This window comes from Massilia sp. IC2-477, assembly GCF_020707265.1.
Lineage (GTDB): Bacteria > Pseudomonadota > Gammaproteobacteria > Burkholderiales > Burkholderiaceae_D > Telluria.
The window spans coordinates 283,357-398,699 of sequence record NZ_JAJFEQ010000007.1; the positions used below are offsets into that span (position 1 = coordinate 283,357).

General features: G+C 66.4%; 85 protein-coding genes, 1 tRNA gene and 2 pseudogenes (2 of these 88 only partly in view). 41 read left to right on the forward strand and 47 right to left on the reverse strand.

Annotated features, from left to right (window positions below; all coding sequences use genetic code 11):
• Positions 1 to 2,519, forward strand: the 3' portion of a protein-coding gene (locus LK542_RS16490; RefSeq protein ID WP_227812715.1) for an alpha-1,6-glucosidase domain-containing protein. It extends 190 nt beyond the left edge of the window; only the last 2,519 of its 2,709 coding nucleotides appear in the window; its start codon lies beyond the left edge, outside the window; it ends in the stop codon at positions 2,517 to 2,519.
• Between the two features lie 15 nt (positions 2,520 to 2,534).
• Here the strand turns inward: LK542_RS16490 and LK542_RS16495 are convergent, their stop codons facing one another.
• Both LK542_RS16495 and LK542_RS16500 read right to left on the reverse strand, forming a co-directional pair.
• Positions 2,535 to 2,849 carry a hypothetical protein gene (locus LK542_RS16495; RefSeq protein WP_227812716.1) on the reverse strand — a complete coding sequence of 105 codons (315 nt, stop codon included), beginning with the start codon at positions 2,847 to 2,849 and terminating at the stop codon, positions 2,535 to 2,537.
• A gap of 65 nt (positions 2,850 to 2,914) precedes the next feature.
• Positions 2,915 to 4,405, reverse strand: coding sequence for a TonB C-terminal domain-containing protein (locus LK542_RS16500; protein ID WP_227812717.1), 1,491 nt, complete (start codon positions 4,403 to 4,405; stop codon positions 2,915 to 2,917).
• Between the two features lie 19 nt (positions 4,406 to 4,424).
• Here LK542_RS16500 and LK542_RS16505 point away from each other — a divergent pair, with 19 nt between their 5' ends.
• On the forward strand, positions 4,425 to 5,171 hold the full coding sequence (locus LK542_RS16505) for a hypothetical protein (RefSeq protein ID WP_227812718.1): 747 nt from the start codon (positions 4,425 to 4,427) through the stop codon (positions 5,169 to 5,171).
• An 11-nt stretch (positions 5,172 to 5,182) separates the two neighbouring features.
• Here the strand turns inward: LK542_RS16505 and LK542_RS16510 are convergent, their stop codons facing one another.
• Positions 5,183 to 5,614, reverse strand: coding sequence for a hypothetical protein (locus LK542_RS16510; protein ID WP_227799544.1), 432 nt, complete (start codon positions 5,612 to 5,614; stop codon positions 5,183 to 5,185).
• A 550-nt stretch (positions 5,615 to 6,164) separates the two neighbouring features.
• Here LK542_RS16510 and LK542_RS16515 point away from each other — a divergent pair.
• Positions 6,165 to 7,151, forward strand: a pseudogene (locus LK542_RS16515) (sulfatase-like hydrolase/transferase); the annotation flags it as partial.
• Positions 7,152 to 7,324: 173 nt separating this feature from the next.
• On the opposite strand, the gene LK542_RS16520 reads toward LK542_RS16515, so the two are convergent.
• From LK542_RS16520 to LK542_RS16570, 11 genes are all read right to left on the reverse strand, one after another.
• The gene (locus LK542_RS16520) at positions 7,325 to 8,053 is read right to left on the reverse strand and encodes an ABC transporter ATP-binding protein (RefSeq protein ID WP_227812719.1); all 729 of its coding nucleotides are present in this window, start codon (positions 8,051 to 8,053) and stop codon (positions 7,325 to 7,327) included.
• Entirely contained in the window at positions 8,043 to 8,801 is a 759-nt protein-coding gene (locus tag LK542_RS16525) for an ABC transporter permease (RefSeq protein ID WP_227812720.1), read from the reverse strand. The genes LK542_RS16520 and LK542_RS16525 overlap by 11 nt, the downstream gene beginning before the upstream one ends.
• A gap of 3 nt (positions 8,802 to 8,804) precedes the next feature.
• Positions 8,805 to 9,221, reverse strand: coding sequence for a hypothetical protein (locus LK542_RS16530; RefSeq protein WP_227812721.1), 417 nt, complete (start codon positions 9,219 to 9,221; stop codon positions 8,805 to 8,807).
• The gene (locus tag LK542_RS16535; protein WP_227812722.1) at positions 9,222 to 9,797 is read right to left on the reverse strand and encodes an SCO family protein; all 576 of its coding nucleotides are present in this window, start codon (positions 9,795 to 9,797) and stop codon (positions 9,222 to 9,224) included.
• Complete coding sequence (locus LK542_RS16540) at positions 9,794 to 10,819, reverse strand: ABC transporter substrate-binding protein (protein ID WP_227812723.1); 1,026 nt, start codon at positions 10,817 to 10,819, stop codon at positions 9,794 to 9,796. The genes LK542_RS16535 and LK542_RS16540 overlap by 4 nt, the downstream gene beginning before the upstream one ends.
• 19 nt (positions 10,820 to 10,838) lie before the next feature.
• Entirely contained in the window at positions 10,839 to 12,701 is a 1,863-nt protein-coding gene (locus LK542_RS16545; protein ID WP_227812724.1) for a glucokinase, read from the reverse strand.
• A 176-nt stretch (positions 12,702 to 12,877) separates the two neighbouring features.
• A complete protein-coding gene (locus LK542_RS16550) occupies positions 12,878 to 13,894 on the reverse strand; it encodes an alpha/beta fold hydrolase (protein ID WP_374040151.1) in 1,017 nt (338 codons plus the stop codon).
• A 72-nt stretch (positions 13,895 to 13,966) separates the two neighbouring features.
• Positions 13,967 to 15,160 carry a PAS domain-containing sensor histidine kinase gene (locus LK542_RS16555; protein WP_227812726.1) on the reverse strand — a complete coding sequence of 398 codons (1,194 nt, stop codon included), beginning with the start codon at positions 15,158 to 15,160 and terminating at the stop codon, positions 13,967 to 13,969.
• 77 nt (positions 15,161 to 15,237) lie between these two features.
• Positions 15,238 to 16,899 carry an alpha-amylase family glycosyl hydrolase gene (locus LK542_RS16560; protein WP_227812727.1) on the reverse strand — a complete coding sequence of 554 codons (1,662 nt, stop codon included), beginning with the start codon at positions 16,897 to 16,899 and terminating at the stop codon, positions 15,238 to 15,240.
• 28 nt (positions 16,900 to 16,927) lie between these two features.
• The gene (locus LK542_RS16565; protein WP_227812728.1) at positions 16,928 to 18,559 is read right to left on the reverse strand and encodes an alpha-D-glucose phosphate-specific phosphoglucomutase; all 1,632 of its coding nucleotides are present in this window, start codon (positions 18,557 to 18,559) and stop codon (positions 16,928 to 16,930) included.
• 94 nt (positions 18,560 to 18,653) lie between these two features.
• Entirely contained in the window at positions 18,654 to 19,991 is a 1,338-nt protein-coding gene (locus LK542_RS16570; protein WP_227812729.1) for an MFS transporter, read from the reverse strand.
• Positions 19,992 to 20,200: 209 nt separating this feature from the next.
• Here LK542_RS16570 and LK542_RS16575 point away from each other — a divergent pair, with 209 nt between their 5' ends.
• A complete protein-coding gene (locus tag LK542_RS16575) occupies positions 20,201 to 21,076 on the forward strand; it encodes an alpha/beta hydrolase (protein WP_227812730.1) in 876 nt (291 codons plus the stop codon).
• Positions 21,077 to 21,270: 194 nt separating this feature from the next.
• Here the strand turns inward: LK542_RS16575 and LK542_RS16580 are convergent, their stop codons facing one another.
• The 3 genes from LK542_RS16580 to LK542_RS16590 all read right to left on the reverse strand — a co-directional run bounded on the left by LK542_RS16580 (position 21,271) and on the right by LK542_RS16590 (position 27,711).
• Positions 21,271 to 23,061: a DEAD/DEAH box helicase gene (locus LK542_RS16580; RefSeq protein WP_227812731.1), complete on the reverse strand. Its 1,791-nt coding sequence runs from the start codon at positions 23,059 to 23,061 to the stop codon at positions 21,271 to 21,273.
• 163 nt (positions 23,062 to 23,224) lie between these two features.
• Complete coding sequence (locus LK542_RS16585; protein ID WP_227812732.1) at positions 23,225 to 24,736, reverse strand: tryptophan halogenase family protein; 1,512 nt, start codon at positions 24,734 to 24,736, stop codon at positions 23,225 to 23,227.
• Positions 24,737 to 24,813: 77 nt separating this feature from the next.
• Positions 24,814 to 27,711, reverse strand: a complete 2,898-nt coding sequence (locus LK542_RS16590) for a TonB-dependent receptor (protein WP_227812733.1) — start codon at positions 27,709 to 27,711, stop codon at positions 24,814 to 24,816.
• A 523-nt stretch (positions 27,712 to 28,234) separates the two neighbouring features.
• On the opposite strand from LK542_RS16590, the gene LK542_RS16595 reads away from it, so the two are divergent.
• Both LK542_RS16595 and LK542_RS16600 read left to right on the forward strand, forming a co-directional pair.
• Positions 28,235 to 30,097 (forward strand): glycoside hydrolase family 13 protein, encoded by a 1,863-nt coding sequence (locus LK542_RS16595; RefSeq protein ID WP_227812734.1) that lies wholly within the window; start codon positions 28,235 to 28,237, stop codon positions 30,095 to 30,097.
• Positions 30,094 to 32,991, forward strand: coding sequence for an esterase (locus LK542_RS16600; RefSeq protein WP_227812735.1), 2,898 nt, complete (start codon positions 30,094 to 30,096; stop codon positions 32,989 to 32,991). The genes LK542_RS16595 and LK542_RS16600 overlap by 4 nt, the downstream gene beginning before the upstream one ends.
• Before the next feature lie 113 nt (positions 32,992 to 33,104).
• Here LK542_RS16600 and LK542_RS16605 read toward each other — a convergent pair whose 3' ends face one another.
• From LK542_RS16605 to LK542_RS16620, 4 genes are all read right to left on the reverse strand, one after another.
• Positions 33,105 to 34,094: a diacylglycerol kinase family protein gene (locus LK542_RS16605; protein WP_227799562.1), complete on the reverse strand. Its 990-nt coding sequence runs from the start codon at positions 34,092 to 34,094 to the stop codon at positions 33,105 to 33,107.
• A gap of 70 nt (positions 34,095 to 34,164) precedes the next feature.
• Positions 34,165 to 34,698 carry a GNAT family N-acetyltransferase gene (locus LK542_RS16610; protein WP_227812736.1) on the reverse strand — a complete coding sequence of 178 codons (534 nt, stop codon included), beginning with the start codon at positions 34,696 to 34,698 and terminating at the stop codon, positions 34,165 to 34,167.
• Positions 34,695 to 35,222 (reverse strand): GNAT family N-acetyltransferase, encoded by a 528-nt coding sequence (locus LK542_RS16615; RefSeq protein WP_227812737.1) that lies wholly within the window; start codon positions 35,220 to 35,222, stop codon positions 34,695 to 34,697. Before LK542_RS16615 ends, LK542_RS16610 begins: the two co-directional genes overlap by 4 nt.
• Positions 35,223 to 35,333: 111 nt before the next feature.
• The gene (locus tag LK542_RS16620) at positions 35,334 to 36,620 is read right to left on the reverse strand and encodes an amidohydrolase family protein (protein ID WP_227799565.1); all 1,287 of its coding nucleotides are present in this window, start codon (positions 36,618 to 36,620) and stop codon (positions 35,334 to 35,336) included.
• A 195-nt stretch (positions 36,621 to 36,815) separates the two neighbouring features.
• On the opposite strand from LK542_RS16620, the gene LK542_RS16625 reads away from it, so the two are divergent.
• The 3 genes from LK542_RS16625 to LK542_RS16635 all read left to right on the forward strand — a co-directional run bounded on the left by LK542_RS16625 (position 36,816) and on the right by LK542_RS16635 (position 41,169).
• Complete coding sequence (locus LK542_RS16625) at positions 36,816 to 37,529, forward strand: phasin family protein (RefSeq protein WP_227812738.1); 714 nt, start codon at positions 36,816 to 36,818, stop codon at positions 37,527 to 37,529.
• Between the two features lie 99 nt (positions 37,530 to 37,628).
• Complete coding sequence (locus LK542_RS16630) at positions 37,629 to 39,380, forward strand: ABC transporter ATP-binding protein (RefSeq protein ID WP_227812739.1); 1,752 nt, start codon at positions 37,629 to 37,631, stop codon at positions 39,378 to 39,380.
• 31 nt (positions 39,381 to 39,411) lie between these two features.
• Positions 39,412 to 41,169 carry an ABC transporter ATP-binding protein gene (locus LK542_RS16635; protein WP_227812791.1) on the forward strand — a complete coding sequence of 586 codons (1,758 nt, stop codon included), beginning with the start codon at positions 39,412 to 39,414 and terminating at the stop codon, positions 41,167 to 41,169.
• On the opposite strand, the gene LK542_RS16640 is transcribed toward LK542_RS16635, so the two are convergent.
• Entirely contained in the window at positions 41,170 to 42,009 is an 840-nt protein-coding gene (locus LK542_RS16640; RefSeq protein ID WP_227812740.1) for a hypothetical protein, read from the reverse strand. It lies immediately after the preceding gene.
• Positions 42,010 to 42,043: 34 nt separating this feature from the next.
• Entirely contained in the window at positions 42,044 to 42,796 is a 753-nt protein-coding gene (locus tag LK542_RS16645) for a DUF2243 domain-containing protein (protein WP_227812741.1), read from the reverse strand.
• A 256-nt stretch (positions 42,797 to 43,052) separates the two neighbouring features.
• On the opposite strand from LK542_RS16645, the gene LK542_RS16650 reads away from it, so the two are divergent.
• Positions 43,053 to 45,086 carry a diguanylate cyclase domain-containing protein gene (locus LK542_RS16650; RefSeq protein WP_227812742.1) on the forward strand — a complete coding sequence of 678 codons (2,034 nt, stop codon included), beginning with the start codon at positions 43,053 to 43,055 and terminating at the stop codon, positions 45,084 to 45,086.
• A 133-nt stretch (positions 45,087 to 45,219) separates the two neighbouring features.
• Here LK542_RS16650 and LK542_RS16655 read toward each other — a convergent pair whose 3' ends face one another.
• The 6 genes from LK542_RS16655 to LK542_RS16680 all read right to left on the reverse strand — a co-directional run bounded on the left by LK542_RS16655 (position 45,220) and on the right by LK542_RS16680 (position 53,591).
• A complete protein-coding gene (locus LK542_RS16655) occupies positions 45,220 to 45,516 on the reverse strand; it encodes a hypothetical protein (RefSeq protein WP_227799571.1) in 297 nt (98 codons plus the stop codon).
• An 85-nt stretch (positions 45,517 to 45,601) separates the two neighbouring features.
• On the reverse strand, positions 45,602 to 46,426 hold the full coding sequence (locus tag LK542_RS16660; protein ID WP_227812743.1) for a zinc ribbon domain-containing protein: 825 nt from the start codon (positions 46,424 to 46,426) through the stop codon (positions 45,602 to 45,604).
• An 8-nt stretch (positions 46,427 to 46,434) separates the two neighbouring features.
• Positions 46,435 to 50,109: a tubulin-like doman-containing protein gene (locus tag LK542_RS16665; RefSeq protein WP_227812744.1), complete on the reverse strand. Its 3,675-nt coding sequence runs from the start codon at positions 50,107 to 50,109 to the stop codon at positions 46,435 to 46,437.
• 19 nt (positions 50,110 to 50,128) lie between these two features.
• Positions 50,129 to 50,587 carry a hypothetical protein gene (locus LK542_RS16670; protein WP_227799574.1) on the reverse strand — a complete coding sequence of 153 codons (459 nt, stop codon included), beginning with the start codon at positions 50,585 to 50,587 and terminating at the stop codon, positions 50,129 to 50,131.
• A gap of 23 nt (positions 50,588 to 50,610) precedes the next feature.
• Positions 50,611 to 52,101, reverse strand: coding sequence for a hypothetical protein (locus LK542_RS16675; protein ID WP_227812745.1), 1,491 nt, complete (start codon positions 52,099 to 52,101; stop codon positions 50,611 to 50,613).
• Positions 52,098 to 53,591 carry a hypothetical protein gene (locus tag LK542_RS16680; RefSeq protein ID WP_227812746.1) on the reverse strand — a complete coding sequence of 498 codons (1,494 nt, stop codon included), beginning with the start codon at positions 53,589 to 53,591 and terminating at the stop codon, positions 52,098 to 52,100. Before LK542_RS16680 ends, LK542_RS16675 begins: the two co-directional genes overlap by 4 nt.
• Before the next feature lie 220 nt (positions 53,592 to 53,811).
• Between LK542_RS16680 and LK542_RS16685 the strand changes: the two genes are divergently transcribed.
• From LK542_RS16685 to LK542_RS16695, 3 genes are all read left to right on the forward strand, one after another.
• Positions 53,812 to 54,873, forward strand: coding sequence for a hypothetical protein (locus tag LK542_RS16685; protein WP_227812747.1), 1,062 nt, complete (start codon positions 53,812 to 53,814; stop codon positions 54,871 to 54,873).
• Between the two features lie 60 nt (positions 54,874 to 54,933).
• On the forward strand, positions 54,934 to 56,118 hold the full coding sequence (locus tag LK542_RS16690) for an ATP-binding protein (RefSeq protein ID WP_227799578.1): 1,185 nt from the start codon (positions 54,934 to 54,936) through the stop codon (positions 56,116 to 56,118).
• A gap of 133 nt (positions 56,119 to 56,251) precedes the next feature.
• Positions 56,252 to 57,634: a serine hydrolase gene (locus LK542_RS16695; protein ID WP_227812748.1), complete on the forward strand. Its 1,383-nt coding sequence runs from the start codon at positions 56,252 to 56,254 to the stop codon at positions 57,632 to 57,634.
• On the opposite strand, the gene LK542_RS16700 is transcribed toward LK542_RS16695, so the two are convergent.
• Positions 57,618 to 58,004: a MerR family transcriptional regulator gene (locus LK542_RS16700; RefSeq protein ID WP_227812749.1), complete on the reverse strand. Its 387-nt coding sequence runs from the start codon at positions 58,002 to 58,004 to the stop codon at positions 57,618 to 57,620. The genes LK542_RS16695 and LK542_RS16700 overlap by 17 nt on opposite strands.
• An 84-nt stretch (positions 58,005 to 58,088) precedes the next feature.
• Between LK542_RS16700 and LK542_RS16705 the strand changes: the two genes are divergently transcribed.
• From LK542_RS16705 to LK542_RS16740, 8 genes are all read left to right on the forward strand, one after another.
• Positions 58,089 to 58,490: a hypothetical protein gene (locus LK542_RS16705; RefSeq protein WP_227812750.1), complete on the forward strand. Its 402-nt coding sequence runs from the start codon at positions 58,089 to 58,091 to the stop codon at positions 58,488 to 58,490.
• A gap of 178 nt (positions 58,491 to 58,668) precedes the next feature.
• On the forward strand, positions 58,669 to 59,022 hold the full coding sequence (locus tag LK542_RS16710; protein WP_227812751.1) for a hypothetical protein: 354 nt from the start codon (positions 58,669 to 58,671) through the stop codon (positions 59,020 to 59,022).
• A 68-nt stretch (positions 59,023 to 59,090) separates the two neighbouring features.
• Positions 59,091 to 59,939, forward strand: a complete 849-nt coding sequence (locus tag LK542_RS16715; protein ID WP_227812752.1) for a phytanoyl-CoA dioxygenase family protein — start codon at positions 59,091 to 59,093, stop codon at positions 59,937 to 59,939.
• A gap of 130 nt (positions 59,940 to 60,069) precedes the next feature.
• Positions 60,070 to 62,445 carry a M1 family metallopeptidase gene (locus LK542_RS16720; protein WP_227812753.1) on the forward strand — a complete coding sequence of 792 codons (2,376 nt, stop codon included), beginning with the start codon at positions 60,070 to 60,072 and terminating at the stop codon, positions 62,443 to 62,445.
• 91 nt (positions 62,446 to 62,536) lie between these two features.
• A complete protein-coding gene (locus LK542_RS16725; RefSeq protein ID WP_227812754.1) occupies positions 62,537 to 64,912 on the forward strand; it encodes a M1 family metallopeptidase in 2,376 nt (791 codons plus the stop codon).
• Positions 64,909 to 65,415, forward strand: coding sequence for a DUF6702 family protein (locus tag LK542_RS16730; RefSeq protein ID WP_227799592.1), 507 nt, complete (start codon positions 64,909 to 64,911; stop codon positions 65,413 to 65,415). The genes LK542_RS16725 and LK542_RS16730 overlap by 4 nt, the downstream gene beginning before the upstream one ends.
• Positions 65,415 to 67,484, forward strand: coding sequence for a TonB-dependent receptor (locus LK542_RS16735; RefSeq protein ID WP_227812755.1), 2,070 nt, complete (start codon positions 65,415 to 65,417; stop codon positions 67,482 to 67,484). Before LK542_RS16730 ends, LK542_RS16735 begins: the two co-directional genes overlap by 1 nt.
• 61 nt (positions 67,485 to 67,545) lie before the next feature.
• Positions 67,546 to 68,298 (forward strand): 2OG-Fe dioxygenase family protein, encoded by a 753-nt coding sequence (locus LK542_RS16740; protein WP_227812756.1) that lies wholly within the window; start codon positions 67,546 to 67,548, stop codon positions 68,296 to 68,298.
• 210 nt (positions 68,299 to 68,508) lie between these two features.
• On the opposite strand, the gene LK542_RS16745 is transcribed toward LK542_RS16740, so the two are convergent.
• Positions 68,509 to 69,501, reverse strand: a complete 993-nt coding sequence (locus tag LK542_RS16745; RefSeq protein ID WP_227812757.1) for a DUF1800 family protein — start codon at positions 69,499 to 69,501, stop codon at positions 68,509 to 68,511.
• A 113-nt stretch (positions 69,502 to 69,614) separates the two neighbouring features.
• Between LK542_RS16745 and LK542_RS16750 the strand changes: the two genes are divergently transcribed.
• Complete coding sequence (locus LK542_RS16750; RefSeq protein WP_227812758.1) at positions 69,615 to 70,811, forward strand: efflux RND transporter periplasmic adaptor subunit; 1,197 nt, start codon at positions 69,615 to 69,617, stop codon at positions 70,809 to 70,811.
• 13 nt (positions 70,812 to 70,824) lie between these two features.
• Positions 70,825 to 73,947 (forward strand): efflux RND transporter permease subunit, encoded by a 3,123-nt coding sequence (locus LK542_RS16755; RefSeq protein ID WP_227812759.1) that lies wholly within the window; start codon positions 70,825 to 70,827, stop codon positions 73,945 to 73,947.
• Positions 73,948 to 74,181: 234 nt separating this feature from the next.
• Here the strand turns inward: LK542_RS16755 and LK542_RS16760 are convergent, their stop codons facing one another.
• Positions 74,182 to 75,006, reverse strand: a complete 825-nt coding sequence (locus LK542_RS16760) for a YqjD family protein (RefSeq protein WP_227812760.1) — start codon at positions 75,004 to 75,006, stop codon at positions 74,182 to 74,184.
• 439 nt (positions 75,007 to 75,445) lie between these two features.
• On the opposite strand from LK542_RS16760, the gene LK542_RS16765 reads away from it, so the two are divergent.
• Both LK542_RS16765 and LK542_RS16770 read left to right on the forward strand, forming a co-directional pair.
• Positions 75,446 to 76,639 carry a DUF2325 domain-containing protein gene (locus LK542_RS16765; protein WP_227812761.1) on the forward strand — a complete coding sequence of 398 codons (1,194 nt, stop codon included), beginning with the start codon at positions 75,446 to 75,448 and terminating at the stop codon, positions 76,637 to 76,639.
• A gap of 237 nt (positions 76,640 to 76,876) precedes the next feature.
• Positions 76,877 to 84,925: an Ig-like domain-containing protein gene (locus LK542_RS16770; protein WP_227812762.1), complete on the forward strand. Its 8,049-nt coding sequence runs from the start codon at positions 76,877 to 76,879 to the stop codon at positions 84,923 to 84,925.
• 144 nt (positions 84,926 to 85,069) lie between these two features.
• Here LK542_RS16770 and LK542_RS16775 read toward each other — a convergent pair.
• The 3 genes from LK542_RS16775 to pepN form a co-directional block, all read right to left on the reverse strand.
• Positions 85,070 to 85,145 (reverse strand) — tRNA-Thr (locus tag LK542_RS16775).
• A gap of 101 nt (positions 85,146 to 85,246) precedes the next feature.
• Positions 85,247 to 86,248, reverse strand: coding sequence for a class 1 fructose-bisphosphatase (locus LK542_RS16780; RefSeq protein WP_227799601.1), 1,002 nt, complete (start codon positions 86,246 to 86,248; stop codon positions 85,247 to 85,249).
• A 145-nt stretch (positions 86,249 to 86,393) separates the two neighbouring features.
• Positions 86,394 to 89,042: an aminopeptidase N gene (gene pepN, locus LK542_RS16785; RefSeq protein WP_227812763.1), complete on the reverse strand. Its 2,649-nt coding sequence runs from the start codon at positions 89,040 to 89,042 to the stop codon at positions 86,394 to 86,396.
• Between the two features lie 182 nt (positions 89,043 to 89,224).
• Between pepN and LK542_RS16790 the strand changes: the two genes are divergently transcribed.
• Positions 89,225 to 89,863: a DUF4136 domain-containing protein gene (locus tag LK542_RS16790; RefSeq protein WP_227812764.1), complete on the forward strand. Its 639-nt coding sequence runs from the start codon at positions 89,225 to 89,227 to the stop codon at positions 89,861 to 89,863.
• 167 nt (positions 89,864 to 90,030) lie between these two features.
• Here the strand turns inward: LK542_RS16790 and LK542_RS16795 are convergent, their stop codons facing one another.
• From LK542_RS16795 to LK542_RS16805, 3 genes are read right to left on the reverse strand one after another with little or no spacing between them, the layout of a single operon-like run.
• Entirely contained in the window at positions 90,031 to 91,005 is a 975-nt protein-coding gene (locus LK542_RS16795; protein WP_227812765.1) for a quinone oxidoreductase, read from the reverse strand.
• A gap of 13 nt (positions 91,006 to 91,018) precedes the next feature.
• Positions 91,019 to 91,411, reverse strand: coding sequence for a methylglyoxal synthase (locus tag LK542_RS16800; RefSeq protein ID WP_374040152.1), 393 nt, complete (start codon positions 91,409 to 91,411; stop codon positions 91,019 to 91,021).
• Positions 91,408 to 92,328, reverse strand: a complete 921-nt coding sequence (locus LK542_RS16805) for a DMT family transporter (protein ID WP_227812767.1) — start codon at positions 92,326 to 92,328, stop codon at positions 91,408 to 91,410. Before LK542_RS16805 ends, LK542_RS16800 begins: the two co-directional genes overlap by 4 nt.
• 216 nt (positions 92,329 to 92,544) lie before the next feature.
• Between LK542_RS16805 and LK542_RS16810 the strand changes: the two genes are divergently transcribed.
• From LK542_RS16810 to LK542_RS16860, 11 genes and pseudogenes are all read left to right on the forward strand, one after another.
• Positions 92,545 to 93,318 (forward strand): DUF2182 domain-containing protein, encoded by a 774-nt coding sequence (locus LK542_RS16810; protein ID WP_227812768.1) that lies wholly within the window; start codon positions 92,545 to 92,547, stop codon positions 93,316 to 93,318.
• Between the two features lie 89 nt (positions 93,319 to 93,407).
• Positions 93,408 to 94,133: a YebC/PmpR family DNA-binding transcriptional regulator gene (locus LK542_RS16815; RefSeq protein WP_227812769.1), complete on the forward strand. Its 726-nt coding sequence runs from the start codon at positions 93,408 to 93,410 to the stop codon at positions 94,131 to 94,133.
• 5 nt (positions 94,134 to 94,138) lie between these two features.
• Positions 94,139 to 95,404, forward strand: coding sequence for a phosphoribosylamine--glycine ligase (gene purD / locus LK542_RS16820; RefSeq protein WP_227812770.1), 1,266 nt, complete (start codon positions 94,139 to 94,141; stop codon positions 95,402 to 95,404).
• Positions 95,405 to 95,643: 239 nt separating this feature from the next.
• Positions 95,644 to 96,555 carry an oxygen-dependent coproporphyrinogen oxidase gene (gene hemF, locus LK542_RS16825; RefSeq protein ID WP_227812771.1) on the forward strand — a complete coding sequence of 304 codons (912 nt, stop codon included), beginning with the start codon at positions 95,644 to 95,646 and terminating at the stop codon, positions 96,553 to 96,555.
• Positions 96,552 to 97,199 (forward strand): nicotinate-nucleotide adenylyltransferase, encoded by a 648-nt coding sequence (locus tag LK542_RS16830; protein WP_227812772.1) that lies wholly within the window; start codon positions 96,552 to 96,554, stop codon positions 97,197 to 97,199. The genes hemF and LK542_RS16830 overlap by 4 nt, the downstream gene beginning before the upstream one ends.
• Positions 97,199 to 97,882, forward strand: coding sequence for a ribosome silencing factor (gene rsfS, locus LK542_RS16835; RefSeq protein ID WP_227812773.1), 684 nt, complete (start codon positions 97,199 to 97,201; stop codon positions 97,880 to 97,882). Before LK542_RS16830 ends, rsfS begins: the two co-directional genes overlap by 1 nt.
• Positions 97,883 to 97,901: 19 nt before the next feature.
• Positions 97,902 to 98,372 (forward strand): 23S rRNA (pseudouridine(1915)-N(3))-methyltransferase RlmH, encoded by a 471-nt coding sequence (gene rlmH / locus LK542_RS16840; protein ID WP_091872924.1) that lies wholly within the window; start codon positions 97,902 to 97,904, stop codon positions 98,370 to 98,372.
• A 15-nt stretch (positions 98,373 to 98,387) separates the two neighbouring features.
• Positions 98,388 to 99,005, forward strand: a complete 618-nt coding sequence (locus tag LK542_RS16845; protein WP_227799615.1) for a nucleoside triphosphate pyrophosphatase — start codon at positions 98,388 to 98,390, stop codon at positions 99,003 to 99,005.
• Between the two features lie 181 nt (positions 99,006 to 99,186).
• Positions 99,187 to 100,659 carry a ribonuclease G gene (gene rng / locus LK542_RS16850; protein WP_227799616.1) on the forward strand — a complete coding sequence of 491 codons (1,473 nt, stop codon included), beginning with the start codon at positions 99,187 to 99,189 and terminating at the stop codon, positions 100,657 to 100,659.
• A gap of 51 nt (positions 100,660 to 100,710) precedes the next feature.
• Positions 100,711 to 100,887, forward strand: a pseudogene (locus LK542_RS16855) (LysR family transcriptional regulator); the annotation flags it as partial.
• Between the two features lie 12 nt (positions 100,888 to 100,899).
• Entirely contained in the window at positions 100,900 to 101,610 is a 711-nt protein-coding gene (locus LK542_RS16860; RefSeq protein WP_227812792.1) for a substrate binding domain-containing protein, read from the forward strand.
• A gap of 81 nt (positions 101,611 to 101,691) precedes the next feature.
• Here the strand turns inward: LK542_RS16860 and LK542_RS16865 are convergent, their stop codons facing one another.
• Positions 101,692 to 102,309 carry a nitroreductase family protein gene (locus LK542_RS16865; protein ID WP_227812774.1) on the reverse strand — a complete coding sequence of 206 codons (618 nt, stop codon included), beginning with the start codon at positions 102,307 to 102,309 and terminating at the stop codon, positions 101,692 to 101,694.
• A gap of 84 nt (positions 102,310 to 102,393) precedes the next feature.
• Positions 102,394 to 103,182 (reverse strand): SDR family NAD(P)-dependent oxidoreductase, encoded by a 789-nt coding sequence (locus LK542_RS16870; protein ID WP_227812775.1) that lies wholly within the window; start codon positions 103,180 to 103,182, stop codon positions 102,394 to 102,396.
• A gap of 312 nt (positions 103,183 to 103,494) precedes the next feature.
• Between LK542_RS16870 and LK542_RS16875 the strand changes: the two genes are divergently transcribed.
• Positions 103,495 to 105,003 (forward strand): CYTH and CHAD domain-containing protein, encoded by a 1,509-nt coding sequence (locus LK542_RS16875; protein ID WP_227812776.1) that lies wholly within the window; start codon positions 103,495 to 103,497, stop codon positions 105,001 to 105,003.
• Between the two features lie 56 nt (positions 105,004 to 105,059).
• Entirely contained in the window at positions 105,060 to 105,707 is a 648-nt protein-coding gene (locus tag LK542_RS16880) for a DsbA family protein (RefSeq protein ID WP_227812777.1), read from the forward strand.
• A 6-nt stretch (positions 105,708 to 105,713) separates the two neighbouring features.
• On the opposite strand, the gene LK542_RS16885 is transcribed toward LK542_RS16880, so the two are convergent.
• A complete protein-coding gene (locus LK542_RS16885) occupies positions 105,714 to 105,995 on the reverse strand; it encodes a hypothetical protein (RefSeq protein WP_227812778.1) in 282 nt (93 codons plus the stop codon).
• A gap of 146 nt (positions 105,996 to 106,141) precedes the next feature.
• Between LK542_RS16885 and LK542_RS16890 the strand changes: the two genes are divergently transcribed.
• Positions 106,142 to 106,753 carry a hypothetical protein gene (locus LK542_RS16890; RefSeq protein WP_227812779.1) on the forward strand — a complete coding sequence of 204 codons (612 nt, stop codon included), beginning with the start codon at positions 106,142 to 106,144 and terminating at the stop codon, positions 106,751 to 106,753.
• Position 106,754: 1 nt separating this feature from the next.
• Here the strand turns inward: LK542_RS16890 and LK542_RS16895 are convergent, their stop codons facing one another.
• The 6 genes from LK542_RS16895 to LK542_RS16920 form a co-directional block, all read right to left on the reverse strand.
• Positions 106,755 to 107,408 (reverse strand): ATP-binding cassette domain-containing protein, encoded by a 654-nt coding sequence (locus LK542_RS16895; RefSeq protein WP_227812780.1) that lies wholly within the window; start codon positions 107,406 to 107,408, stop codon positions 106,755 to 106,757.
• Entirely contained in the window at positions 107,405 to 108,106 is a 702-nt protein-coding gene (locus LK542_RS16900; RefSeq protein WP_227799627.1) for an ABC transporter permease, read from the reverse strand. The genes LK542_RS16895 and LK542_RS16900 overlap by 4 nt, the downstream gene beginning before the upstream one ends.
• Before the next feature lies 1 nt (position 108,107).
• Positions 108,108 to 108,977, reverse strand: coding sequence for a formate dehydrogenase accessory sulfurtransferase FdhD (locus LK542_RS16905; protein WP_227812781.1), 870 nt, complete (start codon positions 108,975 to 108,977; stop codon positions 108,108 to 108,110).
• Entirely contained in the window at positions 108,974 to 111,775 is a 2,802-nt protein-coding gene (fdhF, locus tag LK542_RS16910) for a formate dehydrogenase subunit alpha (RefSeq protein ID WP_227812782.1), read from the reverse strand. The genes LK542_RS16905 and fdhF overlap by 4 nt, the downstream gene beginning before the upstream one ends.
• Positions 111,772 to 113,475 carry an NAD(P)H-dependent oxidoreductase subunit E gene (locus tag LK542_RS16915; protein ID WP_227812783.1) on the reverse strand — a complete coding sequence of 568 codons (1,704 nt, stop codon included), beginning with the start codon at positions 113,473 to 113,475 and terminating at the stop codon, positions 111,772 to 111,774. Before LK542_RS16915 ends, fdhF begins: the two co-directional genes overlap by 4 nt.
• Positions 113,476 to 113,565: 90 nt before the next feature.
• On the reverse strand, positions 113,566 to 115,206 hold the full coding sequence (locus tag LK542_RS16920; RefSeq protein ID WP_227799631.1) for an OFA family MFS transporter: 1,641 nt from the start codon (positions 115,204 to 115,206) through the stop codon (positions 113,566 to 113,568).
• A gap of 123 nt (positions 115,207 to 115,329) precedes the next feature.
• On the opposite strand from LK542_RS16920, the gene LK542_RS16925 reads away from it, so the two are divergent.
• Positions 115,330 to 115,343, forward strand: partial view of a substrate-binding domain-containing protein gene (locus tag LK542_RS16925; RefSeq protein ID WP_227812784.1) — the 5' portion only. The gene runs 1,063 nt beyond the window's last position; 14 of the gene's 1,077 nt are visible here — the first part of the coding sequence; its start codon is at positions 115,330 to 115,332; the stop codon falls past the right edge of the window.

The following is a 115,343-nucleotide window of genomic DNA, read 5'->3' on the forward strand; positions in this document are numbered from 1 at the left end:
CCAGCATCCGCCTCTACCACTCGGCCAATGCTTCCATCGTGGCCAAGCCCGGCGCCAAGGTGGAAGGGGCCGACGGTACACTGACGCTCGAGAAATCCGCTGCCAAACTGCCGGTCCGCTTCAAGTACCTGGCCGCCGGCCCGGTGCTGTCGCTGCGTGCGGCCGACCTGGCGCGCATGAAGGACCTGCACCGCGGCCAGCTGGTGCTGGTGCAGGAAGCCGCCGACGGGAGGGTAGTCGCCGCCACCCGCGTCCAGGTGGCCGGTGCGCTGGACGACCTGTACGCGGCGGCCGACGGCATCACCGATCTGGGCGCCACGCCGAAACAGGGACGCACGGCCTTCCGCCTGTGGGCGCCGACCGCGCGCAGCGTTGCCGTCTGCACCTACGACAGCGCCAGCGGCCGCGCCACCGCCGTGCATGACATGGCCTTCGATGCCCGCACCGGCGCCTGGGCCGCCCAGGTCGCGCGCGACCTGTCGGGCAGCTATTACCGGTATGCGGTCGACGTCGCGGTCGATGGGATGGGCCTGGTGCGCAACCTCGTCACCGATCCCTATTCGGTCAGCCTCACGACGGATTCGAAGCGCAGCTATGTCGCCGACCTGAACGCCGCGCGCCTCAAGCCCAAGGGCTGGGATGCGACCCGTGCGCCGAACACGGTCAAGGCGCAGACCGACATGGTGATCTACGAGCTGCACGTGCGCGACTTCTCAATCAATGACCCGAGTGTTCCGGTGGACAAGCGCGGCAAGTACGCCGCCTTCGGCGAAGCCGGCTCGAACGGCATGCGCCACCTGAAGGCGCTGGCCAGGGCCGGCCTGACCGACATCCACCTGCTGCCAGTCTACGACCTCGGCAGCGTGCCGGAAAAGGATTGCGCCGTGCCGCAGCCTGCGGGCAGCCCGGACGGCGAGAGCCAGCAGGCCTTGACGCGCAAGACCGCGGACACCGACTGCTTCAACTGGGGCTACGATCCCTACCACTACAATGCGCCGGAAGGCAGCTACGCCACCGACCCGTCGGACGGCGCACGCCGCATCTTCGAGTTCCGGCAGATGGTGATGGACCTGCACCGCGCCGGCCTGCGCGTGGGCACGGACGTGGTCTACAACCACACCTTCATCGCCGGCCAGAACGAAAAGTCGGTGCTGGACCGCGTGGTGCCCGGCTACTACCACCGCCTCAACGCGGTCGGCGCCATCGAGCGCTCGACCTGCTGCGGCAACACGGCCACCGAGAACCTCATGATGGCCAAGCTGATGATCGATTCAGCCGAGCTGTGGACGCGCCACTACAAGATCGATTCCTTCCGCTTCGACCTGATGGGCCACCAGCCGCGCGCGGCCATGGAGCGCCTGCAGAAGCGCGTGGACAAGGCGGCGGGCCGCCACGTCCAGCTGATCGGCGAAGGCTGGAATTTCGGCGAAGTGGCGGACGGCGCCCGCTTCGTGCAGGCTTCCCAGCTGTCGCTGAACGGTTCCGGCATCGGCACCTTCAGCGACCGTGCGCGCGACGCGGTGCGTGGCGGTTCGGCGGGCGATTCGGGCGAAGCGATGATCCGGCGCCAGGGCTACATCAACGGCCTGGTGTACGACCCGAATGCGCTCGGCGCCGAACATCCGCGCGTCGACCTGCTGCGCGCGGCCGACATGATCCGCGTCGGCCTCGCCGGCTCTGTCCGCCCCTATTCCCTGCAGACCTTCGATGGCAGCACCCGCAAGCTCGCGGATATCGCCTACGGCAACCAGCCGGCCGGCTACGCGAGCCAGCCGGGCGAAGTCGTGAACTACGTCGAGAACCACGACAACCAGACGCTGTTCGACATCAACGTGCTCAAGCTGCCGCTGCGAACCAGCGCGGCGGACCGCGCCCGTGTGCAGGTGCTGGGCATGGCCATCAATGCCTTCAGCCAGGGCGTGGCCTATTACCACGCCGGCATCGACACCCTGCGCTCGAAGTCGCTGGACAAGAACAGCTTCAATTCGGGCGACTGGTTCAACCGCATCGACTGGAGCTACCAGGACAACTACTTCGGCACCGGCCTGCCGCCGCAGGACGACAACGGCAAGGACTGGGCGCTGCTCAAGCCTTTCCTGGCCAATGCCGCGATCAAGCCCCTACCCGCCGACATCGCGTTCGCGCGCGACGCCTTCCGCGACCTGCTGGCGATCCGCGCCAGCTCGACCCTGTTCCGCATGCGTTCAACGGACGACATCGTGCAGCGCCTGCGCTTCTACAACACGGGCGCGCAGCAGCAGCCGACCGTGCTGGCGGCCTGGATCGACGGCAAGGGCTATCCGGGCGCGAACTTCGCCGGCATCAGCTATTTGGTGAACGTGGACACGGTGGCGCACACGGTCAGCGACGCCGCGTTGCGCGGCAAGCGCCTCAAGCTGCATCCGGTGCATGCCGCGGCAAGCGCAGCGGACAAGCGCGCCGTACAGGCGCGTTTCGACAGCGCGAGCGGCAGCTTCACGGTGCCGCCGCGCACGGCGGTGGTATTCGTCGCCGACTAGGCGAAAGGCCGAGGATCAGGCCAGCGGCCCGACGATGCGGGCGATCTCCACGGAACCCTTTTCGTCGAAGATCGGGCAAGCCTCGGCCAGTTGTACCGCCTCGTTGAAGTCGGCCGCGCTGATGACGGAGTAGCCCGACAGGGAGGCGCTGTTGAGTTTCGGGCCGCGCAGGCGGCTCGGCACCTCGACGCTGCTGTGCGCCAGTCCGCCACGCTCCACCAGCGCCGCGCCCAGCGAATCGAACCAGGCGGCCCAGCGCTGCGGGTCATGTTGGGGGCCTTCCGTCTCGTCGACGGTCGATCCGCGGTAAACGATCAGGTATCGCTCCATGCCGGCTCCTCTGCTGAATTGTTCAGCAAAACCATAGCAGAAGCCTTCTCCAGGCGACGCACAGCTCACTCCAGGCGGATGGCGCTGTCGAAGATCCAGGTACGGCGGATTTCGATGACGTCGTACTGGCGCGCCAGCGCCGGCGGGAAGGGGCCGTAGGGCGCCTGGCTCGCAATAACCTTGCGCACCGCTTCATCGAGGGCGGGAACGCCACTTGAAGTCACGAACGTCACCTTTTCCACGCTGCCGTCGGCGCGCACCGCTACCGTCACGACCGGCCGCACATGCGGCTGTTTCACGAGCTCGCGCACCGTGTCGAAACTCTGGTTGAATTCGATCTTGCGGCCCATGACCAGCGCATACTGGACCAGGTCGGCGTTCGGATCGGCGCGCCCGAACAGCCAGCCGCGGCGCAGGCCGCTCACGCCCGGGCTGCGGTTGGCGGCGTCGCGCTGGGCTGCTTCCTGGTCGAGCTGCCTGCCAATCGCGCGCAAGCGCTCTTCCCGTTTCGCTTCCTGTTCGGCCCGCTCGCGCTGGGCCTGGTCCCGCTTTGCCGCTTCCAGTTGCGCCTGCTCCTGCCGGGCCTGTTCCTGCCGCGCTTTCTCACGCCGCGCAGCCTCCAGCTGCTCCTGCCGGGCCAGCTCCTGCTTTGCTGCTTCCTGCTTGGCAAACTCCTGCCGCGCCGCCTCACGCCGTGCAGCCTCCAGCTGCGCCTGCCTGAGTTGTTCCTGACGCTGCATTTCCTTCTGCTCCGCTTCCAGGCGAACGGCTTCGGCGCGCTCGTGCTCGCGCCGTGCGCTCTCCTGCCGCTGACTTTCCTGCCGGGCAAGCTCCTCGCGTTCCGCTTCCACCCGCGCCGCTTCTTTTTTTACCGCTTCCTCCCGGGCAAGCTCCTGCCGTGCCGCTTCGTGCTGTGCCAGCCTGAGTTGTTCCTGCCGCTGCATTTCCTTCTGCTCCGCTTCCACCCGCGCCGCCTCGTTGTTTGCCGCTTCCTGCCGGGCGAGCGCAAGCAGCCGCTCGCGCTCGCGCGCCTCCTGCTCCACTCGGCGCTGCTCGGCGTCATCGGGCTGACTGGAGGGCATGTCGACAACGCGAGGGGTGTCTGCCTGCCTGACTGTGGCTACGCTGGTCTCGGTCGCCGGTCTGGCGAGCCGGGGCGCTGGTGCTGGTGCTGGTACTGGTACTGCCACCGGTGCGGCATCCTTGATGACAGGAGAAGGCAGCACGGGCGGCGCCTCAGCCAGCACCACGCGCAGCTCATGCGCGCCGAGGCGCCGCTCTTCCCATGGAAAGCGAAAGCCGGGAAGGCCGAAGCCACTACCCACGCTCAGGCTCAGGAACATGGCATGCACCAGCACGGACACCAGCAGCGCAATGCGCATGCGCCAGGGAAAACCGTGCGGTGGGAGAGCCGTGATCGAGCGGTGCATGTGGCGGGGATGAGGGATGCCAAAAGGCAAAGAATCCGACGATGCTAACACAACAACAGAGCGGTAAAACGTCCAGCGTCGGCTGCCCGCCACGGAAACAATTCGTGGATTTGCGGCGCCCGCCATTCGCTATACTTGTTCCGATATGGCCAGTCTTTCGCTCTCCCCTGCTGCCTCGTTCCCGGCCGAGCGCCGCCTGCCCGGCATCCTGGTCACGGTCCTCGTCCATGCGGCCCTGATCCTGGCCTGGCAGCTGGCACGCACGCTGCCGCCCTTGCCGGCCCGTCAGGAAGGCCCGGCCATGCAGTGGCTCCGGCTGCCGCCCCTGCTACTCAAGCACGAGCAGGGGCCACGCCCCGTCGAGGCACGCCGGCCTTCCGCGCCGCCGCCGGTCCGTCCCAACGCGACTCGTCGCATGACACCCCCAACTGCATCCGGCGCGACTGCGCCGACAGCTGCGCCCCAGGAAGCGGCGCCTGCTCCAGCCCCATTGCCCGAGGCGACGCCTGCACCGAGCACCGCAACCATCCTGGAAAACGCGCGCCGCAGCGTCGGCAGCATCGACCGCGCCCTGCGCAAGGAAGCCAAGCCGCTCATCGTGGCCCCGCCGGACAGCCCGGAACTGCGCATGCGCCAGGGAATGGAACAGGCGCGTGCGCTGGCGCCGACCCGGATCTGGGAAGCGCCGAAAGTGGAAGAACTGGTGAACAACACGGGCGACGGCGCGCGCCGCACGCGCGTGATCACGGGACGGGGCACCTACTGCATCACGGAGCGCTCGCCCGCGACCAATGTCGAGATGATCGAAATGCACGGCAAGATCAGGCTGACCAACTGCCCGTCGCCGGAAGAACCTGCCAAGCGCCAGGAGTGGCGCACGGCGCGTGACTGAAGAAGGCGGCCCTAGCGGGCGAAGATGATGGCGCCGTGGGTGCCGGCATCGCCTGCGCTCCTGGTCCGTAGCTGGCGCGGCCCCTGTGCCAGCACGCGCATTGCTACCGCTTCGGGCACGCGCTCGTCGCGCAGCAGGGCCAGCGCCCAGTCGCGGCCGCACTTGCGTTCGAGCTTCAGGGCGGCCTCCACGATCGCATCGTGGATGCGGTTCCTTCTGCGGCAACCGGATACCGACACTGGTTTAGGATGCGGCTCAGCCGGCCCCGCGCCGTTGGCGCCGCGCTTCTGCTCCGTCAACAGGACCCTGTCTGCGATTTCTCTCGGAATATTTTCCCGGTCCAGATAGGCGCGCGCCTCCTCCAGACCCAACATTTCCTTGTAAACCAGGGCGACGTCGATATGCTGCGAAATCAGCTTTTCCTGGCGTACGTCGTTTCTCATCAAAGTCCCCCTCAGGCACGAGATCAGGCGTATCGCTTGTTGTGGCTTATCTGAATAATTCTACAGGGACAATACCGGTACACAATAGGGGGAACAACTAAAAGATACCCCTAATGGCGTGCCTGGGCGCTTTATGCTAGCTGCTTACCGATGCAGGATCGAACTTAAGCTTACAAGCCCTTGACATCGTTTTACATTCGGCAACGTTTCTTAACTAAAGCGCTATCTAGAATGCTTGGCCATGAGGACCAAGCCAGCCACGGTAACGCCAGCACATCGCCGCATCTTCCGCCCTTCGCCCCTGGTCCGCGCCGGCGTCTGGCTCGCCGCCATCCTGCTGTTCTGCCTGAACTACTGGATCAACCGCTACTTCGGCAGGCCCGATATCGACCAGATCGTGTACCACCTGCAGTTCGGGACCCAGGGCTTGGAAGCAACGGATACGCTCATCGTCCGGCGCTTCGTGCGCTGGAGCGTCCTGATCCCGGTGGTCTTGCTCGCCCTGGTGCTGCTGGCCGAACGCTGGGCGACGGCTCGCCGTTACCGTGTCATGCTGCGAGCCCGCCCCTATCTGCCGTCGCTCGCATTGTGCGCTGCCATTCTGCTCTGGCTGCACCAGCTTTCGGTGGTCGACTACGTCGCCTCCAGCCTTGGCCCCGACTACTTCTCCAGGCATTACGTGGAAGCTTCCACCGTCAGCGTCCAAGGCAGCCGGCCCAGGAACCTCATCCTCATCTACGTCGAGAGTCTGGAGGCTGGCTACGCCGATGCGCAGGTCTTCGGGGACAACCTGATCGCGCCCCTGACCAGCCTCGGAGCCAGCAGCTTCGGCGCCTATGAACAGGTGCCGGGCACCAGCTGGACCATCGCCGCCATCGTCGCCACCCAGTGTGCGGTCCCGCTCAAGCGGATCACGGTCTTCGACGAGAATACGCAGGGAGAACTGGTTCCCTCCTTCCTGCCGAACGCCACCTGCCTCAGCGACATCCTGGCCGCGCATGGTTACCGCAACGTGTTCATGGGCGGGGCGTCGCCGAGGTTCGCCGGCAAAGGCCGCTTCCTGCAGGCCCACAACTACCACGAGATCCATGGCAAGGAAGAGTGGCAGGAACAGGGCGTGCCTCAGGAGCGGATGAATGGATGGGGACTGTTCGACGACGAGCTGTTCAGCCGCGCCCTCGCACGGCTCGACCAGCTACATGCCGCAGGCCGCCCCTTCAACCTGACGCTGCTGACCGTGGATACCCATGAACCGGCCGGCCACCTGTCGCGCAGCTGCGCACGGCGCGGCCATGCCGGCTTCGACGGCGTGGTCCGCTGCACCGCGGCCGAAGTGGCGGCCTTCGTACGCGACGTGCGCGCACGCGGCTATCTGAAAGACACCAACATCGTCATCCTGGGAGACCACCTGGCACGCCGCAATCCGCTTTCCGACGCACTCGAACGCGTCCCAAAGCGCACCCTGTTCAACGCCTTCATCGGCGAGGATGTGCCGGCCAGGAACCGCGAGCAGCTGGTGCACTTCGACCTGCTCCCGACCATCATCGAGTTCAGCGGCCTGCGGGTCGGCGGCGGCCGCCTCGGGCTCGGCTACAGCGGCTTCAACCGGCACCCCGCACAGCCGGAACCGGACCGGCTGGCCGCGATGCGCGCGTCCGTGCTGAACCCCTCCGCCACCTATCGCTCGCTGTGGGTCGCGGCGCCGGCCGCCTACAGGCCGAGCTGCGTCAGGATCGCATCCTTCATTTCCTGCAATGCCGGCTCGGACACCTTGCGCGGATGCGGCTGCGCGACGGCGAACACGGAGCGGATCGTGGTTGGGCGTGGCGACAGCACCACCACGCGGTCGGCCAGATAAAGCGCCTCTTCCACATCGTGGGTGATCAGGATGACCGTGTGGCGCTCTTCGCGCAGGATGCGCAGCAGCTCGTTGCGCATTTTCAGGCCGGTGAGCGCGTCGAGCGCCGAGAAGGGTTCGTCCATCAGCAGGATGTCGGGCTTGACCGCCAGCGCGCGCGCGATCTCGACGCGTTTGAGCATGCCGCCCGAGAGCTCGTGTGGATGCGCCTTCTCGAAACCCTTCAGGCCCACCACCTCGGCGTAGTGGTCGGCGGTTGCTCTCTTCACCGCATCGTCCTTGCCGGACAGGCCGAACATCAGGTTCTCGCGCACCGTCAGCCAGGGGAACACGGAACCGTGCTGCGAGATGACGATGGCGTTCGGCGAAGGTTTTGTCACCGGGACGCCGTCGATTGCCACCGCGCCGCTGTCGGGATGCTCGAAGCCGGCCAGCAGCTTCATGAGGGTCGACTTGCCGCAGCCCGACGGCCCGACGATGGCCACGAATTCGCCCGGCGCCACCGCGAGGTCGATACCGTCCACCACGGGCAGCGACTTGAAGGTTTTGCGCAGTGCGCGGATGTCGATCTTAGCGTCCATAACGCCACCTCACTCCCTTGAGTCCTTCCAGCCGGCGCATCAGGACGTCGATGGCCAGGCCGATCAGGCCGATGATGATCATCGCCGCGACCACCAGGTCGTAGCGGTTGCCGGCATTGCGCGAATCCATGATCAGGTAGCCCAGGCCCGAGCTGCGTACGATCATCTCGGCCGCCACCACCACCAGCCAGGCCACGCCCAGGCCGATGCGCATGCCGGTCAGGATCTCGGGCAGCACGGCCGGCACGATCACCTGGCGAAACAGCTTGGCGCGCGGGACGCCGAAGTTCTCGGCCGCGCGCAGGTAGCGGGCGTCGATGGCGTGCACGCCGGCCGAGGTCTGCAGGATCATCGGGAACACCGAGGCCAGGAAGATCAGGAATACCGGCGACATGTCGCCCACGCCGAACCACAGGATGGCGATCGGGATCCAGGCGATCGGCGAGATCGGGCGCAGGATCTGGAAGATCGGGTTCAGCGTGTGATAGGCCGCGTCCACGCGCCCCATCCACAGGCCGAGCGGCAGCGCCACCAGCACCGCGATCAAAAAGCCGGTGGCCACGCGCAGCAGCGAAGCCCCGATGTGCTGCCACAGCGTGCCGTTCCGCGCCAGTTCCAGCGTGCCGGCGGCCACCTGCCCCGGGGTCGGGAAGATCACGCTGCCGCTTTGCTCGACCACGACCCACCAGATCGCGACCACGGTGGCGAGCACCAGCAGCGGGGGCCAAATCCTGTTCAGTCTATCCATCGCTTATGTATTCATGAGGGAGTGAAGGCGCCACTTCAGGCGCGGCAGGCCGGCGGCGGGTGCATCGATCACCAGCACGGTCATCCTGCCGCTCGCGTGGGCGGTGCAGTCGAAGGGGTGTTCGCCGGCCTGCCCAAAAGGCAGGCGGAAATCCTGGCCCGGCATGATGAGCACGGGACCGAACATCTGCGGCACCGTGTCGCTGTTGCGCAGCAGGAGCACGTCGCGCACGCCCAGGGTCAAGGTCACGTGTTCGGGCAGGATGCTGGTCTTGTCACCCTTCATGCGGCGCTCCCAGGTGCCCTTGGGAATCTCGAACAGCAGGTCGCGCGAGCCCGCATGCAAGGGCGCGAACGCGGCCCAGGCCATCGCTGCAAGCAGCAGCGCAAGGACGATGATGATACCGGTCCGCTTCTTCATCTATTCAGCGGCGAGCACGTTCACGTCGTGCACCATTTCGTCAGCCGGGCGGCCGAAGGGCATCAGGGCGCGCAGCATGCCCTTCTTGTCGATGAAGTACAGGTAGGACGAATGTCCCATCTGGTAGCCGCCCTGCCCTGCCGGCGCCGGGAACCTGGTCGCCGTGATGCCATAGTCCTTGCGGATCGCCGCCATTTGTTCGGGCGTGCCGGTCAGGCCAATGAAGCTCTTGTCGAACTGGGCCAGGTAGGACTTCAGGCGCGCGGGCGTGTCGCGCTCGGGGTCGACCGAGATGAATACCACCTGCAGCCGGTCGGCATCCGCGCCCAGTTTCTGGCGCGCCTGCGCCAGCATGGCCAGCGAGGCCGGGCACACGGCCGGGCAATGGGTGAAGCCGAATTCCAGCACCACCACCTTGCCGCGCAAGGCCGACAGGCGGAAGTCGCTGCCGTCAGCCGCCTTTTGCACGATCTCGGGCGCAGGGCGCGCCGGCGAGAAGGTGCCGGACTTGAGCGCAGGGGCTGCGTTCACCGCAACGGCGCTCAGCAGCAAGGCTGCGAGGACGACGCGCTTCACAGCGCCACCTTCACGGATCGGATGTTCTTCACGAAGCTCTCGTCCACGTACTGCTCGTAGCGTATCGGGCGCTTGAGCGTGCCCGCCTGCACCGACAGCTGCATCAGTTCATCGAATTCATCGCGCAGCATGCGCAGGTCGCCGTAGGTGACGCGGTCGCTCGGGTTCTGCATGACGAAGCGGATGATGTTCGGGTCCTGGTTGAAGAACTTGCGGTCGGCCGCGATCACGGCCGCCTTGTCGCGGTTGGCGGGCGAGGCGTCGAGCCAGCTGCCGGCCGCCTGCACGTAATTGACCAGCTCCTGCACCGCCGGACGGTTGGTGCGGATCAGTTCCTCGCGCACGGTCAGCACGCAGCAGATGTAGTTGCGCCATTCGTTGCGCGTCATCGACAGCGGACGCGCATAGCCGGCGCGCTGGGCCGCCGCGCCGAAAGGCTCGCCGGTGCAGTAGCCGTCCACCGCGCCGGCGTAGAGCGCGGCCGGCATGTCGGGCGGCGCCATCTCGATGATCTGGATGTCCTTCGCCGACATGCCCTCGCGCGCCAGCATCTTGCGCAGGAACAGGTAGTCCACCGCGAAGCGGCTGGGGATGGCGATGCTCTTGCCGCGCAGGTCGGCGAACCGGCGGTAGGGCGCATCGGCGCGCACCATGATCACCGCGCCCGAACGGTGCCCGAGCGAGACGATCTTGAGCGGGATGCGCCAGTCGGTCAGGTCCATCACCAGGGGCGCCAGCATGTAGGCCGCCTGGATGCGGCCCGTCATGAGGGATTCCTTGATCTCGGGCCAGCCGGAAAACTTGTTGTACTCGAAGGCGGTGAAGGGCGCGCCAGGCTTGCCGTCGGCAGCGGCCTTGGCGCGGCAGGCGATCGGCAAGGTCAGGTTGCAGGTGACGGGCAGTCCGCCGACCTGCAAGGGGCCAGCCGGGGCCGCGGCGCTCGCGCTTGCGCCCATGCCCACCAGCGGCAGGCTCAGTGCGCTGCCGAGCAGCTGGCGCCGGCGTGGAGAATGTTCATCCATAAAACGCTTCCTGCTACGGCTAGATGTCGAGGTGGGAAATGAGGAGCTTGCGCTGGGCGTCGCCCTCGCCCGCCTCGCCGTTCGCACCCTGGGTGCCGAGCGAGATCCCGACCGACATGATGTCGATCAGCAGCAGCTGCAGGATGCGCGAGATCATCGACAGGAAGGTGGTGCTGTCCTCGCTGTGGTCCACCGCCAGGCACACGGTCGACTTCTTGGCCAGCTGCGACTTGCTGCTGGTGATGGCGATGACATCGGCGCCGGCGGCGCGCGCGGTGTCCACCGCTTCCAGCAGTTCGGGCAACTGGCCGCCGGTGGAGATCGCGATCACCACGTCGCCCGGTCCCAGCAGGCCGGCAGCCAGCGTAAACAGGTGCGAGTCGCCGTACAGCGCGGCCGGGATGCGGAAGCGGAAGAACTTGTGCTGGCCGTCCAGCGCCACCGCGCGCGCATTGCCCATTGCGTAGAACTCGACGCGGCGCGCGCGCCGCAGCAGCTCGATCGCGCGGTCGATCGCGTGCACGTCCAATTGGTCGCGGAACTTCAGGATCGCCGACACCGTATTGTCGATCACCTTGGCCGACAGGTCGTGGGTGCTGTCGCTCATGCGCACCTGGCTGTGGCGCACCGGGATGGTGCCGGTCAGGCTGCCCGCGAACTTGAGCTTGAACTCGGCCAGGCCCTGGAAGCCGAGCGAGCGGCAGAAGCGGATCACGGTCGGCTGGCTCACGTCCGCCAGGCGCGCGATCTCGGCGATCGGCTCGGACAGCACCTTGCGCGGATGTTCCAGCACCAGCGCGGCGACGCGCTGCTCGGCCGGCGACAGTTCGTGGCGCAGCTGCTGTACACGGTCCATCAGGGTATTCGCGCCGCTGCGGCCGCGCAGGTGTTCCGACAGGATGCGCGAGACGCCGTGCAGGGCCGGATTCGGCGTCATGATCACGTAGGTCGGGATCTGCGCGATGTAGTCGGTGAAGCGGCCCTTGGCCTCGAAGCGGGCGCGGAAGGGCGAGCTGGCGAACCACTCGGAAATGCGCGGCACGATGCCGCCGCCGATGAAAATGCCGCCAAAGGCGCCCAGCGTCACCGCCAGGTTGGCCGCCGCCCCGCCCAGCATGCCGGCAAAGGTCTCCAGCGTTTCCAGGCACAAGGCATCCTTCTGCTCCAGGGCGCCGCTGACGATGTCGGCGGTGCTGCGCGCGGGAGCCTGGACGCCGTTGCGCTTGGCCAGCGCGCGGTACATCAGTTCGATGCCGGGGCCGGAGATCAGGCGCTCGTTCGACACGTGCGGCCACTCCTGCCAGGCGTACTGCAGGATCGCGAATTCGCGCTCGTCGGCCGGGGCGAAGTTGACGTGGCCGCCCTCGCTGCCCAGGGTCACGAAGCCGTCGATGGTCGGGATCACGCCCGATACGCCCAGGCCGGTGCCCGGACCGAGCACGCCGGCCACCGCGTGGCTCTGGGGCGCCCCGCCGCCGATCTGCAGCAGGTCCTTCGGCTCGAAGCCCGGCAGCGCCATCGCCAGCGCCGTGAAGTCGTTGACGATCAGGAGCGTCGACAGGCCGAGCGTGCGGCGCACCTCGTCGGTCGAGAACTGCCAGTCGCGGTTGGTCATGCGAATGAAATCGCCGCTGATCGGATTGGCCAGCGCGAAGGCCGCATGGTTGATGCGCACGCCTCCGGTCTGCGCCAGGTAGGCGTGCAGCAGCGGCACGATGCCGCTGTAGTCGTCGCAATGCAGCACCGCGACCTGGCGCAGCACGCCGGGCGCGGTCTCGAGGCCGAAACGCGCGTGGGTCGCGCCGATGTCCGCGAGCAGGCGCGGCCCGTCGGCGAAGGCGGCGCGGGAGGGTTTCAGGTCGGTGTCGGGTTCAACGGTCATCGCGATAGGATACCATTGAATGAATGGCAAAAATACGTCGTGTCGCTCGTAGGGTGGGCGGCTCGTGATTCGGGCCACTGGTCCGAATCACCCCACGCGGTGATAGTTCAGCAAGATCGTCGTGTGCGGTACCGGAGCCGATACCAATTACCGCGTGGGCGGGAGACCCGCCCACCCTACCGCACCAGACCTTTCAGCAACGCGCGGTGGAACTGTGCCGGATCCTGCATCTGCGGCGCATGGCCCATCTCCGGGAAGCTGACCAGGGTCGCCTTCGGGATGCTTTGCGCAGTGCGTTTGGCCAGTTCCGGATAGTTGCCCAGCTTCGGGCGCAGCGCTTCCGGCGCTGCGTCCTTGCCGATCGCCGTGGTGTCCTTCAGGCCGATCATCAGGAGCACCGGCATTTTGAGCAAGGGGAATTCGTACACCACCGGCTGCGTGTAGATCATGTCGTACAGGAGCGCCGAATTCCAGGCCACGAGCTGCTTGCCCGGCCCGCGGTACATCCCCGCCAGCATCTGCACCCAGGGCTCGTATTCCGGCTTCCAGGTGTTCACGTAATAGGTCGATCTCTCGTAGTTGCGGATGCGCTCCGCGGTAGTCTGCAGCTCGCGCTCGTACCACTTGTCCACGCCCAGCGAGGGCACGCCCAGCGCCTTCCAGTCTTCCAGGCCGATCGGGTTGACCAGCACCAGCTGCTGGGACAGTTCCGGATACAGCAGGCCGTAGCGCACCGCCAGCATGCCGCCGGTCGAGTGGCCCATGACGATCGCCTCCTTCACGCCGATGGCCTCGAGCAGCGCGCGCGTGTTGGCGGCCAGCTGCTGGAAGCTGTACTGGTAGTGCTGGGGCTTGGTCGACTTGCAGAAGCCCACCTGGTCGGGCGCCACCACGCGGTAGCCGGCCGCGCTCAATTCCTTGATCGTGCCTTCCCAGGTCGCCCCGCAAAAGTTCTTGCCGTGCATGAGCACGACGGTGCGGCCGTTCGGCTTGGCCGGCTTGACGTCCATGTAGGCCATCTGCAGCTTGACGCCCTGCGACGTGAAGGCAAAGCGCTGCACCGGATAGGGGTACGCGAAGCCTTCCAGTTCCGCGCCGTAGGCCGGCTCGTCGGCGGCCTGCACGGGAACGGAAGAAGCGAAGGCAAGCGCTGCGCACAGCAGCGTGCGGGAGAGGCGTGTCATGAGGGGCATGGTCGGCAAATGCTGGGTTGGCGAAGCAGCCAGTCTAGCCGAAACGGCGCCGCCGCAGCGGACGCCCGGCCCTCAAGGATTCCCGGGTTGTTCGGGCTGCTCGGGGCGCTCGCGCCGGCCCTGGTCCGCGTCCGGCCTGCGCAGCGGAATGCGGACCGTGAACTCGGCGCCCTTGCCCGCTCCTTCGCTGCGTACCTCGACCGTACCCTGATGCAGCGAGACGATTTCCTTGACCAGGGCGAGGCCGATCCCGAGCCCGGCCGTCCGGTCGGCACGGCCGCCCTCGGCCTGGGTGAACACGTCGAAAATCTTCGGCAGCATGTCCGGCTCGATGCCCTTGCCGCTGTCCTTCATGTAGCAGATGAAATGGGTCTGGTCGACGGTGGCGGTGAGCCAGACCTCGCCGCCCTGGGGTGTGAACTTGACCGCGTTGTTGAGCAGGTTGACGAACACCTGCTGGAGGCGGCGCGCGTCCACCTCGATGTCGATCGGCAGCGGCGGGAAACTGCGGTGGATGGCGATGCCCTTGAACTGGGCCGCCGTCGCGCAGCTGTCGACCGCATCGTTCAGCAGGGCCTGGTATTCGACCCGCTCGTAACTGATGCTCATCTTGCCGGAATTGACGCGGGCGACGTCGACCAGGTCTTCGACCAGGCGTTCCAGCAGGCCGAGCTGGCGCTCCATGACCTGCAGCGGGCGGTCCATGGCGGCGGCGTCGCGCGCCTGCATGCGCATCAGCTGGACCGCCGTTTTCAATGGCGACAGCGGATTGCGCATCTCGTGCGCGATGGTGCCGAGGAACACGTCGCGCTCGGCTTCGCGTTCGCTGGACGCCTTCAGCTCGTTCTCGAGATAGCGCGTGCGCACGCGCAGGTGGGTGGCGTCGCGGAAGATCTTGACGTAACCCGTCACCCGCCCGCCCTCGCGGTGCAGCGGCAGGCTGACGCCGCTCGACCAGAACCAGGAACCGTCGCGCCGCATGTGCCAGCGCTCGTCCTCGCCGACGCCGACCAGGGCCGCGGTGCTCGCCTCGTGCTCGTGGAGCCTGCGTTCGCGGTCTTCGGGAACGAACAACATGGCGGTCGGCTGGCCCAGCACCTCGGGTGCGGTCCAGCCGGTGATGAATTCGGCGCCCGAGTTCCAGCCCGTGATGCGCAGTTCGGCATCGTAGAACATGATGCCGTACTGGCGGGTCTTCTCGAGCAGGAGGACGTGCAGGGCCTCGGCGTCCTCGCGTTTCCAGTACAGGGATCCGGTGTCGGTCATGTCGACGTTCAGTTCGATAATCTCGGAACCCCAATTGTATCGGGCGAGGAGGCGCGCACGACAGGATTCGTGTGCGCTCAGTCCTGGGCGATCAGCGCCACCGGCGCTGCCGTACCGAATTGAACCTTGCCGCCATTCACCACCGCCGTCTTGCCGGTGTACCAGTCGCGCACGGTCTGGCCATCGTTGAACACGCCGGCCACCGAAATCGGCACCGCCTTGTCGTTCGGCAGGTCGAGGGCGACCACCACGCGGTCGCTCACGCCGCCGCTCTGCCAGGTGCGCTTGAAGGTGTAGGGACTGGACGCCAGCATCTGGTGCACGCCCGCTCCCACCGCCGGATGGGCCGCACGGAAGCGTCCCAGCTTGGCCCAGTGCTCGCGCACGTCGCCCACGCGGTGGATGCCGCGCTGCGTGTTGGCGGCCAGCTCGTCCCAGTTCATGAAGGAACGCAGCTTGGCGTCGCCTTCCGCGCCTTCGATGTTGAGCAGGCGTGCGCTCTCGTCGCCGTAGTAGATCTGGGCCGCGCCAGGCGCCAGCAGCAGCTTGTTGGCCGCTTCCAGCGGACGCTGGCGCGCCGGGTCGTAGGGGCTGCCGTCGTCGTGCGAGCTGATGTAGTTGAGCACCGAATAGCCCTTCATCGGGCCCTGCAGCGCCTTCGAATACTCCGAGAACAGCTTTTCGTAGCCCTGGGCCGCGTCCGACTTCATGCTGAAGTTGATCATGCTGTCGAAGCCGTTGGCGAGCCAGTCGACCGTGACATTGTTGCCCATGTCGTAGCTGCGGCCGTGGTTGATGGAGTAGCCGTAAACTTCCGAGACCATGAAGAAGGGCTGGTTGCCCAGACGCTTGGCCGGATTGGCGCGCTTCCATTCTTCGTAGGCCAGGCTGGCCTCCTGCTTGAGTTCCTTCCACACGCCCGGCTCGGTGTGCTTGACGGTGTCGGCGCGGAAGCCGTCCACGCCATACTTGCGCACCCAGTCGGCATGCCACTTGACCAGGTAGAAGCGCGGCGCGCGCGGGTAGCCGGTGCGCTTGAAGAAGGCGTCCAGTTCCTTCACCTCGCGCTCGTAGCGCCCTTCCTTCTTCCACTTCGCCACCAAGGCCGGCGGCAGGGCCACGTTGGCGTTGCTATTGGTAAGGATGTCCGGCAGGTTGTCGACCAGGGTGCAGTCGACCGTGGTCGGCGCGTCCTTGTAGGTGCACTTCGGCTTGGTGCGCACCCAGTCGGCCGGCCATACCGGGTCGGTCGGCGTGACCGGGCCGGTATGGTTCATCACCACGTCGAGCAGCACGCGGATGCCGTTGGCGTGCGCCGTCTCCACGAAGTTGCGGAAGTCCTGCTCGGTGCCGAGATTCGCATCCACCGCGGTGAAGTCGCGCGCCCAGTAGCCGTGGAAGCCGTAGGTCTTGCCGGTGCCTTCGTCGGTCGGCGCGTGGATCTGCTCGACCGGGGGCGTGAGCCAGATGGCGTTCACGCCCAGGTCCTTGAAGTAGCCTTCCTTGATCTTGGCCGTGATGCCGGCCAGGTCGCCGCCCATGAAACCGCGCAGCTTGGCCGCGTCATCCTTGCGGCCGAATGCGTGGTCGTTCGCCTTGTCGCCATTGTTGAAGCGGTCCGTCAGCAGGAAGTAGACGGTGGCGTTCTCCCAGACGAAAGGCTTGCTGGCCTGGGCAGCAGCCTGGGTGGCAGTGCTGAAGGCGAGCAGCATGGAGGCGGCAAGGACGGGTAGTTTCATGCGGTTTCCTGTGTGGTGGGTGGATGGTCTAGGTGATCACGGTCGGGCTCTCCCGGCCGGTGCGCTGGCGCAGTTCCGCCACGCTGTCGGCGATGGCGATCAGCTCAAGCAGCGCCTGCTGGGTGTCGATGTCGTGGCGCGCCGGGTCGGCTTCGTAGCGTTCGAGGTAGAGGCGGATGGTGGCGCCTTCAGTGCCGGTGCCGGACAGGCGGAAGACGATGCGCGAGCCGTCCGTCATGATGATGCGGATGCCCTGGCGCGTCGCCACCGAGCCGTCGACCGGATCGTTGTAGCAGAAGTCGTCGGCCTCCGATACGCGGAAGCTTCCCAGGGTCTGGCCGGCCAGGTCCGGAAGTTTCGCACGCAGCGCGGCCATCAATGCGTCCGCGGCGGCGGTGTCGACGGCTTCGTAGTCGTGGCGGGAATAATAGTTGCGGCCGAAACGGGCCCAGTGCTCGCGCACGATCTCGTTCACGGACTTGCCGCGTGCGGCGATCAGGTTCAGCCAGAACAGCACGGCCCACAGGCCGTCCTTCTCGCGGATGTGATGGGAGCCGGTGCCGTAGCTCTCTTCGCCGCACAGGGTGGCGAGGTTGGCGTCCATCAGGTTGCCGAAGTACTTCCAGCCGGTCGGGGTCTCGAAGCAGGTAATGCCGAGGCTTGCCGCGACGCGGTCGGCCGCCTGGGACGTCGGCATCGAGCGCGCGATGCCGGTAATGCCGCCGGCGTAGCCCGGCGCGACGGTGGCGTTGGCGGCGATGATGGCCAGGCTGTCGGAAGGCGTCACCGCCAGCTTGCGCCCGACGATCATGTTGCGGTCGGCGTCGCCGTCGGAGGCGGCGCCAAAGTCCGGCGCGTCCAGGCCGTTCATGTGGGCGATCAGGTCGGCGGCATTGACCGGGTTCGGGTCCGGATGGCCGCCGCCGAAATCCTCCAGCGGATCGCAGTTGACCACCGTGCCGGCAGGCGCGCCCAGCGTGCCTTCGATGATCGCTTTCGCGTACGGGCCCGAGACCGCATGCATGGCGTCGAAGCGCATCCGGAAGCCGCCTGTGAACAGGGCGCGGATGGCATTGAAGTCGAACAGGCGCGCCATCAGTTCGGCGTAGTCGGCGACCGGATCGATGATCTCGACCACCATGTTCTCGATGCTGGTCTTGCCGACCTGGTCGAGGTCGACCGGGGCGCCATCGCTGATGCGGTAGGACGCCAGTGCCTGGGTATTGGCGAAGATCGCTTCGGTGATTTTCTCCGGGGCGGGACCGCCGTTGCCGATGTTGTACTTGATGCCGAAGTCGCCGTCCGGACCGCCCGGGTTGTGGCTGGCCGAGAGCACGATGCCGCCGAAAGCGGCGTGCTTGCGGATCACGCAGCTCACCGCCGGCGTGGACAGGATGCCGCCGCGGCCCACCAGGCAGCGCGCCACGCCGTGGGCGGCGGCCATGCGCAGGATGGTCTGGATCGCTTCGCGGTTGAAGTAGCGGCCGTCGCCGCCGACGACCAGGGTGCGGCCTTCGCCTTCACCCAGGGTGAGGAAGATCGCTTCGACGAAATTCTCGAGGTAGCCCGGCTGCTGGAATTCGGTGACTTTCTTGCGCAGGCCCGAGGTGCCGGGCCGCTGTCCGGCGAACGGCGTGGTCGGGACGGTCTGGATGGTCATGCTTCGCTCCTGTCGTAATAACGTGGTGCAACATTGGACAATGTTGATAAAACGTTACGATACGACAGGCGCGAAATCATTGGCGCGCGAGGGTTTAGACGGCTGCCTTGACCGGCGCTGCACGGTCGGTGACGAACAGGGTCAGCACGGCCGCCAGCAGCATCGCGCCGCCGCCCAGCGCCACCGTCATGACGGTGTGGCCGCCGAAGAAGTGCTTGGTCACGCCGCCCAGCAGCAGGCCGCTGCAGATCTGCGGGATCACGACGAAGAAGTTGAACAGGCCCATGAAGTAACCCATGCGCTTGGCCGGCAGCGAGCCCGCCAGGATGGCGTACGGCATGGTCAGGATCGAGGCCCAGGCCAGGCCAACGCCGATCATCGGCAGCATCAGCATGTTGCGGTCGGTGATCAGGACGATGGAAGCCAGGCTCAGGCCGCCGATGGCCAGGCAGGTGGCGTGCACGGTCTTGCGGCTGGTGGCGCGCGCGAACACCGGCAGGATGAAGGCCGCCAGGGCCGACACGCCGCTGTACACCGCGAACATGATGCCGACGAAGCTGCCGGCGTCCTGGAAGGCCGTGGACTGGGCGTCGGTGGTGCCATAGACGTTGTCGGCGATCGCCGAGCCGGTGTAGATCCACATCGCGAACAGCGCAATCCAGGTGAAGAACTGGACAAAAGCCAGTTGCACCATGGTCTTCGGCATGTGGGCGAAGCCGCCGACGATTTCCTTCAGGGCCACGCCCACGCTGCGCGAGCGCTTGCGCTCGGCGTGGAAGGCATCGAGGTCGGCAGGGGGCAGTTCGTCCGCGGTGAGCACGGTCCACAGCACGGCCAGGAAGAAGATCGCACCGCCGGCGTAGAACGAATAGCGCACGGTGTCGGGAATGGTGCCGCCCACCGCCGCGTTGGACACGCCCATGGTTTCGAAGAACCAGGGCAGGAGCGAGGCGATCACGGCGCCGCAGCCGATGAAGAAGGTCTGCATGGCGTAGCCGGCGGTCTGCTGCGAGGCGTCCAGCTTGTCGCCGACGAAGGCGCGGAACGGCTCCATCGACACGTTGATGGCCGCATCCATCAGCCACAGCACGGCCACCGCCATCCACAGCGCCGCGGAATTCGGCATCAGGAACAGGGCGATCGCAGCCAGCACGGCGCCGATGAAGAAGAAGGGACGGCGGCGGCCCCATTTCGGGTGCCAGGTGTTGTCGCTCAGGTAGCCGATCACGGGCTGCACCAGCAGGCCGGTGACAGGCGCAGCGAGCCAGAACAGGGCCAGGTCGTCGGGGTTGGCGCCCAGCGTCGAGAAGATGCGGCTGGTGTTGGCGTTCTGCAGAGCGAAGCCGAACTGGATGCCGAAAAAGCCGAAGCTCATGTTCCAGAGCTGCCAGAACGACAGGCGTGGCTTGAGCACGCCGCTTTGCATATCCATGTGTGTCCCCAATGTGGCCCGGACCTGGCGGGCTCTCGTGTGATGCAGGCAGCCCGAATGAAGCTAACCTGGCAGAAGCTGTAGCAAAATAACATTTCGATATGCGAGTGTCAATCGAAGAGCTGTCATAGTAGAATCGCCACAACAGAGCGGACTGGACAACCCGACTCTGTAGTCAAACAACATAAATATGACTCAGGAGACTTGCCATGCCTTCGCTTCGCTCCACCCTTGCTCCACTCCTGTTCGTTGCTACCCTGAGCGTGCCCGCGACAGCCGCGGACGCGCCAAAAGTGTCGACCGCCCTGCCCGGCGTGAGCCTGCTCGGCAGCCCGGTCGAGATGCCGGGCCTGGAGCGCAAGCGCCAGCTGCGCCTCTACCTGCCGCCCGGCTATGCCACCTCAGGCAAGCGCTACCCGGTGCTGTACATGCACGACGGCCAGAACCTGTTCGACAACGCGACCGCCTATGCGGGCGAGTGGAAAGTGGACGAGACCCTCGACGCGCTGGCGAAGGAGGGCAAGCTGGAACTGATCGTGGTCGGCATCGACAACGGCCAGGAAAAGCGCATGACCGAACTGAACGCCTGGGACAACGAACGGATCGGCAAGGGCGAAGGCCGCGCTTACACGGACTTCATCGTGAAGACGGTCAAGCCGATGATCGACAGGCAGTACCGCACCCTGCCCGACCGCGCGCATACCGCGATCATGGGCAGCTCGATGGGCGGCCTGGCCTCGCACTACGCCCTGGTGCAGTATCCGGACGTGTTCAGCAAGGCCGGCGTGTTCTCGCCGGCATACTGGACGGCTGGGCAGTCCGTGTTCGACTTCGTCACCGCCAAACCCGCGCCGAAGGATGCGCGCGTGTTCCTGCTGATGGGCGGGAAGGAAGGGCCGCAGATGAACGCGGACGTCAAGCGCATGGCCGAGACGGTGAAGCAGACCGGGCATCCGGCGGCCAACACGGTGCTCAAGATCGTGCCGGAGGCGGAGCACAACGAGGCGTTCTGGGCGGGGGAATTGCGTGAGGCGCTGTTGTGGATGTTTGCGCCGGAAAATGCGAAGGTCGCCAGTAGCAAGTGAAGTATCGGCTGATCAGCCCCAATCCTCAATTGAAACAGTTAGCCCGTCGTTCCGGCGAAGGCCGGAACCCAATTTCAGGTGCATAGCGGTCAAGATTGATTGCACCTCCACACGTACAAACTTGGATCCCGGCCTTCGCCGGGAGTCATGGGCGCCAGTGGCGCGCATGACGGTTCAACGGACAGTGGCCGTAATTAGCCTTTACGGTGCGGCTTCTTGAAACTCTTCTCCGCCACGCGCCGATCGGCGCCCGCCTTCGCGAACGACTTCTTCTTCGGCGCCGTGATGATCGGTTCTTCCACCCCATCACGCGTCATGTTCAGCTGCTGCCCCGCCACCCACACCGTCTTCAGGTGGTCGATCAGCTCAGGCGTCATGTCGTCCGGCAGGTCGATGGTGCTGTAGTCGTCGTAGATCTCGATGCGGCCCATGTACTTGGCCGGCATGTCGGCTTCGTTGGCGATCGCGCCGACGATGTTGCCCGGCTTGACGCCGTGCTGGTGGCCGACCTCGATGCGGAAGGTCGCCATGCCCGGTTCCGGCGCGCGCATTACACGCTCCTTCTTGAAGGCCGGCTCGCGCGCTTCACGTTGCGGACGGGCCGGTCGATCTTCCCACGTTCCCTGCTCGCGCGGGGCGAATTCGGGCTTCGCTTCACGATCCGGCTTTTCCAGCAGCAGCGGCTGGTCGCCGCGCGCCAGCTTGGCCAGCGCCGCGGCGATGTCCACCGCCGGCACGTTCTGTTCGCGCTCGTATTCCTCGACCAGCGAACGGAAGACTTCCAGGCCGCCCTCTGCCAGGGTAGCCGCGATCTGCTCCTTGAACCTGGCGATCCGCACTTCGTTCACCGCCTTCACGGTCGGCAGCTGCAGCGGCGCCACCGGCTGGCGGGTCGCGCGCTCGATGGCTTTCAGCAGGCCGCGCTCACGCGGGGTGATGAACAGGATCGCGTCGCCGCTGCGGCCCGCGCGGCCGGTACGGCCGATGCGGTGGGTGTAGCTTTCCGGGTCCGACGGCACGTCGTAGTTGATCACGTGGCTGATGCGTTCCACGTCCAGGCCGCGCGCGGCGACGTCGGTTGCGACCAGGATGTCGATCTTGCCGTTCTTGAGCTGCTCGATGGTGCGCTCGCGCGCCTGCTGGGTCATGTCGCCATTGATCGCGGTGGCCGCGAAGCCGCGCGCCTGCAGCTTGGTTGCCAGCTCTTCGGTGCCGAGCTTGGTGCGCGCGAAGATGATCATGCCGTCGAACGCTTCGGCTTCCAGGATGCGGGTCAGCGCATCGAGCTTCTGCACGCCGGCCACCAGCCAGTAGCGCTGGGTGATGTTCTCGGCGGTGCCGGTCTTGGCCGCCACGGTCACTTCGGCCGGGTCGCGCAGGTAGGTCTTGGCGATGCGCTTGATCGCCGGCGGCATGGTGGCCGAGAACAGCGTGGTCTGGCGCTCCGGCGGGGTCTGCTGCAGGATGTGCTCGACGTCGTCGATGAAGCCCATGCGCAGCATCTCGTCCGCTTCGTCCAGCACCAGGGTCTTCAGCTGCGAGAGGTCGAGCGAACCCTTTTCGATGTGGTCGATCACGCGGCCAGGGGTGGCCACCACCACGTGCACGCCGCGGCGCAGCGCCGACAGTTGCGGGCCGTAGCTCTGGCCGCCATAGATCGGCAGCACGTGGAAGCCCTTGATGTGGGCGGCGTAGCTCTGGAAGGCTTCGGCCACCTGGATCGCCAGTTCGCGCGTCGGCGCCAGCACCAGCGCCTGCGGCGTGGCCTGCTTGATGTCGATGCGCGACAGGATCGGCAGCGCAAAGGCGGCGGTCTTGCCGGTGCCGGTCTGGGCCTGCCCGAGCACGTCGCGGTTGGCCAGCAGCAGCGGAATGGTCGCGGCCTGGATCGGCGACGGCGTTTCGTAGCCGACTTCCTTCAACGCCTTGAGTACGGGGGCGGAGATGTCGAGATCGGCAAACGTCGGGAGGGGGGTGTCGGACATGGTAAAGCTTTCAAAATTAATACTAAGGCGCCAGTTTACTCCCTTGCAGGAGGACGGCGGGCACTATTTGGAACGGGGCGGCTTGTAGCTGTACGGCAAGCCCCAAAAGAAAACGGCCCCAGGCGCTGCCGCGCATGGGGCCGCAATGATACAGGTTCGCGCGCTACATCTTCTTTGCAGCGCACATCTTCGCGATATAGTCATTATGCGAAGGCATGACCTCGACGCACTTGGCGATCACCTCGCGCACGCTGGCCAGGTACTCGGCGATGTCCTCCTCGGACTGCGTATCGGCCAGCGGGTGGTAACCCTCGATCGGCATGTTCTGCCCTTCGAACACCTGGATCCAGCCGACTTCCGAGAACAGCTCGTTGTCGACCCGGACCACGCGCCCATGGGTGCGGTACATGTCCATCTTGCGCTGCAGCGTCTCCGGAATCGCCATGTGCGCGCACTCCTGCCAGTATGGCGAATCGGTGCGCTGGTTCAGGTGGTAGTGCAGCACGATGAAGTCGCGGATGCGCTCGTAGTCGAAGCGCGACTGGCGGTTGTATTCGTCGCGGTCGATCTCGCTCCAGCCGCGATCAGGGAAGAAGTCGATCAGGCGCTGGATGCCGGACTGGATCAGGTGGATGCTGGTCGACTCCAGCGGCTCCAGGAAGCCGCTGGCCAGGCCCAGGGCCACCACGTTGCGGTTCCAGGCCAGCTTGCGCATGCCGGTCTGGAACTTGATCAGGCGCGGCTCGGCCAAGGCCTTGCCGTCCAGGTTGGCCAGCAGCGTGGCGGCGGCTTCGTCGTCGCTGATGAAGCGGCTGCAGTACACGTGGCCGTTGCCGGTGCGGTGCTGCAGCGGGATGCGCCACTGCCAGCCCGACTTGTGCGCGGTAGCGCGGGTGTAGGGTGTGATCGCCGGCGCCGATTCGCAGGGCACGGCCAGCGCGCGGTCGGCCGGCAGCCAATGGGTCCAGTCCTCGTAGCCGGTTTGCAGGGTCTGCTCGATCAGCAGGCCGCGGAAGCCCGAGCAGTCGATGAACAGCTCGCCCTCGACGCGACTGCCGTTTTCCAGTTCCACCGCGTCGACGTGACCGTCAGGCTCGCGCTGGGTGACGCGGGTGATTCTACCTTCGATACGGACTACCCCACGGCTTTCGGCCAGTTTGCGCAGGTACTTTGCATACAGGCTGGCGTCGAAGTGGTAGGCGTAGTTGATGTCGCGCAGCGGCGAATTCTGCACGTCGAAGCGCGGCGGCATGAACTTGCCGGCCTTGGCCGCCATACGCGTGATCGAATACTCCTCCAGCGGCGCGGCCTTGCCCGCCAGGCGCATCTTCTGCCAGTACTGGTCGAAGGGCACGGTCGCCAGGTCCTGGCCCAGGCGGCCGAAGCCGTGCATGTAGCGCTCACCCACCCTGCCCCAGTTGACGAACTCGATACCCAGCTTGAAGCTGCCCTGGGTCTCGCGCATGAACTCGTGCTCGTCGATGCCGAGCACGCGGTTGAAGCGCTGGATCATCGGGATGGTCGCTTCGCCGACGCCGACGATGCCGATCTCGTCCGACTCGACCAGGCGGATGTTGTAGCGGCCATTGAGCATGGTGGACAGCGCCGCCGCGGTCATCCAGCCGGCGGTGCCGCCGCCGACGATGACGATGTCCTTGAGTGCTTCGTTGTGCATGGAGATTTCCTGGATACGAAAAACGACCCCTGGCAGGCGCAGGCCCGGCAGGGGTCGTTACTTTACCTCAGTTCAGCTTAGAACTTGTAGGTCGCGCCGAAGTGGTAGGTGCGGCCATAGTCGCGGCGGTTCGACGGGTTTTCCTCGTCGGTGGTGAACTCGAGGAACGGTGCGTTGTTCCAGTTCTGCGCCTGGGCGTACAGGCTCACGCCCTTCAGCCAGCCCGACTGGATTTCGTACGATGCCTGCAGGTCGACGATGGTCTCGCCCTTGATGAAGGTGAGCTGCGCATTGTCCTGGAAGTCCGAGACCTGGCCCAGGAAGCTCGAACGCTTGCGCGCCGCGGCGGCAATCTGGAAGCCGTTCTTCTCGTAGTAGATACGCAGGTTGCTCACCTTGCGCGACAGGCCCGGCAGCGGAATGCTGGTCAGGTCGCCGGCCACGTTCGCGAAACCGGTCTCCGGCAGGTTGACGTTGCTGCGGGTATCCGAGTGGTTCACCATCGCACCGAAACCGTCCAGGTATGGCGTGATCATCGAGAACGGAACGTTCACGGCCAGCTCGTAGCCCTTCAGGTTGCCGCCGTCGCCGTTGACCGGCTGGTTGAACAGGCCGACGGTCGAGCCGGCGTACGGACCGGTCAGCGGCAGCGGGGTGGTCGGGGTCACGAACGGACGGAAGTCGAACGGACGCGGGATGCGCAGGATGTAGCTGTCGAGCTTCTTGTAGAAGACGGCGGCGCTGATGTAGCCCTTGTTGCCGAAGTACTTCTCGTACGACAGGTCGAGGGCCTTTGCGCGGAACGGCTTCAGTTGCGGGTTGCCGCCGCTGCCAACCAGGATCGGCACGCCGGTGGTCGAGATGCCGAAGTTCTGGCCGGCGCGCAGGTCATCCAGGTTGGCGCGCGAGACCACCTTGGCCATGCCGAGGCGCAGTACCTGTTCATTCCCCAGGTCGAAGCTGAGGTTCGCGCTAGGCAGCACGTCCCAGTAGCTGTCGCCTTCGTCCACGCGCTGCGCCGGGCAGGTCTGTGCGGTGTTGCCGACGCAGCGGGCCTTGTCGATGACGTAGCCGCCGCCGCGCTGGTTGGTGTGGATCGCCTGCAGGCCGACGTTGCCGCGATAGCTCAGGCCGAACATCTCGCCGTTCAGGTCACCCATGACGTAGGCGGTGTTGATGCGCTCGCTCACATCCCAGTACTTGTTGTAGATGTCGGCATCGACCTTCTGCGCCAGCTGGTAGACCGAACCGAGCGAGCCGCGCGGATCCCAGGACACGACCTGGAAGCCCGAGGAACCGGCAAAGGCGACGTCGCTGCCCGGCACCGCGGCGGCGGCGTACGGACCGCCGGCGATCACCAGGCGGCCTTCGTCGCCAGTGCGCGACTTGTCGCGCGAGGTGTGGTTGAAGCCGAAGCTGGTGCCGGTGATCGGACCCAGTTCCAGGGAGCGCTTGGCGGTCAGGCGCACGGCCTTGACGGTGTCTTCCACGTAAGGCTGGGCCAGGTAGCCGGCCTGCGGCGAGGCTTCGCCACCGGACCAGCCCATCACATCGGTGAGGCGCGCGACGCTGCGGTCGGCGTAGTTCGAGCCCGGGGTGTACTTCACTTCGGTGACGTTGGCGCCGTTGAAGTTGGTGTAGCGCAGGGTGTCCTGGGCGCGACCGGCGATACCGGCGGTGGTCTCGTAGCGCGAGGCCAGCTTGGTCGCCTTCGACCAGGTCAGGTCGGCCGCGGTGGTCCAGTCGGCGATCTTCAGCTCGTTGTTCCAGCCGATGGTCTTGAGGTCGTCCTTCGAGCCCTCGTAGTGGTTACGCACCACGCCCTTCCAGTTGCTGATGGTACCGCTGGTGGCGACGCCGTTCGAGACGGTGGCGGTGCTCAGCACGTGCGGCAGCTCATAGGCGCCGCCGCCGTTGTAGGCCACACCGCCTTCGAAGCCGGTCTTCTTCTGGCCGGTTTCGCCGGCCGAGTAGAACAGGTCGACGGTCGACTTGAAGTTCTTGTTCGGACGGAACTGCAGCGACGCGAAGGCGCCGTCGCGTTCGTGCGAGTCGACCACGGTGTCGTAGCCGAAGCCGCCCGGGGTTTTCACGTTGGCGCCGTTGTACGCCATCTCGGCGGTGCCCCAGGAGTTGAAGGTGGTCTGGCCGCCGCCGGTTTCTTCATAGCGGGTAAAGCCCATGGCAACGCCGATGGTGCGGTTCGCGAACTGGTCGATGTACGACAGGGTGGCGCGCTTGCCGTCGCCTTCCGGCAGGCCGTCCGGGTGCTTCACGCCCAGGCGGGTCTTCTTGTAGCTGACAGCGACGGTGCGCTTGCCGAAGTCGAGCGGCTGCACGGTGCGCAGGTCGATGGTCGAGGCCAGGCCCTGGCCGATGACGCTCGCTTCCGGGGTTTTGTAGATGACGATGGAACCCATCAGTTCGGCCGGGAACAGGTCGAACTCAGGGGAACGGGCATTGCCGGTGGAGGCCATTTCGCGGCCGTTCAGCAGGGTGCCGTTGAAGCTCGGCGACAGGCCGCGCACCGAGATGTCCGATGCCTTGCCCGAGCTGCGGCCGCGCTGGGCCGACACGCCCGGCAGGCGCGAGATCGACTCGGCGACGCTCTGGTCCGGCAGTTTGCCGATGTCTTCGGCCGAGATGGCTTCGACGATCGACGAGGAATTCTTCTTGATCGAGATGGCCGCTTCGATACCGCGGCGGATACCGGTCACTTGGACGGTGGCGACATTCGGCTGGGCGGTCGCGCCGGCCGGCGTCGGCTCGGCGGCGGCTGCTGCCTGCTCGGCCGAATTCGGCTGGGTGGCGACGCTCGAGGTGGCGCTGGTGGTGGTCGTGGTGTTGTCCTGGGCTTGCGCGTAGGCGCTGCCCGCGAACACCGACAGGAAGACTGCGCAGCCGGCGGCTACCGGGCTCAGCTGGAATGCATGGCGAACCGGCTCGGCGGTGCGCTTGGTTGCGAAGATACTCATTTGTCCCCTCATATAGACCAATAATTTTTTCCCGAAACTACAGCGCGACAGCCAGCTTGCACGGCAGCCTCAAGCAAACGTATTTAGACGTTCTGTCAAGGATTCTGTATTAAAACTAGATGCACTGTCAACGGGAGTTGCTTGTTACTACGATAACGGCATCATTTTATATATATACTGGCTTGAGCACGTCTTTTTCGTTGTATTTGGGCTACAGGATCACATACAGATGACTGTAGTCGGACTACAAATGCGCTTTCAAGCAGCAGACTCGACGCTTTTCGCACCAGTTTGGTGCAATTCTGGACACTCTTCAGGATATTGGGCGTGGTACGTACAATGGGACGAGAAATTTTCGATCCGAAAATTTGTACTTTGACTAGATGCTGAACGTTTGTGTGCTACAGCCGATCCATAGTATTCTCGTAGCAACATAACCACGCATGGCGACCCTTGCCACCGCGCCGACCTGTAGTCTGACTACGATTCGGTATATCGGGAGCGAGAAAACGCCCACACCGACATGAGACATTTCTTCGCCAGCCTGCTGCTCGGCAGCGCCGCACTCACTCCCTGCGCCGCCCTCGCCCAATCCCCCGCCATCGCCCACATGGAGCCGCCCTTCTGGTGGGCCGGCATGCAGCACAAGGGGCTGCAGCTGATGGTGCATGGCGAGCGCATCGCCGACCTGGCGCCGAGCCTGAGCTACCCGGGCGTGCGCATCGCGTCGGTGACCCGGGTCCCCAGCAGGAATTACCTGTTCGTCGACCTGGAAATCGGCGTGGACGCGAAGCCGGGCAAGTTCGACATCGTGTTCAGCGGTGCGGGCGGCGAGACGCGCTATGCCTACCAGCTGCTGGCGCGCGAGCCTGGCTCCAGCCAGCGCGTCGGCTTCAACAACAGCGACGCGATCTACCAGGTCATGCCGGACCGCTTCGCCAACGGCGACCCGCGTAACGACAGCACGCCGGACACGCTGGAAAAATCCAATCGCGCGAACGGCTCCGGACGCCACGGCGGCGACATCGAGGGCATCGTCCAGCGCCTCGACTACATCCGCGACATGGGCTTCACCCAGCTGTGGCCGACGCCGCTGGTGGAAAACAACATGCCGGCCTACTCGTATCACGGCTACGCGGCCACCGACCACTACCGGATCGACCCGCGCTACGGGAGCAACGAGGACTTCCGCCGCCTCTCCATGGAAGCGAAAAAGCGCGGCATCGGCATCATCCAGGACGTGGTGCTGTCGCACATCGGCAGCGGCCACTGGTGGATGAAGGACCTGCCGACGCCGGACTGGATCAACTATGGCGGCAAGTTCGTGCCGACCCAGCACCACCGCACCGCCGTGCAGGACCCGTACGCGTCGAAGGAAGACGCGGACAACTTCACGCGCGGCTGGTTCGTCGAGAGCATGCCGGACCTGAACCAGTCCAATCCGCTGGTGGCCAATTACCTCATCCAGAACAACATCTGGTGGATCGAGTACGCGGGCCTGTCGGGCCTGCGCATCGACACCTTCGGCTATTCGGACGGCGCTTTCCTTTCCGACTACACGAAGCGCCTGATAGCCGAGTACCCGAAGCTGAACATGGTGGGCGAAGAGTGGAGCAAGCTGGTGCCGGTGGTGGCGCGCTGGCAGCGCGGCAAGCAGAACATCGACGGCTACCGCGCCTCCACGCCGAGCCTGATGGACTTCCCGCTGGCCGAAAGCATGCGCACGGCGCTCGCCGACAAGAACGGCCGCAACGTGTTCGGCGACGTCTACGAAACCCTCTCGCTCGACTACCTGTATCCGGAGCCGGGCAACCTGGTGCTGTTCGAAGCCAACCACGACGTGTCGCGCATCTGGAGCGTGGTCGGCGAGGACTTCGACCGCTACCGCATGATGATGGTCTTCCTGATGACGATGCCGCGCATCCCGCAGCTCTACACGGGCGACGAGATCCTCATGACCAGCGCGACCCGCGAGCGCGACGACGCCAGCTACCGGCGCGACTTCCCCGGTGGCTGGGCCGGCGACAAGCTCGATGCCTTCGCGGGCAAGGGCCTGAGCAGCCAGCAGCGTGCCGCGCAGGAACTGGTGCGCAGGCTGGCCAACTGGCGCAAGGGCCAGCCCGTCATCCACCGTGGAAAGCTGATGCACTACGGCCCGCGCGACAACACCTATGTCTACTTCCGCTACGACGACAGCAAGCGCGTGCTGGTCGCCTTCAACAACAACCCAAAGGAGATGGTGCTGGATGCGCAGCGTTTCCATGAAATGCTGGAAGGCAGAGCGGGCGGCGTCGATGTCCTGAGCGGCAAGCGCTTCGATCTCACCAAGGAGCTGCGCCTGCCGGCCAAGGGCAGCGTGATCCTGGAACTGGACGCGGCGCGATGAAGCGCTGCCTGCTGGCCACGGCCGCCCTGCTCGCCTGCCTTTCCGCAAGCGCGCAGGAGAAGGAAAAGGAACTCTACATCCGCGGCGCCTTCAACGGCTGGGGTACCGATAACGCGCTTTCCCACAAAGGCAAGGGCGTGTACGAAGCGGACATCCTGGTCAGCCCGGGCAACCATGCCTTCAAGGTCGGCAGCCGCGACTGGGCTGACGAATGGGTGGCCGACACCAGCAAGAGCGTGACGGTGGCGCCGGGCGCCTCGTATCCCCTGGCCACCCAGCCCGGTCCGGAAGACTACCTGTTCGTGCGCCAGACCGGCACTTACCGCTTCACGGTGGATGCCTCGAACCCGGCGGCCCCCAAGCTGCGCGTGGTGCGCCTGGAGACGCCACAGGCAGCCGCGGCGCCCGATCCGCACGCGGGACGCGAGGCAGTTGCAGCGCTTACCTGGCCGACCTGGGACGGCAAGCAGGAAAGCGCGCGCTTCTCCACGCCCGATGCCGGCGCGGCACTGCGGCGCTACGCCCACTCCACAACGCTCAGTCTGCGCGACCCCGGCCCGCAGCACAGCGAGTACGCCGAGCAGGCCGGCCTGCCGCGCGTCCGTACCGGCAACCTGGCCTTCGACGCGCTGTTCGCACTGGCCGGCTCGGAAATGCGCTTGGATGCGGTGAGCCAGATCCGTGACGGCAACTACAACGGCGGCGCCGCGATTCCCTGCGAGTGCTTCGCCACCGGCGAAAAGTGGCATTACGTGTGGACGCGCGACCTGTCCTACGCCGCCGACCTGGGCCTGGCCCTGCTCGACCCGCAACGGGTGCGCAACTCGCTCGAATTCAAGCTGTCCGGCTGGCGCAAGGGATTGAAGATCGCACCACAGGTCGCGGGCAGCCCGGACGGCCTGCAGGTCGTGCAGGACACCGGCAGCGGCGGCAGCTGGCCGGTCAGCACCGACCGCGTCACCTGGGGCTTCGCCGCCGAGGAAGTGCTACGCACCCTGCCCGCTGCCGAACGCGCGCCCTTCGCCCGGCGCGCGCTGCAGGCCCTGTCGAACACGATCGAGAACGACCGCATCGCGGCCTTCGACGCCAGCACCGGCCTGTACACCGGCGAGCAATCCTTCCTCGACTGGCGCGACCAGAGCTACGCTTCCTGGATCCCGAACGAGCTGGCCTCGATGTCCACCTCGAAGTCGCTGTCCACCAACGTCGGCCATTACAAAGCCCTTAGCCTGGCCTCACAACTGGCGAGGGAACAGGGCGACGACGCGCGAACGCGGCGCTATGCCGCGTGGGCGGCCGAACTGGTGCGCGCCATCAACACGCAACTGTGGCTGAGTGATGCCGGCATGTACAGCAGCCTCACCGCCGGCCACCTCGACGGCGCGCCGCTGCACAAGTTCGACTGGCTCGGGCAATCGCTGGCCATCATCACCGGCGTTGCCAGCGAAGAGCAGGCGCGCTCGATCCTGGCGCGCTATCCGCACGGGCCGATGGGCGCTCCCGTCATCTGGCCCCAGCAGCCAGGCATGCCGGTCTACCACAACCGCGCCCTGTGGCCCTTCGTGACGGCCTACGGCCTGCGCGCCGCCATCCATGCAAAGAATGTCGCCGTGGCCGATGCGGCCTACGACTCGCTGCTGCGCGGCGCGGCACTGAACATGTCGAACATGGAGAACCTCGAATGGCTCTCCGGCCAGCCGCTGCTGCTGGACGAACGCAATCCGAACCTGATCGGACCGGTGATCAATTCGCGCCGCCAGCTGTGGTCGGTAGGCGCCTACCTCGGCATGGTAGTGGGCGAACTGTTTGGCGTGTCGGTGCAGGACGACGGCGTCCTGCTGCAGCCTTTCGTCACCGCCAAGCTGCGGCGCGAGATGTTCGGCGCGTCGAACGACATCGCGCTGCACGAGCTGCGCCTGCAGGGCAAGCGTATCGACGTGCGCCTGCGCCTGCCGGCCGTGGACACGGAAGACGGCTACTACACCGTCGACCGCATCCTGGTGAACGGCCAGGAAAGCAGCAAGCGGATTCCCCTTGCGAGCTTAAAAGACAACAACCAGGTCGAGATCGTGCTGGGCCGCCTGCAGCACGGGCAGCAGGAGATCCGCCGCGTGAAGGACGATCCTTACGCCACCGCCGGCCCCACCTTCGCACCGCGCGAGCCTGCGATCGCGGGCCTCGAGCGTCATGCGAACGGGAATATGCTGCGGATCGCCCCTGCCGGCGACGAGGGCGCAGTGCGCTACAACGTCTACCGCGACGGCAAGCTGGCGGCCAGCGGCCTGCAGGCAGGCAGCTGGACCGACCGCGGCGCCAGTCCCTTCGCCTGCTACGCGGTCGAGGCCCAGTCCCTGGCCGGCGGCAACCGCAGCCACCACAGCATCCCGCGCTGCATCGACCGTGGCATCGAGGTGCCTGTCACCGACCGGCGCGCCCAGTCGAACGTGAAGCTCAGCGCCCCGACTGCACGTTTTGACGCGCCGCGCCTGGAAGGCTGGGGCCAGCCCGGCGACCGCTTCGCCGTCGAGCGCATCGCCGTCCCGGCCGCAGGCCGGTACGCGGTCCAGGTGCGCTACCACAACAGCGCGAACCAGGTGAACCTGGGGATCAGCGGTGGCGTGAAGTGGCTGGCGGTGAAGGACGCGCGCGGCCGCATCGTGGCCCAAGGCGTGGTGCAGTTGCCGCACGCCCCGCTGGCGAAGGCGAACACGCCGAGCGTGTATTCGACGCCACTCAGGGCAACGCTGAGCGCGGGCCGTTACCGCATCGAGATGAGCGACTTCTACAACATGAGCTATCTCGACAGTAACAGCAGCTTCAGCGCAGCCGGTGGTGCGACGGGGCCGTCGAACCGCTTTGATATTTACGGAGTCCGCCTGCTCCGCGTTGAGTAGGGTGGTCGGCTTGCCGACCGCGCGTCCAACAGGCGCATACGCAGTCGTGAGGCACGCCGGAGTTGAACGCGCGGTCGGCTCCGCGTGATCCGGTCCACCGGACCAGATCACCCCTACGCGGCTTCGGCCTCATCGGGACCGGGTCTCGCTTCCTTGCGCGACGGTCCCTGCACCATCAGCAGCAGGCGGCCTTCGAGCACGCGGAATTCCAGCGGCATCGGCATTGTCGTCACCTCACCGTCGGCCGCGACCTTCATGCGCTTGCGGCCATACACGGCCGGGGTGCGCACGGTCAGGCGCTTGAAGGCGAAGGCGTCGACCTCGTCGTCGCTGCCCAGCCGTCCCAGCATGCCGCGCACCAGCAGGCGCAGCAGGCCGAGTTTACCCATGGGGCGCGGCGCGATGGCGACCAGCTGGCCGTCCTCCACCGCTTCGATCAGGCCGTCGCGCATGCCGACCTGCTCCAGCTGCAGGCGGTTATTTCCGACAAACAAGGTCGTCGTCCGGATGCGCCGTTCCTTGCCGTCGAGTTCGAGTGAAATGCGCAGGTGCCGGTGCGGACGCAGGGCGATCTTGATGGCCGAGAAGAAGGCGACGACCCGGCTGCGCCCGTAGTGCTGCTTGTCGTGCTCGCGCTCTTCCAGCAGCTTGGGGTAGAGCCCGACGCTGGCGTTCACCAGGAAAATCTTGTTGTTGAGCAGGCCCACCTGCACCGCGCGCATCCGGGCGCGCAGCAGCGAATACACGGCCTCGGCCAGGTCTTCGGGAATGCCATGGGTGCGGCCGAAATAGTTGAATGTTCCTTGCGGCAAAACTCCGAACGGACATCCGGCCAGCACGGCCTCATGGGCTACGGTGTTGATGGTGCCGTCGCCGCCGGCCGCCACCAGGATGCCCTCTTCGGCCACGGCGCGCGCCGCCATGCTGCGCGCCTTGTCCGCGAGCTCGGCCGGATCATCGACCAGTTCGAGATGGCAGCGCCGGCCGGCGCCGGCCAGCACCTCCTCGATGGTCGAACGCCGCAACTCGGTCTCCGAATGGCCGGAACCGGCATTCAGGACAATGAAGAACGGGGCGTCGGGGCGCGGCTCGGTGGTCGGCATCGATGGCTCGTGGTGGGTTAGTGAATGTGCAAGCCAATGCTACCATCACCTGACGGCACACGAGTGTGCGCTAGCGCTCTTCCGACAGCTCCATGCCGTACAGGTTGAGCGCCGGCTCGCCCGCCACCACGACGCGCGTGCCCTGGTAGCGCATCCCCAGCCTGAGCAGCAACTGGATCGAGGCGGCATTGCCCTGGGTCGTGATGGCCACCAGGCGCGGGATGCCAAGCAGGCGCGCATGCGCGACCACCCCTTGCGCCGCCTCGAAGGCATAACCGTGCCCGCGGTAATGCGGCAGGAAGGCATAGCCGATATCGACATCCTCGAGCCCGTCGCGCTTGATCAGGCCGGACAGGCCGACCGCCCTGCCGTCTTCCAGGCGCTCCACCAGGTACATCGAGTGGCCGCGCGTGCGCTGCATCGCGATCGGGCCGTTCTCGATCGAACTCACCGCCGCCTCGAGGGTGCGCACGCCGCGGTCGCCGATATGCTCGATGAAGGCGGGGTCGTTGAGGATCTCCAGGTAGACGGCGGCGTCCCCGGGTTCGACCAGGCGCAGGCGCAGGCGTTCGGTGCGGATGATCTCCAGGGGACCCGCCGTCATGCGTCCGCCGTCGGCCAGTGGTCCGGGTCCTGCAGCAGCTGGTACATCACGTAGGCGTCGACGTAGCCGAGGCGCTTGTGGCGGTAGGCCTTGGGCAGCGTACCCACGATCGAGAAGCCGAGCTTCTTCCACAGCCGGATGGCGGCGGTATTGGTGCTCACCACGTAGTTGAACTGCATCGCGAGGTAGCCCTGGCGTTTTGCTTCAAGCAGGCTATGCTCGCCGAGCGTGCGCCCCACGCCGGCGCCCTGCGCCGACGGGCTGACCATGTAGGAGGCATTGGCCACGTGGTGGCCGCGCCCGGCCTGGTTCGCGACCAGGCGGTACATGCCGAGCACGCGCGACCCGCTGGAGGTCGCGACAAAGCTCGTCACCTCGGGTCCGAGCCAGTAAGCGTGACCGGCTTCGCGCGAGGTCGCGGTAGTGAACGGATAGGTTTCGCCGGCGGCGACGTGCGAGCAGAAGATGCTCCACATCGCGTCGAAATCGTGCTCGCCGGCGGGGCGGATCTGGATGTCTTTCACGGCTGTCTTGAACGCGTTACTGAACTTGAAAGCGTTCTATTCTAGCCTCAAAACGCGGCCCGGTTCAGGAATCGTGCGGTCGCGTTGCGTACATTAATTCTCACTTAAGTCCTATTGCGATCCGTGCGGCGGCATCCGGAAGTCGGTGCTGGCCGGCCGTCCCGGCAGGTGCAGGGTCGCCTGCGCCGGGGGCGCCTCCGCCACCACCGCGCCGCGCCGCAGCACCAGCTTGCGCGCCGCGCGCAGGCGGATCGCTTCCACGGTGGAGCCGGCATCCAGCAGCACCAGGTCCGCATGGCAGCCGGGCGCCACGCCATAGCCTTCGAGGCCGAGGATGCGGGCCGGGGTCTCGGTCACGGCCAGGAAGCACTGGTGCATGGCCTCCACCCCGGTCATCTGCGCCACGTGCAGGCCCATGTGCGCCACCTCCAGCATGTCGCCCGAGCCCATGCCGTACCAGGGATCGAGCACGCAATCGTGGCCGAAGGCGACGTCCACGCCCGCCGCCAGCAGTTCGGGCACGCGCGTCATGCCGCGCCGCTTGGGATAGGTGTCGTGGCGGCCCTGCAGCGTGATATTGATGAGCGGATTGGCGATCGCCGCCACCCCGCTTTCCGCGATCAGGGGCAGCAGCTTGCTCACGTAGTAATTGTCCATCGAGTGCATCGAGGTCAGGTGCGAAGCGGCCACCAGGCCGTGCATGCCGAGACGGTGGGTTTCTGCCGCCAGGGTCTCGATGTGGCGCGACATCGGGTCGTCGGTCTCGTCGCAATGCATGTCCACGCGCCGGTCGTGCTGGGCCGCGAACTCGCACAGCAGGCGGATCGACGCGGCGCCGTCCGCCATGGTGCGCTCGAAGTGCGGGATGCCGCCCACCACGTCCACGCCCATGGCGATGGCGCGCTTCAGATTGTTGAAGGCGTTCGCGCTGCGCAGCAGGCCGTCCTGGGGGAAGGCGACCAGCTGCAGGTCGAGGTAGGGCGCGACCTGCTTGCGCACCTCCAGCAGCGCCTCAACCGCCAGCAGGCGGTCATCGCAGACGTCGACGTGGGTGCGGATCGCCAGCAGCCCGCGCGCCACCGCCCAGTCGCAGTAGCGCAGTGCGCGCTCGACCAGGGCGTCCTGGGCCAGTTGCGGCTTGAGTTCTCCCCACAGGCTGATCCCTTCCAGCAGGGTGCCGCTGCGGTTCACGCGCGGCAGGCCGTAGCTCAGGGTCGAATCCATGTGGAAGTGCGCATCCACAAAAGGAGGGCTGACCAGGTCGCCGTCAGCGTCGATCTCGCGCGCGCCCTGCGCCGCCAGCCGCTTTTCCACGGCGACGATGCGTTCGCCATTGATACCGATGTCGATGCCGCGGCTGCCGTCCGGCAGGGTGGCGTTGCGAATCACAATGTCCATGCGCACTCCTCCTTTGTCTGCCTGATTGTATCCATTTCCGGACGGACTTGATGCTGAGCAGTCCCCATCGCACCTTAATGCTGCATCGCAATATTTCTGTTCTAAAACAAACCAACAAGCCTTTGCAACATTGGCCTGTGGAGGCTACACTAGCCGATATTGCAGTGCGCCATAAATGACTGACAAGGAAACCCTATGACCTCTCTCCATGACCAGTTTTCCGCAGTACGCAAGGCCCAGTTCCACGCGCAGTTCGATTTCTTCAATTCCATGACCACCCAGGCCATCGAGAGCGCCAGCCGCGTGGCCGCACTCAACCTGGCCATCTCGCGCGACGCGGTCCAGCGTTCGCTCGGTACCGGTTTCGCGCTGATGAATTCGCGCGACCCGCGCGATGTCCTCACCCTGGGCGGCCAGGCCGAAGAACAGGTGCGCAGCCTATTCGCCTATGGCCGTGAGCTGCTCGGCATTGCCAGCGGCGTCCGTCCGTATGCCGTGCGCCCGCAGGCCCTGACACTGGCGCCGCAGCAGGCGGTCGAGACGGTTGAGACGGTCGAGGTGGTGGAACAGGCCGCAGACCCGGCGGTCGCGGTTGCCGCTGACCTTGCCGGTGACCTTGCTGACACGGCGCCAAGCGCAGAGGCGCTTGCGCCAACGCTCGGCGACACGCTCGCCGCGGCGATCCCGGCCGAACCCGTGGTCGTGGCCGAAGCACCTGCCGCGCTTGACGAGCTGGTGGCCGAGCCGGCGCCGGTCGCGGAACCGAAGCCGATCGCCAAGGCCGCCGGCAAGGGTGCGCCCCGCGCCGCCGCTGCCGCCCACCCCGCCGCCGCGCCGGTGGCCGAGCTCGATGCCACCGAGGCGCCGAAGGTCGAGCTTGCCCCCGCTTCCTCCAAACGGAAGAAGTGAAAGCGCACGGGCGCGCCTGCGCCCGATTGGCAAAGCGACTACACTAGCGGGCTTCGGCCCGCTTTTGTTTTCGGGCGCACCAATCTCCAAGGAAACTGAATGAGTCTTGCAAGGCTGATCGGCGGTTTCGTCCGCCGGCACTGGCATGCCTATGTCTCGTCGGCCTTCATGCTGGCCGGCGTCGCCATCTGTACGGTCTTGATTCCACGCAAGGTCGGCGCCCTGGTCGACGGCCTCGCCGCGCACAGCCTGGACCGGCACGCGCTGCTGGTGGGCCTCGCCCAGCTGCTCGGCCTCGGCGTGGCGATCTACGTGCTACGCGTGGGCTGGCGCATCCGCCTGTATTCGGCCGCCTACAACCTGGGCGTCGAGCTGCGCACCCGCCTGTACGCGCGCCTGGCCGCCCAGGGACCGGCCTTCTACCAGCGCCAGCGCACCGGCGACCTGATGGCGCTCGCCACCAACGACATCGACGCCATCGAAATGGCGGCCGGCGAAGCGATGCTGGCCGGCTTCGACGGCACCCTGACCCTGGTCATGGTGCTGGGCATCATGACACTCGGGGTCGACCCGCGCCTGGCCGGCGTCGCCCTACTGCCCTTCCCGCTGATGGCTTTCGCATTCTGGCGCATCTCGAGCCAGGTCCACACGGCCGAAGCGGACGCGCTGAAACGCTTTTCAAGCCTGAACGACCATGTGCAGGAATCGCTGTCGGGCGTGCGGACCCTGCGCGCCCTCGGCCTCGAAGAGCGCAGCGCAGCGCAGTTCAGCGAACTGGCCGGTAACGCGGCCGCCGCCAGCCTCACGGCCCAGCGCTGGGAAGCCGCCTACGAGCCGGCCGTGGGCCTGACCCTCACCGCCGCCACCGGCCTGACCCTGGGCCTGGGTGGCTACCTGGTCTGGAACAACGAACTGACGGTGGGTGCGCTGACCAGCTTCTCGATGTACCTGGGCCAGCTGATCTGGCCGATGTTCGCGGCCGGCTGGGTGCTGTCCCTGATCGAGCGCGGCAAAGCCGGCCTGGCGCGCCTGCAGCCGCTGCTCGACATGCCGCTCACGGTCGAGGACAAGGGCACGCTCGAGATCATCGGCCGCGGCCCGCTGGCGTTAGATAGCGTGCGCTTCTCCTACCATGAGGCCGAGCGCCCGGCCCTGGACGGCGTGTCGGTGACGCTGCAGCCGGGCCAGACCCTGGGCCTGGTCGGTCCGACGGGCGCCGGCAAGTCGACCCTGCTGCGCGTGCTGCTGCGCCAGGCCACGCCGCAGCACGGCGCGGTTACCTGGGCCGGGCAGCCGCTGGAGGCGTATCGCCTCGAAGCCTTGCGCGCAGCCATGAGCTGGGTGCCGCAGGAATCCTTCCTGTTCTCGGCCACGATTGCGGAAAACATCGCGCTGGCCCGCCCGGGCGCTTCGCGCACCGAGATCGAGGAAGCGGCCCGGATGGCATCGATCCACGACGACATCCTGCGCTTCCCGCATGGCTACGACACCCCGGTCGGCGAAAAGGGCATCACCCTCTCCGGCGGCCAGCGCCAGCGCGTCGCCATCGCGCGCGCCCTGCTGGCCGACAGCGCCCTGCTGCTGCTCGACGACGCCCTGTCGGCGGTGGACACCGGCACCGAGACCGGCATCCTGGAACACCTGGACGAGCTGCGCGCCGCGCGGCCGGAGCGCGCCGCCATCATCGCCAGCCACCGCCTGTCGGCGGTGGTGCGGGCCGACCACATCGTGGTGCTGCGCGACGGCCGCATCACGGAAAGCGGCACCCACGACGAACTCTTGCTGCTGGACGGCTGGTATGCCAGCCAATGGCGCTATCAACAACTGGAGGCCAGCATTGACGCCGACTGACAAAGAGCTGAAGGAGGAAGGAGGAGCGAACATGCGCGCCCAGACGGCGCAGGCGGCGCGCCTGCTGCGCCGCGCGGCCGATCCCGACCGCCGCCACCTGTACTGGGCCACCTTCTGGCTCGCCATCGCCGCCGGCCTGGAGGTGCTCGGTCCCCTGCTGGGCAAGGCCCTGATCGACGACCACCTCCTGACGCGCAACCTGGACTGGCAGCGCATGTCGCTGCTGCTGGGTGGCCTGGTGGTGACCGGCTGGGCTTCGTCCTGGATCCGCTACCTGCAGCTGATCCGCCTGTCCGGCCTGGCGATGCGCTCGGTGCGGCGCCTGCGCGAATGGGTCTATGGCCACGTGCTGCGCCTGCCGATGGCCTTCTTCGACCGCGCCATCACCGGCCAGCTGGTGAGCCGCGTGACCAATGACACCGAGGCGGTCAAGACCCTGTACATCCAGGTGCTGTTCGTGATGCTCGACTCGACCATCGTACTGGTCGGGACCATGGCCGCCATGGCCTGGCTCGACTGGCGCCTGATGCTGGTGGTGCTGGCGCTGGTGCCGGCGGTGGTCGGCATTGTCTGGCTCTACCAGCGCCTGTCGGCGCCGGCCGTGACCCGCGCGCGCGCCCTGCGCAGCGACATCAACGGCCAGATGGCCGAATCGATCGGCGGCATGAGCGTCCTACAGGCCAGCAATGCCCAGCAGCGCTTCGGTGAGCGCTTCATGAACACCAACCGCGCGCACCGCAAGGCGCGCCTGGCCGAGCTGCGCGCCAACGCTTTCCTGCTGCGCCCGGCGCTGGACCTGCTCAACGTGGTGCTGCTCACCATCGTGATCTACGGCTTCGGCCAGCGCCAGATGAATGCGGTGGAAGTGGGCGTGCTGTACGCCTTCATCAGCTACATCGCGCGCGTGGTCGAGCCGCTGATCCAGATCACCATGCAGTTCAGCGGCCTGCAGCAGGCGGTGGTGGCCACCGCGCGCGTGTCCACCCTGCTCGACGAGGCCGGCGCGGCCGAACATGCCGCCGGGCGTATTGGTAACGAGGCCGCCTTCGACCCCAGGGCGCCGGCAGTGCGCGTGCGCCACGTGAACTTCGCCTATGTGGAGGGCCAGCGCGTGCTGCACGACCTGTCGCTCGACATCCCGCAGGGCGCCTTCTTCGGCATCGTCGGCCATACCGGCAGCGGCAAGTCGACCCTGCTCTCGCTGCTGCTGCGCTACTACACGGCGGATGAGGGCAGCATCGAGATCGGCGGCCTGCCGCTCGCCTCGATCGGCAACGAGCGCTTCCGCAACGAAGTCGGCCTGGTGCCGCAGGACCCGTTCATCCTGGCCGCCAGCGCGCGCGAGAACATCGACATGGGCCGCGGCCTGCCGCTCGAGCGCATCGAGGCAGCGGCGCGGGCGGCGCACGCGCACGGCTTCATCGCGGCGCTGGAACAGGGCTACGAGACCCAGCTGGGCGAAGGCGGCTCGCGCCTGTCCTCGGGACAGAAACAGCTGGTGGCGATCGCACGCGCGCTGGCCGGCCAGCCGCGCATCCTGCTGCTGGACGAAGCGACCTCGCGCATCGACAGCGCCACCGAGCAGATCGTGCAGGAAGCGCTGGAAGAACTGCGCGGCAAGGTGACCATCATCGCGATCGCGCACCGCCTCTCCACCATCCGCGCGGCCGACCGCATCATCGTGCTGAACCACGGCCGCATCACGGAAGCCGGCTCGCACGAAGACCTGATGCGCATCGAGGGCGGCCTGTACCAGCGCCTGTACCTGCTGCAGCAGATCGCCCTGTAGTCAGGCGCCGGGGCGGCGCAGGTCGCGCACGACCTGCGCCGCGACCTTGTCAAGCGCCGGAAAATGCTGCCCCAGGCCCTGCTGCAGGGCTGCCGGCACGCTGTCGGCGCACCAGCCGTGGCGCATGCACAGTTCCAGGGTGCCCACCGCCTCCGGCCCGCACTCCGCGCCCAGGCGGCACACGACCATGGCCTCGCCAAACGCGGCGCCCGGCGCAGCCGTGGACATGTGCGCCACCACCGCAGCCGCCGCCAGCGGGGCGATCATTTCGGGATTGCCCTGCTCGAAGGCCCGGCCCAGCATGCCGGCCCTGCCCTCGGCGCCGTCGGCCGACAAGAAGCCGAACACGGTGTCCAGCACGGCGTCTGCGCCCGGATCGGGATCCTTCGCCGCCCGCAGTTCGCGCCGCGCATCCTGCAGGCCCTCCGGGCTGAAGTCGCAGCGCCGCTGCAGCTCGGCGGCGGCCTGGCGGCGCGCCGGCGGCAGGGCCGCCGGGTCCTGCTCCAGCACCCGCTCGCAGATCGACAGGGCCTGCGCCGCGTAGTAGAGGGCGCCCTTGCCCGGCTTGCGCACGGCATCGTAGAAGAACTCGCGCAGGCTGCGGGCGCGGCCGAACCTGGCATGGGTAGCGAACCACGCCGTGTCCACCCGCTGCGGCGCGGCGGACGGAATGGCGGCAAGCACCTTTGGAAGCAGCGCTGGTGTGGCGCTTCGCAGCGGGACGGGGGACGGCGCCGGCAAGGCCACGGCGGGCGGCTGCGGCGCTGGAACGGTCAGTGCGACGACAGCGGCTAGCAGTGCGCTGAGCACGATGCCGATGGCGATTTCACGAAGTCGCATGTGGCTGGCAACTCATCGGCTTGCCGACATCGTATCAAGCCTTCGACCAGTTGAAGCAGCCCGCCGGCACGCCCGCACCACTGACCAGCAGCGCCCCATGCCGGTAGAAGTCCCAGCGCTTTTCGCTTGGCACGGCCACCACCACCACGCCCATCGCGCGGTCGCTCCATACCAGGCGCGCGTCCAGCGCATCGAGCGCAGCGTACACCTCGCGCGGGCCCGCGCCGGGCTGGAACACCACGGTGGCAAAGCCGGTTTGCGCCGGCGGGACCAGTGCCCAGGCGCCGGCGCCCGCGCTCACCGCCGCCAGCAACAGCATCGCGGCCGCACCATGCAGGCCAGGGCCTCCGCCGCGGCGGCGCAGGCGCAGGCCGATCAAGAGCGGGACGATGCCGAACAGCGCCAACCAGAGGAGGTCCCACAGCAGCGGCTTGTCGCTGTCGATGCGGATGCGGTGGATCCCCAGCAGCCAGTGCGACAGCAGAGCGTCGACCACGTGCCAGATGCCGAAGCCCACCAGGGCCGCCCCCACCAGCGGCCAGCCCCAGTTCCCCTGTCCACGCCTGTGCAAGCGCCACAGGCCGGCGAGGCCCGCCAGCGCGATCAGGTACATCAGCGCGTGAAAGTAGCCATCCCACAGCACCTGCAGGCGCAGGTCGTCGATGCCGGGCACCAGGCTCAAAAGGTGGTGCCATTGCAGGATCTGGTGCAGCAGGATGCCGTCGAAGAAGCCGCCGAGCGCAAAGCCGAGCACGGCGCCCCAACGGAACCATGGTGTTTTCCACATCGCGTTCACCTCGGGTGGGGACAGGTCCGGGCCAGTATAGCCCGGTCATCCCGAAGCACCTGCACCATTCGCACGGGATCAGGCGCAGCCGTTTGCGACAAGTGGTCACAAACAGGTGATGAGCGTGCGTCACGTCTGGCCGCGGCGATGTGTCATTTTGGTGACAAACTAGAGAAATTGAAATTTCCATTTTGCAACAGGCCTATAATGGATTGCTACAAAACAGATGTGACGCTGTCGGTTTTTGAAATCTCTCATGCCTTCCTTCCTAACTCGCACGCTCTTGCGCGCCCGCCCCGTGGCGCTCGCCGCGGCACTGTGCATTGGGCCGGCTGCAATCGCAGGCGAAACCGTGCCACTGGCCCAGCGCCTGGCGGAAATCCGTGAGGTGAACAGGTACGTTCCCGAACGTGGCCTGCCGATGCTGCTGCAGATCGAGCAGGAAGGCCGCGCTGCGCCGCTGCCGGAGCGCATCGACTTCCTCAACCAGCTGGCGAACAGCTATGAAGGCGTCGGCAAGCTCGCCGAAGCAACTGCAGTCGCGGACGAGCTGGTGGCGCTCGGCCACACGCACAAGGACAATGTCGCCCTCGCGCGGGGCCTGCTGCGCAAGGGCTATATCGCTTACCGCCGTTCGGAACTGGCAGAATCGCACCGCCTGATCTGGGAAGCGGAACGACTGGCCTACACCACCGACAACATCGACCTGAAGATCCGCGCGACGATTTCCGCCGGCGAGTCGTTCCGCGAAGAAGGTAACTTCCCCAAGGCGCTCGAACGCGTGCAGGCGGCGGTGGCCCTGGCGCGCAGGCATGGCGACCCGACGCACATCGTCGTGTCCCTGAATGCACTGATCGCGCTGTACGAGCAGATGCGCGAGTACGACAAGGGTTTCGAAGCCCTGGCCGAAGCCGTCGAGGCGGCACAGAAAACGAGCTCGCTCGGCCGCATGGCAACGCTCAAGCATGCCGAATACGGCCTGGCGGCGGCCACCGGCCAATACCAGCGCGGCCTGAAAGCGCTGCAGGAAGGCCTGGCCATCGAACGGCTCATCGGCGCCGATTCGCAGGCGGGGTATTCGATGGTCAACCTGTCCGACTGCTACCTGAAGCTGCGCGACTACCGCAACGCGGCGCGCTACGCCGAACTGGCGATCGAGGCGGCGCGCACGCTGAACGACGCCGGGCTGGAAGCGACGGCGCGCCTGAACCTGGGCCAGGCTTACCTGGCCAGCGGCCGCCTGGCGGACGGCAAGCGCCACATCGAAGCCGGCATGTCGGGCTACGAGAACCTGGGCGACCAGCCGCAACTGCAGGCGGTACTGGTGGAATATGGCCAGGCGCTGGAACGCGCCGGCGACCTGCCGGGCGCGCTGCGCGCCTATCACCGCGAACGCACGATTTCGAACGAGCTGTTCGAGAAGCGCCGCCAGCGCGCCATGCTCGACCTGCAGGAAAAGTACGAGACCGAAAAGAAGCAGCGCCAGATCGAGCTGCTGCGCAGCGAGAACGAAGTCAACCGGCTGGAACGGCGCGTCTGGTGGCTGCTGGCGGCCCTCTTTGCACTGGCGTCGGTCGTGGTTGGCCTGCTGTACCGCAAGGTGCGCCAGGCCAACGCCAAGCTCTACGAAAAGAACAAGGAACTCAAGCAGCAAAGCGTGCGCGATCCGCTGACCGGGCTGTACAACCGCCGCCACTTCCTGGAATACATGCGCACCATGCCGCAGCCGGAGCTGCAGGCCAGCGCCGAGCAGTGCGGCGCCCTCTTCCTGCTCGACGTCGACCATTTCAAGCACATCAACGATACCTGGGGCCACGCGGCCGGCGACGCGGTGCTGACGGCGATCTCAAGCAGCCTGCGCGAGATCCTGCGCGAGACCGACATGATCGTGCGCTGGGGCGGCGAGGAATTCCTGGCCTTCTTGCCGAGCATCCCGCGCGCCGGGCTGGACGAGGTGGCGCAGCGCATCCTGTCCGGCATCTCGGCGGTGCGGATCGTGCACGGCGGCCATAGCCTGGGCGTGAACGTGTCGATCGGCTTCGCCCCCTTCCCGCTTGCCTGCGGCGCCCTGGTGCTGCCGTGGGAGCGCGCCGTCAACATCGTGGACATGGCGCTGTACCTGGCCAAGGCGCACGGGCGCAACCGCGCGTATGGCGTGCAGGGCTTTGGCGACCCGGCGCGGGTGGATATGGAAGAGATCGAGCAGAACCTCGAAGGCGCCTGGCGCGCCGGGCAGGTCAAGCTGTCGGTGGTGCTGGGGAGTCAGATGGAGATGCGCGCCAGCGCGTAAACGTGGTTGTAGGGTGGGCGAGTTCCTCGCCCACGCGGCGATCGTTTGCGGTTCCACTTCCGTAACGGATGATCTCGCTGCCGACGATCACCGCGTGGGCGGAGAATCCGCCCACCCTACGGTCTAACTAGATTCAATCCGCCGCGTCCTGGATCTTCTCGCCGGCATCCTCCACCTTCTTGCCGACCTCCTCGGTCGCCCGCTTCAACCCACCCTTGGCATCGCGGGTCGCATCCTTGATCTTCTCGCGTGCTTCCTCGGCGGCGCGGTCGGCCTTGGCCAGCTCCTTGTCGAGCTGGTGCGTCACCTTCGCGCCGGCATCGTCCAGCGCCTTGCCGGCGCGTTGCGCCGGTCCTAGTGCCTCTTCATTACGGCTGCAGCCTGCCAGCGCGGCAAGCAGCAGCAGCGTGCCCAACATGTGCGTTTTCATGCCTGACTCCCGACTGTCTGCTTGCCAAACAGAATACACCCACCGCCGAAAACACGGCTGACCGTTGAGCAGTGTAAGCACTCGCTTACTCGCCGCGCGTCGGATCTGCGAGAGGATGGTCGCGCTCGTCCCGGATTTCCTGCTCCAGCTTGCGGGTCTCGTCGTCCGTCCCCCAGCGTTTGGTAAAGGTCGCCAAACGCGCCAGCGCCTTGTCGTAGGTGCGGGCGCGGCGCAGCTTGGTGATGGCGCCGCGGGTGTCCTCCCAGGCCTTGGCGCGCTGCTCCGCGCGGGTGCAGTCGGCGGCCGCCTTGTTCAGCGACTGCTGCACCTGGCGCAGCTGCTCCGGCGTGGCGCGGGTGTCGCGCAGTGCAATCAGTTCGTCCTGTGCTTCGCGCGCCTTGCATTCGACAGCCAGCGCCACCGCCCGGTCCATGCGCCGTTCGATGCGCGTGCCCTCGGGGCGCACCACCATCCAGATCAGCCACAGCGCGGCGAGCGAGATGATCCACCAGCGCATCCGGATCGGTTCGCGCCGCGGCGGCGCTGCCGGGGAAGGACTCGCCGCGGCGCCGCGGCCGATGCCGGGCGGCGGCGGGATGCCCTGTCCCGGCGGCTGCGCCTGCGCAGCGTGCGCTTGCGGCTGCGGCCGGGCGGCCGGCGGCGGCAAGGGCGCGACGGTCGGCGTTGGTGTCGGCGCTGCCGCCTGGGCCGCTGCCTGGGCCGGGACCGGCGGCGGGACAGGACGCGGCGTCTCCGCCTGCGGCTTGTCCAGCACCGGCGGCGTCAGTGGCGCCACCACGGGCTGCGCCGCCTGGGCGGTGCCGCACCAGGGGCAGAAGTTCACCCGCCTCGGCATCAGGCGCCCGCAGTGCGGGCCGATGCAGCGGTAGACCGCGTCGTCTTGCACCATGCCGTCCTTCATTCGGGGTCCGGGATGCCGTCGGAGACGCCACGATCGGCGTCGTCGGGATCGGGAATCGCGTCAGCCAGCACCGCCGCCAGTTCGGGCAGCGCGCCCACCGTGCTCCATTTGTCCTGCTTCGGATTCCAGGCCATGTTCCAGGCGCGGGTGCTGCCATCGATCTCGCCGCGTCCGGCCTGCTGCGCGATCTCGGCGATCGTGAACGGACCGCGCTGGGCGCCCTGCACGAACAGCTTGTAAAGCGGCACGGTCGGGCTGCTTGCCGGCTGCACCGGCGGCGCGTGGTTCACCAGCCCGGCCGGGCGGCGCTGCAGCACGGCAGCCGCCAGCTCGTCGCTCTGCAGGTACTGCGGCAGGATCACGCGCTTGTCCACCGGCCGCTCGACTTCCCAGCTGTAGGCGTCGCTGGCCGAATCCGGCACTGTTTCGGTCCACTGCTGGATACTTGTCAGCGCGGTTTCGATCTGGCTTGGGGACAGGGTCGGGTCGAGCGCGGCGGCGCGGCGGATCCACGCGTCGTACAGGCGCCGTGCGGTGATGTTCGGTAGCGAGGGCGACGGCAGCTGGGCCCCGGTCTCGTCCACTTCCAGGCGCGGCTCGTAGACGCGCAGCTGATAGTGGCGCATCAAGCCGGCCAGCAGCACCAGCTGGTGCGGACCCACATTGGCCAGGCGGTGGCGCACGGCCCCGATCACGCCGTCGCGGTAGTAAGGCGGCAGGCCGTTGGAGCGGATCGCGTACTCGTTGCCGATCTGGAGCCACTCGCCCGATCCCGGCTCGACCTCGAACAGGTACTGGCCGCGCGGCTGGAAGCTGGCTTCGCGGTCGCCCAGGTCGGCCTTGCGGCGGATGACGCCGAGCGCGATCGCCTGCAGGAACCATTCATAGTCGTCGGCCAGGCGATTCAGCTCGTCCATCGAAGGCGAGAGCGGATGGCGGAAGCGCGTGGCGTCGAAATGCAGGTGGGTCGGGATCTTCGGGTTCTCGATCTGGTACGAGGCGCGCCAGGTCGGCAGGCCGCGCAGCACCGTCATCGGATAGCCCGACAGCTCGATGTAGCACACCGCCTTGCCGGCGATGCCGGTGTTGACGATCGAGATCAGGTCACCGTGGAAGTACCCGGTCGGCACCGCGGCGCGCAGCTCCGCTTCCATCTTGCGCCAGGCGGCGACGTCGCCGACGCCGATGAAGCACTTGAACTGGTCGGCGTTCGGCGTGAACTCGGCCGAGAAGCGTGCGTTCACCCAGGGCATGGCGCTGCGGATCCACTCGGCGAACACGCGCTGGCGTTCCTGCGGCGTCATCGACGATAGGCGCTCGAGCAGCGGGTCGACGGGTTCCGGCTGCTCCAGCTCCTGGGTCGAAAGCTGCAGCTGGGCGCGGCGGAACAGTTTCAGCAGCAGGTCGGCGCGCAGGCGCTCGTCGCCCAGCTGCGGGAACAGGCGCGCCGAGCCGCCGAACTCCAGCAGCACCTCTTCGCTCCAGGCGCTGACGTCGCCCGTCAGGCGCACAGGAGGCGGCAGCACGTCGCCGGCGATCTTGATGTAGGTGGCGTGCTCCTGGCGCGCATCGGCGCGCAGCTGGCTGATGCGCTGGTCGGCCGCCAGCAGCATGGCCTGGACCTGGCGCCGGCCCTCCTGGAATTCGCCGGCGACGCCGCTCCACTGGGCGTTGCCATGCTCGTCGGTCGACTGCGGCTCGCCCAGCCAGGCCGACATGTTGCGCATCACCTCGATCGACTGGTTCGCTGCGACCGCCAGCAGGTGGAAGCGCAGGTAGTCGGCGATGTCGCGCTTGAGGTGGTTCATCACCTCGCGCGCCTGCGGCTCCTTGCCGAACAGGCGGCCGGATGCCTGCGACAGGTTGTTCAGCGATTCCTCGACCTGGCGCGTGCGCAGGGCGTCGCGGATGTCGCGGTAGCGGCGGCCGTTGCGCTCGGCGTTGCCGAGGTCGCGCTGGGCCAGGCGCGCCTTGACCTGTTCCAGCAGGGAGAGCACGAATTCGAGCCCGCCCTGCTTGCGGTCGTCCAGCAGCGCGTACAGGCGATCGCGCACCCGCGTCTTGAGGCGTGCCGTGACCTCGCCGGTGTGGCGCTTGATGCGGTCTTCGCTGGTCTCGGCGGTAGCCCCGGCTTCGCGGATGGCGTCGCGCTCGAGCTGGGGCAGCAGCTCGGCCACCTTCTCGCGCCACTGCTTGATATCGTAGGAAGCCATGATGCGGTCGACCTCGAGCTGCACCTTGCTTTCCACGCGCTCGAGCAGCAGGCGCCCGTCCTTGTCCAGCAGGAGCGTGCCGGTGAGGGCATATTCCGGGAAGGGCGTGACGTCCACCGTGCCCTTGCGGAAGTCGGGGAAAACGTCGAAGGGGCGCTCGGCCATGTCCATCTGCTCGCGCATGAAGCTGTCGCGCTCCTGGTCCCCTGCCCGCCTTGCCGCAGTTGTGTCACCCTTGCCGTCGGTGCCGAACAGGCCGAAGAAGGCCTTCACCATCAGCCCGGCCAGCTCGTAGGCGCGGATATCGTCGCGCAGGCTTTGCTGGGTGTCCAGCACGGCCTGCCCAAAGGCGGAGTACACCTTGGAATAGGACAGGCGCATGTCGCCGAAGCGCTGCTCCGGCACGCGGGCGTTGTAGGGCCCCAGCTTGTGCTGCTGCTGGTTGACTGCCACCGAGCGCTTGCGGTTGGCGAAATCCGCTGAAGCAAAATCTTCGAACAGGGTGTCGGCCACCATCTGGTAGACGTCCTTGACGTCGAGGGTGGCCTTGTTGGCCAGGTTTGCGGTGTCGACGAAATACACATCGTCGAACGGCGCGCCGCGCCCGGTGATGCTGTCCGGGTCCATCCAGTGGACCTGCGCGTTCATGTCGCGCATCGCCGTTTCCAGCTCCATCAGGGTGGCGTAGGCGTTCGCTTCGGTGCGCTCCTTGTTGGCCTTGGCGAAGCCGCCCGGCATCAGGAGCACCAGGTCGACCTGGCTATCCGAGACCTCCTGGCGCGCGATCGCTTTCGACAGCCAGCCGAGATCCAGCACGCTGCCGGCGCCGGTGCCGCCTGCGCAGGAAGCGATGACAACGATCCGGAACTTCGAGGTATCCACCTGCAGGCCGAGGCGCTGGTAGTTTTCCTTGCGCTCGATGCCCGCGTTACTGCTCAGGAAATTCAGGGCGCCCTTGATGCGTCCCCGCAGCTTGGGGTACTTGTCGAACAAGTACAGGCGCGCCAGCGCGCGGATCTGCCCTGCCCCTTTCGACGGGTCGATGCCGAGCGAACGCAGTTTCTTGGGACGCAGCGGCATCCAGCTTTCGATCAGCGGGAAGCGCGCCAGGCTGTCGTCGGACTCGTGGTATTGCGGCAGGTCGAGGGTCTCGACCAGGCGTTCCTCGTCGCTGAGCTTTACCAACTCGTACCAGGGATCGGTGCGCTGCGACTTGCCTTCGTCGATGACGGCATTGTTGTCGAGATCGAAGTGGAGGAAGCGCGCCACGGGGAAATCGGCGATCGACTCCACGCGCGTTGGGTGGTGCCGGTTCCACACCGCCGACAGGATGCGGCGACGGATGCGCATCATCACTTCCATGCCGGTGCCGCCGGCGCCGATGAAGAGCGTCGGGCGCAGGTCGACTTTGAGTTCCGCTTTGGCGTTCAGGGCTGCGGGGTTCGGGAAATCTGCCATATCGTTCTCGATCAAGAAATCAGCGACGGCCGATGAACAGCGCGGCCACCAGCGCCACCAGCCCCACCGCCACCAGCGGCCCGGTAACGGCGAAGGTCAGGAACTTGCTGGCATTGATGATGGCCAGCACCGCGGCGGCCGACAGGAAGCCCAGGCCCACGAACAGCAGCCAGCCGGCACTGCCTGCCGACGAAGGCGCCACGCGCCGTACCACCAGGTGGTGCACGTAGGCGTTGCGCACGAAGAAGTACACCACCAGCAGGACGAGGAAGACCGCCGCGCCGATCGCCAGGTCGCGCGTCGAGGTGTCGGTGGCTGCTACCGGTGCGGTCTCGGTGCCCGGCACCACCTCGACCGGACGGCCGGCGGTTTCCGGTAAGGTCTGCGGCAGCGTATCCTGGGGCGACGCCGATTCTTCCGGTAGCTTGAAGCCGGGATCGGCTGGCGAGGGGGCGGAGGGTTTCTGGGTGCCTTGCATGGGGTTTCCTTTCTTTTTTATTGTTAGCGTCCGAGCCTCACCTGCGCACCGTCGCGCAGGTCGGTCAGCTGGTGGCCGAACAGGGTGGTCTTGAGCATCGCCACCTGGGCGCCGGCCTTGTCGTAGATCGGCTGCGTGGTGCCGGGCCGCGCGCGCATGGTGCGCAGCTCGTCCTCGACGGTGACCTGGGCCACGCGCGGCCGGCCATAGGCCCAGGCCGCGGCGCCGGCCGCCGCCAGCAGCGCCAGCGCGATGCCGCCCAGCGCCGCCAGCGGACCCATGCCGTAGTGGACCCGCACCTCGATCGGCAGCACCGCGTTGGAGGCCTGGATGCTTGCCGGCGGGGTGAAGATATCCGGCAGTGGGTCGCCCGGGAACAGCGCGGCCATGCGTTCGCGGAAGGCCTGCGACAGCGCCAGCCGCTGGTCGGCCAGGTGCAGCTCGATCCGGCCCGGCAGCACATAGGCCGAACCGGCCGACTTGAGCGCCGCCATCGACCACTTGTCGGGCAGCTGGGCCACCGGCAGCTGCATCGTCGAAGCCAGCGGCTGCGGCTTGCCCGGCGCCAGGCTGCTGACGCGGCTGCTGGCCAGTTCGATCTTGCGGTCCTCGCCCGCAAGGAGTGAGCGCGCACCCAGCGTCGCCGAGACGATGGTGTAGGGGTACATTGTGTTTTCGAGGTTCCAACGGATGCGGGCACGCGGCGTGCGCGCATCCGGATCGACGTCGGCGCGCAGCGCGCCGCCTGGGGCCTGCGAGAAGGCGACGCCGGGCGCATCCTCAACCTGGGCCGGCGCCAGGCGCACGGTATCGCGATCGAGCGGCTTCAAGCGCGCGGGCTGCTCGGTGATCACGCTGGCGATGCGGCCGGAGGCGAGCAGCGCGTCGAGCGCACGGCTGCCCTCCTTGCCGACGGCGAAGGCGTAGATCATCAGCCCGTTGGCCTGGTAGTGCTTCCCCTGGACCGGCATGCGCAGTGGGAAGGCCGCCACCTTGTCGATCGCCTGTCCCCGGTGGATGAGCTCATAGAACTCGCGGTTGCGCGCCGCCGTGGCCTGGTCATTGTTGGGGCTGTTGCGGTTGTTGGTGGCGAGCCAGACGATGCCCGGCTTGCCGCCCAGCGCGGTGGTGATTGCCGCCTGCACCGCTTCGCCGAGGTCGGTGTCGGCCAGCGCCGCGCTGCCCGGCTTGCGGGCCGTATCGAGACCGGCCAGCGCCGCGTTCACGCGGCTGCGCACCGTCTTGGCGTCGGCCTTGAGCGAGAGCAGCGCCTTCGGCGAGGGCGCGCCGGGGAGCGACTGGTTGAAGCTTGCCAGCACCAGTGCGTCGCCCGGCTGCACGACGGCGCCGGCCAGGGCTCCCACCAGCGGCTTGAACTGCGATTGGGGATCGCTGTAGAAGGGCTCCATCCAGCCCGAGTTCTGCACCAGGAACACGTGCGGCGTCGCCCATGCGCCCGTCGCAAACGACAACAGCGCCAGCGCGGCGACACATTGCCGGATAAACGTCCTCATGCCGCCTCTTCCAGGCGCCAGCCGCGCATCGCATTCCAGTCAGGATGGTGCAGCCACAGGCAGCCGTCGTACACGAAGGGCACGCATTCGAGCGGCCGTGCCAGGCGCACCACTTCGTCGAGGATCACGTTGCGCCGGCCGATCCATTCGATCGTGGTGCGCGCGATCACGCGGTTTTCCAGCGCGTCCTCGGCGCGGCCGGTGACCTTGTGCATGCGCAGCACCAGTCCGCTCGGCTGGCTGCGGTTGTTGTTGAAGGCGCGTAGCAGCGGCAGCACCAGGGTTTCGTCCTGGTTCAGGTCTTCGATATGCTCGCCGGCCCATGGCTCGTCGACCACCGGATGGCCGCGCCGGAACAGGAAGTTGGCAAAGCCCAGGCGCGCGCCGTCGATCGGCATGGTCTCGGGCCGCTCGCTGCCGAGTTCCAGGAAGGAGTAGCCCTGGCCATCATGGCCGATGTGCCACAGGCGCCCGTCGCGGCTCTGGGTCGGGCCGCCGAATTCCAGGCGCGGCTGCCAGCCCGGCGGCCAGGGCGTGAACAGCGGCGCTTCGCCCGGACGCCAGGCCAGCTGGCCCTGCTCGTGCAGCCAGAACAGGCGCCCGTCGTAGCCGATCGGGCGCGACCAGTTTGAGGCCGGCACATCCGGGCAGGCATATTCTTCGACGCTGTCGATGTCGACGCGCGCGCTCCACAAGCGCACAGCGCCGTCGGGCGCCACCAGGCAGGCGATGTGGCGGCGCATGGCGCCGGGCGCGGCCACCAGCGGCGCCTGCAGCACCGGTTCCAGGCGGTAGGTCTCGCTCACCGGGTTGATCCACAGGCGCTGCAGGCCGCCATTGGTGGGGACGATGGCGACTTCGCTGCGGCGCGGCTCGAGCACCGGCAGCCAGGCATAGTGTGAAGCCGTGAAGGCCAGGCTGCCCGCACCCTCGTCCGGCGCCATCACATGCCACAGGCCAGCCACCGGATCCCAGTACTGCAGCACGCCGCGGGTATGGGCCAGCGCCAGCAGGCGCTGTTCGGGGAAACCGTAATGGGCGGCGGCAAACACGCAATACGAATTGGGCGGCACCGGCATGCTCCGGTCGCAACGCCCCGGATGCGGCGCGGCCGGGCGTTCTTCGAGGCTGTCCCCCAGCGGGAGCGAGCTCACCGGCAGGCCATGCGGCACGTGGCGCGGCAGCATGGCGTCCTCGCCTGGCCCCCACCAGCCGGGCTGGCGCGAGGGCGTGCCGGACAGGCGCTGCAGGGGCTTGCCGCAGTTCGGGCAGAAGGCGAAACCTTCGGGGTAGATGGGAGCGCAGCCGCAGGCCGTGGGGAGCGAGGCGCCGAGCAGACGGGCGATATCGGGTAGACGCGCGGGCAGGCCGCCCGATGCATGGGCCTGCCAGTCGATGTGGCCCAGCCCTTCGCTCGCCACCAGCGCGAACTGCCCGCTACGCTCGTCTTCCTGCCAGACACTGGCAGGCGTTTCCCATCGGTATGTCATCCGTCGCCCTGTGCCTCAGATAATTGATCGAAATCTAGTTGATGCCGTGTTGTTGTTGCACAAATCATAGCGCCGGCCACTGCCGCGCGGCGCGCCGTACACGGGGTAGCGCGCCCTGACACCCGAAGGATCAATAGATGAGCCAATTGCGGCCCCAGGCGCGGAACTTTTGGCCAACATACGTATAATGGCGCCGATTTCCCCTTCATTTCCGTCGAACATGCATACCCCCGCTGCACCCGAACCCCTTGCGCAGGATGCGCTGCCCGCCCACGCCGTCGAGGCCGCAACCCGGCACCTGGGCGACATCCTGAGGGTCGCCGTCGAGCACGGTCCGGGGCACGGGGCGCTGGTGGTCTACGACGAACGCACCGCCCTGTCGCGCGCGCTGCTGGCAGGCTACCGGCGCAATCTGCCAGATGCACGTTTCGTTGACTTCGACGCCACCACGCCGGACGAGGTGCTGGCGGCCTTCCGCGCGATGGCGCCGAAGGACCTGGTGGTGCTGGTCCAGTCGACCAATTTCCGCCTCGACGGCTTTCGCATCCGGGTCGAACTGTTCAAGCTGGGCCTGAAGGTGATCGAGCACGTGCATCTGTCGCGCATGCCGGGCCCGCAGTCCGAGCACTACATCGAAGCGCTGGCCTACGACCCGGCCTACTTTCGCGGTACCGGGCGCGCGCTCAAGGAGCGCATCGACGTGGCGACGCATGCGCGCGTGCTCGGTGGCGGCGAAACCCTGTACTTTTCTTCGCCGTTCGAGCCGGCCAAGCTGAATGTGGGCGACTACAGCGAAATGCACAATGTCGGCGGCCAGTTCCCGATCGGCGAAGTGTTCACCGAAGCGCTCGACCTGGAAGCGGTGCACGGCCGGGTGCAGGTGCACGTCTTCGGCGACACCAATTACCGTTCCAATCGTCCTGAGCTGCCGGTGACCCTGGTCATCGAGCGCGGGCGCGTGGTGGGCACGGAGAACGCCACCCCGGCCTTCCAGGAAGTGCTGGACAAGATCACTGCGGACGAAGGCGAAGTCTGGGTGCGCGAACTGGGCTTCGGCCTGAACCGCGCCTTCACCCGCGAACGCCGCGTGGACGACATCGGCACCTACGAGCGCATGTGCGGCATCCACCTGTCGCTCGGCGCCAAGCACGGCGTGTATCCGAAACCGGGCTTCAAGCGCAAGGATGCGCGCTACCACATCGACGTATTCGCAGTCACGGACGCCGTCTACCTGGGCGAGGAACGTGTTTACGCGGACGGCGAGTGGATTTGTAACAAGTAACTTTCCGGCACGCCACAAGTGCTACCATGGCTCGTTTGTAACCATTTCGTGGGGCGTTCCATGGCAGGAAATGCAATTTCTTGCGTCGATGAGATCCAGGCAATCGGTGCTGTGCCGAAGATCCTGGAAACCGTCGCCGCCATGACCGGCCTGCGTTTCGTGTGCATCGCCCACGTGACCCCGGACTCATGGACCGCCTGCGCCGTCCTCGACAAGCTCGAATTCGGCCTCAAGCCAGGCGATCCGCTCGACGTCACCACCACCCTGTGCGAAGAAGTGCGCGACACCGGCGCCGCCGTCATCATCGATCACGTGAGCGAAAGCGAGCGCTATCGCGACCACCACACGCCGCGCATCTACGGCTTCCAGAGCTACTTCTCGATTCCCGTGTTCCGCCCGAACGGCCAGTACTTCGGCACCCTGTGCGGCCTGGACCCGGAACCGGCGCGCCTGACCGATGCCGTCACCGTCTCGACGCTGCAGCTGTTCACCGAGCTGATCGCCAAGCAGCTCGAGAGCGAGCAGTCGCTGGGCGAAGCGCGCGCGGCCCTGCTGGACGAGCGCGAGACCGCCGAGCTGCGCGAGCAGTTCATCGCCGTGCTCGGACACGACCTGCGCACCCCGCTCGGCTCGGTGCTCTCGGCCAGCGAGATCCTGCTGCTCAAGCACCAGGACCCATCGACCCGCCAGGTGGTCGAACGCATCCGCCGCAGTACCCGCCGCATGGCGGCGCTGGTCGAGGACGTGGTCGACTTCACGCGCGGCCGCATGGGCAGCGGCATCGCGCTCGACCTGCGTCCGGTGCGGGGCGCCGACCTGCGGCTCTACGATGTGGTGGACGAGCTCTCGGGCCTGTATCCCGAGCGCCTGATCGACACCGCGATCCAGCCCGGCCTGTCGCTGCACTGCGACCCCGAGCGGCTGGCGCAGCTGCTGTCCAACCTGCTCAAGAACGCGCTGGTGCACGGCAGCGAACATCATCCGGTCTTCGTCGTCGCCCACGTGCGCGAGGGCCGCTTCACGCTGCGCGTCACCAACGGCGGCCCCGACCTGAGCCCCGCCGTCATCGCACAGCTCCTGAAGCCCTACTGGCGCGCCGCCTCGCGCGCCGGCAGCGAAGGCCTTGGACTGGGCCTGTACATCGTCGACCAGATCGCGCGCGGCCATGGCGGCACGATCGACGTCGGCTCGAGCGCCGGCTCGACCTCCTTCACCTTCACCATGGCCGCCGACGCGCCGGCCTAGCGCGGCGCTTGCGCTAACTGTTCCATTTCCCGATACTGCTTACCGATGAGGTAACACGACAACGCAGACGGGAGACAGGATGGACGCAGTTCTTGGAAGGCGCGCATTCACGGCATGCGCATTGGGTAGCCTGATGTTGGCCTGGCTTCCTGCCCAGGCGCAGGATGCGGAATCGATCGCGCGCATCGAACGCGGGCTGCGCCCGGCGGTCGCGATCCAGGGCGCGAAGCTCGAGACGCGCACCCTGGCCGCCGAGATGGCGCGCCTGAACGTGCCGGGCGTGAGCATCGCCGTCATCCGCGGCGGCAAGCTCGCCTGGGCCAGGGGCTATGGCGTGACCCATGCGAACGGCCAGCCGGTGACGCCGCAAACCCTGTTCCAGGCGGCTTCGATCAGCAAGCCCGTCGCCGCGATGGGCGCCCTCAAGATGGTCGAAGCGGGCCAGCTCGACCTCGACGCCGACATCAATACCGTTCTCACCAGCTGGAAGCTGCCGCCTGGTCCGGCCAAGCGCCCTGCTACCCTGCGCCAGCTGCTGTCGCACACGGCCGGCACCACGGTCTCGGGCTTCCCGGGCTATGCCGCCGGCACCCAGGTGCCAGGCCTGGTGCAGGTGCTGGACGGCGCCGCGCCCGCCAATACCGGACCAGTGCGCATCGAGGGCATGCCGGGCGACGCCTGGAAGTATTCGGGCGGCGGCTACAGCATCGTGCAGCAGGCCATGATCGACCGCTCCGGCCGGCCCTTCGACGCACTGATGGAAGAGATGGTCCTGAAGCCGCTCGGCATGAGCGACAGCAGCTTTGCCCAGCCCCTACCCACCGCCCTGCTGGCGCACGCCGCCCTGCCGCACAACGCGAAAGGCGTGGCCTACCCGGGCGGCGCCTACACCTATCCGGAACTGGCGGCGGCCGGCATGTGGACGACCCCGACCGACCTGGCGAAATTCGCGCTCGCCGTGCAGCGCGGCGCTGCCGGCGGCGATGCCGTGCTGTCGCCGACCATGACGCGCACCATGCTGCGCCCGGTGATGAACAACTACGCCCTCGGCGTGGAAATCGACGGCAAGGCCCCGCAGCACGCCTTCGGCCACGGTGGCAGCAACATGGGTTACCAGAATTCGCTGTACGCCTATGTCCAGCGCGGCGAAGGCGCGGTCGTCATGACGAATGGCGATGCCGGCGCCGAACTGGCGCAGGAACTGATCCGCGCGGTCGCCGCCGAGTACCGCTGGCCGACCTACCAGACCGTGATGCGCAAGGCGATCACCCTGCCGGCCGCCACCCGCGCCAAGCTGGTCGGGCGCTACGAGATCAAGGGACTGGGCAGCTTCGACATCGCCGAGCGCGAGGGCAAGCTGATGGTGGCGCTGCGCGACAACCAGTGGGAACCGCTGTACGCGGAATCGGCGCGCACGCTATTCGTGCTGTCGCGCGAGCTGGAGCTGCACATGGCGGACAAGGGCGGGCGGCTGAAGAGCGGCTCGTTCGACGTCGCCTTTACGCGGCAGCGCTGAAGCTTGATGTCGGAGTGCGTAGCGGGCAGGCGTCCAGCGGTTCGGCCAGGCGCTGCGCCAATCCTGCACGCAGTTCCGTGAGGCCCGCGATGCGGGCGTCGATATCCGCCAGCTTGCGCTCCAGGGCCGCCCGCAGCTCCGCGCCGGAGGTGGCCGGGTCCTGCAACAGCGGCATGCCCGCCTCGATCTCGGCCAGCGTGAAACCCAGCGACTGGGCGGTGCGCAGGTAGCACAACCACTCGACCGCTTCCGGCGGATAGTCGCGGTAGCCGTTGCCGCGCCGGCGCGCCGTCAACAGGCCGCGCGCTTCATAAAAACGCAGCGTGTCGCGGCTCAGGCTTGTTGCCGCCGCCAGTTCTCCGATCTGCATCCACCTTCTCCCAAAAAAAGCGCTTGACCCTGGAGTGTACTCCAGGCTTGAGGATGTGGACTTCGCAAGCAACGGAGTCCCGCCATGCCGATTTCCCTCCACACCAACCGCCGCATCGTCAGGGCCAGCGCCATTTATGACCTGCTGGTGACCGCCGCCTTCGCCACGCCCTGGACCTTTGCCCTCGTCCACGGCCAGCTCTCCTCCTTGAACGTTCTGTTGGGCGGCGAGGCCCTGCCCGCCTTCATGCCCTTCCATATGTTGTTCGCCTGCCTGTTGGGCAGCATCGTGCTGGTCTGGTCGGTGTTGCGCATGCTCGAGCCGACCCAGCGCCTGGGACGTTTCGACGGCGTCGGGCGCTTCCTGTTCTCGCTGTGGATGGCCTGGTGCCTGGCGGTGACAGGGGCGCCGATGCTGTGGCTGTTCGTAGTGCCGGAATTCGCCTGGGGCGTAGCACAGTGGTGGCCGGTGCGCCGCGATTCCTGATGCCCGCATCATGGTTCGACGTGTGCAGGTGAGCATCGATATTTCCATATGGATAGAGCACTGTTCCATAGACAGGAATAGAATGCTGTATTCGCTTCCTACAAGTCACCTCACCGGGTTCCCCGACAGGTCATGTGACATGCAGCCGGCCCGATCGACTCGCTCACACTGGCTCACCATGTCCCCTCTTGTCCTCGTCGCGGAAAGCGATGAACTAACACGCCTGACCCTGCTCTACATGCTGGATGCGCTGGGCTATATCGCCAGTGGCGTCGACGACCTGGACGATATGTTCAGCGCAATGGAACGGGTGGCCTTCGATATCCTGATCGCCAGCCTTACTTTCCATGATCCCGATGCGGCAGTGATTGCGAGGGAAGCCAAACTGCGTCAACCCGGGATCAAGGTGATCGTCGCAAGCGGGTACTATCCAGCAGAACAGCTGAAGCCGTGCATCGACGCCTTCGTCCAGAAACCATTTACGATGGCACAGATGGACGCGGCAATCAGGCAGTTCGGATTCACCGCATAGCTCGGCCCTGCGCTTGCACCTGACGCGACGACAGCTGTGAAAGCAGTCATATCTGATTAGAATACGCCATGCTCAGCAACGAACAACGTGACCTGTACCGACGCGACGGTTTTCTCGTCCTGCCCGGCTTCAAGAATCTCGACGAGATCGCAGCACTGCGCCAGCGTGCAGAGCAAATCGTCGACGCCTTCGACCCGACCGAGTCGCGCGCCATCTTCACGACCAAAGACCAGGAACGCGCCAGCGACGCCTGGTTCCTCGGCTCGGACAACACGGTGCGCTGCTTCTTCGAGGAAGAGGCCTTCGACCCAAGCGGCCAGCTGCGCCAGGCCAAGGCGCTGTCGATCAACAAGATCGGCCACGCGATGCACGACCTCGACCCGGTGTTCGATGCCTTCACCCGCGACCCGAAGCTGGCTGCCGTGGCGCGCGACCTCGGCCTCGAGCAGCCGCAGGTCTGGCAATCCATGTACATCTTCAAGCAGCCGGGCATCGGCGGCGAGGTGCGCTGGCACCAGGATGCGACCTTCTTCGACAGCGATCCGATCACCGTGACCACCTTCTGGTTCGCGCTGGAAGATGCCACCGTCGACAACGGCTGCCTGTGGGCCGAACCGGGCGGCCACCGCGGCCCGCTGCGCGAACGCTTCCTGCGCGACGGGGACCGCATCACGATGGAAAAGCTCGATAGCACTCCCTGGCCCGACGCCAGCACGGCCGTCCCACTGGAAGCGAAGGCCGGCACCCTGGTGTGCTTCCACGGCCTGCTGCCCCACTACAGCGCACCGAACCGCTCGCCGGTGTCGCGCCACGCGTTCACGTTGCATGCGACCGATGGCCGGGCAGTCTACTCGCCGCGCAACTGGATCCAGCGCCAGGACGACTTCCCGGTGCGCAGCTTCGGTCCAACCGCATAAGCCCAGGTTCTCCCCTCGGCAGAGATACATATGCATCATGTATCAGCTTTTTTACAATTCCACCGAACAATTGACTATTAGGTAAAGCTAGAATAGTTTTTCCTATTCCAATTAAAATTCCAGGGGAAATATGATACGTCTGCCCATCGGACTGGCCGCGCTATTCCTGAGCGCCTCGGTACTGGCCGCTCCTCCTTTCGACGACAAGTTCCGCCAGCTCGACGAGCTGCTGCCGACGCCGGGCGCCGTACGCACCGCTTCCGGCGCGCCGGGCCACGCCTACTGGCAGCAGCGCGCCGACTACACGATGCGCGCCACGCTCGACGAGAACAAGCGCGCCATCAGCGGTTCGGGCAGCATCACGTACCACAACAACTCCCCTGATACGCTGAAATACCTCTGGCTGCAGCTGGACGAGAACATCTACAAGCCGGATTCGGCAGCCCGCCGCACCGCCGTGCTGCCTTCGCGCGAAGCCTGGCAGGCGCGCGGCAACGACGGCGTCAAGTTCGACGCCCTGCGCACCCTCCTCGAAGGCAATGCCTTCGAGGGCGGCTTCAATGTCCGCAATGTGCGCGACAGCGGCGGCCGTCCGCTGAAGTACACCATCAACGGCACCATGATGCGCATCGACCTGCCGCAATCGCTGCGTCCGGGCGCCAAGGTCTCGTTCAGCCTCGACTGGAACTACAACATCAACGAGCAGAAGATCCTCGGCGGCCGTTCGGGCTACGAGAAGTTCGATGACAAGAACGACCTGTTCGAGATCGCCCTGTGGTTCCCGCGCATGGCGGCCTACTATGACGTCTACGGCTGGCAGCACAAGCAGTTCCTGGGCGCCGGCGAATTCACGCTGGAGTTCGGCGACTATGACGTCCGCATCACCGTGCCGTCCGACCACATCGTCGCCTCCACCGGCGAACTGCAGAACCCGGGCGAAGTCCTGACCAGCGCCCAGCGCGAGCGCCTGCGCCAGGCGCGCACCGCCAAGAAGCCGGTCCTGATCGTGACCCAGGCCGAAGCCGAAGCCGCCGAGAAGGGCCGCGCCACCACCAACAAGACCTGGCACTTCAAGGCCAAGAACGTGCGCGACTTCGCGTTCGCATCGAGCCGCAAGTTCATCTGGGATGCGCAGGGCGTCAAGTCGGGCGACACCGACGTGATGGCCATGTCCTACTACCCGAAAGAGGGCAACCCGCTGTGGGAGCGCTACTCGACCCACGCGATCATCCACACCATCGAGCAGTACAACAAGTACTCGTTCGACTATCCCTACCCGACCGCGATCTCCGTGAACGGCCCGGTGGGCGGCATGGAATACCCGATGATCTCGTTCAACGGCCCGCGTCCGGTCAAGGACAAGAAGACTGGTGAACTGACCTACTCGAAGCGCACCAAGTACGGCCTGATCGGCGTGATCATCCACGAAGTGGGCCACAACTACTTCCCGATGATCGTCAACTCGGACGAGCGCCAGTGGACCTGGATGGACGAGGGCATCAACTCCTTCGTGCAGTCGCTGGCCCAGGAAGCCTGGGAAGAAGACTGGGAAGAGATGCGCGGCCATCCGCGCCAGATCGTCGAGTACATGCGCAGCCAGAACCAGGTGCCGATCATGACCAACTCGGAGTCGCTGCTCCAGTTCGGCAACAACGCCTATGCCAAGCCGGCCGCCGCGCTGAACGTGCTGCGCGAGACTATTCTCGGCCGCGAGCTGTTCGACTTCGCCTTCAAGGAATACGCCCAGCGCTGGAAGTTCAAGCGCCCGACCCCGGCCGACTTCTTCCGCACGATGGAAGACGCCTCCGGCACGGACCTCGACTGGTTCTGGCGCGGCTGGTTCTACACCACCGACCCGGTGGACATCAGCGTCGATGGCATCACTGAGTACACGGTCAGCACCAAGGATCCGGAAATCGAAAAGGCCTGGGCGCGCGCACGCAAGCAGTCCGAGCCGATCTCGATCACCGACCAGCGCAACAAGGGCATGGAGCGCCGCGTGGACCGCTTCCCCGAGCTGAAGGACTTCTACAACGAGAACGACGACTTCACCGTCACCAACAAGGACCGCAACAGGTTCAACGAAACGGTAGCGGGCCTGGAAGACTGGGAAAAGAACCTGCTCAAGGAAGGCAAGCGCCTGTACCTGGTGGACTTCTCGAACAAGGGTGGCCTGGTCATGCCGCTGATCGTCGAGATCACCACCAAGAGCGGCAAGAAGTATATCGAGCGCATCCCGGCCGAAGTGTGGCGCTACTCGCCGAAGAAGATCACCAAGCTGTTCATCGCGGACGAGGAGATCGTGAGCCTGGTACAGGACCCGTACTGGGAGACCGCCGACATCGACGTCAGCAACAACGCCTGGCCGGCCAAGCCCGTCCCTTCGCGCCTGGAGCTGTTCAAGACCGAGCGTGATCCAGCCACCGGCAACCTGATGCGCGACTTCAACACCAAGCTGGCGCCGCCGAAGACCCCGGGCCAGGCCGAGGCGCCGAAGTCCGAGTAAGGCAGCGTGAACACATGGGTGGAGGAGACTCCGCCCGCTTACCGGCAGGGCTGCGCGCCCTGCCGTTTCTTTATTCAAGACGACCGCACAGATGAAAATGAAGCAACTGCAGGCGCTGATCGGCGCCCTGTTCCTCACCGGCGCGGCCTACGCGGCCCCCGCCTTCGACGACAAGTTCCGCCAGCTCGACGAACTGCTGCCGACCGCCACCGACACCCGCACCGCCTCCGGCGCACCGGGCCACCGCTACTGGCAGCAGCGCGCCGACTACCGCCTGCGCGCCACCCTGGACGAGAACAAACGCACGATTACCGGCTCAGGCAGCGTCACCTACACCAACAATTCGCCGGACACGCTGTCCTACCTGTGGGTGCAGCTGGATCAGAACATGTTCCGCAGCGACTCGGACAACCGCCGCATCTCGACCCTGCCCTCGCGCGAAGCCTGGCAAGCGCGTGGCAACGATGGCGTCAAGTTCGACACCCTGAAGGCCACCCTGGAACAGCAGCGTTTCGAAGGCGGCATCCAGGTAACAAACGTGACCGGCGCCGACGGCCGTGCGCTGCGCGCCACCGTCAACAAGACCATGATGCGGATCGACCTGCCCCAGCCTTTGAAGCCCGGCGCGCGCACGTCCTTCAACATGGCGTGGACCTTCAACATCCCTGAAGCGAACGTCGTCGGCCGCCGCACCGGCTTTGAGAAGTTCGACGACGGCAATGACATCGTCCTGTCTGCCCAGTGGTTCCCGCGCATGGCGGCCTACTATGACGTCAAGGGCTGGCAAAACAAGCAGTACATGGGCGACGGCGAATTCACGCTGGAATTCGGCGACTACGACGTGCAACTGACCGTTCCGGCCGACCACGTGGTGGCCTCGACGGGCGAATTGCAGAACCCGGATGCGGTTCTGAGCAGCGCCCAGCGCGAGCGCCTGCGCCAGGCGCGCACGGCGAAGAAGCCGGTCATCATCGTCACCCAGCTTGAAGCGGAAGCCGCGGAAAAGGGCCGCGCCAAGGCCACCAAGACCTGGCACTTCAAGGCGCGCGACGTGCGCGACTTCGCCTTCGCCTCGAGCCGCAAGTTCATCTGGGACGCGCAGGGAATCAAGAGCGGCGACAAGGACGTGCTGGCGATGTCCTACTACCCGAAGGAAGGCAACCCACTGTGGGAGCGCTATTCGACGGCCGCCGTGATCCACACCCTCGAGCAGTACAACAAGTATTCCTTCGACTACCCCTACCCGACCGCGATTTCCGTGAACGGCTCGATCGGCGGCATGGAATACCCGATGATCTCGTTCAATGCCGGCCGCCCGGTCAAGGACAAGAAGACCGGCGAAGTCACGTATTCGAAGGGCACCAAGTATGGCCTGATCAGCGTGATCATCCATGAAGTCGGCCACAACTACTTCCCGATGATCGTCAACTCGGACGAGCGTCAGTGGACCTGGATGGACGAGGGCATGAACAGCTTCCTGCAGTTCCTCGCCGAGGAAGCCTGGGAAGAGGACTACCCGTCGCGTCGCGGCGAAGCACGCAACATCGTCGACTACATGCGCAGCACCAACCAGGTGCCGGTGATGACCAATGCCGAGTCGACCATCCAGCGCGGTAACAATGCGTACGCCAAGCCTGCCACTGCGTTCAATATCCTGCGCGAGACCATTCTTGGCCGCGAACTGTTCGACTTCGCCTTCAAGGAATACTCGGAGCGCTGGAAATTCAAGCGCCCGACCCCGGCCGACTTCTTCCGCACGATGGAAGATGCCTCCGGCACGGATCTGGACTGGTTCTGGCGCGGCTGGTTCTACACCACCGACCCGGTGGACATCAGCGTCGACGGCATCACCGAGTACGCGGTCAGCACCAAGGATCCGGAAATCGAAAAGGCCTGGCAGCGTGCGCGCCACCAGGAAGAAGCGATGTCGATCATCGACCAGCGCAACAAGGGCATGCAGCGCCGTGTCGACCGTTATCCGGAACTGAAGGACTTCTACAACGAGCACGACAACTTCACTGTCACCAACAAGGACCGCAACAGGTTCAACGAAACGGTGGCGGGCCTGGAAGACTGGGAAAAGAACCTGCTCAAGGAAGGCAAGCGCCTGTACCTGGTGGACTTCTCGAACAAGGGCGGGCTGGTCATGCCGCTGATCGTCGAGATCACCACCAAGAGCGGAAAAAAATACATCGAGCGCATCCCGGCCGAGGTATGGCGCTACTCGCCCAAGAAGATCACCAAGCTGTTCATCGCCGACGAAGAGATCGTGAGCCTGGTGCAGGACCCGTACTGGGAGACCGCCGACATCGACGTCAGCAACAATGCCTGGCCGGCCAAGCCCGTCCCTTCGCGCCTGGAGCTGTTCAAGACCGAGCGTGACCCGGCTAGCGGCAACCTGATGCGCGATTTCAACACCAAGCTGGCTCCGCCGAAGGCGCCGGCCGAGAACAAGGCCGGGCAATGAGCTTCAAGCGTTTCAAGATGCTGTGCGCGGCCGCCCTGCTCCTCGTGAGCGCGGCGGCGGACGCGCACCGCTTCCACATGGGGATCACGGAGCTCTCGTTCAATCCACGCACGAAGAGCACCGAGATCGTCCACACCTACATGGCGCACGACGTCGAGGCGCTCCTGCTGAACACATACGGGCGCCAGTTCGACCTGACCGATCCGGAAGACCAGGCCGTGCTGCGCAAGTACATCGAGAGCCGCTTCTGGCTCAAGGGGCCGGACAATGCGCGCCTGCCGGTGCGCTGGGTCGGCATGACGGCCGACTCGCAGAGCGTCGTCATCTACCAGGAGCTGGAGAACGCGCCGCTGTCGAAGACCACAGCCATCCACCAGGGCGTGCTCATGGACTTCCTGCCGGAGCAGATCAACACCATTAACCTGAACGACGCGGGCGCGATCCGCTCGCTGACCTTCACCCAGGCCGCCGTCGAGCAGCCGGCACACGAGAACAAACCCTGATGCTTCGTTTCACCCGTACTCCGGTCGCCTGCGCGGCGGCCGCACTGCTGGCCAGCGCCCCCGCCCTGGCCGACGATTTCGTCCTGCAGCGCGTCCTCGTCGAAGGCGCGCGCACCAGCCAGATCGGCATGACCGACTCGGCCAGCTCCGGCACTGTCGGGGCGAAAGCACTGGAGCAGCGCACCGTGTACCGTCCCGGCGAGCTGCTGGAAGCCACGCCCGGCCTGATCGCCAGCCAGCACAGCGGCGAAGGCAAGGCCAACCAGTTCTACCTGCGCGGCTTCAACCTCGATCACGGCACCGATCTCGCCACCTGGGTCGACGGCATGCCGGTCAACCAGCGCAGCCATGCGCACGGCCAGGGCTGGACCGATCTGAACTTCCTGATTCCGGAAATCGTCACCCGCCTCGACTACCGCAAGGGCCCCTACTCCGCGACGGACGGCGACTTCGCCTCAGCGGGCAAGGCCTCGATCTCCTACGCCAACCGACTGGTGTCGCCGCTCGCCTCCGTGACGCTGGGCCAGGACAACTACGCGCGCACGGTGCTGGCCGCTTCGCCGGAGCTGGCGGGCGGCAACCTGCTGTATGCGCTGGAGCTGATGAAGAACGACGGCCCATGGACGCGGCCGGACGGCTACCGCAAGATCAACGCGGTGCTGCGCTACAGCCGCGGCTATGCCAACAACGGCTGGACGGTCAGCGCCATGCACTACCAGGGCCACTGGAACGCCACCGACCAGATCCCGCTGCGCGCGGTCGCCAGCGGCCAGCTGGGCCGCTTCGACGCCATTGACCTGAGCGACGGCGGCGAGGCCGAGCGCAGCAGCATCTCCGGCAGCTGGCGCCGCACCACGCAGGAGACGGCGAGCGCCCTCTCCGCCTACGTGATCCGCAACCGCCTCGACTTGTACTCGAACTTCACCTACTTCCTGAACGATCCGGTGAATGGCGACCAGTTCGCCCAGCCGGACCGCCGCGTGACCACGGGCCTGGACGGCAGCCATACCTGGCACGCGTACAAGAGCTCGGATGGCAAGGTGGCCTCCGACATGACGGTCGGCTTCCAGCTCCAGAACGACAACATCTTCAACGGTTTGTACGACACCCGCGCGCGCCGTCGCATCGCGACGACGCGCGAAGACCACATCGTCGAGACCAGCGGCGCCCTCTATGTGGAGAACGCGACCAAATGGAGCGAGGCCCTGCGCACGGTGGTCGGCCTGCGCGCCAACCGCTACCGCTTCGACGTCGACGGCGACCGCCTGGCGAATGCCGGCCGCGCCAGCGATTCGCTGGTGACGCCTTCGCTCAGCGTGGCCTACGGGCCGTGGCAGCACACCGAGCTGTATTTCAATGTTGGCCATGGCTTCCATAGCAACGATGCGCGCGGCACGGTGGCGAGCGTCGATCCGAAGACGCTCGACCCGGTCGACCGTACGCCCGGCCTGGTGCGTTCGCGTGGCCTGGAGCTGGGCCTGCGCACGGTGGCGATCCCGAAGACCGAGACCACCTTGTCCGTGTACCGCCTCGATTTCGATTCCGAGCTGACCTACATCGGCGACGCCGGCAATACCGAAGCGGGCGACCCGAGCCGCCGCTACGGCGTCGAGCTGTCGAACAGCGTGCGCGCCAACAAGTGGCTGACGCTGAACTTCGACGCGGCTTATGCGCGCGCGCGTTCGCGTGGCGGCAATCCCGCCGAAGGCGTGAAAAATGCGCGCATCCCGGGCGCGGTGGAAGGTGTGGCCCAGGTCGGCCTTACGGTGGACCGCGCGGGTCCGTGGTCGGGCGCGCTGCGCCTGCGCTACTTCGGTCCGCGTCCGCTGATCGAAGACGACAGCGTGCGCTCGCACGCCAGCCTGACGCTCAACGGCCGTATCGGCTACCGGATCGGCAAGGACATGCGCCTGGAGCTGGAAGGCTTCAATCTCACCAACCGGCGCGATTCGGCGATCGATTACTACTATGCGTCGCGTTTGCAGAACGAGGCGGAGGCGGTGGACGACATCCACTTCCACCCGATCGAGCCGCGCACCTTCCGCCTGAGCCTCACGAAGAACTGGTAGCGAATGGCTGAGAGTTGCCCAGCATCATGCCGATAGCAGTGAAACCTGCTACGCTAACTGGATGACTACCCGTGAACTTCCCTACACCGCGCCCTCGCAGCTGGCGGACGCTATCCGCAGCGAGGGCTATGCGCTCCTGCGTCCCTACGACGTCGCCCGCCTGGCCGGCTGTACCCTTGACGAGCTGCAGTCGCTGGTGCCGAGCTGGGACCGGCTCGAACTCGACAATTACCTGAAAGACGGCGGCCGCTACCGGCGCCGCCGCCATTCCTGCTTCATCGACGAAAGCGACGACGGCGGCCGCGCGCTGGTGCAGGTGCCGCACCGTCCGCACTGGCAGCCGGTCGAGTACAACGCCCTGCACGGCGGCATGCACCGCCTGTTCGCGCCGATCGAAACCGCCACGCTGGCCAATCCGGCTTGGAGCCGCCTGCTGGCCTCGCTGGGCGAAGTGTGCTCCAGCGTGCGCGGGCGCGAGACCTGGTATGTGGAAGCGCACCAGTTCCGCATCGATACCGCCGACGGCATCGGTCGCCCGACGCCGGAAGGCGCGCACCGCGACGGCGTCGACTTCGTCGCCGTGATCCTGATCGACCGCAGCGGCATCAAGGGCGGCGAAACCCGGGTGTTCGAAGCCGACGGGCCGGCCGGCAAGCGCTTCACGATGCTGGAGCCGTGGACCCTGCTGCTGCTCGACGACGCCGCCGTGATCCACGAATCGACGCCGATCCAGCCGCTGGGAGAGCATGGACACCGGGATACCCTGGTGCTGACCTGGCGCGCAGGGTCGTTCCAGGGTGCGGACGCCGCCTGAGAAACTCCAAAAAAAACGCCCACGAACCTTGCGGTTAGCGGGCGATAATCCAATTTTCGGAGAAAACTGGAGGAGACGGTTTCAATATAGCGCGTTTTTTTGTGCAGTGCAATACCGTAGAACTACTAGGCTAATTTCGCCAAGGAACCGTTTCCAAAAACAGACACTCAGCAGCGTTTTGTTGCGCTGCGCAATATCCCCTTCCTGTTATCAATAGCGCTGGAAAGCTGGGCTTCCCAGTAATTGGCGCAAGCGTTCCGGTTCGGCCGGGAGGCTGCGCACCGCGGCGGCTGCAGCGATGGCCGACGGCGTTGGCGCTTCCATCAGCACCGGTCCCGGCTGGGACACCATGCCCTGAGCCGGATCGTCCCTGCTGCTTGCCCGCAGCGGCGGCGCCGACGAGGCGTAGCGCTGCGGCTGCGGCGGCGCCATCGCGAGCGCGAACTGCCCGCCTGACAGCCGTTCCGCGAAATCGGCGCGCTGCGCGGCAGTCATCGGCCGGCGCAGGAAGGCGGCCAGGGGCGCTACGTTCTCCACCCAGACGCCGGACGCCCGTACCGCCGAGGCGACGAAGCGGAAGTCGTCCTTTGGCCTGGTGTTCCACTGTGCCGGCGCCAGAAACTCGGGGTTCGTCAACAGGACGCGCAACACGGCGCGCTGGTCGCCGCTGCTCGTTTTCCATACGCTTGCCAGCGAACGCAGCAAGGCACTTGATGGCGCCTCCACGAAATGCCGGGCCAATGCCCGCTGGGCGGCGCCTTCGTCAGCCGGCCCGCGCGCGGCTTCCACGAGGTCTGCGTAGCGGCTGAAGACGTGCGGACGCAGCGCTGAATCCAGCCCTGCCGCCCCCCTGTTACCGAAATAACCCAGCCAGAACTCCGTCAGCACCTCTTCCAGCTGGCGCGGGCTGGCGATCGCACGCAGCAGGGCTTCTTCGCCACCTGGTACGCCCGGGTCGGACAGCGCCTCGACCCGCATGGCGAGCCAGCGCGGCAGCGGCGGCGGCGCGAGCTGGCTTTCCACGTAAGCAGCGGCGCCCATATCCCGCACCCGCGCCACATCGCCCGGCCTGGGGCCGTAGCCCAGCCGATCGAGCAGGTGCAGGGTCTGGCCTTTGTCCATCGGCGCGGCCGCATGCGCCGGCGCCAGTCCCAGGGCCAGCGTCAGTGCGGCCCAGCGCAGCAGCAGGAACATCATTTGCATGATCACCCTTATACGCCGTAGCGGTGACGATCGCCCGGAATGCACACGAAACACGCGCATTGCATTGCAATTTTGCTACACTTAGCAGCTTGAACCGACGCCCATCAACGAACATGCCTACCCTCCGCCGCCCATCCCTGAATGTCCCCCTGCCCCTGGTCGCCGTCGCCGGCGCAGCGCTCTGCTTCGGCCTGGCGCTGGCCGTGCCGAAGCGGGCCACCGCCAAGGACGAGAAGCCGGCCGCGCCGACGCCGGCCCTGACCGTGAGCACCGGCCAGCCGTCCACCGCCAACCTGCCCGTCGCCCTGACCGCCAACGGCAGCGTCGCCGCCTGGCAGGAAGCCGTGATCGGCAGCGAGTCGAACGGCCTGCGCCTGAACGAGGTGCGGGTCAACGTCGGCGACGTCGTCAAGAAGGGCGAGACCCTGGCCGTGTTTGCCAGCGAAACCGTGCGCGCCGACGTCGAGCAGGCACGCGCCGCGCTGCAGGAAGCGCAGGCCAACGCCAGCGCCGCCAAGGCGGACGCCGACCGTGCCCGCGCCCTGCGCAGCTCCGGCGCACTGAGCGAACAGCAAGTCACCCAGCTCTTGACCGCCGAGCGCACCGCGCAGGCACGCGTGAGCGCCAGCCGCGCCACGCTGGCCCAGCAGGAGCTGCGCCTGCGCCAGGCCACGGTCGTCGCCCCGGACAGCGGCATCATCTCGGCGCGCAGCGCCACCGTCGGCGCCGTCACCGGTCCGGGCACGGAACTGTTCCGCATGATCCGCCAAGGGCGCCTGGAGTGGCGCGCCGAAGTCACCTCGAACGACCTGGGACGCATCAAGCCGGGCATGAAGGCCGCCGTGCGCGCCGCCAGCGGCAGCGAGATCGTGGGCAAGGTGCGCACCGTGGCGCCGACCGTCGATCCGCAGACCCGCCTGGCGCTGGTCTACGTCGACCTGCCGCCTTCGCTGTCGGCCAACGCGCCGCTCAAGGCCGGCATGTTCGCCAGCGGCCGCTTCGAACTGGGCGCCACCACCGCCCTCACGGTGCCGCAGCAGGCCATCGCCGTGCGCGACGGCTTCAGCTACGTGTTCCGCCTGAACCGCGACAACCGCGTCAGCCAGCTGAAGGTCAGCACCGGCCGCCGCCTGGGCGACCGCGTCGAGATCCTGGGCGGCCTGGCGGCCGGCACCCCGATCGTGGTCAGCGGCGCCGGCTTCCTGAACGATGGCGATCTGGTGCGGAATGTCCCGGCGCCGGCAGTGCCGGCGACGGGAGCACCTGCAGCGCCGGCGGCGCCGGCCCAGCGCCGCACCGCGGCGCGCTGAGCGGAGCATTTACATGAACTTCTCCGCTTTATCGATCCGCAACCCGATCCCGGCGATCATGCTGTTCGTCCTGCTGACACTGGCGGGACTGCTGGCCTTCAATGCCAATAAAGTCCAGGACTTCCCGGACATCGAGCTGCCCTTCGTGACCGTTTCCGCCACGCTGGAAGGCGCGGCGCCGGCCCAGCTCGAGACCGAGGTCGCGCGCAAGATCGAAGACTCGGTCGCGACCCTGCAGGGGGTCAAGAACATCTATACCAACGTGCTCGACGGCGTGGCCACCATCACCGTCGAATTCGTGCTTGAGAAAGACCTGGGCGAAGCCGTCAACGACGTGCGCGACGCGGTCGCGCGGGTGCGCGCCGACCTGCCGCCGGAACTGCGCGACCCGAGCGTGACCAAGGCCGCCACCGCCGGCCGCGTGGTCGCGACCTTCATCGCCAGCCCGGCGCCCGGCGCGGGCAGCGCCATGGACGAACAGGAGCTGAGCTGGTTCGTCGACAACGACGTCGCCAAGCGCCTGCTGAGCGTGCCCGGCCTGGGCGCGGTCAAGCGCGTCGGTGGCGTCAGCCGCGAAGTACGGGTCGAACTCGACGACGCCCGCATGGCCGCGCTGCAGGTGTCGGCGCTGGACGTCTCGCGCCAGCTGCGCAATGTGCAGCGCGAAGCCTCTGGAGGACGCGGCGACGTGGGCGGCGCCGAGCAGTCAGTGCGCACCATCGCCACCGTGCAGTCGGCCCAGGAACTGGGACAGATGGAGATTCCGCTGCCGGACGGCCGCCACGTGCGCCTGGAACAGGTGGCGACCGTGACCGACACCGTGTCCGAGCGCCGCTCGATGGCCGAGTACGACGGTCGCCAGGTGGTCGGCATCGAGGTGTTCCGCACCCGCGGCGCGGGCGAGGTCGACGTCGCCGAAGGCGCGCGCGCGGCCATCGCGGCGCTGCAGAAGGAGCATCCGAACGTGGTGCTGCGCGAGGTGGTCGACAACTCGGCGCCGGTCGAGGAAAACTTCGACGCTTCGATGGAGATGCTGTACGAAGGCGCGGTGCTGGCGGTGCTGGTGGTGTGGTGGTTCCTGCGCGACTGGCGCGCCACCCTGGTCGCCGCGGCCGCGCTGCCGCTGTCGGTGATCCCGGCCTTCCTCGGCATGTACTTCTTTGGCTACACGCTGAACATGGTCACGCTGCTGTCGCTGGCCCTGGTGATCGGGGTGCTGGTGGACGACGCCATCGTCGAGATCGAGAACATCTCGCGCCACCTGCGCATGGGGAAGACGCCGATGCAGGCAGCGCTGGAAGCGGCCGACGAGATCGGGATGGCGGTGATCGCCACTACCTTCTCGCTGGTCGCGGTGTTCCTGCCGACCGCCTTCATGAGCGGCATCGCCGGCAAGTTCTTCAAGCAGTTCGGCTGGACCGCGGTGCTGGCCATCCTGGCCTCGCTGGTGGTGGCGCGCCTGCTGACGCCGATGATGGCGGCCTACCTGCTCAAGCCCGCCAAACACCATGGCGAAGAAAAGGACGGCGCGCTGATGCGCCGCTACATGGCGACGATGCAGTGGTGCCTGCGCCACCGCGGCCTGACCGCTCTCGCATCGGGCCTCTTCTTCGTGGGCTCGATCGCGCTGGTGCCGCTGCTGCCGACCGGCTTCGTGCCGCCCAACGACCGCTCGCAGACCCAGGTCACGGTCGAGCTGCCGCCGGGCTCCACTCTCGCTGAAACGCGCGCGGTGGCCGAGCAGGCGCGCCAGGCCGCGATGAGCGTCGCCGGCGTGCAGCATGTATTCAGCTCGATCGGCGGCGGCTCCAGCGGCGACGCGTTTGCGCCGGGCGCCGCGGCCGAGGCGCGCCGGGCGGTGCTGACCGTGTCCACAGTGGGCCGCCACGACCGCGACGAAGGACTGTCCGACATCGAGCGCAGCCTGCGCGGCAAGATGGCGCAGATTCCGGGCGCGCGCTTCAACGTCGGCGCCAACGATACCGGCACCAAGATGCAGCTGGTGCTGCGCAGCGAAGACCCGCAGGCCCTGGTCGCCACCGCGCGCCAGGCCGAGCGCGAACTGCGCACGCTGAAGAACATCGGCAACGTCAGCTCCAGCGCTTCGCTGGTGCGTCCCGAGATCATCGTGCGCCCGGACTTCGCGCGTGCGGCCGACCTGGGCGTGACCGCCGCCGCGATCGGCGAGACGGTGCGCGTGGCCACCGCCGGCGACTACGACATTTCGCTGGCCAAGATGAACCTGGCCGAGCGCCAGGTGCCGATCCGCGTCAAGCTCCCAGATACCGTGCGCGCCGACCTCGATGCCATCGGCCGCCTGACGGTGCCGGGTGCACGCGGCCCGGTGCTGCTGGCGAACGTCGCGACCATTTCGATGGAAAGCGGCCCGGCCCAGATCGACCGCCTCAACCGCAGCCGCCAGGTGACGCTGGACGTCGAGCTGCAGGGCCGCTCGCTCGGCGAAGTGAACAACGAAGCGCGCGCCCTGCCTGTGTTCAAGAACCTGCCGCCGTCGGTGCAGATCGCGGAACTCGGCGACGCCCAGGAAATGCAGACCCTGTTCGCCAGCTTCGGCCTCGCCATGACCATCGGCGTGCTGTGCATCTATGGCGTGCTGGTGCTGCTGTTCAACGACTTCATGCAGCCAATGACGATCCTGGCCGCGCTGCCGCTGTCGATCGGCGGTGCCTTCGTGGCGCTGCTGCTCACCAGTAACGCGCTGTCGATGCCGTCCATGATCGGCCTGATCATGCTGATGGGGATCGTGACCAAGAACTCGATCCTGCTGGTCGACTATGCCATCCTGGCGCGCAACGCCGGCATGAGCCGCTTCGACGCCCTGGTCGACGCCTGCCACAAGCGTTCGCGCCCGATCGTGATGACCACCATCGCCATGGGCGCCGGCATGCTGCCACTGGCGCTCGGGCTGTCGGGCGACCCGTCCTTCCGCTCGCCGATGGCGGTGGCGGTGATCGGCGGGCTGATCACCTCGACGCTGCTCAGCTTGCTGGTGGTGCCGGCGGTGTTCACCTATGTCGACGACTTCGAGCACTTCATGAAGCGCCAGATGGGACGCCTGCGGCGCAAGCCGGTGCAGGCGCCGGTGAAGGAGCCGGCGTCGGATCCGGTGAAGTAGGCGATCCATTTCCGTAGGGGCCGCCCGGTCCACTGGACTGGGCGACGCTCTGCCAACCGCGCGTTCAGCTGCTGCTTGACCAGAAGATCGGCCGATCGGAATGGAGTCCATTTGAACGCGCGGTCGGCGAAGCGTGATCTGGTCTACTAGACCAGATCACGCCTACGAAAGGCGTAAAAAAACCCCGGCCGGGCCGAAGCCCGCCGGGGTTTCTTCATTGATGGCGAATGCCGATCAGTCGCGATAGTAGCGGTATTCGCGACGCTCGCTGCTGCTCGAGCCGCCCAGCAGCTTGGCCAGCAGGAAGCCGACGCCGGCTGCGACCAGCAGGGCGGTGCCCGGATTGGTCTTCACGTACTCGGTGCTCTTGGTCGAGTAGGTCTGGTAGGTTTCACCCAGCTGGCCCTTGCGCTGGCCCAGGCTTTCCGACGCGCCGCTCAGCATGCCGGTGAGGCGGTCCACGCCTGCGTGCGCGGTGCTGACCAGGCGGTCGACCAGCGGCTGTGCGCCTTGTGCGACCTGGTCGATCTTCTCGTGCAGCTTGTCCGGCGAGACGTTGGCCATGGCAGCCTTGATGCCGCCCTGCGATTGCGACTGGTCACCGCCCGACGACGAATCCGACGACTGCGCGCTGGCGCCGCCCATGCTGCCGCTGCTCGATGCGGTGCTGCCCGACGAGCTGCCGGTCGAGCCCAGTGCGCTGTTGCCGGTGCTGCCGGTCGAGCCACTCAGGCTGCCGCTGCTGCCGGCTGCGCTCGAACCGGTCGAACCGCTCTGCTGGCTGCTGCTGCCCAGGTTGCCCGAGCTTTGCGAGCTGCTCTGCTGGCTGCCGGCATTGCTGGTGCCGCCGACGCTGCCGCTGCTGCTGCCGGTGGCTGGCTTGGCAGTGCTTGGCGAGGCGTTGGCGCTGCCGAGGCTGCCCGACGAGCTGCTCTGGCTGCTGCCCGATGCACTGCTGCCCTGGTTCAGGCCAGAACCCTGGCTTTTACCAATGCTCGAACCTGCATTCTCGCGGCTTGCGTCGCTGCCTTTACCCTCGGTAGGTTTCTGATTATCCATGATGTATCCCTCGTAAAATGTAGACCAACGCGAATTAGACCGATACCCGACTATCACCACATTCTTCCTCGATTCCGCTTCACACGGCGCGAGGGACGACGATTGACTGCGCTAGCTCAAGACGCAACTTTATTTCTTGCTCCAGATCCATTCTCGTTAACCGAGACCGGAAGTTGGCGCAAAAGTTCCGGCAGTAGCGCAGGCGCTCTCGTCGCTGCATGAGCGGTCGCCTGTGGCGGTCCGAAATCGCGCGCAGTATCGGACACTGCGTCGCGATACAAAAAATACAACGCCTGCGATACCGGGACAGTGCGCTGCCTAACAGAGCTGTGCCATCGGGCTTTGGCCGCTCCTTTATTGCGAATCCGCTTGCCTTCCATCTCATCTGCGATATCATATGAATGATAATCATTCTCATTTGCAGAGAAAGGACGGACGCATGTGCGACAAACACACTCTTCCAGCCACGGTAGAAGGTCTACAGGGTTCGCGCCGCCGGCGCGTCTGGGAACTTGGCCAGAACAGCCATTGCCCGCTGGTCGGGGTCGCCCTGCCGCTGGGCGTCCTGCGCAAGCTGGTCGAACGGGTCACGGGCGGTCGGCTGCTGCATGACGACTACGACATCCACGTCGGCGCAGTCAGCGAGTGCGCGCTGCGCAATCCGCTGTCGGAAGCGATCCAGAAGGAGCTGGAGCGGCGCTACGCGGGCGACATCGCGCGCTTTCGCGCCGCCAGGAGCGAGGACGAGGTGGCAGCGCTGTGGACGCAGGCGGTCGCAGACGGCAAGGTGCCGGGTGCGTTCTGGGCCGGCCTCACCCACCCGCGCTGCACGCCCGGGCTGGAACAGCGGATGTGCCGCGACATCCACATGGTGCAGCACCAGGCCGGAGCCTGCGTGCGGGCCGACATGGACAAGGTCAAGGCGCTGATGGCCGATCATGCCCGCCTGCTGCGCGAACTGGAGAAGGCGCAGCAGCGTTGCCAGTTGCTGCAGAAGGAAAAATCGGCACAGGCCGCGTGCCACGAGCAGCAGATGATGCAGGCGCGCGCGGCCGCGATCGCGAAGGACACCGACATCCACCAGCTGCGTGGTGCGCTGGCCGAGCTGCAGGCGGCGGTGCCCGAGCTGGACGCCCGCACGCGCCTGGCCAACCGGGTCGCGCAGCTGGAGGCGCGCGAACAGGCCCTGCGCGGCCAGGTCGCGGCATTGAAGGAAGAGCGTGATGCGGCACGGGCGGCGCAGGCGGTGGCGGAAGCGATGCAGCCCTCCCCTGCTCCGGTTGCGGCGGCGCGCTTGGATGCGGTCGAGGCGCCGGTGCGCCTGTTCCGGCGCAGCGTGCTGTGCGTGGGCGGACGCAGCGGCAGCGTGCCGGTCTACCGCGACGTGGTCGAGCGCGTGGGGGCGCAGTTCGCGCACCACGACGGCGGCCTGGAAGACAGCGCCGGACAGCTCGACGCCAGCCTGGCCGCCGCCGACCTAGTGATCTGCCAGACCGGCTGCATCAGCCACCACGCCTACTGGCGCGTGAAGGACCACTGCAAGCGCACGGGGAAACGCTGCATCTTCATCGACAAGCCGAGCGCGTCCAGCCTCCTGAAAAGCCTGCAGGAGGTCGCCACGGCCGAAAACTGAGGCCGATTAATGGCATTGTTCAATGAACAGTGGCGCATTCCCGACATTTCCGTGTCACTTCGCCAATGCTATCGTGATGAATTCGGGAAGAGAGACAATCTGTAATTGAACTCAGGGTTGCATCCATATAGCATTTCCACATAGAAATTTACGTATGCTAATGCCTTCCCCGACCATCAGGTCGTCCTGAACAGATTTCCTCCCTCCATGATCCCATCCATTCCTGGCAGCTCCGCCGTGTCCCCGGCCGTCCTCTTCGTTGAGGACAACATCCCCGACCTGCAATCCTTCCTCGCTGCGGTACGCGCGGGCGTGGAGGTCATCGTACTCGACAGCACCCGCGACGGACTCGCGCAGATTGCCGCTTCCCTCGAAGGACGCAGCGACATCGGGGCCCTGCACATCGTCTCGCACGGCAGTGCCGGCGAGGCGCATCTCGGCAGCCTGACACTGTCGAAGGCTTCCATCGACGTCCATGCCGGGCTGCTGGGTCGGATCGGCGACGCGCTGTCGAGCGACGCCGACATCCTGCTGTACGGCTGCGCCACCGGCGCCGGCGCGGACGGCCAGGCCCTGCTGTCCTCGCTGTCGACGCTAACCCGCGCCGATGTCGCCGCCTCGGACGACGCGACCGGCGGCGCGGCACGCGGCGGCAACTGGGTGCTGGAACAGGCCAGCGGCAACATCGCCACGGCGTCGCCTTTTGCAGGCGATTCAACCGACCCCTACGCCTATCTGCTAGGCAGCACCTACGGCAGCAACCCACTCAGCACCACGCAGATGTATGTCGCCGCGCGGCCCGGCCAGGAAGGCACCAACTGGGTCAACAAAGGCTCGACGGCGGCCCCCGGCTACGAGAATTTTTCGCTCTGGGTCGATGGTGGCCAGTATCCCGCCAGTTATGCGAACGGTTTGCGCGGCACGCTGGAATACAACACGGGTGACGGCGTCTGGCGACTGGTGCTGGTCGAGTATGCGAGCAACGGCAACATCACCAGCACCAATGGCGGCACTGCGGCTCCGCTCAACGCCGCCATCCGCTACATCGATGGTCGCCCGAACGACACCACGACCACCTACTCGGCCCATGCAAAATACGTGAACGCCCAGGGCGCTGTATCGACCACCTCGGGTTTCATCATGACGCCCGACCTGGCGCCGACTGCGGTCACCGTCAATACCCTGGACTTCTGGGGCGCGCCGGCCGCCGGCACGGCGCTGGCAAGCCTGGGCCAGGTCGACACCGGCTCACCGAACGATGGCCTGCACTCGATCGTCTCGCAGTCCGTGCCCGGACTGTTTGCGGTATCCGGCACGTCGCTGGTGAGGGGTTCGGGACCTGGCCTGGCGCCGGGCCAGACCGCCACGGTCACGGTCCGCTACAGCGATCTGTTCGACCGTAACGCGGACGGCACGCCGATCGCGAACCAAGGTGCGACCCAGACCTTCACCTTCACCGGCCGAGAAAACCCGGAGGGCTTCCACGGCGCGGCGAGCGTCAACACCACCGCGGCCCTGCAGCAGAACCAGCCTTCGTTGGCGCGCCTGAGCGACGGCTCGTACGTGATGATCTGGCGCAGCGCCGGCCAGGGCGCCGATGCGGCCGGCAGCTACGGCATCTATGGCCGCAAGCTCGACGCCGCAGGCAATCCCACCGGCGCCGAGTTCGCCATTTCGGACCAGACGATCGACACGAGCGAGAATACCCCGGCCGTGACGGCGCTCGACAATGGCCGCTACGTCGTCGCCTATGCGAAGACCAGCGCGGCCGACGTCGTGTTCCGCCTCGTGGACGCGAACGGCGCGCTCGGCCTTGAAACGGCCCTGGCCACCTCGACCGCCAACAGCCAGACCACGCCGGTCCTGACGAAGCTTGCCAATGGCGGGTTCGCCGCCGCCTGGAACGACGCCGGCAGCACCGACGTCAAGACGCGCGTCTTCAATGCCGATGGCAGCCAAGCCAGCGCCGAACTCACTGCCAACCTCACGACGGCCGGCACCCAGGCTGCCGTCGCGATCGGCGCCCTTGACAACGGCAGTTTCGTCGTCACCTGGCGCGACCCGGCCAACGGCAACGACATCATCGCGCGCGTATTCAACGCCAGCGGCAGCGGCGGCAGCGAGATCGTCGTGGCGGGCAGCGCCGCCCCGCAGAACAATCCCAAGGTGGCTGGCCTGTCGAACGGCGGCTTCGTGCTGGTGTACCAGGAAGCCGGCGCCACCGCGGGCGGCTTCACCGATTCCAGCCTTGAATCGAACATCTACGCCCAGGTCTACACCAGTGCCGGCGCCGCCGTCGGTGGCAAGATCCTGGTCAACGCAGCCACCGCGGGCAACCAGATTACCCCGGCAGTCATTGCCCAGCCCAACGGCGGCTTCACCGTGGCCTGGACTTCTAACGCCGATCCCGCCAAGGAATTTGACGTGTTCGCGCGCAGCTTCAATGCCGATGGCAGTGCGCGCGACAGCTACGACCTGCTGGTGAACGAGGCGGCGCGCGGCGCAAGCCAGAGCGCACCGAGCCTTGCCGGCTTCGATACGGCCGGCTTCCTGGCGGCCTGGTATGACGCCGGCAGCGATGCGGGCGGCGGCGTCATGGTGCGCGCCTTCGCCCCCGCCAACCGCGCGCCCACGCTCGCCGGCGGCGCCGAGCTGGTGTCGATCGACGAGGACGTGCCGAGCGCGGACATCGAAGACCTCAGCGGCGGCAATCCGCCCAACTGGGGCGAGGACATCGTCGACCTGCTGGCCAGGTCCGGCTTTGCCGATGCCGACGGCCACGCGCCGCTGGGCGTCGCGATCTCGGGCAACGCGGCCAATCCCGTGACCGAAGGCCGCTGGCAGTATTCGATCGACCCCTATGCCAAGTATTGGTACGACGTCGGAACGGTCTCGCCTGCAGCGGCCCTGCTGCTGGGCACGACCGACGTTACGGCCTTCATCCGCTTCGTACCGGTGGCGGACTTCCACGGCAGGCCGGGCGGCCTGACCATCCACGCGGTCGACGAAACCGGCGCCACCCTGCCATTCAGCACTTGGGACGACCAGAACGACACGCTTGGTCCGCGCGGCAGCTTCGACACCACCCAGGACGACGCGACTTCTCCCGTATCCGCTACCGGCGTCACCTGGAGCGTGGTCGTCACGCCGCTCAACGACAAGCCGGTGCTGGTGAACATCTCGGCGGCCGACAACCAGACCGTGGCCGCATCCGCCGCCGCGATCGCAATCGACCTCGGCAGCGACGCGCTCGTCGGCGACATCGACAGCGCCGACTTCCAGGCCGGCGCCCTGAATGTGCTGCTGAGCGGTCAGCAGGCAGGCGACATGCTCTTCTTCAAGCCGGGCGGTCCAGTGACGGTGCCGGGCGGGATGGTCGTGAACAGCAGCGTGTTCGTCGACGGTGTACGGGTCGGCTTCCTCAGCCAGAATGGCACCGGCGTCGGCGAAAGCCTGGTGGTGATCTTCGATACCGCCAACGCCACGCCTGCGCGCACCACTACCTTGCTGCGCGAGATCCTGTTCGACACCACCAGCAGCGTGGCGGGCGCGCGCAACATCCACGTGGTGGTGGGCGACGGCGACGGCACGAGCTCCGAGTACTATTCCACCACCATCACCGTCACGACCAACCCGACGGTCGCGATTTCCAGCAACGCGTCCAGCGTCAAGGCCGGCTCTACCGCCACCATCAGCCTGGCGTTCAGCGACATTCCCACCGGCGCGGAAAGCGCCGATTTCAGCGTCACCGGCGGCACCCTGGGTGCGCTCACGCAAGATACGCAGAACCTCAAGCTGTACACGGCCCAGTTCACGCCCGCTTCCGGCTTCCAGGGCAACGCCTCGGTGTCGATCGCAGCAGGCAAGTTCAAGGACGCGGGCGGCCGCGACAACGAAGCCAGCAGCGTGAACGCGTCGTTCATCGTCGACACCGTGGCGCCGAGCCTGACCATCACCAGCGACAGGCCGTCGCTGGCGGCAGGCCAGAGCGCAAGCATCACCTTCACCTTCGACGAAGTACCGGACGGCTTCACGTCCGCTAGCGTCGTCGCCCATGGCGGCACGCTGGTCAACCTGGCGCCGACCGCCAACCCCAAGGTCTACCAGGCCGCCTTCATCCCGGCGTCAGATTCCCAGAACGTGGCCGCCCTGATCGAGGTCGCCCCGGGTGCCTACACCGACGCTGCCGGCAATGGCGGCGGCGCGGCGTCGCTCACCTTGAACGGCGACACCAAGGCCCCGACTCTCACCATCGGCGCCGCCAGCACCACGCTGCGGGCCGGCGACCAGACGACACTGAGCTTCACCTTCAGCGAAGCGCCGCTCGGTTTCGCCGAGGGCGACATCGCCGTCAGCGGCGGCACCCTCAGCGGCTTCGGCGCGACCGCCGACCCGAAGGTCTACAGCGCCAGTTTTACGCCGGTCGCGAGCAACGCCCTGGCGGCCTCGGTCTCGGTACCCGGCGGTGCCTACACCGACGCGATCGGCAATCCGGGGGCGGCCAGCAACACCCTGAACCTTGCCGGCGACACCCTGGCGCCCCTGGTCACCATCGGCGCCAGCCGCAACGTGTTCAAGGCCGGGGAGAGTGCGACCCTGACGTTTACCTTCAACGACACGCCTCTCGGTTTCGATCATGCGGATATCGTCGCCACTGGCGGCGTCGTCGGCGCCCTTGTCCCAACCGCCGACAGCAAGGTCTTCACCGCGACGTTCACCCCGACCGACGGCATGAACGCGCTCAGTGGCAGCGTGCGCGTCGCGGCCGGGGGCGTGATGGATGCCAGCGGCAACTTCAACCCAGCCTCGAATGTGCTGTCCTTCAGCGGCGACACCCGCAGCCCGGTCGTCACCGACGCCCAGCTGTCGGTCTCCGGCGCGACCGGCACGGGCGGCGCATTCAAAGCGGGCGACACCATCACCGCCAGCTGGAACAATGGCTCGACCGGCGACAACAATCCGGACATCGGCACCGTTAGCGTCGACCTCAGCGCCTTCGGCGGCAGCGCCACGGCAGCGGCAATCCTGCAGAACGGCGTGTGGAGCGCGTCGTACACGATCGGCGCGGGCAGCGTCGACGCGAGCGGCCGCAACGTCAGCGTGCATGTCGTGGATGTCAACGGTAATGCGACCACGCGCGCCGACAGCAGCAACGCCACGCTCGACAACCAGGCGCCGACGGTGGGCGCCGCCGCCATCGTCCTTGCCGGGGCGACCGGCAACGGCGCTGTGTTCCGCATCGGCGATACCGTCACCGCAACCTGGAACAATAGTGCCAGTGGCGACAACAACGGCGACATCGCCGCAGCGTCCTTCGACTTCGCCCAGTTCGGCGGGGGCATGGTCGCCGCGACCCAGAACGCCGGTGTGTGGAGCGCCAGCCATACGATCGCCGCGGGTACGCCGGGCACGAGCGGCCTGGGCGTGTCGGTCACGGCCACCGACGATGCCGGTAACAGCCGCACGCAGGCAAGCGCCGCGCAAGCAGCGCTCGACGCCCTGCGTCCTGCCGTGAGCAGCATCAGCCTGAATGGCACGCCGGGTCCTGCCGCTACTGCGGTCGACTTCACCGTGGTGTTCAGCGAATCCGTCAGCGGCGTCGACCTGTCGGACTTCGCGCTGGCCACCGGCGGCCAGGCGAGCGGCAGGCTGGCCGGCATCAGCGGTAGCGGCACCACCTGGACGGTCAGCGTCGACAACATCGCCGGCCGCGGCACCGTGGGCTTGAATCTGCAGGCTGGCGGCACCGGTATCGTCGATGCCGCCGGCAACGAGGCCGCCGGGGCATTCACCGGCGCGACACACGCCAGCGGCATCAATGCGGCCCCGGTGATCAGCTCGAACGGCGGGGGCGGCAGCGCCCAGGTCGACCTGGCCGAAGGGCAGACGGCGGTCACTACGGTGGTAGCAAGCGACAGCGACAACGACGGCCTGCAGTACCGCATCAGCGGCGGCGGCGAAGCGAGCCTGTTCACCATCGGCGCCGACGGCAAGCTGCGCTTCGTCACGGCGCCTTCCGCCGCGGCGCCTGACGACAGCAATCACGACGGCGTGTACGACGTCCAGGTGACGGTGAGCGACCAGTATGGCGGCAGCGTTTCCCAGTTCCTGTGGGTGAATGTGCTGCGCGACCTCGACGGCGACGCCCTACCCGACATCCACGACGACGACATCGACAACGACGGACGCCTGAACTCCGCCGAGGATCCGGTGCCGGGCGCCCTGGGCGTGCTCGGAGACGGCAACGGCGATGGCGTTGCCGATAGCCGCCAGGCCAACGTTGCATCGCTGGCCACGGCTGTCACGGGCAATCCGTTCGCGACGCTCGAGGTGGCGGGGAACTACACGTTGACCTCTGTCAGCGCCGGTCCGGTACCGACCGGCCTGCCGCGCAACGTCAAGCTGCCGCTGGGTCAGCTCGACTTCAGCATCAACGGCGTGAGCGCGGGCGGTACCGTGGAAGTGGCGATCTACGTGGACGCCGGCCAGAAGGTTAACAGTTATTTCAAGCTCGACAACACCGGCAAGTGGGTCAACATCGCCAAGTCGGTCAGCACAGTTGGCAGCAAGACCAGGATCACCTTCGACCTGAAGGATGGCGGTCCGCTCGATAGCGACGGCGTGGCTAACGGCCGCATCGTGGACCCGGGCGGCGTCGCCCTCGTGACACCGCTGATCACCAGCAATGGCGGCACGCGTGAAGCGTCCGTCACGCTGGTCGAAGGCGGCCGCACGGTGACGACCGCCACCGCCAGCCTGCCGGTGACCTGGTCGCTGGGCGGCGCTGACGCGGCGCTGTTCACAGTGGACGCCGGCACCGGCGCGCTCAGCTTCCGCGCCGCGCCCGCATACGGCCAGCCGCTCGACACCGGCGGCATCGCGCACGACAACATCTACCTGCTCGACCTAATCGCCAGCGACGCCAACGGCAGCGACACCCAGTCGCTGAAAGTGACCGTGCAGCAGTACGTCGCGCCCCCGGTTGTGCAGCCCGTCCCGGTCACTATCGACGGAGTGCCGGTCAGCACAGGCACCGTCGCCAACGGCGATGGCAGCGTCAGCAGCACCATCACGATTCCGGTGGTGGCGCCGACCCGTCCCGAACAGGTCGGCAACAACACGGTGGCCGACATACCGCTGGCAAGCAGCAACGGCCAAGCCATCCTCACCGCGCAGGTGCCGACCGGCTACGGCCTGCAGGTGTCGAGCAGCGGCGTGCAGTCGGCTGGCAATTCGCTGACCGACCTGATCCGCGAGATCAAGGCGCACACCGCGGCCGGTTCGCACGACCAGAACAGCCTCACCGGCGGCGGCTCCGGCTTCCTGGCCGACCTTCCGGTCGACACGCCTTTGCTGGTGCAGACGATCGTCCCGATGCTGGGAAGCGGCGCCGGCGTGCCTGGCGAAGCGCTGGTGCTGAGCGGCTCGCCGTCCGCGTCCGGCAGCCCGATGACCGCGCTGGTGATCGACACCAGCGGCCTGGCAAGCGGCGTCACGCTCCAGCTCCAGAACGTCGAATTTGCTGCGATCATCGGCGCCGCCAGGGTGACCGGGGGCGCCGGCTCGCAGAAGGTCTGGGGCGACAGTGCGGCGCAAACCCTGTTCCTGGGCGCCGATGACGACATCCTGCACGGCGGTGGCGGCGACGATGTCGTCGGCAGCGCGGGTGGCAATGATCGTATCTATGGTGACGAAGGCAACGACATCGTGTTTGGTGGCCAGGGCGACGACGCGATCGACGGCGGCACCGGCCGCGACACCGTCCGCCTGATGGGTGCCGGCCGGGCCGAGTACACCATGCGCATCAAGGATGGCGCGGTGGTGATGACGCACCTGAAGCCGGATGCAGATGGCATCGACATCGTCGCTAATGTCGAGCTACTGCAGTATAGCGGCCAGGCAGGCGCGGTCGACTTCAACGGGAGCGAGATCGCCGGCCTGGTGCGCATGTACAGCACCGCTTTCGGGCGCAACGCCGATACCGACGGCATCAACTTCTGGATCGAAGCGCACGAGAAGGGTTCGTCGATGATGCAGATCGCGCACGCCTTCCTGGCCAGTACGGAAGGAAAGGCAGGCTTCGACATGCTGTCCAACCGCGATTTCGTCACCAAGCTGTACGATGTCGCGATGGACCGCGTGGCGAGCGAAGTCGAAGTCGACTACTGGACCCAGCACCTCGACCGCGGCGTACTCGATCGCGGAGAAGTGCTGTACCACTTCTCCACCTCGGAAGAAAAAGTCGACTTGGTGGGCGTGGTGAACACGTCCATCACGACCATCTGACCGGAAGCCGGGCGCCTGCCCGTTTCGCGTTCCCCATGCCGCTAGTGATAGCGGCATTTTTTTTGGCGGTGCGCCAACGCTATGTCAGGCAGCAATGAAAAAAAGCCCGTGTCCCCCCAAGGGAACACGGGCTTTTTCGAATTCTGGTGCCGCTGACCGGAATCGAACTGGTGACCTTCGCATTACGAATGCGCTGCTCTACCGACTGAGCTACAGCGGCTCTACGCGGGACGAACCCGACGAAGAGCCGTATTCTAGCAAACAAGTCCAAGAACTTGCTAGTCCGACTCGGCAATTAAGCCGCACATGAGCAAAAAATCATCACTCGGCGTGGTAGCGGGTGACCAGCTCCACTTCCGACTTCGAACCCAGGAACACCGGCACGCGCTGGTGCAGCTTGGTCGGCTGGATTTCCATGATGCGCTTGCTGCCGTCGGTGGCGGCGCCGCCGGCCTGCTCCACGATCATGGCCATCGGGTTGGCTTCGTACATCAGGCGCAGCTTGCCCGGCGAGGACGGATCGCGCAGGTCAGCCGGGTACATGAAGATGCCGCCGCGGTTCAGGATGCGGTGCACGTCGGCCACCATCGAGGCGATCCAGCGCATGTTGAAGTCCTTGCCGCGCGGGCCGGTGGAACCCGCCAGCATCTCGTCCACATAGCGCTGCACCGGCGGGTGCCAGTGGCGCTTGTTCGACATGTTGATCGCGAATTCCTTGGTGGTTTCCGGGATCTGCATGTCGCTCTGGGTCAGCACCCAGGAACCCATCTCGCGGTCGAGGGTGAAGCACTGCACGCCGTTGCCGGTGGTGAGAACGAGCATGGTCTGCGGGCCGTAGACGGCATAGCCGGCCGCCACCTGCTGGGTGCCCGGCTGCAGGAAGTCCTGCTCGGTCGGTTCGACCATGCCTTCCGGGGCCTTGAGCACAGAGAAGATGGTGCCGATCGAGACGTTGACGTCGATGTTCGATGAGCCGTCGAGCGGGTCGAACATCAGGAGAAATTCGCCCTTCGGATAGCGGCTCGGGATCTTGCGGATGGTCTCCATTTCTTCCGACGCCATCGCCGCCAGGTGGCCGCCCCACTCATTCGCCTCGAGCAGGATCTCGTTCGAGATCACGTCGAGCTTCTTCTGCACTTCGCCCTGGATGTTCTCGGTCTCGGCGCTGCCCAGCACTTCGCCGAGCGCCCCCTTGCTGACCGAGTAGCTGATGCGCTTGCACGCACGCGCCACGACCTCGATCAGGAGGCGCAGCTCGGCGTTGATGGTCTGGTGGAGGCGCTGTTCCTCGACCAGGTACTGCGTAAGACTGACGCGTTTCATGGACTTCCTTTGGTTTGGTTTGGATTCTTTTTTTGTAGGATGGTCGGCTCGGCCGACCGCGCGTTCAACTCTCGCATGAATGGATGCGGCGCGTGTTGTTCACGCACGGTGTGAACGCGCGGTCGGCGAAGCCGACCACCCTACCTTAATTCGCGAGCGCTTTGGTGACGATCTCGCGCACGTCGTTCGACAGCCGCTGCTGCCCCGCCACCTGCTGCAGCGCGGTCTTCATGTGCTGCTGCAGCTGCGGCGTGTAGCGGCGCCAGCGGTCCATGGCGCGCGCCAGGCGCGCCGCGACCTGCGGGTTGAGCGCGTCGAGCAGCACCACGTGCTCGGCCCAGAACAGGTAGCCGCTGCCGTTCGGCGCGTGGAACTCGACGGGGTTGTTCATGCAGTAGTTGGCGATCAGGCTGCGCGCGCGGTTCGGGTTGCGCAGGTTGAAGGCCGGGTGGCGCATCAGTTCGCGGATTTTGGCGATGTCGGTGGTGGGCGCCGAAGCCTGCATCGCGAACCACTTGTCGACCACCAGCGCCTCGTTCTGGAACTCGTCGTAGAAGCGCGCCAGTTCGGCTTCCGCTTCCGGCGCGCGCGCATGGATCAGGGCACTCAATGCCGCGGCGCGGTCGGTCATGTTGTCCGCCTCCTGGCACTGGCGCACGGCGAGAGCGATGGTCTCTTCGTCGGGCGCTGCGTTCAGGTAGGACAGGGTCAGGTTCTTGAGCGCGCGCTTGCCGGCGGATTGCGCGTCCGGGCTGTACGGGCCGGGGGTCTGGTTGGCTTCGTACTGGGCCAGCAGCTCGGTGCGCAGGCGGGCGCCGATGTTGGCGCGCATGAACTGGCGCGCCATGTGCACGGCCAGCGGGTCGACGATGTCGAGCTGCTCGGCGATCATGGTTTCGGTCGGCAGCAGCAGCGCCTGTTCGCGGAAGGCCGGATCGAGCGATTCGTCGACCAGCACGCGCCGCATCGCCTCGATGAAGGTGTCGTCCAGGCTCAGGCGGTTGGAGGCCGGCGCTTCGCCGGTGAGCTTGAGCAGGCGGCCCATCGCCAGGCGCTGGCCGGCTTCCCAACGGTTGACCGGATCGCTGTCGTGGTTGAACAGGTGCAGCAGGTCGCTGTCGCTGTAACCGTGGCGCAGGATCACCGGCGCCGAGAAGTCGCGCAGCACGGACGGCACCGGCTGTTCCTTCACATTGCTGAAGACGAAGGTCTGTTCGTTTTCCCTCAACTCGAGCACGGCGGTGGTGCCCATGTCCTTGCCGTCCACGCTAAGGGCCATGTCGCGGCCTTCGCGGTCGAGCAGGCCGACCGCCACCGGGATGTGGAAGGGCAGCTTTTCAAGCTGGCCCGGGGTCGCCGGGCAGGACTGGAACAGGGTCAGCGCGTAGGTCTGCTCGGCCTCGTTGTAGCGGGTCTCGAAGCGCAGCACCGGGGTGCCGGCCTGGTCGTACCAGCGCTCGAACTGGGTCAGGTCGCGGCCATTGGCGTCGGCCATGGCCAGGCGGAAGTCGTCGCAGGTGACGGCCTGGCCGTCGTGGCGTTCGAAGTACAGGTCCATGCCCTTGCGGAAGCCGTCGACGCCCAGCAGGGTCTGGTACATACGCACCACTTCGGCGCCCTTCTCATACACCGTGACGGTATAAAAATTGTTGATTTCGACAAAGGAGTCGGGGCGCACCGGGTGGGCCATGGGGCCGGCGTCCTCGGGGAACTGGGCCTGGCGCAGCGTGCGCACCTGGTCGATGCGGGTGACCGCACGGCCGGTCTCGGTGCCGATCATGTCGGCGGTGAATTCCTGGTCGCGGAAGACCGTCAGGCCTTCCTTGAGCGACAGCTGGAACCAGTCGCGGCAGGTGACGCGGTTGCCGGTCCAGTTGTGGAAGTACTCGTGCGCCACCACCGCCTCGATGCCCTGGAAGTCGATGTCGGTCGCGACGCGCGGGTTGGCCAGCACGAACTTGGTGTTGAAGATGTTCAGGCCCTTGTTCTCCATCGCGCCCATGTTGAAGTCGCTGGTGGCGACGATCATGAAGCGGTCGAGGTCGAGTTCGAGGCCATAGCGCTCTTCGTCCCAGCGGATGCTGTGCTTGAGCGACTGCATCGCGTAGTCGGTCTTGTCGAGGTTGCCCTCTTCGACCCACACCTGCAGCAGCGCGTCGCGGCCATCGGCCAGGCGGAAAGTCTCTTCCTGGCACACCAGGCGCGCGGCCACCAGCGCGAACAGGTAGGAGGGTTTCTTGAACGGGTCTTCCCATTTGGCGTAGTGGCGGCCGTCGCCCAGCTCGCCCTCTTCCAACAGGTTGCCGTTGGACAGCAGCACCGGGTAGCGCTCCTTGTCGGCGCGCAGCATCACCGTGTACTTCGCCATCACGTCCGGACGGTCCGGGAAATAGGTGATGCGACGGAAGCCTTCGGCCTCGCACTGGGTGAAGAAATTGCCGTTCGAGGTGTACAGGCCGCTCAGGGTGGTGTTCTGGTCCGGGGTGCAGACGGTCTCGATCTCGAGCACGGCTTCCTCGGGCGCATTCGGGATCGTCAGGACATTTCCGCTGATCAAGTAGTCGCCACTCTGCAGCGCGCGGCCATTGACTCGCAAGGCCACCAGTTCGATGTCTTCGCCGTAGAGCTCGATCGTGCGCTGGTGGGCACATTCCTGGTTGCGGCGCACCGTCATGCGGTTAGCTACCACGGTGCGGGCGGGGTCGAGGTCGAAGCCGAGTTCCACGGTATCCACCAGGTAAGTCGGCGGGGTGTAGTCACTCCGGTAAATCGTCTGGGGCGTATCGGTGCGCATAGGAAGTCCGCAAAGAGACAATGGGGAAGTGCTTATTTTACCAACAAGATTTTTTGGTGCCGCTCCGTTTCCGTATGTATCAGAGTGTGCGAGGGGTAACCGGGTGTAAATTAATTTCGAAAGTTTCTGAACAGAAGGTAATCTAGAGTCTAGGAAAAGTCCGTATATACAAGGGAGAAAGCATGAAACGCCTGATGATCGCCGCCGGAGCGGCGTTCGCGATGCTGCTGACGGGGTGCGCCACGACCATCCGCAGCGATGTCACCACCTTCCACCAGTGGCCGGCCCAGATCGAAGACAAGAGCTATGTGTTCGAAGCGCCGCCGGCGCAGGACGACACGCTGGAATACCGCGCCTACCAGGACCTGGTGCGCGGCCAGCTGGCGCGCCTGGGCTTCCGTGACGCGGCGGGCGGCAAGCCTGCCCTGAGCATCTCGATGCGCTTCACCACCACCGACGTGCCGGTGCGCGTGGTCGAGCCGATCTCGCCCTTCTACCATCCGTTCTACCAGCCAATGCCGCGCTTTGGCTACCGCGGCTTCCACCGCCGCTACTGGGGCGGCTGGTACAGCCCGTTCTACGATCCGTTCTGGAGCCCGGCCTACCAGGTCTCGGTCGAGCACCAGTACCGCCGCGAGCTGCAGGTCGGAATCAAGTCGGCCGTCGACAACAAGCGCCTGTTCGACGTGACGGTGCACAACACCAGCCGCCAGCTGTCGACCCCGGCGCTGATGCCGGCCCTGGTGCAGAGCGCCTTCGAAGGCTTCCCGGGGCCGTCGGGCGTGGCGCGCAGGGTGGAGCTGAAGCAGCAGAACGGCTGATGTAAGTCGAAAAAAAAAGAATGGGGCCGCAAGGCCCCATTTTTCATGAGTTCATGAGTAATAGGCTTCGGAAGCGAATGTAAGCAGCGCCATCAGCAATACCGACAGCGCCAGCACAATCAGCAGGCGCCCGAACTTCGGCGCGCCGTTGTCGTCCTGTGGCGCCCTCATGGCAGCAGCACCGTGGAGCCGGTGGTGCGGCGGCCTTCGAGCGCGCGGTGCGCCTCGGCGGCATCAGGCAGCTTGAAGCGCTGGTTGACTTCGATCTTCACCTTGCCGCTCTCCACCATCTCGAACAGGTCCGCCGCCATGGCTTCCAGCTTTTCGCGATCGGACGCATAGGCGAACAGGGTCGGGCGCGTGATGTACAGCGAGCCGCGCGAAGCCAGCTCACTGAGTGCAAAGGGCGGCACTGCGCCGGAGGCATTGCCGAAGCTGACCATCAGGCCGCGCGGCTGCAGGCAGTCGAGCGAGCGGATGAAGGTGTCCTTGCCGACCGAGTCGTACACCACCGGCACTTTCGCGCCATTCGTGATCTCGAGCACGCGCTGCACCACATCCTCGGTGTTGTAGTTGATGACGTGCGCGGCGCCGTGGGCGCGTGCCAGCGCCGCCTTTTCTTCGGAACCGACGGTGCCGATCAGGTTCACGCCCATGGCCTTGGCCCACTGGCAGGCGATCAGCCCGACGCCGCCGGCCGCCGCATGGAACAGGATGGTCTGGCCCGGCTGCAGCGCATAGGTCTGGCGGAACAGGTACTGCACCGTCAGCCCCTGCAGCATCATGGCGGCGCCCGTCTCGAAGGAGATCGATTCCGGCAGGCGCACCAGGTTATTCGCCGGCATCACGCGCACTTCGCTATAAGCGCCCGCCGGACCGCCGGCGTAGACGACGCGGTCGCCCGGCTGGACGTGGGTCACGCCCTCGCCCACCGCTTCCACCACGCCGGCGCCTTCCTGGCCCAGGCCTGAGGGCAGCGCCATCTTGTACAGGCCGCTGCGGTAATAGGTGTCGATGTAGTTCAGGCCGATCGCGTGGTGGCTCACGCGGGCTTCGCCCGGGCCGGGATCGCCGACCTCGACGTCCACGTACTCGAGTACTTCGGGGCCGCCCAGCGCGGCGATGCGGATGGCTTTTACCATGGTTTGGATTCCTTCAGGATTGCGCCTGCATCAACTGCGACAGCACCAGGCGCGCGGTCGAGACATTGGTCGCGCAGGCGACGTTGTGCACGTCGCAGGCGCGCACCAGGGCGTTGATGTCGGGTTCGTGCGGCTGCGGTGTCATCGGGTCGCGCAGGAAGATCACGCAGTCGATCCCGCCCTCGACCAGCTGGGCGCCGATCTGCAGGTCGCCGCCCACCGGCCCCGAATGCTTTCGCTCGACGGCGAGTCCCAGCTCGTTGGCCAGGCGCCCGCCGGTCGTGCCGGTGGCGGACAGGGTGCAGCCCTTGAGGAAGTCCCGGTACTCGCCGGCGAGGGCGATCATGTCGTCTTTCTTTTTGTCGTGCGCGATGAGCGCAATCCTTGGCTTGGTCATTGGCGTCATTTTTTCAGCGAGAGCACATAGATCCCCACCAGTACCAGGCTTGTTCCAGCCAGCTGCACGCCGGTCACCGGTTCGCCCAGGATCAGCGCACCGAGGAACAGCGTCGACACCGGGCCGATCATCCCGGCCTGCGAGGCGGTCGCGGCGCCGATGCGCTGGACTGCGGCCATGGTCATGAACACGGGGAAGATCGTACAGAATACCCCATTCACCAGCGAGAGCCAGTAAACCCCGGCCGGCTGCACCAGCATGCTCGCGGGGCGCAGCAGGAAGAACTGGCCGATGCAGGCCGCGCTCGACACGCACATGGCGTAGGCCACCAGGCGCAGCGAGCCGATGCGGCGCACCATCTCGCCGGTGCCGAGCAGGTAGACGGCGTAGGAGATGGCCGAACCCAGCACCAGCAGCGAGCCGAGGATGGTGCTGCCCGAACCGCCGGCGAGGTCATGCACGAACACCAGCACGATGCCGGCATAGGCCAGGCCAAGCGCCGCCCATTCGGCCACGCCAATGCGGCGTTTGAAGATGAGCATGTTGGCGAGCAGGACGAAGGTCGGGGTCAGGAACAGGATCAGGCGTTCGAGCCCGACCGAAATGTGCTGCAGCCCGAGGAAGTCGAGGTAGCTCGACAGGTAGTAGCCGAGCAGGCCCAGCACGACGATGCGCCAGCGGTCCCCGTTCGACAGTGGCGGCTGGGTCCGCATTTTCCAGATCGCCACCGCCGCGAACACCGGAAGCGAGAACAGCATCCTGAACGCGATCAAAGTAACGGCATCGATGTGGTAGCGATACAGCAGTTTGGCGACGACGGCCTTCGTGGAAAACAGGACGGCGCCGGCGACGGCAATGGCCAGGCCGGCGACGAGGGCTGCACGTGGTAAGGGAGCAGCAGGATGGGCGGGAGTGCTTTGGTTCATCCAACGATTGTACGAGTGTTCAGCCGGCTTCGCTGGAGGGGGACTGAGCAGCGGCCCAGAACGCGGCCGCCGCCGTACGGTCGAACAACGCACGTCCACAAGCATACCGAGGAGAGACCCAATGCCGAACCCGTCAAGTCATCGCCACAGGCGGCCCCGTGCGGCCGCAAGAAGCGTGCACGTCCCGCCCCGGCCCGGGCATCACGGGAGTCTCCGATGAGCCTGTCCGGCATCGATGAACGTCCCTCCCGGCCGCTCGCGCTGGGCCTGGCCTGGCTGGTCCTGCTCGCCTGCGCCTGCTGGGCCTGGATCGCCTTCCAGGGGGCGGCCGCGCTGCGCGCCACGGCGGGCCGCGCATCCCTCCCGCCTCTGCCGGCGCCGCTGCGTGACGCCGAGCTGATGCTGCTGTTCGCAATGTGGACCGGGCTGTGCGTGGCGCTGATGCTGCCTGCTGCCGCCGGCGGCGTGTTCGTCTACCTGCGCGTGGCGCGCCGCCGCGCCGCGGTGCGCTGGCCGCGCCTCAGCACCGGCGTGTTCGCGCTTGGCTGCCTGCTGGCCTGGACCGGCTTCGCGGCGCTGGTGACCCTGCTGCACTGGGCGCTGCACGACGCTGGTTTGCTCGACAGCGCTTTCTCGGCGCGCCACCCGGCCCTGGGCCTGGGCCTGGTCGCCGCCGGCGCCTGGCAGTGGACCCCTGCCAAGCACGCCTGCCTGCAGCATTGCCGCGCGCCGCTGTCGGGGGTGCTGGTCGACTGGCGCGCAGGTAGCACGGGCGCCCTGTGGCAGGGTGCGGAGCATGGCCGGACCTGCCTCGGCTGCTGCTGGCTGCTGGTGCTGCTGTTACTGGGCGCGGGACCGGGCAACCCGGTGGTGGTCGCCGCGGTGGCGCTGCTGGCGCTGCTCGAATTGCGGCTCGAGGAAGGCTCGGTGGCGGCCTGCGTGGCCGGCGCGATCATGGTGGCCTGGGGCACCTTTTTGTTGTTTCCGTGACATGTTATTGAGCATGCCTGGAGAATTTGCGGGAGGGGGCTATGTTAAAATGTCGCCCACTCTTGCATACCAACTGGGGAATTCTCGACATGGCTGGACACAGCAAATGGGCCAACATCAAGCATAAGAAAGCCGCCACCGACGCCAAGCGCGGCAAGATCTGGACGCGCCTGATCAAGGAGATCACCGTGGCCGCACGCATGGGCGGCAGCGACGTCAACTCGAACCCGCGCCTGCGCCTGGCGGTCGAGAAGGCAGCCGACGCGAACATGCCGAAGGATAACGTCACCCGTGCGATCCAGCGCGGCGCCGGCGAGCTGGAAGGCGTCAACTACGAAGAAATCCGCTACGAAGGCTACGGCATCGGCGGCGCGGCAATCATCGTCGACTGCCTGACCGACAACCGCGTGCGTACCGTGGCCGAAGTGCGCCACGCCTTCAACAAGTACGGCGGCAACATGGGCACCGAGGGTTCGGTCGCCTTCATGTTCAAGCACGTCGGCCAGTTCCAGTTCGCGCCGGGCGTGGACGAAGACAAGCTGATGGAAGCCGCGCTGGAAGCCGGCGCCGACGACGTGGTGGCCGACGAAGAAGGCGGCTTCGAAGTGCTGTGCGACCCGTTCGCCTATGCCGGCGTGAAGGAAGCGCTGGAAAAGGCCGGCTTCAAGGCCGAAGTGTCGGAAGTCATCATGAAGCCGGACAATGAGACTGTGCTGACCGGCGAAGACGCCGTCAAGATGCAGAAGATCCTCGACGCGCTGGAGAACCTGGACGACGTCCAGGACGTCTACACCAACGCGATCATCGAAGAGTAAAACCTATGAAAATCCTCGTCGTCGGCTCCGGTGGCCGTGAACATGCCCTGTCCTGGAAACTGGCCCAGTCCGAACGTATCCAGACCGTCTTCGTCGCACCGGGCAACGGCGGCACCGCGCTCGACGCGCGCCTGGTGAACGTCGAGATCACGGACCCGGCCGCGCTGGCCGACTTCGTGGTGGCGGAGAACGTGGCCCTGACCCTGGTGGGTCCGGAAGCGCCGCTGGCCGCCGGCATCGTCAACCTGTTCCGCGCGCGCGGCCTGAAGATCTTCGGGCCGACCAGGGAGGCGGCGCAGCTGGAAAGCTCGAAGGACTTCGCCAAGGCCTTCATGCAACGCCACGGCATCCCGACCGCGAAGTACCAGAGCTTCTCGGATGCGGCCCAGGCCCACGCCTACGTGGACGCCAACGGCGCCCCGATCGTCATCAAGGCCGACGGCCTGGCGGCCGGCAAGGGCGTGGTGGTGGCGATGACCCTGGATGAGGCCCACGCGGCCGTCGACCACATGCTGTCGGATAATGCCTTCGGCGACGCCGGCGCGCGCATCGTGATCGAGGAATTCCTGGCGGGCGAAGAAGCCAGCTTCATCGTCATGTGCGACGGCAAGAACGTGCTGCCGCTGGCGACCAGCCAGGACCACAAGCGCCTGAAGGACCACGACGAAGGCCCGAACACCGGCGGCATGGGCGCCTACTCCCCTGCCCCGATCGTGACCCCGTCGATGCATGCGCGCGTGATGCGCGAGATCATCAACCCGACCATCCAGGGCATGGCCAAGGACGGCATCGTCTTTACCGGCTTCCTGTACGCCGGCCTGATGATCGACAGCGAAGGCAACCCGCGCACGCTGGAATTCAACTGCCGCATGGGCGACCCGGAAACCCAGCCGATCATGGCGCGCCTGAAGAGCGACTTCGTGACCGTCCTGGAGCACGCCTGCAACGGCACGCTCGACACCGTCGAGCTGGAATGGGACCGCCGCACCGCGGTGGGCGTCGTCATGGCAGCCGCCGGCTACCCGGACAGCCCGCGCAAGGGCGACGTCATCGACGGCATTCCCGCCGAAACGCCGGAATGCGTCACCTTCCACGCCGGCACCCAGCTGGTGTCCGGTTCGCTGCAGACCAACGGCGGCCGCGTGCTGTGCGTCGTGGGGCTGGGCGACAGCGTCAAGATGGCGCAGAAGCAGGCGTATGAGACGGTGGAGAAGGTGCACTTCAATGGGGCGCAGTATCGTCGGGATATTGGGTGGCGTGGGGTGAAGTAAGCGCTTCGTGTCTGCATACAAGATTGGATCCCGGCCTGCGCCGGGATGACGGTTTTACGGTTAGCGGTGCAAACAGCACTGGCCTAGACTCACTCGAATACTGAAACAACGTCGTTCCGGCGAAGGCCGGAACCCAAGTTCGCCGCGTACCACTAGCTCCCCCCTCACCACAAGAATAAGTACACCCCAACGCCCAGGTGTACAATCTGCCCATTTTTCGCCCACACCCACGCAAACGCATGACCACCCCCAACCCTTCCGCCATCAAGACCTGGCTGCTCGAACTCCAGTCCCGCATCGTCGGCGCGCTGGAAGCCGTTGACGGCAAACCCTTCCTGGTCGATACCTGGGAGCGGCCGGAAGGTGGCGGCGGGATCTCGCGCCTGATCGAGGAAGGCAATGTGTTCGAGCGCGGCGGGGTGAACTTCTCGCACGTGACCGGCGCCAGCCTGCCGCCCTCGGCCATGGCCGCGCGGCCGGAACTGGCGGGCCGGGCCTGGGAAGCGATGGGCGTGTCGCTGGTGCTGCACCCGCGTAACCCCTACGTGCCGACCGTGCACATGAACGTGCGCTTCTTCGAAGCCACGGCCGAAGGAAAAGACCCGGTCTGGTGGTTCGGCGGCGGCATGGACCTGACGCCCTACTACGGCAACATCGAGGATGCGCGCCACTTCCACCAGGTCTGCCACGACGCCCTGGCGCCCTATGGCGAGGACCTGCACCCGCGCTTCAAGAAGTGGTGCGACGAGTACTTCTACCTGAAGCACCGCAAGGAACCCCGCGGCGTGGGCGGCATCTTCTTCGATGACTTCAACGAAACCGGCTTCGACGATTCCTTCGCGATGGTCCAGAAGGTCGGCGACGGCTTCCTGGCTGCCTACCTGCCGATCCTGCAGGCGCGCAAGGACACGCCCTACGGCGAACGCGAGCGCGACTTCCAGGCCTACCGGCGCGGACGCTACGTCGAATTCAACCTCGTGTGGGACCGCGGCACCCTGTTCGGCCTGCAGTCGGGCGGCCGCACCGAAGCGATCCTGATGTCGATGCCGCCGATCGTGAAATGGCGCTACGACTGGCATCCGGAACCGGGCAGTCCTGAAGCCGCCCTGTACACGGACTTCCTCGTCCACCGGGACTGGTTGGCATCGTGATTCCCTGCATTGCCCTGCTGGGTGGCAGCTTCGACCCGGTGCACCACGGCCACGTCGCGCTGGCCGCGCTGTTTGCCGACCTGCTGCATCCGGACCAGTTGCGCATCCTGCCGGCCCGTCCGTGGCAGAAGAGCAGCCTGCAAGCGAGCGACCAGCAGCGCGTGGCGATGCTGGAGCTGGCGTTCAGGGAACAGCCGTTCGCCGTCACGATCGACTCGCAGGAGATCGAACGCGCCAGCCCCACCTACACGGTCGAGACCCTGCGCGCGCTGCGCCAGCAACTCGGCGATGAGGCCTCGATCGTCTTCGTGATGGGCGCCGACCAGTTGCAAAAGCTCGACAGCTGGCGCGATTGGGAAGAACTGTTCATGCTCGCCAACCTGGGCGTGGCGGCCCGTCCTGGCTATGCGCTGGACCAGGACCGGTTGCCGCCCGCGGTGGCCAACGAACTCGCGGGCCGGCTGGCGACGCCTGCGCAGGTGCGCGCCTCGCCGCTCGGCAAGGTATGCCTGGCCCATACGCTGGCGGTAGATATTTCCGCCACTCAAGTACGGAACGCCTTGCGCACAGGGGAAGACACAAGCGCGCTGCTTCCCCCGCAAGTGCTAGACTATATTCAACAACACAACTTATACAGAAGCTAATGGATATCAAGAAACTGCAAACCGTCGTCGTTGACGCCCTCGAAGACGTCAAGGGCCAGGAGATCGTCCTGTTCGACACGACGCACCTGACCAGCCTGTTCGACCGCATCGCGGTCGTCTCGGGCACCTCGAACCGCCAGACCAAGGCGCTGGCCGCCTCGGTGCGCGACAAGGTCAAGGAAGCAGGCGGCGACGTGGTCGGCATGGAAGGCGAAGACACCGGCGAATGGGTGCTGGTCGACCTGGGCGACATGATCGTCCACATCATGCAGCCGGCCATCCGCCAGTACTACCGCCTGGAAGAAATCTGGGGCGAGAAGCCGGTCAAGCTGGGCGCGGCCAAGCGCAAGTCGACGCCGGAAGCGGCGGAAGCGGCCGAATCGAAGACCAAGTCGAAGCACCTGGCCGCCAACAAGGACGAGCCGGAAGCCAAGCCGGTTAACGAGCGCAAGCCTGCCGCGCGCAAGGCCGCCGCCACCAAGACCACCGCCGCCGCCAAGAAGCCAGCCGCCAAGAAGGTCCCGACCGGCAAGACCGTGAAGGTCGCACCGAGCAAGAGCGAGGTCGCCGCCGTCGAGGCCACCAAGGCCAAGCCGCCGAAGCGCACTCCGAAGGCCGCTGCCCCGGTGGACGCCGAGCCGGTGAAAAAGGTGATCCGCCGCGTCAAGAAGGCCGCAGAGTAATCCGCCGCTTTCGACGCTCATGCAACTGATCATTGCCGCAGTCGGGCACAAGATGCCGGCCTGGATCGAATCCGGGTTCGGCGAGTACACGAAGCGCATGCCGCCCGAGCTGCGCATCGTGCTCAAGGAAATCAAGCCGGTCGAACGTTCCGGCAGCAAGACCGCCGCCACCGCGATGGCGCTCGAGCGCGAGCGCATCGAAGCGGTGCTGCCGAAAGGCGTGCGCATCATCGCACTGGACGAGCGCGGCAAGGACCTGACGAGCGTGGGCCTGTCGCAGATGCTGGAGCAATGGCAGCAGGACGGGCGCGACACCGCCTTCCTGATCGGCGGCGCCGACGGACTCGATCCCGAACTGAAGGCACGCGCCGAAGGCATGATCCGCATCTCCAGCATGACGCTGCCGCACGGTATCGTGCGCGTGATGCTGGCGGAACAGCTGTACCGTGCCTGGTCGATCACCCAGAACCATCCGTACCACCGCGTCTGACCCATCGCGCCCACCATGAAACTCACCGACAAGAAAATCTACCTCGCCTCGAAAAGCCCACGCAGGCGCGAACTGCTGCGCCAGGTCGGCGTGGAATTCGAACTGCTGATGCTGCGCAGCGACCCGACACGCGGCGCCGACGTCAGCGAAGACGTGCTGACGGGCGAAGACCCGCGTGACTACGTGGCCAGGGTCGCGAAGGAGAAAGGCGCATTCGCCTGGAACCTGCTGCAGGTGCGCCGCCAGCCGCTGCGCCCGGTCCTGACCGCCGACACCACCGTCACCATCGACGGCGAAATCCTCGGCAAGCCGACCGACAATGCCGAGGCGGTCGCCATGCTGGAGCGCCTGTCCGGACGCACGCACGAGGTGCTGACCTCGGTGGCGGTGCATTCGGAACGCATCGCCGAACAGATCACCCAGGTGTCGACGGTGCGCTTCGCCAAGCTGACCCCGGCCCAGATCCGCGCCTACTGCACCACGACGGAGCCCTACGACAAGGCCGGCGGCTACGGCATCCAGGGCCTGGCGGCGCTGTTCGTCGAGCACATCGAGGGCAGCCATTCGGGGATCATGGGGCTGCCGCTGTTCGAGACCGCGACTCTCCTCCGTAAAGCTGGGTATAACGTGTAGGGTGGGCGGATTCCGCCCACGCGGTGATTGTCGGGGGCCGCGGTTTCGTGCCGGATGATCTCGCAGCGAACGATCACCGCGTGGGCGGACAAGCCGCCACCCTACGGAAACCGGCTTTCCACCATCCCCGGATCCATCCGCCCGTGTATCATGGCACCCTGAACAATATCGCACGGTTGCCATGAACGAAGACATCCTCATCAACATCACCCCGCAGGAAACGCGCGTGGCGCTGATCCTGCAGGGCGCTGTGCAGGAACTGCACATCGAGCGCACCCTCACGCGCGGGTTGGCGGGGAACGTCTATCTCGGCAAGGTCGTGCGCGTCCTGCCGGGCATGCAATCGGCCTTCATCGACATCGGCCTGGAGCGCGCGGCCTTCCTGCACGTGGCCGATATCTGGGAAGCGCGCAACCACGAAGGCCCGAACGGCGCCCTGGCCGCCCCCACCCCCATCGAAAAGCTGCTGTTCGACGGCCAGGTGCTGACCGTGCAGGTGATCAAGGACCCGATCGGCACCAAGGGCGCGCGCCTGTCGACCCAGATCTCGATCGCCGGCCGCATGCTGGTCTACCTGCCCCAGGACCAGCACATCGGCATCTCGCAGAAGATCGAGAAGGAAGCCGACCGCGAACACCTGCGCACCCGCCTGACGAACCTGCTGCCGAAGGAAGAAAAGGGCGGCTACATCGTGCGCACCCAGGCCGAGGAAGCCTCGGACGCCGACCTGGCCGCCGACGTCGACTACCTGCGCAAGACCTGGGCCGCGATCCAGCAGGGCGCGCGTACCCGCCCGCCCACTTCCCTGCTCTACCAGGACCTGAACCTGGCCCAGCGCGTGCTGCGCGACTTCGTCACCGACGAGACCGCGACCATCCAGGTCGACTCGCGCGAGAACTACAATATGCTGGTCGAGTTCGCGCAGGTCTACACCCCGAGCGTGCTGTCGCGCCTGACCCACTACACCGGCGAGCGCCCGCTGTTCGACCTGTACGGCGTCGAGGAAGAGATCCTGCGCGCGCTGGGCCGGCGCGTGGACCTGAAGAGCGGCGGCTACCTGATCGTCGACCAGACCGAGGCGATGACGACCATCGACGTCAACACCGGCGGCTACGTCGGCGGACGCAACTTCGCCGACACCATCTTCAAGACCAACCTGGAAGCCGCGCACGCGATCGCGCGCCAGCTGCGCCTGCGCAACCTGGGCGGCATCATCATCCTCGACTTCATCGACATGGAGAACAACGAGCACCGCAACGCCGTGCTTGCGGAACTCAAGAAGACCCTGGCGCGCGACCGCACCAAGGTCTCGGTGAGCGGCTTCTCGGCCCTCGGCCTGGTCGAGATGACCCGCAAGCGCACGCGCGAATCGCTGGCCCACATCTTGTGCGAGCCCTGCCCCGCCTGCAGCGGCAAGGGACAAGTCAAAACCTCGCGCACGATCTGCTACGAGATCCTGCGCGAACTGCTGCGCGAAGCCAAGCAGTTCAACCCGCGCGAATTCCGCATCGTCGCGTCGCAGGAAGTCATCGACCTGTTCCTGGAAGAAGAATCGCAGCACCTGGCCATGCTGGGCGACTTCATCGGCAAGCGGATTTCGCTGCAGGTGGAGAAGGGTTACCACCAGGAACAGTACGACGTGATTCTCATGTAAGCGTGAATCGGTAAGTTGTATCCAGTTCTGGTTTGACTGCACCGTACTGTTATGGATCATCTAGACGCTCTCCGGTTCTTCCTCGACGTGTCCGAAAAGGGTAGCTTTTCCGCCGTGGCGCGGCAAAGGCAGGTTGCTACGTCGACAGTAACCCTGGCAGTCAACCAGCTCGAGCAGGTGTTCGGAGCTCGTCTCGTAACGCGATCCACACGACGGCTCGCGTTTACGCATGAGGGTGAGATGCTGCTGGTGGAGGCGAAGCGGATCCTGACGGATTGGGACACCGCCTTGCAAAGCATCCGCCAGGATGATGAACTGACGGGCCCGATAGGCGTCACCGCAACGAATGACTTCGGACGCTCCCAATTGCGTGCCATCCTTGACGCATTCCAGGACAAGCATCCCAAAGTTCACATCAGTCTGTTCTTGAGCGATAACACCGTGAATCTCATTGATGGGCAGATCGATCTCGCCCTGCGATATGGGCCATTGGAGGATTCCAGCCTGCAGGCGCGCATGCTATGGCGCGGAAAGCGCGTCGTCTGTGCGGCGCCCAGCTATTGGAAGCGCCACGGACGTCCTGATCATCCGAATGATCTGCTGCAGCATAATTGCATGATCCTCGCCCGGCCTGGTGCTCCGCTGTCGACCTGGGGATTCCGTGACAGCGACCGGCACTTCGCGATAAAAGTGCGGGGTGATCGACAGGCAAGCGATGGTGCCGTGCTACGTGAATGGGCGACCCAGGGAGCTGGTGTCATTTTCAAGAATCAGCAAGACATTCAGGAAGAGTTGGCAAGCGGCGCGCTCGAGGGGGTGCTGGGCGAGTTCTCTGCAGGGCCCGTCGACCTGTATGCCGTCTACTCCGGCCCCCCACAAAGCCGACGTGTTGCTGCGCTCGTTCAGTTCTTGTCGGATGTTCTCGCGGACAAACGAAAGCCTGGCCAGTAACTGTTTGCGTTGCCGCACATTCTCGAGGTCCGAGCAGGAAAACTGCCCCGCACGTCCTCGAGTATGCGGGGTAGCGTTTATTCAGATCAGTTCCAGCACCTCGGGAAGAGGACGGCGCGGCTTGCGTGGCCAATTGCCCGGAAGTGCATAACCGACCGCCAGCAACATCACCGGGATCTCATTCTCACCGAGTCCGAATTCCCGTGCCACGGCGGGCGCATCGAAACCGATCATGGGTGCGGAGCCAAGACCGGCCGCCTGTGCCGCGTGGATCAGCGTAGTCGCGCCAAAAGTCGCGCTGCGAACCGCCTCGTCGCGCTGGACTTGCGGCTTGCCGTCGTAGAGCATTTTAGCGGCGCCTTCCCAGCCTGGCACCATGTTGGCCGGCATGATGCCCGCCTCGACAACGGGAGCCAGGCGTGCAGGAATCGTGCGGTGATCGGCCAGTTGCCCGACGACGATGAAGGTCACCGCGGCTTCGGTGATCTTCGCCTGATCCCAGCCGATCGCACGCAGCCTGGCTTTCGCTTCGTGAGTCCGCACGGCGATGAATCGCCAGTTTTGCAGGTTGAAGGAAGTGGGCGCGGTTGTGGCGAGCTTGATCAGGTCGTGAATCTGCTCGTCGCTGATGCTGCGGGTTGCGTCGAAGAGATTTGTCGTGCTGCGCTGTTCGATGATTGGGGTGGAAAAGGTAGCCATGGTTATCTTTCGGAAGTTGGCGAGTCGTCGCTCGCGGTCGGGTACGCGGAAATCAGGAGAGGCGTGGAAAGGGAGACGCTGGTTCTAGAGAATGTTCTCCACCACCCCGCCATCGACCCTGAGTGCGCTGCCGGTAGTGGCCGAGGCATGCGCCGAACTAATGTAGAGAATCATGTTCGCAACTTCGTCGACGGTCGCCGGCCTGCGGATGATGGAGGAGCTGCGATGATTGGCGATGAAGTTGGCCGCGACATCATCGATACTCGTGCCGGTCTTTTCAGCGTCCGGCCTGAGGAGATCAGCGACGCCCTCCGACAGGGTCGGCCCCGGCAAGACCGCGTTGACCGTCACGCCGGTTCCCGCCAGACGCTTGGCGAGCCCGCGCGACACGGCCAGTTGCGCTGTCTTGGTGAAGCCATAATGGATCATGTCGGCGGGAATATTAATGGCCGATTCAGATGAGATGAAAACGATCCGGCCCCACCCTTGCGAAACCATCTTCTGAGCGTAATGTCGTGCCAAGCGCACACCGGACATGACATTTGTCTGGAAATAATGATTCCATTCCGCGTCATCCGTTTCAAAGAAATCATTGAGACCATATATTCCGACATTGTTGACGACAATATCGAAATGCGGATGCGCCTCGAATAGTGCGGATACATCGGATTCGACAGACATGTCTCCTGCAAAGCCACTAGCTTTTGCTCGAAGCCCTTGCAGCCGTTCGAGCGCCGATGCGACGCTAGCCTGGCTCCTGCCATTGATGACCACTTCCGCTCCAGCAGCCAGGAAACCTCGGGCGGCAGCAAAGCCAATGCCGCTGGTGGAGCCGGTCACCAGTACTTTTCGGTTGATGAATTCGATTTCCATTTTCCTTGTCCTCGATATTAATTGCTTCGTTTCGCGTTTCATTGCCTGATTGGCGTCGAATTACGAGGTTTCAATTCTATGCAGAGCCGCTGCGCTTGATAATCCAGCCCGCTTGAAAATCATTTTTTGAGCTTGTCGAAAGATGGGCCAGCTTGGACTGAGGATCTGCATGACGCCCTGCCCATCCTCGTGCGTTTCAGCAATGGCACTAGGCTGCGCGAGTATTACGATGTCACCCCGGTGTAACAATCGGGCGGCTGTCCGGCAGGGCCCGCGTATGATGGGCTCAACAGACATTTGCCAGGACATCCGATGGAAACCGAACTCAAACTGAAGCTCGCGACCGCCGACGTGGCGCGCATGCGCGAGCATCCCCTGCTCGCCGAACTGTCGACCGCAGCGCCGCGCGAGCACGAACTTCTCGACACCTATTACGACACCCCGGAACTTGACCTATGGCGCGGCGGCCTGACGCTACGCGTGCGGCGCGACGGCGAAGCCTGGATCCAGACCGTCAAGACGGCATCCGCCGGCTCGCCCGTGTTGCACGAGCGCGGCGAATGGGAATCGCCGCTGGAGGGCCCGCAGCCCGATCCGGCCGACCTGTCGCGCCAAATCAAACCGCAGCGCCTGCGCGAGCTCCTGCGTTCGCCCGCGATCGTCGGCCAGCTGCAGCCGGTATTCACCAACACCACCCACCGCACCACCTGGGACATCGCCCTGCCTGGCGGCCAGTTGGTCGAGTGCGCGCTCGACAGCGGCAGCATCGATGCCAGCGGCAATGGCCGCAATGCCGAGATCGGCGAACTGGAACTGGAACTCAAGCACGGTAATCCCACCCGGCTGTTCGAGCTGGCGCTGGCCCTGCACGAAGACATTCCGCTGGAAGTGGCCAACGATTCCAAGGCCGCGCGCGGCTACGCCCTGCTGCAGGACGAAGTCCCGGCCCCGGTCAAGGCCACGCCGGTACGCCTGGGGCGCAAGATGCGCATGGAGGAAGCGCTGCAATGCATCGGGCTGAACTGCATGGCGCAGATCGAATCCAACGTGCCCGGTGTGCTGGCGCGCAGCGTGGAGAGCCTGCACCAGATGCGGGTCGGCCTGCGCCGCCTGCGCGCCCTGCTCGACATGTTCCGCGACCTGACGCCCCTGCCGCCCGAGCTCCAGGAAGAGCTCGACTGGCTGTCCGGCGAACTGGGCGCGACGCGCGACTGGGATGTGCTGGCCGACAGCACCCTGCCCGCGGTCAAGGGCATCCACACCGAAGCGCTGCAGGCTGCGGCCAGGGAGCACGCCCGCAACCTGCACCGCAATATGCTGCCGACCCTGCATTCGCCGCGCTACACCCACCTCATGCTGCGCATGAACGGCTGGCTGCGCGGCCGCCAGTGGCGCCCGGCGTCCGGCCTGGCGAAGGACGACCCGCTGCACCAGCACGCGCTCGACGGCCTGGTGCCGCTCGTGCGCAAGGCGCAGAAGCGCCTGCGCAAGCGCATCGAGGCGCTCGACGAGAACGATGCACCGGCCCGTCACCGGGTGCGCATCGCGGCCAAGAAGGCGCGCTATGCGGCCGAGTTCTTCCGCGACCTACTGCCCGAGAAGGAGGTCAAGGCCTACATCAAGTGCCTGTCCCAGCTGCAGGACCGGCTCGGCCACCTCAACGACCTGGCGGTGGCAGGCAGGCTGCTGCCGGTGCTGGAGAACGGCGGCCACGCCCACGACGGCGGCTATGCGCGCGGCTGGGTGGCCGGCAGCGCGGACGCCGGCGCCCACGGCCTGCGCGAGGCGCTCGGCAAGGTGGCGCGTCTCAGGCTCGCCTGAATTGCGGACGGACGTATGGCGCGCGGCGCCCTACGCCCACCGTGTAGCATGGGGCGATGAATACCACTGCCCCCGTCCGCATCGACATCTGGAGCGATTACGTTTGCCCGTTCTGCTACCTCGAGCTGCCGCCCATCCAGCGCCTGCAGCAGGAGCATGCCGGGCAGGTCGAGGTGGTCTGGCGCGCCTTCGAACTGCGTCCCGACCCCAAGCCGACGCTCGACCCGGATGGCGAATACCTGCACACCACCTGGAACCGCTCGGTGTATCCGATGGCGGCCGAGCGCGGTATGACGCTGAAGCTGCCACCGGTGCAGCCGCGCAGCCGCCTGGCCTTCGAGGCCGTCGCCCACGCGCGCGAACTCGGGCGTTTTGACGCCATGCACGCAGCCCTGTTCCGCGCCTTCTTCGTGGATGGGCGCGACATCGGAAATCCGGACGTGCTGGCCGAAATCGGCGTTGAGATCGGGCTCGAACGGCAGGGCCTGGTCGAAGCACTCGCGAGCGGGCGCCATACCGCGGCCGTGCACGAGGACCAGCAGCTGGCCTATTCACTGGGTGTGGCCGGGGTGCCGATCATGGTGTTCCGCCCGGCAGGCGCCGGCTGGGAACGGGCCTTCGGGGTGCGCGGCGCCGTGCCTTACGAGACGATGGCGTCCGCGCTCAGGCAGGCGCTGGACGAAGCGGCCCGCCAGGCAACCTAGAACGTCTCAGTGCCGGGACTTCAACTCGTCAAAGCTCACTACGTCACCGTTGTCCAAGGTCCATCGCAGGCTCTCCACTGGTACCCCGACGCTTTGGCTTGCGTAGATGAGGGTGCCGATCCCTTTGAAGTGCTCAGTCGGTTTCGATCCGATGACTAGCACGAAGTTCGGATCTTGTTCCAGGGCCAGCTCCAAAGCATTGGCGATCTCATCCTTCCCGACAAGCGTGCGCCCGTCGAACAGAATGGTTTCGTCACCCAGGATCACTGCCGTCAATTGATTGTTCATAGTCTTCGCATCTTAATGTGAAACAGACTGCGCCGCACAGACCTTGAGCGGGTCTGAGCTCAGACTTACCCTTCCTTCAATTTCCTGTATACAATATTCTGATGCGAGGCCGGTATGCCTCCACAATCAGTCAGGGAGATAAAGGGATGCACGAACAACTCGCGGACCTGCCGGCCCACACGCCCGGTTTCAAGGACACGCTCCGGGCTGCCGTCCAGAAGCGCAACGGGCAGCTGGCCGAGTACTTCGACCACTGGTCCGCCGCCGGGGCCGCCGCCAACGCGATCCGGCAGCTGACTGGGACGTCGGAGACCGGTATCGGCCCCGCGCTTGCCACCCTGGCCGGCATCGAGGCCTGCCTGGACCGGGTGCACGGCTGCTACACGGAACTGGGCTGGATCCCCCGCCACAACGGCGACTTCGACGGCGACAGCTTCCTGCGCATGGTCCTCGAGCGCAACATCGCCAACAGCAAGATCCGCGCGCTGGGCGAGCTCCCGGAAGAATTTCACGACGAGTTCCGCCACCTGTTCGATGGCGGCAGCTCTGCCCTTCGCAACTCGGACAGCATCCGCGAGGAGCTCGACGCCCTGCGCGCCGACCTGGACGCCCTGCTCGGGCGCGCGGACGACTTTTCGCTGTTCATGGACACCCCGCCGCAAGAGGCCTCGCCGCGCCTGCAGGCCCTGCGCGCCGATCTCGACATGCTGTGGGAAGGCTTCCGCGCCGCCGCAGGGGCCGCCGCCCGCCAGTTCTGAATCAGCGAAGCTCGAGCCGCCCGTCGCGCAGCTTGAGGCGCTGGATGCCGGGCAGGCCGATCAGGTCGCGGTCGTGGCAGGCCATCACCACGCTGCCGCCGCGATCGAGCAAGGTGGGAATCAGGGCAATCACCTGTTCGCGCGCCGGTCCATCCAGGTTGGCGGTCGGCTCGTCCAGCAGCAGCAGGCGCGGTTGCAGCACGCGGGCGCGCGCCAGCGCCACGCGCTGCTTCTCGCCGCCCGACAGGCGAGACGGATCGGTATCGCGCAGGTGCGCCACGCCGGCCCATTCCATGGCTTCCTCGACCACCGGCGCAACCGCGCGCCGGTTCTCGCCGCGCGCCAGCAGGCCATAGGCGATGTTGTGGGCGACGCTGGTCGAGAACAGGATCGGGTGCTGGTGCACGAAGCCGATGGCGCGCCGCAGCGCCTGGGGATACGGGTACAGCGGCACGCCGCGCCCCTCGAACTCCACGGTGCAGGCCTCGCAGCGTTCCAGGCCCGCCAGCATGCGCAGCAGGGTCGACTTCCCTGCCCCGTTCACGCCGGTCAGCACATAGGCGCTGGCCGCAGCGATATCGAGCCGCTCGATCTCGAACAGCAGGCGCTCGCCGTGGCGCTTGCGCATCCCCTGCACGCTGAGCAAGGGCTTCACCAGCGGCCTCCCGCCGTGTGGGCTTCGCCCTGCAGCAGCACCAGCGCGCCATTCATCAGGAGCGCCAGCGACACCAGCACGATGCCCAGCGCGATTCCCTGCGCGAACTCGCCCTTGCTGGTCTCCAGCGCGATGGCGGTGGTGATGGTGCGGGTCTGTCCTTCGATGTTCCCGCCCACCATCAGCGCGCAGCCGACTTCCGAGATCACCCGGCCGAAGCCGCTGATCACGGCCGCCATCACGCCGTAACGCGCCTCGTGCAGGACGGTCCACATCACGCGCCAGCGCGAGGCGCCCAGCGATACGGCGGTCTCGGCGTAGCGCGGGTCGGCCGCCTGCACCGCAGCCAGCGTAAAGGCGAGCAGCACCGGCAGCCCGATCACCATCTGGCCCAGGATCACGCCCTGCTGCGAGAACAGCCATTCGAGTTCGCCCAGCGGACCGCGGCGCGACAGCAGCAGGTAGAGCAGCAGGCCGATCAGGACTGTCGGCAGCGACAGCGCCGCCTGGGCCAGCCAGATGGCCAGGCGCCGTCCCGGGAAGCGGTGCATGGCGATGGCGTAGCCGAGCAGGATCGCGGGCGGGGCCGCCAGCAGCAGGCCGAGCACGCTGGTCTTGAGCGAGACCCAGACGATGTGCCACAAGGCCGCGTCGCCGGAAAACAGCAGCGCGAATGCGTGCGCGGTGGCGTCCAGCACGTCAGGCCATCCGTGGGGCGTTCAATGGTTCCAGCAGGTCGGGCTCGAACACCAGCCGCTCGTGCCCGGCCAGCAGCAGGAAGTGCTTGCCCGAGCAGCGCGCCAGCAGCGACATGCCGACTTTTTCCGCCACCATGTGGCCCATCTGGGTGGTGCCGGAGCGCGACAGCAGGAAGGGAATGCCCATCTGCGCGCCCTTGATCACCATCTCCGAGGTCAGGCGCCCGGTGGTGTAGAACACCTTGTCGCCGCCCTCCAGGCCATCGAGCCACATCAGGCCGGCAATGGCGTCCACCGCGTTGTGGCGGCCGACGTCTTCCACGAAATACAGCAGCTCGCCCTCGTGCGAGAACAGCGCGCAGCCGTGCACCGAGCCGGCCTGCTTGTACACCGACTGCTGGGTGCGAATCAGCTCGACGATGCGGTACACGACCGACTGCGGCAGGCGCGCATCCTTGGGCAGCACGATCTGATCCACCTCGTCCATCAGGCCGCCGAACACCGAGCCCTGGCCGCAGCCGGTGGTCACGACCTTCTTCGCGGTGCGCTCCTCGACATCTAGAATGCCGTGGCGGGTGACGACCGCCACCGCGTCGACCGCCCAGTCGACCTGGATCGAGACGATGTCCTCGATCGAGCGCACCAGGCGCTGGTTGCGCAGGTAACCCAGGGTCAGGGCCTCGGGCGCACCGCCCAGGGTCATCAGGGTGACGATCTCGCGCTTGTCGACGTAGACCGTGAGCGGGCGCTCGGCGGGGATCGCGATGGTGGACGCGCGGCCGCGCTCGTCCAGCGCACCCACCTCGTGCGTGAGGGGCGCGCGCGCATCAGAAAGCGCCGGACGGTAGCGTGGCAGGTCGGGACAGTTCATGTTGCCGATTGTGCCATGCCTTTCAGGATTTGGCCGCCACCGTAGCTGCCCTGTGCGGCCACCTCGCCGCCCGGGCTCACCTTGATCGCGCAATACTTGAACTCCGGGATCTTGCCGAAGGGGTCGAGCGCCGCATTCGTCAGGCGGTTGATCGCCGCCTCGTAATAACAGAAGGGCACGAAGATCGCCCCCACCGGCGAGCTGTCGTCGGCGCGTGCGTACAGCACCACTTCGCCGCGGCGCGAGCTGATCGTGATGGCCTCGCCCGGCTTCACGCCCAGGCGCTCGAGGTCGAGCGGGTGCACCAGGGCCACCGGATCGGGCTCGATCGCATCCAGCACGGCGGCGCGCCGGGTCATGCTGCCGGTATGCCAGTGCTCGAGCTGGCGGCCGGTGATCAGGACCATGGGATAGTCGGCATCGGGGCGTTCGGCAGCCGGAATGATGTCGGCCGGGACGAAGCGCGCCCTGCCCCCTTCGCGCGGGAACAGTTCGGTGAACACCACCGGCTGGCCGGTGTCGCCTTCGTTCATGCAGGGGTAGACCACGGCGCCGTTGCGCTCCAGCCGCTCCCAGGTGATGCCGCCGATGCTGGGCATCATGTGGCGCATCTCGTCGAACACCTCGGCCACGCTGCCGTAGTGCCAGTCCAGGCCGAGGCGCTGGGCCATCTGCTGGATGATCCACAAGTCCTGCTTCGCTTCGCCCGGCGGGTCGATCGCCTGGCGGCCCAGCTGCACCAGGCGGTCGGTGTTGGTGAAGGTGCCGGTCTTCTCCGGGAAGCTCGATGCCGGCAGAATCACGTCGGCCAGGTAGGCGGTCTCAGTCAGGAAGATATCCTGCACCACCAGGTGCTCCAGTGCGGCCAGCGCGGCGCGCGCATGGTTGGCGTCGGGGTCGGACATGGCCGGGTTCTCGCCCATGATGTACATGCCCCGCACCTGGCCGGCGTCGATCGCGTCCATGATTTCGACCACGGTCAGGCCCGGCTTCGGGTCCAGGGTCGCGCCCCAGGCCTTTTCGAAGCGCGCGCGCGCGGCCGGATTGTCGACGCGCTGGTAGTCCGGCAGCATCATCGGGATCAGGCCGGCGTCCGACGCGCCCTGCACATTGTTCTGGCCGCGCAGCGGATGCAGGCCGGTGCCGGGGCGGCCGATCTGGCCCGTCATCAGGGACAGCGCGATCAGGCAGCGCGCATTGTCGGTTCCGTGCACGTGCTGCGACACGCCCATGCCCCACAGGATCATCGATCCTTTCGAGGTGGCATACAGGCGCGCCACGTAACGGATCGTCTCGGCGTCGATGCCGCAGATCGGCGCCATCGCTTCCGGGCTGTACTCGGCCACGTTGGCCTGCAGCTCGGCATAGCCGATGGTGCGGCTGGCGATGAAGTCACGGTCGACCAGGCCCTCGGTGACGATCACGTGCATCATCGCGTTGAGCAGGGCCACGTCGGTGTCGGGCTTGAACTGCAGGTAGCGGTGCGCGTGGCGCGCCAGGTCGGAGCGGCGCGGATCGAGCACGACCAGCCTGGTGCCCGTCTTCACCGCGTTCTTGATCCAGGTGGCGGCCACCGGGTGGTTCACGGTCGGGTTGGCGCCGATGACGATCACCACGTCGGCCCGGGTCACGTCCATCACCGGATTCGAAACCGCGCCCGAACCGATGCCTTCCAGCAGGGCCGAGACCGAGGAGGCGTGGCACAGGCGCGTGCAATGGTCGACGTTATTGGTGCCGAAGCCGGTGCGCACCAGCTTCTGGAACAGGTAGGCTTCCTCGTTGCTGCCCTTGGCCGAGCCGAAGCCGGCCAGCGCCGCGCCGCCGTGCTGGGCGCGGATCTGCGCCAGCCGGCCGCCAGCAAGGGCCAGGGCCTCTTCCCAGCTGGCCTCGCGGAACACTTCATGCACCCGGTCGGGGTCCATCGTGAAGTCGCCGCTCTTGGGCACGCCCTCACGGCGGATCAGCGGCCTGGTGAGGCGGTGCGGATGATGCGCATAATCGAGGCCGTAGCGGCCTTTCACGCACAGGCGGCCCAGGTTGGCCGGCCCCTGCCGCCCCTCGACGTAGAGGATCTTGTTGTCCTTGACCTTGTAGGTCAGCTGGCAGCCGACGCCGCAATACGGGCAGACCGAGTCGACCTGCTTGTCGGGGATGTCCAGTGCCACTTCGCGCGCCGGCATCAGGGCGCCGGTCGGGCAGGCCTGCACACACTCACCGCAGGCCACGCAGGTGGAGTTCCCCATCGGGTCGTCCTGGTCGAACACGATCTTGGTGTCCTGGCCGCGGAAGGCCAGGCCGATCACGTCGTTGACCTGCTCGTCGCGGCAGGCGCGCACGCAGCGCGTGCACTGGATGCAGGCGTCCAGGTTGACGGTGATCGCGGCGTGGCTGCGGTCCGCGGCGGGCTGGCGCCGGGTCGGCACGAAGCGCGGCTTGCCGACGCCGAGCTTTTCCGCCCACAGGTCGACTTCGTTCCTGCGGGTGTACTCCGCCTCGGGCATGTCGGCCTGGAGCAGTTCCAGCACCATCTTCTGCGCCGCCAGGGCACGCGGGCTGTCGGTCGTGACCTTCATGCCGGCGGAGGGATGACGGCAGCAGGACGGCGCCAGCACGCGCTCACCGTCGATTTCGACCATGCAGGAGCGGCAGTTGCCGACTGCGTCCATGCCTTCCTTGTAGCACAGGCGCGGCACCTCGATGCCTTCGCGCGCGGCGACCTCGATCAGGGTCTCGTGCGGCAGCGCCTGGACGCTGCGGCCGTTGAGTTCAATGGTGACGGTTGGGGTGGGCGCGTTCATGATTGGCTCAGCTCGTGCGGGAAGTATTTGATGACGCAATCGAAGGGGTTCGGCGCCGCCTGGCCCAGGCCGCAGATCGAGGCGTCGCGCATCACCTGCGACAGCTCGCCCAAGAGGCCCGTGTCCCACTGCGGCTGCTTGATCAGGTCGAGCGCCTTGGCGGTGCCGTTGCGGCAGGGCGTGCACTGGCCGCAGGATTCGTCCTTGAAGAAGGCGAGGGTATTGCGCGCGGCCGCGACGGCGCTGTCCTGGTGCGACAGCACCACCACCGCGGCCGAGCCGATGAAGCAGCCGTAGGGCTGCAGGGTGTCGAAATCGAGCGGGATGTCGCCCAGCAAAGCAGGCAGGATGCCGCCCGAGGCGCCGCCCGGCAGATAGGCGTAGAAACGGTGACCGTCCTGCATGCCGCCGCAATATTCCTCGATGAGTTCCGTGATCGTGATGCCGGCTGGCGCCAGCTTCACGCCCGGCTCGCGCACCCGGCCCGAGACCGAGAACGAACGCAGGCCGCGCCGGCCCTTGCGCCCATGCCCCGCGAACCAGTCGGCGCCGCGTTCGAGGATCTCGCGCACCCAATGGAGCGATTCGAAATTGTGTTCCAGCGTCGGACGGCCGAACAGGCCGACCTGGGCCACATAGGGCGGACGCAGGCGCGGCATGCCGCGCTTGCCTTCGATCGATTCGATCATCGCGGACTCTTCGCCGCAGATATAGGCGCCGGCGCCGCGGCGCAGGATAATCGGCGGCATGCCCTGCACCGGAGGGTCGGCGCGCAGCTTGTCCAGCTCGGCCTCCAGCATGGCGCGGCAGCCGTGGTATTCGTCGCGCAGGTAGATGTAGATGGCTTCGATGCCGACCGCCCAGGCGGCGATCAGGGCGCCTTCCAGGAAGCGGTGCGGGTCGCGTTCGAGGTAGACGCGGTCCTTGAAGGTGCCCGGCTCCCCTTCGTCGATGTTGATGGCCATCAGGCGCGGCCCCTGCTCGGCGCGCACGATGCGCCATTTGCGCCCGAGCGGGAAGCCGGCGCCGCCCAGGCCGCGCAGGCCCGAGGCTTCCAGCGTCCCGATCACCTGTTCGACCTCGTGCTCGCCGGCCACGCAGGCTTGCAGGAGCGCGTAGCCTCCGGCCGCGCGGTAAGCCGCGTAATCGGCGTAGTCGCCGACGGGCTCGAACGTCTCGCCGGCGCTGACCTTGGCCAGCACCTTCTCGGCACTGGCCTGGGGCACGGCGCGCTGGCCCACCACCGCTACCGGCGCCTGCTCGCAGCGGCCGACGCAGGGCGCTTCGAGCACCCGCACTTCGCGCCCCAGCAATGCCGGCAGCCTGCCCAGCAGGTCGCGCGCACCGGCCATTTCGCAGGACAGGCCGGCGCAGACGCGCACCGTCAGCGCCGCCGGCGCTTCCTCGTCCTCCTTCACCAGGTCGAAATGGTGGTAGAAGCTGGCGACCTCGTAGACCTCGGCCTGGGCCAGGCGCATCTCCTGCGCCAGCGCCGCCAGGTGGCGGCTGGCCAGGCAGCCGAAACGGTCCTGGATCTTGTGCAGGTGCTCGATGAGCAGGTCGCGCTGGCGCGACGCTTCGCCCAGCAGGGCCTGGACCTCGGCCAGCGCCTGCGGGTCGACGCGGCGGCCCTTGGGCGCTTCGCGCTTGCGCTGGCGGCTGGCACCGGCGACGGCGATGGGAATGATGGGATGGTTCATGATGGCGATGGTCCGTGATGAAACGAGGTGCGGATATTCACATGATAGTGGAACGCGCGGCCGGCTCAAGCGGCCGCGCGCCGGGGCGGCTTACTTGAACAGCACCGCCGCTTTCTGCAGCGTGACCCAGATCCCGAACAGCAGCGGAATCCCCACCGAAGCCCAGGCGAACGCGGTCACGGCCGGGTTGACGGTCGCGACGGCGCCAGTGCCGCCGCTGCGGGTACCGCTCGCGGCGGCGACGTCGCGCTCCTGCGCCAGCTTCTTCTCGGCCGCCAGCTCGGCCTCGGTCATGAAGTATTTGTCGTCCAGCGGCTTGATCATCGCGTTGAGCACGATGCCCACCACCACCAGGCCGGCCAGCACGTACATGGTGACGTCGTAGGCCTGCGCCTTCGGCACGCCGTGCTCGATCTGGTACTCGCGGATGTAGTTGATCAGGAGCGGGCCGAGCACGCCGGCGGCGGCCCAGGCCGTGAGCAGGCGGCCGTGGATCGCGCCCACCATCTGGGTGCCGAACAGGTCGGCCAGGTAGGCCGGCACGGTGGCGAAGCCGCCGCCGTACATCGACAGGATGATGCAGATGAAGGCGACGAACAGTGCCAGCTGGCCGTTGTGCGCCATCGACGGGATCGACGCGTACAGGATGAAGCCGAGGATCAGGAACACGAAATAGGTCGCTTTGCGGCCGATGTAGTCCGAGCACGAGGCCCAGGCGAAACGGCCGCCGATGTTGAACAGCGAGAGCAGGCCGGTGAAACCGGCCGCGATCGCGGCGATCTGGCCCTTCTGCGCGGCGTCCAGGTCGTTGAAGCCGGCGTCGACGCCGATCAGGCGGCCGCCGAACACTTCCTGCAGCAGGGGCGAGGCCATGCCGAGGATGCCGATGCCGGCCGAGACGTTCAGGAACAGCACGCCCCAGATCAGCCAGAACTGGGGAATACCCCAGACCCGGCTGGCGTGCACATGGCGCGTCGTGACCATGGTGCTGCTGGACTTGGCCGGCGGGGTCCAGCCTTCCGGCTTCCAGCCGGAAGCGGGCACGCGGTAGGTCAGCGCGCCGGCCACCATGAACACGAAGTAGATCGCGGCCAGGGCCAGGAAGGTTTCCCAGACGCCAACCGAGGTCGGGGTGGCGAAGTACTTCATCAAACGGTCGGCCAGCGGCGCGCCGATCATGGCGCCGCCGCCGAAGCCCATGATCGCCATGCCGGTCGCCATGCCGCGGCGGTCGGGGAACCACTTGATCAGGGTCGACACTGGCGAGATATAGCCCAGGCCCAGGCCGATGCCGCCGATCACGCCGGAGCCGAGCCACATCAGCCAGATCTGGTGGGTGTAGATGCCCAGCGCCGAGATCACGAGGCCGCCGCACCAGCAGACCGCCGATACCAGGCCTGCCTTGCGCGGACCCGCGTGCTCGAGCCAGCCGCCGAACAGCCAGGCGGCCAGGCCCAGGAAGACGAAGAACAGCGTGTACATCCAGCCCAGCATCGAGATCTTCCAGTCGCAGGTGGTCGACATGATCTGCGCCATCAGTCCCATGTCGGCCGGGCAGCTGATCGATTCGGTGATGCCGAGCGCTTTCGACAGCGGCAGCCAGAACACCGAGAAGCCGTAGGCCATGCCGATGCACAGGTGGATCGCGAGCGCTGCCGGCGGCACCAGCCAGCGGTTGAAACCGGGCCCTGCGATGGTGTGTTCCTTGTCCAGAAAACTGAATACAGCCATGTCCCCTCCTTGTTTTTAGAACTGTTTAAATATGCTTAAAAAAGCATATTATTTCGTCAATTTTATTATTTTGAGCGAGAGTAACATGATGCTTTTCGCCAAGAAATAGGCTATTTTCAGCATATGCTCAACATCCA

Coding starts and splice junctions, on each gene's coding strand:
- LK542_RS16495 (WP_227812716.1), bottom strand. CDS start 2,849: ATGGAGCGATACCTGATCGTTTACCGCGGATCGACCGTCGACGAGACG.
- LK542_RS16500 (WP_227812717.1), bottom strand. CDS start 4,405: ATGGCGGGCGCCGCAAATCCACGAATTGTTTCCGTGGCGGGCAGCCGA.
- LK542_RS16505 (WP_227812718.1), top strand. CDS start 4,425: ATGGCCAGTCTTTCGCTCTCCCCTGCTGCCTCGTTCCCGGCCGAGCGC.
- LK542_RS16510 (WP_227799544.1), bottom strand. CDS start 5,614: ATGAGAAACGACGTACGCCAGGAAAAGCTGATTTCGCAGCATATCGAC.
- LK542_RS16520 (WP_227812719.1), bottom strand. CDS start 8,053: ATGGACGCTAAGATCGACATCCGCGCACTGCGCAAAACCTTCAAGTCG.
- LK542_RS16525 (WP_227812720.1), bottom strand. CDS start 8,801: ATGGATAGACTGAACAGGATTTGGCCCCCGCTGCTGGTGCTCGCCACC.
- LK542_RS16530 (WP_227812721.1), bottom strand. CDS start 9,221: ATGAAGAAGCGGACCGGTATCATCATCGTCCTTGCGCTGCTGCTTGCA.
- LK542_RS16540 (WP_227812723.1), bottom strand. CDS start 10,819: ATGGATGAACATTCTCCACGCCGGCGCCAGCTGCTCGGCAGCGCACTG.
- LK542_RS16545 (WP_227812724.1), bottom strand. CDS start 12,701: ATGACCGTTGAACCCGACACCGACCTGAAACCCTCCCGCGCCGCCTTC.
- LK542_RS16550 (WP_374040151.1), bottom strand. CDS start 13,894: ATGCCCCTCATGACACGCCTCTCCCGCACGCTGCTGTGCGCAGCGCTT.
- LK542_RS16555 (WP_227812726.1), bottom strand. CDS start 15,160: ATGACCGACACCGGATCCCTGTACTGGAAACGCGAGGACGCCGAGGCC.
- LK542_RS16560 (WP_227812727.1), bottom strand. CDS start 16,899: ATGAAACTACCCGTCCTTGCCGCCTCCATGCTGCTCGCCTTCAGCACT.
- LK542_RS16565 (WP_227812728.1), bottom strand. CDS start 18,559: ATGACCATCCAGACCGTCCCGACCACGCCGTTCGCCGGACAGCGGCCC.
- LK542_RS16570 (WP_227812729.1), bottom strand. CDS start 19,991: ATGGATATGCAAAGCGGCGTGCTCAAGCCACGCCTGTCGTTCTGGCAG.
- LK542_RS16575 (WP_227812730.1), top strand. CDS start 20,201: ATGCCTTCGCTTCGCTCCACCCTTGCTCCACTCCTGTTCGTTGCTACC.
- LK542_RS16580 (WP_227812731.1), bottom strand. CDS start 23,061: ATGTCCGACACCCCCCTCCCGACGTTTGCCGATCTCGACATCTCCGCC.
- LK542_RS16585 (WP_227812732.1), bottom strand. CDS start 24,736: ATGCACAACGAAGCACTCAAGGACATCGTCATCGTCGGCGGCGGCACC.
- LK542_RS16590 (WP_227812733.1), bottom strand. CDS start 27,711: ATGAGTATCTTCGCAACCAAGCGCACCGCCGAGCCGGTTCGCCATGCA.
- LK542_RS16595 (WP_227812734.1), top strand. CDS start 28,235: ATGAGACATTTCTTCGCCAGCCTGCTGCTCGGCAGCGCCGCACTCACT.
- LK542_RS16600 (WP_227812735.1), top strand. CDS start 30,094: ATGAAGCGCTGCCTGCTGGCCACGGCCGCCCTGCTCGCCTGCCTTTCC.
- LK542_RS16605 (WP_227799562.1), bottom strand. CDS start 34,094: ATGCCGACCACCGAGCCGCGCCCCGACGCCCCGTTCTTCATTGTCCTG.
- LK542_RS16610 (WP_227812736.1), bottom strand. CDS start 34,698: ATGACGGCGGGTCCCCTGGAGATCATCCGCACCGAACGCCTGCGCCTG.
- LK542_RS16620 (WP_227799565.1), bottom strand. CDS start 36,620: ATGGACATTGTGATTCGCAACGCCACCCTGCCGGACGGCAGCCGCGGC.
- LK542_RS16625 (WP_227812738.1), top strand. CDS start 36,816: ATGACCTCTCTCCATGACCAGTTTTCCGCAGTACGCAAGGCCCAGTTC.
- LK542_RS16630 (WP_227812739.1), top strand. CDS start 37,629: ATGAGTCTTGCAAGGCTGATCGGCGGTTTCGTCCGCCGGCACTGGCAT.
- LK542_RS16635 (WP_227812791.1), top strand. CDS start 39,412: ATGCGCGCCCAGACGGCGCAGGCGGCGCGCCTGCTGCGCCGCGCGGCC.
- LK542_RS16640 (WP_227812740.1), bottom strand. CDS start 42,009: ATGCGACTTCGTGAAATCGCCATCGGCATCGTGCTCAGCGCACTGCTA.
- LK542_RS16645 (WP_227812741.1), bottom strand. CDS start 42,796: ATGTGGAAAACACCATGGTTCCGTTGGGGCGCCGTGCTCGGCTTTGCG.
- LK542_RS16650 (WP_227812742.1), top strand. CDS start 43,053: ATGCCTTCCTTCCTAACTCGCACGCTCTTGCGCGCCCGCCCCGTGGCG.
- LK542_RS16655 (WP_227799571.1), bottom strand. CDS start 45,516: ATGAAAACGCACATGTTGGGCACGCTGCTGCTGCTTGCCGCGCTGGCA.
- LK542_RS16660 (WP_227812743.1), bottom strand. CDS start 46,426: ATGGTGCAAGACGACGCGGTCTACCGCTGCATCGGCCCGCACTGCGGG.
- LK542_RS16665 (WP_227812744.1), bottom strand. CDS start 50,109: ATGGCAGATTTCCCGAACCCCGCAGCCCTGAACGCCAAAGCGGAACTC.
- LK542_RS16670 (WP_227799574.1), bottom strand. CDS start 50,587: ATGCAAGGCACCCAGAAACCCTCCGCCCCCTCGCCAGCCGATCCCGGC.
- LK542_RS16675 (WP_227812745.1), bottom strand. CDS start 52,101: ATGAGGACGTTTATCCGGCAATGTGTCGCCGCGCTGGCGCTGTTGTCG.
- LK542_RS16680 (WP_227812746.1), bottom strand. CDS start 53,591: ATGACATACCGATGGGAAACGCCTGCCAGTGTCTGGCAGGAAGACGAG.
- LK542_RS16685 (WP_227812747.1), top strand. CDS start 53,812: ATGCATACCCCCGCTGCACCCGAACCCCTTGCGCAGGATGCGCTGCCC.
- LK542_RS16690 (WP_227799578.1), top strand. CDS start 54,934: ATGGCAGGAAATGCAATTTCTTGCGTCGATGAGATCCAGGCAATCGGT.
- LK542_RS16695 (WP_227812748.1), top strand. CDS start 56,252: ATGTTGGCCTGGCTTCCTGCCCAGGCGCAGGATGCGGAATCGATCGCG.
- LK542_RS16700 (WP_227812749.1), bottom strand. CDS start 58,004: ATGCAGATCGGAGAACTGGCGGCGGCAACAAGCCTGAGCCGCGACACG.
- LK542_RS16705 (WP_227812750.1), top strand. CDS start 58,089: ATGCCGATTTCCCTCCACACCAACCGCCGCATCGTCAGGGCCAGCGCC.
- LK542_RS16710 (WP_227812751.1), top strand. CDS start 58,669: ATGTCCCCTCTTGTCCTCGTCGCGGAAAGCGATGAACTAACACGCCTG.
- LK542_RS16715 (WP_227812752.1), top strand. CDS start 59,091: ATGCTCAGCAACGAACAACGTGACCTGTACCGACGCGACGGTTTTCTC.
- LK542_RS16720 (WP_227812753.1), top strand. CDS start 60,070: ATGATACGTCTGCCCATCGGACTGGCCGCGCTATTCCTGAGCGCCTCG.
- LK542_RS16725 (WP_227812754.1), top strand. CDS start 62,537: ATGAAAATGAAGCAACTGCAGGCGCTGATCGGCGCCCTGTTCCTCACC.
- LK542_RS16730 (WP_227799592.1), top strand. CDS start 64,909: ATGAGCTTCAAGCGTTTCAAGATGCTGTGCGCGGCCGCCCTGCTCCTC.
- LK542_RS16735 (WP_227812755.1), top strand. CDS start 65,415: ATGCTTCGTTTCACCCGTACTCCGGTCGCCTGCGCGGCGGCCGCACTG.
- LK542_RS16740 (WP_227812756.1), top strand. CDS start 67,546: ATGACTACCCGTGAACTTCCCTACACCGCGCCCTCGCAGCTGGCGGAC.
- LK542_RS16745 (WP_227812757.1), bottom strand. CDS start 69,501: ATGCAAATGATGTTCCTGCTGCTGCGCTGGGCCGCACTGACGCTGGCC.
- LK542_RS16750 (WP_227812758.1), top strand. CDS start 69,615: ATGCCTACCCTCCGCCGCCCATCCCTGAATGTCCCCCTGCCCCTGGTC.
- LK542_RS16755 (WP_227812759.1), top strand. CDS start 70,825: ATGAACTTCTCCGCTTTATCGATCCGCAACCCGATCCCGGCGATCATG.
- LK542_RS16760 (WP_227812760.1), bottom strand. CDS start 75,006: ATGGATAATCAGAAACCTACCGAGGGTAAAGGCAGCGACGCAAGCCGC.
- LK542_RS16765 (WP_227812761.1), top strand. CDS start 75,446: ATGTGCGACAAACACACTCTTCCAGCCACGGTAGAAGGTCTACAGGGT.
- LK542_RS16780 (WP_227799601.1), bottom strand. CDS start 86,248: ATGAAACGCGTCAGTCTTACGCAGTACCTGGTCGAGGAACAGCGCCTC.
- pepN (WP_227812763.1), bottom strand. CDS start 89,042: ATGCGCACCGATACGCCCCAGACGATTTACCGGAGTGACTACACCCCG.
- LK542_RS16790 (WP_227812764.1), top strand. CDS start 89,225: ATGAAACGCCTGATGATCGCCGCCGGAGCGGCGTTCGCGATGCTGCTG.
- LK542_RS16795 (WP_227812765.1), bottom strand. CDS start 91,005: ATGGTAAAAGCCATCCGCATCGCCGCGCTGGGCGGCCCCGAAGTACTC.
- LK542_RS16800 (WP_374040152.1), bottom strand. CDS start 91,411: ATGACGCCAATGACCAAGCCAAGGATTGCGCTCATCGCGCACGACAAA.
- LK542_RS16805 (WP_227812767.1), bottom strand. CDS start 92,328: ATGAACCAAAGCACTCCCGCCCATCCTGCTGCTCCCTTACCACGTGCA.
- LK542_RS16810 (WP_227812768.1), top strand. CDS start 92,545: ATGAGCCTGTCCGGCATCGATGAACGTCCCTCCCGGCCGCTCGCGCTG.
- LK542_RS16815 (WP_227812769.1), top strand. CDS start 93,408: ATGGCTGGACACAGCAAATGGGCCAACATCAAGCATAAGAAAGCCGCC.
- purD (WP_227812770.1), top strand. CDS start 94,139: ATGAAAATCCTCGTCGTCGGCTCCGGTGGCCGTGAACATGCCCTGTCC.
- hemF (WP_227812771.1), top strand. CDS start 95,644: ATGACCACCCCCAACCCTTCCGCCATCAAGACCTGGCTGCTCGAACTC.
- rsfS (WP_227812773.1), top strand. CDS start 97,199: ATGGATATCAAGAAACTGCAAACCGTCGTCGTTGACGCCCTCGAAGAC.
- rlmH (WP_091872924.1), top strand. CDS start 97,902: ATGCAACTGATCATTGCCGCAGTCGGGCACAAGATGCCGGCCTGGATC.
- LK542_RS16845 (WP_227799615.1), top strand. CDS start 98,388: ATGAAACTCACCGACAAGAAAATCTACCTCGCCTCGAAAAGCCCACGC.
- rng (WP_227799616.1), top strand. CDS start 99,187: ATGAACGAAGACATCCTCATCAACATCACCCCGCAGGAAACGCGCGTG.
- LK542_RS16860 (WP_227812792.1), top strand. CDS start 100,900: ATGCTGCTGGTGGAGGCGAAGCGGATCCTGACGGATTGGGACACCGCC.
- LK542_RS16865 (WP_227812774.1), bottom strand. CDS start 102,309: ATGGCTACCTTTTCCACCCCAATCATCGAACAGCGCAGCACGACAAAT.
- LK542_RS16870 (WP_227812775.1), bottom strand. CDS start 103,182: ATGGAAATCGAATTCATCAACCGAAAAGTACTGGTGACCGGCTCCACC.
- LK542_RS16875 (WP_227812776.1), top strand. CDS start 103,495: ATGGAAACCGAACTCAAACTGAAGCTCGCGACCGCCGACGTGGCGCGC.
- LK542_RS16880 (WP_227812777.1), top strand. CDS start 105,060: ATGAATACCACTGCCCCCGTCCGCATCGACATCTGGAGCGATTACGTT.
- LK542_RS16885 (WP_227812778.1), bottom strand. CDS start 105,995: ATGAACAATCAATTGACGGCAGTGATCCTGGGTGACGAAACCATTCTG.
- LK542_RS16890 (WP_227812779.1), top strand. CDS start 106,142: ATGCACGAACAACTCGCGGACCTGCCGGCCCACACGCCCGGTTTCAAG.
- LK542_RS16905 (WP_227812781.1), bottom strand. CDS start 108,977: ATGAACTGTCCCGACCTGCCACGCTACCGTCCGGCGCTTTCTGATGCG.
- fdhF (WP_227812782.1), bottom strand. CDS start 111,775: ATGAACGCGCCCACCCCAACCGTCACCATTGAACTCAACGGCCGCAGC.
- LK542_RS16915 (WP_227812783.1), bottom strand. CDS start 113,475: ATGAACCATCCCATCATTCCCATCGCCGTCGCCGGTGCCAGCCGCCAG.
- LK542_RS16920 (WP_227799631.1), bottom strand. CDS start 115,206: ATGGCTGTATTCAGTTTTCTGGACAAGGAACACACCATCGCAGGGCCC.